Consider the following 109,319-nt stretch of genomic DNA (forward strand, 5'->3'; position numbering starts at 1 on the left):
CGCGATCGAGCACGTCAGGACCAACGAGTTCACCCGCAACGAGGAGAAGGAGATCACGCGCCAGAACGTCAGCGCGCGTGAGGCGATCCTCGAGCTCGAACGGCGCCAGGCCGACGCGGAGATCAAACAGCGCCGCGAGATCGAGACCGCCCGCGCCCAGCAGGAGGCCGAGACCCAGAAGGTGCAGGCCGAGGAACGCCTCAAGGCCAACACCGCGTTCATCCGCACGGAGGAGCAGCTCGGCATCCAGGCCGAGAACAAGGCCCGCGAGATCGCCGTCGCCGAGAAGAACCGCGAGCGCGTGATCGCCGTCGAGACCGAGCGCATCGAGAAGGACCGCATGCTCGAGGTCATCGCCCGTGAGCGCGAGACCGCGCTGCGCATGATCGAGAAGGACAAGGAGCTCGAGCACGAGCGCCGCGCGATCGCCGACCTGGTGCGCGAACGGGTCGCCGTCGAGAAGACCGTGGCCGAGCAGGAGGAGAACATCAAGCGGCTGCGCGCGGTCGAGGAGGCCGAGCGCGAGCGCCAGCAGATCGTGATCCGCGCCGAGGCCGAGGCGCAGGAGTCGCTGGTCAAGGACATCAAGGCCGCCGAGGCCGCGGAACAGGCCGCGCAGCACAAGGCCCGCGAGGCCGTCGTGCTCGCCGAGTCGCGCCAGCAGGCCGCCGACCTCGACGCCCAGGCCAAGATCCGCCTCGCCGAGGGCGCGCAGGCCGAGGCCGCCGCGAAGGGTCTCGCGGACGCGCTGGTCAAGGAACGGGACGCCGTCGCGTCCGAGGCTCTCGGCCGTGCCGAGGCCGTGGTCGACCGCGAGAAGGCGCTCGCCGACGCCGAAGGCATCAGGGAGCGCCTCAAGGGCGAGGCGGAAGGCCTGTCGCACAAGGCCGAGGCGATGGCCGCGCTCGACACCGCCACCCGCGAGCACGAGGAGTACCGCCTGCGGCTCGAAGCCGAGAAGGAGATCCGCCTCAAGGGCATCGACGTGCAGCGCCAGGTCGCCGAGGCCCAGGCGATGGTCCTCGCGGCCGGCCTGGAGAAGGCCGACATCGACATCGTCGGCGGCGACACGATGTTCTTCGACAAGATCGCCGCCTCCATCACCGCAGGCAAGCAGGTCGACAGCTTCGTCGGCAACTCCGACGTGGTGCAGGCGCTGGGCTCGAAGTGGATGGACGGGTCGCAGAGCTTCCCCGAGGACCTGACCAAGATCCTCAGCTCGTTCACCACGGGTGACGCGCAGAACATCGCCGCGGCGATCGCGCTGACCCAGATGGCCAAGAACAACGGCCAGAACGCATGACGGCAGCCAACCCTCCTGGGCTGGACGCCGGAACGTACGAGGTGTTGCGGGCCCGGCTGGCCGAGCAGGCCGCCGGGCTCGCCCGCAGCACCGAGGCGCTGAACGACCGGCGCGTCGAGACGTTCGGCAGCACGGCCCTCGAACTCGTCGCCACCGAACGCATCCGCACCGAGAACAACTGCGTGCCGCGCGACATCGTGGCGCTCGGCGACGTGATGCTGTTCGGCTACAACGTCTTCATAGGCCTCAAGCCCGAGACGGAGGTCGGCGACGTCTTCGCGGTGCACGGCCGGGACTTCGCCGCGGTCGAAGCCCCCTTCCTCCAGGACCCGAGGTTCCGCGACGACTTCGCCGAGCTGTACCGGTACTACCGCGAGACGCGGCTGCTCCAGCTGCGAATGGTCGAGTCCCGGCTGCTCGCGGTCTTCCAGACCGGCGCACGGCTCGAGGACATCCGCGTCCTGCGCTGGGACGTCAAGGTCGACGGCACCGTGACCTACGTCGACAACCGCGGCGACCGCGACCACGTCTTCCCGCCCGCGCACGACTTCACGTGGGTCGAGACGACCCGCGAGCAGCACGTGCTGGGCCGGCACCCGCACATCGCGATCGACGGCGAGGTCTTCGTCGAGACGGTCGGCGGCACGCTCACCGTCAAGGTCGAGAACAACACCGAGACCGGCGAGGGCGTCTACGAGGAGTCCGTCGACGAACCGCTGCAGAGCCTCGCGGACGCGGAGGTGCACTACGCCCGCGTCGGCCCGCTGATCCTGCTCAGGATCCTGCCGTACAAGGAGACCGCGCGCCGGCACCTGGTCTTCAACACCCGCACCAAGGTGGTCACCCGGCTCGACGGCATCGGTCAGGCGTGCCGGCGACTGCCGGAGGACCAGGGGATCATCTTCCCCGGCGGCTACTACCTCGTCACCGGCGCCGACAAGACGTTCGACGTCGACACCGGCGAGCTGGAGTTCGAGCGGGTCGTCCGGTCCGCGAACGGGGAGGACGTCCTCTTCGTCTTCCACGCCCGCCGCGAGGGCCGCAGCCTCCTGCTGCCCTACAACGTGATCCGCAAGGAAGTCGCGACGCCCATCACCTGCCACGGCTACTCGCTCTTCGCCGACGGCACGCTGGTGGTCTTCCGCGAGACGAGCTCGGAAGCCGTGCGCGTGCACCCGATGCAGGTGTGGCGCACGCCGTTCACGACCGCCGAGGTGCTGCCCGACCAGGCCGGTCCGCTCGCCCGCATCGGCAACGCCGAACTCGTCCGCGGCATCTCGGACTGCCTGTCCATCACCAGGATGAGCGCGGAGATGACGCCGAGCGCGCCGGTGTTCGAGGGGCTGATCGCCCTGTGCACCAGGGTGGTCGACAACGTCCACTGGCTCGACGAGCTGGGCCTCAAGCAGGAAGTCCTGGCCGTGCGCGCCACGGCCGAGCAGGTGCTGGACGAGTTCGAGGCCGTCCGCACCCTCACCGAGCACGCGGCCGGTCAGCTCCGCGCGGCGTCCGAGGAACTGGCGAGTCTGATCAGGCTCGCGAGGTCGGCCGCGCCGCGCAGCGCGGACGAGTGGGTGCGGCTGCTGGCCGACCTGAGGTCCGCCCGGGGCCGGCTGATCACGCTGAAGGACCTGAGGTACGTCGACCTCGACGACATCGACCGGCGCGAAGCCGAACTGGTCGAGGAGCTGGGCGCGTCCGCACGCCGAGCCGTCGCGTTCCTCAGCGGCGCGAACGCCTTCGTCCAGTACCACGAGGAGATCGACCGGATCGCCGCCGCGGAGCTGAGGACCGCCGCCGAGGCGAAGCCGCTGCGCGACCGGCTCGCGCAGCAGCAGGCCGGGCTGGAGGTGCTGACCGAGGTCGTCAGCACCCTGGACGCCGCCGACACGACGACGCGCACGCGGATCCTGGCGAGCATCGGCGAGGTGCTGGCCGCGGTCAACCGCGCACGGGCCACTGTGGACGGCCGGCGCGCTCAGCTCGCGAGCGCCGAGGGCCGTGCCGAGTTCGCCGCGGAGTTCGCGCTGCTCGGGCAGGCCGTCACGGGGGCGCTCGCGGTCGCGGACACCCCGCAGCGCTGCGACGACCAGCTGGGCCGCCTGCTGCTGCAGCTCGAGAACCTGGAGTCGCGCTTCGGCGAGTTCGACGACTTCCTGGCCCAGGTCGGCGCCAAGCGCACGGACGTCTACGAGGCGTTCTCCGCCCGCAAGCAGACGTTGCTCGACGAACGGGCGAGGAAGGCCGACCGGCTCGTCCAGTCCGCGGAACGGGTGCTCGGCACGATCCGCCGCCGCGTCGGCAAGCTCACCTCGGCCGACGAGATCAACACGTACTTCGCGGGCGACCCGATGGTCGCCAAGGTCCGCGCGGTCGCCGAGCAGCTGCGCGAGCTCGGCGACGTCCGGGCCGACGAGCTCGACGCGGGTCTGCGCGACGCCCGGCAAGAGGGAGGCCGGGCACTGCGCGACCGGGCCGATCTGTACGACGGCGCGTCGATCGTGCTCGGTCGTCACCGCTTCCCGGTGACGACCGAGCCGATGAACCTCACCCTGGTGCCGCGCGACGGCCGGCTGTTCTACGCGATCACCGGCACCGACTACCGCGGCGAGGTCACCGACCAGGAGTTCGCGAAGACCAGGCCGTTCTGGGACCAGTTGCTCGTGAGCGAGACCCAGGACGTCTACCGCTCCGAACACCTCGCCGGCTGCCTGCTGGCCGAAGGCCGCACCGACGTGGCGAACGCGGCCGCCGAACGCTACGACGAGGGCTACGAGAAGGGCGTCCACGACCACGACGCCGAGAAGATCCTCGCTGTCCTGCAACGACTCCACGCCGGCGCCGGTCTGCTGAGGTACCCGCCGGCCGCCCGTGCCGAGGCTCAGCTCTTCTGGGCGGCGCAACGGGAGGAGCACCGCGCGGTGTGGGCGCGCAAGGCCGAGTCGCTGGCCCGCGCCCGCACGATCTTCGGCGGCACGCACGGCATCCCGGAGCTCTGCGCGCAGTTCGGCCTGCCGGACCTGGCCGCGGAGTACCTGTTCGAGGAACTCGCCTGCGAACCCACCGGGTTCGTCACCGGCAAGGCCGCCAGGACGGTGATCGACAGGTTCCGCGCGGTCGTGACCGAGGAGCTCCACGACCGCGACCTGATCGAGGCGTGGCTGAGCGCGTTCCTCGGCGACGAGGACTGCCCCGAGTTCCCCGAGGTCGTCGCCGTCCTGCTGACCGACCTGCCGCGGTACGACTCCAGCGCGTCGCTCACCGAGACCGTCACCGGCCTGCTCGGCACGCACCCCCGCGTGCACGACCGGACGATGGAGGTCGGCCTGGACGAGACCCTCACCAGGCTCAGGACGTTCGCCACCGAGCAGGTGCCGGCCTTCCGGGCCTACCAGCGCAAGCGCGACGAGCTCCTGGCGGAGCAGCGCCGTGCGCTCCGGCTCGACGACTACCGCCCCGCGGTGCTGAACACGTTCGTGCGCAACAGGTTGCTCAACGAGGTCTACCTGCCGCTGATCGGCGACAACCTCTCCAAGCAGCTGAACGACGGCACCGGCCTGCTCATGCTGATCTCCCCGCCCGGCTACGGCAAGACGACGCTCGTGGAGTACGTCGCGAACCGGCTGGGCATGGTGTTCGTCAAGGTCAACGGCCCCGCGCTGGGCGCCGGCGTCACCTCGCTCGACCCGCAGGAGGCACCGAACGCCACCGCACGCCAGGAGGTCGAGCGGATCAACTTCGCGTTCGCCCTCGGCAGCAACGTTCTGCTGCACCTCGACGACGTCCAGCACACCTCACCGGAGCTGCTGCAGAAGTTCATCTCGCTGTGCGACGCCCAGCGTCGTGTCGACGGCGTCTGGGGCGGGGAGGCACGCACGTTCGACCTGCGGGGCAAGCGCTTCGCCGTGTCGATGGCGGGCAACCCGTACACCGAGACCGGTCGCGCTTTCCGGGTCCCCGACATGCTCGCGAACCGCGCGGACGTGTGGAACCTCGGTGACGTGCTGTCCGGCCGCGAGGCGCTCTTCGCGTTGAGCTACCTGGAGAACGCGTCCGGGTCGAACCCGACGCTGAACGGCGTCGACGTGGAACCGCTGGTGCGCCTGGCGAACGGCGAGAGCGTCGCGCACGACCACGAGACCGTCGAGCTGGAGCGGATGTTGTCGGTCGTGCGGAAGCTGCAACGCGTCCAGCAGGTGGTGCTGAAGGTCAACCAGGCCTACATCGCCTCGGCCGCGAACCCGTCGGGGCAGCCGTTCCTGTTGCAGGGCAGCTACCGCAACATGAACAGGATGGCCGCGCGGGTCGTGCCGGCGATGAACGACGACGAGGTCGAGGCGCTGATCGACGACCACTACCTCGGCGAGGCGCAGCTGCTCGGCGGGCTCGCGGAGGCGAACCTCGCGAGGCTGCGGGAGCTGAAGGGCTCCTAGCGCTCGTCGCACTTGATCTCGAACCGGTCGAAGCGCCGGCCACCGGGCCCGCGCACGTCGACCGGCTCGAGGTTGTGCTTCTCCAGGAGGTCGCAGAACTCCGCGGCGTCGAACGGCCACTCCAGACACCGGTTGAAGTCGTCGTCCTCGAAGTACTCCGCGTCGCAGCGCAGCAGGTCGAGGACGTTCGGAGGCTTCGGCCTGCCGGGCCGTGGCGGAGGCGGCGGCTGACGCGGCTCGTGCCGGGGCGGCGGCGGGCTCACGTCGCCGCGCGGCGGAGGCGGCGGGGGTGGGGGCGGAGGAGGGGGTGCGTGCTCGACCGCACCGATCGCGGAGACGGTGGTCGTGGCGGTCGCGGTGACGACCTCGGGCGGCAGCGGCGGCGGGGCGACCAGGCGGATGTCCACCGGCTTGTCCGGCGGTGCCGCGAGCACCGCCGCGATCAGGGCAGCGCCCATCACCGCCGCCGCGGCCGAGAAGCGGCCGCGGCGTCTGACACCAGTCATCGCTTTCGCTCCCCAGGGTCCGCCTGCCCGGTAGCCGTCGTCCCCGTGGAATCGTTGCGCCCGCTAACGGTGTTACGGATTCATCGTCAACCTGTCTTGCCCGGCCCCGCGCTGGTCAGCGAAACGCGCAGGACGACCCGCTGCTCGCGTTCCATGGCGGCCCGGTAGTCGTTCCAGTCGGAGTGCTCGCCGGAGATCGTCCGGTAGTACTCGACCAGCAGGTCCATCGCCTCGGGCAGCTCGACCACGGTCGCGGTGCCGTTGATCTGGATCCAGCGGCCGAAGAAGCTGTCCGGCAGCACGCACAGCGACACGTGCGGGTTCCGCTGGACCTGCTTCGTCTTGTACGCCGTGGCTCGCGTGGAGACGAGCGCGTCGCCGTTGTCGTCCAGCGCGACGAGCACCGGCGACATCGACGGCGTCCCGTCCGGCTTCAGCGCGCAGAACACCGCGCGGTGCTGGCTGCGGAGCACTTCCCGTGCCTGGTCCAGGTCCATGGCCTTCATCCTGGCGAGGCGGGACGATGTCCGCATGCCCGATCCCAATTCCGTGAGCTGGCAGATGCACGCCGACCCGACGATGTGGATCGCCGGGATCGCGAGCCTCTACCTCCAGGCGCTGCACCCCAGGGCGGTCGCCGGTGTCGTGCAGAACTCCAACTTCCAGGCCGACCCGCTCGGCAGGCTCAAGCGCACCGCGGACTTCGTCGGGCTCGGCGTCTACGGCACCGACGAGGAGATCGCCACCGCCTCGGCGCGGGTCCGCGCCACGCACCGCAGCCTCCGCGGCGTCGTCGACGGCAGGTCGTTCCGCGTCGACGAACCCGAGCTGTTGTTGTGGGTGCATTGCTCGGAGGTTTACTGCTTCGAAACAGTTCTCAACCGTGCGGGGTACGGACTGTCGGACCGGCAGAAGGACCTCTACTACGCCGAGCAGCGATCCGCTGCGGCTTTGGTCGGATTGCACCCGGATGAAGTACCGGGGACGCGTCGCCAGATGGACGAGTACTTCGAGCGGATGCGTCCTGTTTTGGCACGAACGACCGATTCCGATGTGATCTACACCTTCTTGCACGGCCCGCCGGTGCGGGGTTTCGTCCGGCACGGCCTCCCGCTCTACCGCGTTCTGGTGGGCCACCTGGCCTACTCCGTGCTGCCCGATTGGGCCCTGGAACTGCACGGCCGCGCGCCTTACGCGCATGCGGACCTGTGGCTCAAGATCATGCGCCGAGCTGCGCTTTTGGTGCCGGGGAGGATCAGGAGGCTCGCTCCTCCCGGTCATCTGAAGCGTGCGATCGAGCGCCACGGGAAGCATGTGACGCCGAGCAGGTCGAGGCTTCCGTAGTTGTCATACGTCACAGTTGATCATCGCCGCAGGTCCGTAGCATTGCGCACGAATCCTCACCACCCCCGGAAGGCCTGTCGTGATCCGTCGTGCCGCGCTCCTGACTGCCGTTGCGGTGTTCGCCTCCGCCTGTGGGAGCGGAGACGCCAGCACAGTCATCGGACGTGCTGACTCCGGGAAGCTGACCATCGGCATCCGCTACGACCAGCCGGGTCTGAGCCAGCGGCGGCTCGACGGCCGCTACGTCGGCTTCGACGTGGACGTCGCCAAGTACGTGGCGAACGAGCTCGGGGTGAAGGACACCGGCATCACCTTCAAGGAAGCCCGCGGCGCCGCCCGCGAGTCGATGCTGGAGAGCGGCGAGGCCGACCTGATCGTCGCCTCGTACTCCATCACCGACGCCCGCAAGGAGAAGGTCTCCTTCGCCGGCCCGTACTTCGAGACGGGCCAGGGCATGCTGGTGCGCTACACCGAAGCGGCCATCCAGGGACCGGCGACCATGAACGGCCGCAAGCTGTGCTCGGTCAAGGGTTCCACGTCCGCCCAGAAGGTGAAGACGGACTTCGCGCAGAACGTGCAGATCGTCGAGTACGGCCAGTACTCCGACTGCGTGATCGCGCTGATGGCCGGCAACGTCGACGCCGTCACGACCGACGAGGTCATCCTCGCCGGGTTCGCCGCGGAGAACCCCGAGCTGCTCAAGCTCGTCGGCGAGACGTTCTCCAAGGAGCGCTACGGCATCGGGGTTCCCAAGGGGGACAACGAATCGCGTGACGCCGTCAACAAGGCCATCGAGAAGATGATCTCGAGCGGTGAGTGGAAGCGGGCCCTCGAACGCAACGTCGGTCCGTCGGGGTACGAGATCCCGCAGCCACCCACCATCACCGAGAAGAGCTAGGGCGTCGAAGTCCTAGGGCGTCGCGGCGGACTTGCTGGTCCAGGTCGCCCAGTCGATCGTCCACTCCCAGTAGTCGCCGGGAGCGACACCGCTCGGGTCGGCCGCGCCGAGCTGGATCGTCGAGCCGGTGACCTCGACCGGGTCACCGACCATCGTCAGGTCGTAGAAGGTCTTGGCGTTGGGGCCGGACAGGTTCGCGCACCCGTGCGACACGTTCTCCTTGCCCTGCTTGGCGACCGTGCCGTTGTTCTCGTGCACGAACTCGCCGTTCTGGGAGATCAGCACGGCCCAGGTGACCGGGATGTTCTCGTAGTTGAACGTCCTGTTGGTCATCAGCCGCGAGGCTTCCTTCTGCTGCACCACGTGGATGCCGGAGCGGCTGACGGCGCGCGGGTCGTCCTCCATGCCGTAGGACGCCGGGAAGTCGTGCAGCAGCACGCCGTCGCGGTAGATCTCGAACCGCTTGGTCTGCGTGTTCGCCTTGGCCACCAGCGCGCGGTCCGCGATCTTGAACTGCGCGTGCACGTCGCTCTTGCCGAACGCGCCCCCGCCGAACGGCACGCCGTGGACGTTGACGTCGAGGAAGACCTCGGTGCTCGGCTTCCAGTACTCCTTCGGCCGCCAGTGCGCCTCGGTGTCGGACAGCCAGGCCCACGCGCCCTCGGTGGGCACGGAGGCCCTGACCGTCATGGCCTTCTGGACCGACGCCTTGTCCTGCACCGGCGCGCTGAAGGTCACCTTCAGCGGCATCGCGACGCCGTAGGTCTGGTTGTCGCCGACGTTCAGCTTCGCGCTGATGAGCTTGCTGGGCTTGACCGTGCGGAACGATCCGCTGACCGGAACCTCCGCGCCGTCCTGGCCCTTCGCCGAGCCGGACCACGAGTAGACCTTGTCGTAGCCCAGGTCTTCGGTGGCGACCCACCGGTCCGCGGTCAGCTCCCCCTTGACCACGCGGTTGTCCGCGCCCGTCAGCGCCACGGCGGTGAGCGACCCTCCCGTCACCGCGACCTGGAAAGGTCCGGCCGGGCTGATCCCCTCACCCGACGCCGGCGTGACGGTCAGCGCCGCCTTCGCCTTCTCCTGTTCGGCCGGTGCGGTCGCCGACGAGGCACCGGAAGGTGCGTCAGGTGCGGCGCTGCAGGCGGTCAACCCCAGCAGCAAAGCCAAAACCAGTGGCCGGATCACGTGCTCTCCCCAAGATCCCCTCGATCAACGCAGAGAAGACGCACAGGGGGTGGAACACGTTGCGTCCGGCATTGCGATCACCCGCTCGGACCAGCGGCTTTACCCCTGTTGAAGCAGTGAACCGGCGGGTAATGACCAGTAGTGCTATGACCAATCACACGTTAGGCTGACCCGCGCAGGCCGTGGTTTCTGTGTTCGTGCTTCACACGCTCGCGGAACGACACGCGGGCGTGCGGTGCGCTCTCAGCGAGTCCGCCGAACGCCCCCGGGACGGCCGGGGTTGCACGGTGCAGCCCCAAGCTTTCCTGCGATGGAGGCAGGTTCATGGCACAGGGCACTGTCAAGTGGTTCAACTCCGAAAAGGGCTTCGGCTTCATCGCCCAGGACAACGGCGGCGCTGACGTCTTCGTCCACTACTCGGAGATCCAGGGTCAGGGCTTCCGCACCCTGGAGGAGAACCAGCGAGTGGAGTTCGAGGTCGGCCAGGGCACCAAGGGCCCGCAGGCCCAGAACGTCCGCGCGGTCTGATCAGCAAGACGCCGCAACTGCCGTACGTGAGAAGGACCCTCGACCGGGCTCGGTCGAGGGTCCTTCTCCGCTCCTGCTCGTGCACCGCGCCGGTCTAGTGGCCGCGCTGACGCGCTTCCCACTCCAGGCGCTGCATGACCCACTCCGTGGCGAGCGCCTGCGGGGACGTCTGGCGCTCCGCGGCGAGCTCCTTGAGCTGTTCGTTGGCCATGAGCTGCAACCGCAGCTGGTACACCTGAGCGCTGCCGAAGCCCGACGCGGTGGTCTCGTTGTCCGAGTCCGGGGCCAGGGCCGCCAGGTAAGAGGTCAGCTCCTCGTCGGGCAGCGTCTCCGCCTGCGGTTCGCCCGCGGGGCGGTGACGGCCGGACTTGGAGCGTCCGAGGGATCCGATAGGCACTGGAACACGATAACGGCTCGGTCACGGAAGCAGAACATCTGTGAGCCGGGTCACCCCGGGGTGTGGGTCTCCGGTCCGGGACGACTTCGGGGTCTGGACGCGGAGAGGCCCCCGCGCCAGGGGGAGGAACGCGGGGGCCGGAGGGGATCTCCACAGGCGCTGACCGGGGGTGTGTCAGCTTTTGGATTGTTGCACGCGCACGGTGCCTTGGGGAGAGTTCGCCGCGAAGTTCTTAGGCCGCCGTTGACCGGAAACCCCGTAGTCGCAAGCTGTTGGTAACAACGAACACGCTGCTGAAGGCCATCGCGGCCCCCGCGATCATCGGGTTCAGCAGCCCCAGCGCCGCGAGCGGGAGTCCAGCGACGTTGTAGGCGAACGCCCAGAAGAGGTTCCCCTTGATGGTGCCCAAAGTCTTGCGGGACAACCGGATGGCGTCCGCCGCCACCCGCAGGTCGCCGCGCACCAGGGTCAGGTCGCTCGCCTCGATCGCCACGTCGGTCCCGGTTCCGACGGCCAGCCCGAGGTCGGCGGCCGCGAGCGCCGGGGCGTCGTTCACGCCGTCGCCGACCATGGCCACAACTCGGCCCTGTGCCTGGAGATCCCGGACAGCGGCGACCTTCTCGGCCGGCAGGACCTCGGCGATCACCTCGTCGATGCCCACCTCCGCGGCGACCTCGGCGGCCACCGCGGCGTTGTCACCGGTCAGCAGGACCGGGCGCAGGCCCAGCTCCCGCAACGAGCGGATCGCTTGTGCGGACGTCGGTTTCACGACGTCGGACACGGCGATGATGCCGACGACCTCGTCGTCGAGGGAAACCGCGACAACGGTCCGAGTCGTGTGGGCAACCGCGGCCTCGGTCAGCTCCCGGGGGAGGGAGACGTCCCGCACCCGGCCGACGGTGACACGCCGTCCCTCGACGACACCGCTGACGCCCACGCCGTCCGTGGAGGCGAAGTCCGACACCGGCGGCAGGTCTCCGGCCTCGCGCACGACCGCCGCCGCGATCGGGTGCTCGGACGCGTTCTCGACGGCCGCCGCGAACCGCAGCACCTCGTCGCGCGACAGGCCGTCCGCCGCGACGACGTCGACCAGCGTCAGCCGGCCCGTCGTCACGGTGCCGGTCTTGTCCAGCACGACCGTGTCGACCCGGCGCGTGGACTCCAGCACCTCCGGGCCCTTCACGAGGATGCCGAGCTGGGCGCCGCGGCCGGTGCCCACGAGCAACGCCGTCGGGGTCGCGAGGCCGAGCGCGCACGGGCACGCGATCACGAGCACGGCGACGGCGGTCGTCACCGCGAACTCCAGGGGACGTCCGGCCAGCAGCCACGCGCCGAACGACGCCAGCGCGATCAGCACCACGACGGGGACGAAGACCGCGGAGACCCGGTCCGCCAGCCGCTGCACCTCCGCCTTGCCCGTCTGGGCCTGCTCGACCAGCCGGGCCATCCTGGCGAGCTGGGTGTCCGCGCCGACGGAGGTGGCCTCGACGACCAGCCGGCCGCCCGCGTTGACCGTCCCGCCGACCACGGAGTCGCCCGCGCCGACCTCGACCGGCACCGACTCCCCGGTGACCATCGAGCGGTCCACGGCCGAGCTGCCGTCGACGACTGCGCCGTCCGTGGCGATGCGCTCACCCGGACGGACCACGAACCGTTCGCCGGCCCGGAGGTGGCCGATCGGCACGCGGGTCTCCACGCCGTCGCGCAGCACCGCCACGTCCTTGGCGCCGAGTGCGAGCAGCGCCCTCAGGGCCGCGCCCGCGCTGCGCTTCGACCGGGCCTCCAGCCAGCGGCCGAGCAGCAGGAACACGGTCACGCCGACCGCGACCTCGAGGTAGATGTCGCCGGACGTGGTCGGGCGCGGCAGGAGGCTGAACCCGTGCCGCATGCCGATCGTCCCGGCCTCGCCGAACACCAGCGCGTAGAGCGACCACAGGTACGAAACTGTGACGCCCATCGACACGAGGGTGTCCATGGTGCTGGCGCCGTGCCGTGCGTTGACAGCGGCCGCGCGGTGGAACGGCCAGCCGCACACCCACACGACGACGCTCGCCAGCGCCAGCGACACCCACTGCCAGGTCGGGAACTGCCACGCCGGGACCATCGAGAACGCGATCACCGGCACGCCGAGCGCCGCGGCGAGGACGACCCTCAGCCGCAGCTCACCGGCCTCGTCCACCTCGGGAGCCTCCGGCTGCGGCTCCTCGGCGTCGTAGCCCGCCGCCCGCACGGTCGACACGAGGTCGTCCACCCGCAGCGTTCCCGGGAACTGGACGCTGGCCTTCTCGGTCGCGTAGTTCACGGTGGCGGAGACGCCGTCGAGCCTGTTCAGCTTGCGTTCGATGCGGTTCGCGCAGGAAGCGCACGTCATGCCGCTGATGCTGAGCTCGACGTGACGAGGCTCGGTGGTGGTCATGCGACCTGGTACCCGGCCTCGGTCACGGCGGCGACGACCTCGTCGCGGGTGAGCTCGCGGTCGCTGGTGACGGTCACCGCGCCGGTCTCCAGGACGACGTCGACGCCCGTGACGCCGGCGACCTCGCCCAGCTCCTCGGTGACCGAGCTGACGCAGTGGCCGCAGGTCATGCCGGTGACGGTGTAGGTGGAAGTGACGGACATGAGAGCCCTTTCTCTGTACGGGGCTCCGAGTCTATACCCCCCTGGGGTAAAGGGCCTACTGAGGACTCTCGGGTTTGGGCTGGTCCAGGTTCTGGATGTCGCTCTCGATCTTGTTGACCAGCTCGTCGAGGCCCTCGAGCATCTTGTCGAGCTCGGCCATCCGGGAACCGAAGGCGGACTCGATGTCGGCTTCGATCGCGCTCACGTCGATGCCGCTGATCGCTTTGAGGATCTCCTCCTGGTCGACCTGCGGAGGAGTCGGCTGGGACGCGTTTTGGCCTTCCGGTCCGGGGGAAGGCTGCGGCGTGGGGTCGGTCATCGGTCCATCATCCCTTGTCGCTTCCCCACGAGGCAGCCGCCGCACCTGTACGGAAAGTAACGCTGGGTGTCGGCGGAATCACTCTGCGGGGGGCTGCGGCCGTTGTCCCAGGTCGCTTAGCCTCGCGCCAACCTCAAGTCGGGGAGGGTGCTCATGAGCGGGTCATTGGAAGTTCGGAAGTTCCTGTTCACGCAGGACGACGGCATGTCGCGGCAGGGCGGGCCGAGCGTGCCGGCCCAGCGCAGCGGAGAACCCTCGCGGATCTCCGACGAACAGGTCCACCGGGCGAGGCTCGCGGTCGCGCGGAGCGCCCTCGGCACCGAGGACTGCCGGATGCTGCTCGACATGCTGGGCCTCTCACCGGGCGAGGACGGCGCGACGCCTCCGGTGCAGCGGTGAGGTGATGGGCACGCGAATGCGGCCCTGACTCCAGGCGCGCACCCCCCGGAGCGCGCCTGCGGGACAGGGCCGCATCTCGAAACATACCCACGGGTCTCTTTAGCGGCAACGGCTAACCTGAGCCCATGCCCCAGCAGGACCGGGCGGTCGCGACGCGGGAGGCGATCCTCCACGCCGCCGCGGAGGAGTTCGACCGGCTCGGCTACGAGCGCACGTCGCTGAGCGCCGTGCTCGCGCGCGCCGGGCTGACCAAGGGCGCCTTCTACTTCCACTTCTCCTTCAAGGAAGCGGTCGCCGACGTCCTCGTCGAGCGGCAGGGCGAGACGTGGGCCCGGATGCGGGAGTCGTGGCGCGAACGCGGCGCCGACCCGTTGAGCGCCCTGTGCGGGATGTTCGCCGAATCCGCCGACAGGATGTCCGCCGACGTCGTGCTGCGCGCCGGCGTCCGGCTCAACGCCGACCGCGAGGTCGGTCATCCCGGCGTCCCCGGCACCCACGCGCTGTGGGAGAAGGTCGTCGCCGGGTACCTGTTCGAGGCGGCGGAGCGGGGAGACCTCCGTGCGGGCGTCGATCCCGAGTCCGTCGCGCGGACGTTGTGCAGCGCGGCCCTCGGCTCGCGGCTGATCTCCTCGACGACCACGGCGTGCGCGGACTTCCCCCAGCGGATCCGCGAAGTCCTGGGCCACGTGCTGCCCTGCGTCGCGTCTGCGGGCTGGGAGTTGCCTGGATCACAAACTGCGTCCGAACCCGCGTGAACGGCCCGACAGGCCCTGAACAGGCATTTGTTGATCTGGCCGATCCGGCTCCGGAGCCTGTTCGAGCAGGTCAGCGCATAAGTAGGACCCCCGTTTTGGAGGTGCGCGGACCTATGGCATATGCTTACGATGCTTCCAGAGACCAGCTAGTCCCCATCATCTAGCGGCCTAGGATCCCGCCCTTTCAAGGCGGTCGCGCGGGTTCGAATCCCGTTGGGGGCACGCAGTAAAATGCAGTACTGTAAGATCTGCAAGAGCAAGGCCCAGTGGCGCAGTTGGTTAGCGCGTCGCCCTGTCACGGCGAAGGTCGCGGGTTCGAGTCCCGTCTGGGTCGCTTTCTTTTCTCATGGCCAGGTAGCTCAGTTGGTACGAGCGACCGCCTGAAAAGCGGTAGGTCGGCGGTTCGACCCCGCCCCTGGCCATCCTTCTTCGAAAGAAGCCCCGCAGAACTCTGCGGGGCTTCTTTCGTCATGCGGTGAAGCTGATTCGGGCGATCGCCTGGTCGTCGTGGGTTTTGAAGCGCGGCCACCGCTTGTGCTCCGAATCACCGCGCTCCGCTTCGCGGATTCGGTCCAGCACTTCGCCCAGCGGCATTTCCGCGAGTGCCTCCCAGTCGAAGAGCCCGTACTCCGACACTCCACAGGAGACACCGTCCGTGAGAGCGATCACACTCGTGACCTCCGCGCGGGACCAGGAGGCGGTCAGGGCCTGGTGTCCCGCCTCCGGATCGGCCTCCGCGACCCAGTAGCCGCCGGTCCTGTTCTTCCACCGGAGGATGTCGGGGTCGGGCCGGAGGTCTTCGAGCCGCGTGTCCTCGAGCACCCGTGTGGACCGTCCGAACGCGACCACCGGGGTGTCGCACAGCACGAGCGCGTCGACGGTGTCGTCGTTCCAGCGCACGACCGCCGCGGTCGAGGACGGCGAGTTGCCGGCGACGAGGCCGTGCTCCTCCACGAGGTTCGAGATGGCTCGGGAGAGGGTGTCGGTCAGCGGGTCGGCGTCGTTGACCAGGCGGGCCAGCTCGTCGGCGAGTTTCGTCGCGTACCAACCCCCGTTGCGATCCGGCGGCCTCGTTCGCGACGTCACGCCGTCGAGGACGACGACGGCGTTGGGCAGGACCCTGATCCGGTCCTCGGTGACTCGTCCCGGAGCACCCTGCTCGGCGGTCTCGATCTTCACCAGCCCACCGTACGTGTCAACCGAGGTTGACGAACGGCGATTGTCAACGTACGTTGACAGCATGACGGAAGCGACGGATCTCGCCACAGCGGCTGGGGATCGCGACCCGAAGATCGGGTTGCGGGCCGTCAGCGCGTTGCGGCGACTGCTGGAACACCTGGAGTCCGCCCAGGTCCGCAGTGCGCGGGCGCAGGGGTGGTCGTGGCAGGACATAGCGGCGGAGCTCGGGGTCTCCCGCCAGGCGGTCCACAAGAAGCACGGGGGGCGATGATGATCGCGGAGCGGTTCACCAGGGAAGCCCGTGAGGCGGTCAAGGCCGCGGTGCGGGAGGCGGAAGAGGTGCACGCGGCCGAGGTCGGTGTGGAGCACCTGCTGCTCGCGCTGCTCGACGCGCCGGTGCTGGCCGGGTTCGACCTGCCGCGCGGCGAGCTGGAGGCGGCGTTCCGGGAGTACCGGCGCAAGGGCGGGCTGACCAAGGCCGACGCGGAAGCGTTGCGGGGCCTGGGGATCGACGTCGACCAGGTGATCGACTCGGTCGAGCAGTCGCTCGGCAGGGGTGTGCTGCGGCCGGGTCCGCGCCGGCGGTGGTTCGGCATGCCGCTCGAACCGGACTTCAAGAAGGCGCTCGAGAACTCGTTGCGCGAGTCCCGCGACCTCGGCCACAACTACCTGGGCGTGGAGCACATCTTGCTGGCTCTGCTGCAGGGCGGGGGAATCGTGGCCGAGGTGCTGAACGAGCGGGACGTCACGTACGCGGAGATCCGCAAGCGGGCCGCGAGCGCTCGCGCCAGGTGAGCGCGGGCAGGAACAGCTGCGCGAGCGGGCCGATGCCGAGCGCGTAGAGGACCGTGCCGATGCCGACCGTGCCGCCGAGCAGCCAGCCGGTGCCGAGCACGAGCACCTCGAGCGCGGTCCGCGTGAGGCGCAGGGAGATGCCGGTGCGGCGGCAGAACCCGGTGACCAGGCCGTCGCGCGGGCCCGGTCCGAGCCGGGAGCCGACGTACGCGGCGAACGCCACGGCGTTGAGGACGATGCCCAGGGTCAGGAACACGATCCTGGGCAGGAGTCCTTCCGGTGCGGGCAGGATCGCGAGCGTCACGTCGACGCTGATCGCGATGAGCACGACGTTCGCGATGGTGCCGACGCCGGGCTTCTGCCTGAGAGGGATCCACGCCAGAAGCACCAGCACGCCGGTGATGGCGGTGATCAGGCCGAAGCTCAGACCGGTGAGCTTCGTGAGGCCCTCGTGCAGCACGTCCCACGGGTTCAGGCCGAGCGTCGCGCGGATCTGCAACGCCATGCTCGCGCCGTAGAGCCACAGCCCTGCGAAGAGCTGCGGGAGGCGGCGGGCGGGGGAGATCCGGACGGAGACCTGGTGGAGTGCGGTCATGGAGGCCATGTGGCCATGTTGCGCCTAGATTGGTCTGGTAATCCATAGCCAATTCGTCATAATTGGCTTCATGCTCCCACCAGGTGGACGTATATCCGGTGCCCGCCTCGCCCGGCTGCTCGGGGAATGGCGTCGCGGCGGGCCGAGGCAGTGCGTCGTGGACCTCGTCGCAGCGCTGAAACTGCTGGTCGCGGACGGACGGCTGCCGGTCGGGACGCGGTTGCCGTCCGAGCGCGAGCTGACCGAGGCGCTGCCCGTGAGCCGCACCACCATTTCCGCCGCGCTGGACCAGTTGCGGGCCGAGGGGGTCGTCCAGTCGCGGCGCGGGGCGGGGTCGTGGATCAACGGGCCCGTCGGGTCCGGCGGTGGCGGCATCACGGGTGTCGCCGACGACGGGATGATCGACCTGTCCCGCGCCGCGCCTCCCGCGCTGCCGTCGGTGCGGCTCGCGATGGAGCTCGCGATGGGCCAGATGCCGGAGCACCTCGCGTCCCACGGGTACGACGAACGAGGACTGCCGGTCCTGCGGCAGCGGATCGCCGACCGGTACACCGCGAGGGGCCTGCCGACCTCGCCCGACCAGATCGTGGTGACCTCGGGCGCGCAGCACGCGTGGGCGCTGGTGCTGCGGCTCTTCGTCGGGCCGGGTGACCGGGTGCTGGTGGAGCAGCCGAGCTACCCCAACGCGCTGGAGGCCGTGCGGGCGGCGTTCGGCCTCCCGGTGCCCGTGCCGATGCTGGCGGACGGCTGGGACGTCGACGGGTTCGAGGCGGCGTTGCGGCAGGCGGGCCCCCGGCTGGCCTACCTGATCCCGGACTTCCAGAACCCCACCGGACTGCGCATGTCGTCCGAGACGCGGGAGCAGCTCTCGGCCGTGCTGCGCAGGACGCGCACGCCCTCGGTCGTCGACGAGACCCTCGTCGAGCTCGCGCTGGACGACTCGCCGGCGCCGCCGCCGCTGGCCGCGTTCGGCGGCGACTCCGTCGTGACGCTGGGGTCCGCGAGCAAGTCGCACTGGGGTGGACTGAGGATCGGCTGGATCAGGGCGTCCGCGGATCTGGTGCACCGCCTGCTGTCGACGCGGGCCGCGATCGACCTGGGAACGCCGGTGTTCGAGCAGCTGGTGCTGGCCGCGTTGCTCGAGTCTCCGGAGACGGTTCTGCGGCAACGGCGCGAGGAGGCGCGGGCGCAGCGGGACGTGGCGGTCGCGGCGTTGCGCGAGCACTGTCCACAGTGGAGCTTCGACGTGCCGGCCGGTGGGCTCGGCATCTGGTGCACGCTCGACGGGCCGATCAGCACCCGTGTCGCGGTGGTCGCGCAGAACCACGGCCTGCGGCTCGTCCCCGGTCCCCGGTTCGCGGTGCACGGGGGGTGCGAGCAGATGCTCCGAGTGCCGTACACGCAGCCGCCCGAAGTGCTGCGCGAGGCGATGGGCCGTTTGGGTGTGGTGGCTGCTTCCGTTGCCGGTGCGGGGTTTCCGGCGGACGGCGACCTGTCGCTGCCCGTCGCGTGAGACACGTCGGCCCGGTCTCCCGCAGCGGTGGAGACCGGGCCGACGAACTTGCCAACGAGAGGCCTGCGGCGGGGAACGTCCCAGGGATTGACGTCCCCCGTCCGCAGGTTTCCCGTGTGGTCCGAGACTGCGGGGGCAGCGCGGCACTCGGACCAGACCCGACCTGCCAGGGCGCGGTTGGCAGGTCAGGAAGACTGGGGTTCCTTGCGTACAACGGGAATCAGCAGGAGGAGTTACTGGCGCGACGGAACTGAACGGTCACAAATCGCGCAGAGGGCAGACTTGTCCTGTCGGACTCAGTCGGGTGACGTGCTGGGGAGCCCGGGAACGCTGCCCGGAGAGGTGCCGTCGCGACGCTCCTCGACCGACCACGTGGTGGGCGGGAAGAGCGAGTCGTACGACGTCAGAACGGCCAGCACGCCGCGCGTGCCGCCGGAGTTGTCGGTGTGGCCGGACGACGCGGAGGCCGTGGCGACCACGGGTGCGGGCTGCGGCGCGGGCCGCGGCACGTCGGGTCCGGGGGTGGACCAGGTGAGGTCACCGGCCGGCGCGGGCTCCGCCTTCACGGGAGCGGGCGCCGGGAGGTCGGGCAGCAGCGGCACGACCGTCTTCGTCACGACGACGGGGGCCGGAGGCGCAGGAGGGGCGGGCGGTGGTGGCAGCGCGGCGGCGAGCCTCGCGGCCTTCCTGGCGGCGCGGAGCTGGGCCTTGGCCTGGACCACCTCGGGCGGCGCCTCGTTGGAGATGGAACCCGACCGCACGTCGCCGTGCGAGCCGCCGCTGAAGTCGAGCACGGGGCCCGGGTCCTCTTCTTCCTCCCGGGACTCGTCCTCGTCGGGCCTGGTGGCGACCGGCGGCACGAACGCGGCCGGCTGGTGCTTCTCGACGACCGACGCGGTGAACGCCTGCACCCACGCGGCGGGGTCCTCGGACAGCGCCAGGGCCTCGGCCGGTGCGGAGACTTCCACCGGCGAGGCGAACTCGGCCTGTGCCGGGTGCTCCGCCCCCGCGGGGGTCTGGACGGTGATCTCGACGGCCGGGGGCTGCTCCGGCTCGGCGGACGCGGACGTCCCGCCCAGCAGCCAGGCGGCGGCGGTCAGCCCGCCGAGCGCAGCGGCCCGCAGCAGCAGTGCGCCAGCTCCACCACTCGCCACAGGATCACCACCCGTCCACCGTGCAGGTCACCGCCAACGCCACAGAGCCGTCAGAGGTCGACGTACGGCTATGTCTAGCACCGGAGAGTCGCTTTGCGAACCAACTCGGCGCTAAACACCCGGAAGGGCGGTTCTGTGCGGCTGTCCGTGTCGCCCTGATCAGGTACGAACACCGTCAGTGTCGTCATCGGATCGAGTGACTTTGCGCCTTGGTCCCGTGTGGACCGCTTCGCGGCGCGGGATCGTGTCCGATGTGGACGCGCCCATTCAGGTGAACAGCCTCTCTGAGCTGGTCGATCACGCGTCGCGTGCGCTCGGCCCGGTACTGGTGCACGATCCGGCGGGGCCGAACGAGTGCTTGCTCCGTTCGGGGGAACTGGTGGTCCTGCCGACGGAGGCACCCGCTGTGCGCAAGCGTTTGCGAGGCGTCTATTCGCACGAGGAACTCGTCGCGGATGCCGTCCGCATACACCTGAAAGAGTCCGAACGGGACCGTGTCGCCGACATCGCGGTGGAGGTCGGCGCCAGCCCGAACCACGTGCACCTCTCGTGCCCCATCATGATCGGCACCTCCCGCCCGGTCGTCGGTGAGTGCCTGCCGGACCTGCTCGGTGAGGGCACGGTCACGTTGCTCGACACCTCTCTCGACGCCCCGCACGGCTCGTTGGTCGCCGGAGTGCTGCGACACCACGGTGCCGCGGTGCGCCCGTTCCCGGTGCTGACCCCCACCGGCTTCGGCGACGACCTGACCCTTGCCGCGGCCCTGCGCGCCACCCGCGACGTGCCGGTGGTGCTGGTCGCGTCGGGCACCTACTCGTTCGACGACACGTGCCCGCCGGTGCTGGCCTCCTGCGGCGGCAACGTCGTCGCGGCGGCGGGCAACGGCGGCTCCGCGCGCCCGTGGTGGCCCGCCGCGCTGCCCGCGGTGACGGCGGTGGGCACCCCCGACGAGTTCTCCGGGCGCGGGCCGTGGGTGGACGTGGTCGTCCTGGGCGTCGACGTGCCCGCAACCGTGGGTTCGTCCCAGCTCCTGTGCACCGGCACGTCGTTCGCGGCCGCACTGCACGCCGCCACCCTGGTCCCGGTGCCGTAGCAGCTGAACCCGAGGTGCGCGACGGCCCTGGCGGCGTCGGCGGGGTGGCCGATCCGGCGGTGCACCTCGGCCATCGCGGCACCGACCTGCGCGTCCGGCACCGGCAGGACGCTCGCGATCACGGCTCGGGTGCCGGCGTCGAGGAACGCGCGGGCGAGCCCCGACTCGCAGGCGGACAGGACGACGACCTCCGGCGGGTTCTCCAGCCGGGCGATGTCGTAGCCGTACAGCGGGCCGTCGGCGAGGTCGAGGTGGGAGAACAGCGGGTTGCCCGGGTGGACGTGGCCGTGGGCCGCGATGTGGGCGATGCCCGCGCCTTCCAGCCCGGCCAGCGCCGCCTCCACCGTGGACGCCGTGACCCTGCCGCCGTGCTCCCGCTGGAGTGCCCTCGTCTCGTTCCGCAGCTTCGGCCCGCTCACCCACACCCGGTGGCCGCCGAGGGGCGCCCCGGTCCGCCAGTGCCCCAGCGAGGGCAGGACGTGCACCGTCCGGCCGAACGCCGCCCACGGCATGTCGTGGAGCACGCCGTCCGGGACCACGATGACCTCTTCGGCGTCCGGCAGCAGGTCGGTGGTGGCGGTGCGGCCCGCTCTCAGCGCCAGCCTGGCCGTGCTGACCTGGTCGGCGGCGTCCCGGACCTCGCGCATGCGGGCGCGGCCGCCGACCAGGGTGACCGCCGTCATCCGTCCCTCGTGGACGATGAAGCTGACCAGCGGCAGGCCCGGATCCGCTGCGGCCGCCCGTTTTCCGCGCTGGGCGCCGGCAAGGGTGAGCCTGCGGACATCTCGTTCCAGGGCTTCCAGCGGCAGGCCGAACGCTCTCGCCCGCCTCAGGTTCGTGAGCGCCTTCGCGAGCTCGGGTTCGTTGGGGGGGCAACGAGGTCGAGGCGCGGTGCCGCTCCGACCAGTGCAGGACCTCCCGTGCCGTGCGGGCGAGGCCGAGGGCGTGCCCGGTCAGTGCGCGGCGCGGCCAGTCGCCGTGGTGTTCGTCGAGCAGCTTGAGGCCCGCCCGGCACGCCGCCAGCGCACCTCTCCTGTCCGACCTGCGGGCCTGGGCGAGCCACCCGAGCGCCCGCGTCCGCACCGGCCCGCGGAACCGGTGCGCCGCGACGGCGTCGAGCTTCCCGGCGGCCAGCATGAACTCCGGGTCCGAGCCGCCGAGTGCGCGAGCGGGCCCCGGATCCCCGTCGCGCAACGCGCACCGCGCGCTCAGCACCGCCAGCTCGGGTACGTGCCGGTTGCACCGCCGCAGCAGCTCGAGCGCGGGCGCCAGCACCCGGCGTGCCTCGGCGGTCAGCCCGGCCGCGAGGAGCGCCTCGGCCCGGTCGACGAGTGCCTCCGGCCTGCTCGCCGAGTCGAGTCCGGCCTTCGCGGCCTCCTCGTACCGGCGGAGCGCGAGCGGCAGGTCGCCCGCGAGCATCGCGACGAACCCCCTGTTGTGCAGGCACATCGCCGCCCGTCCCGGCTCACCGATGGCGAGCAGCACCGCCTGCGCGGCGGCGAAGTCGGCCTCGGCCCTGGCGAGCTGCGTGGCGTTGCACCGGGCGATCCCGCGCCCGATCAGCGCGTTGGCCAGCCAGCGTTCGTCGCCGTACCGGCGCAGCTCCCTCACGACCGCCGTGAGCTCGGCGACCGCCAGCCGCGGCTCGGCCGTCTGGCAGAGGTGCAGCCCGCGCAGGCACCGCGCCCTGGCCAGCTCGCCACCGCGGAGGTGGGGCGTCGCGAGGTCGAGGTGCCGCAGGCTCTGCCCGCGCCGGCCGCGGTCGAGGTCGATCCACGCCAGCGCGAGGTGGAACCGCGCCTCCCCGGTCAGCCGCAGCCCGCGCCGCGCGAACCGGGCAGCGACGTCGAGGTGACCGAGCTCGACGTGGGCGACGCTGAGGTCGTGCAGGGCATCGGCGCGCTGGGCCTTCGTGCCGCGCACCTCGGTCGCCGCGATGGTGGCCCGCGGGTCGGCGCTGGCGCTCACGCGACGAACCAGCCCGTCGTCAGCCCCAGCTCCGGCACGGCCACGCACACCGGCCCGGACCTGATGCCGGTGCGGAACCAGCCCTCGGCATCCGGCCGGAGCACGAGGACGGCCGCCGGCGAGTGGACCTCGACCGTGACGCCCCTGTCGTCCAGCAGCCCGGTCAGGCGGCCGGGGTCGACCTGCAGGTGCAGGCGGCCGGCGCCGGCGTGGAAGACGAGCTGGCGGGAGGGTCCGCGGACCGGTTCGTCCACAGCCCGCATCGGGCGGAGGCCGGTCGGGTGCGGGGCCGGGACGGGTGGGGGCGTGTCGGAGCCGAACAGGTCGGCGAGCTCGTCGAGCAGCGGGTCCCTCATCGCAGGCCCTCCACCTTCCGCCGCAGCTCAGCGAGGCACCGGGTGCGCGTGGAACCAACGCTCCCCACCTTTATCCCCAGGGCGGCGGCAACCTGTGCATAACTCAGCTCGGGGCTGTGGGCAGCGATCCTCAGCAGCCGCTGGCACCGCTCGTTCAACGTCATCAGCGCCGACCACAGCCGCCGCTGCCGGTCGTTGGTGATGGCCACCTCGTCGGGCGCGGGCAGCGTCGACTCCGGCTCCCACAGGTCGTACGCCACCTCGCGGCCGCGGGTGCGCAGCACGGTGATGGAGTGGCGGGTGGCGGTACGGACCAGCCACGTGCCCAGGTGCTCGGGCCGCTGGATCCTGCTCAGGTGTTCTGCCAGGCAGAGCCACGTGCACTGGTAGACGTCGGCGGCGTCGGCGTGGGCCAGGCGGAACGATCTGGGCACCGACCAGACGAGCCGGGAGTAGCGGTCGACCAGGGCGTCCCAGCCGCTGGTGCCGGCGTGCCAGGCGTGGAGAACCTCCGTGTTCGAGTCCATGCCATTTGGAGTCGAACTCCGGTGCCGAGGCTCCACGCCTCACCCGAAAGTGATTTGTCCACAGTTGTGGACGAACTCATCCACAGTTGTGGACAACTAAAGCTTGTGGAGGCGCTCCACGGCTTCGTCGATCACGGCGTCCTGCTTGCAGAACGCGAAGCGGATCAGGTGCTTCCAGTCGTCCGGGCGGTCCGTGAACACCTGGACCGGCACGGCCGCGACACCGATGCGGGCGGGCAGGTCGCGGCAGAGCGCGAGGCCGTCCGTGTAGCCCAACGGCCGTACGTCGGCGCAGATGAAGTACGTGCCCTCAGACGACCGCACCTCGAAACCGGCCGCACGCAATCCCTCGGCCAGACGCGCGCGCTTCGACGCCAACGAGTCCCGCAGCTCGCCGACCCAGTCCAGCTCGGCGGTCAGGGCGTGGGCGACGGCGGGCTGGAACGGCGCCCCGCCCACGAAGGTCATGAACTGCTTGGCGGCGCGCACGGACGAGACCAGCTCGGCGGGCCCGCACACCCAGCCGATCTTCCAGCCCGTGCAGTTGAACGTCTTGCCGGCGCCGGAGATCGACAGCGTCCGCTGCGCCATGCCGGGCAGCGAGGCCAGCGGGATGTGGACGAGCCCGTCGAACACGAGGTGCTCGTAGACCTCGTCGGTGATCGCCAGCAGGTCGTGCTCGACGCACAACGCGGCGATCGCTTGGAGTTCCTCCAAGCGGAACACGGTGCCGGTCGGGTTGTGCGGCGAGTTGACGAGGACGGCCCGCGTCCGCGGCGTCACGGCCTCGCGCAGGGCGTCCACGTCCAGCGCCAACCGTCCCGACGCGTCCTCACGCAGGCCCACGGTCACGCGCGTGGCCCCGGCCATCGCCACGGACGCCGCGTACGAGTCGTAGTAGGGCTCGATGAGGACCACCTCGTCACCGGCCTCGACCAGCGCCAGCAGCGACGCCGCGATCGCCTCGGTCGCGCCGACGGTGACCAGGACCTCGGTGTCCGGGTCGTACGAGAGCCCGTACCGCGAGCGGTGCGCGGCCACGGCACGGCGCAGCACCGGCATGCCGGGGCCGGGCGGGTACTGGTTCACGCCCGACCCGATGGCCGACTGGGCCGCCGCGAGCATCGAGGCCGGACCGTCGGTGTCGGGGAAGCCCTGACCGAGGTTGACGGCGTCGTGCTGCACGGCCAGCGCCGTCATCTCCGCGAAGATGGTCGACGTGAACGGCTGCAACCGGGGAACTAGCGCTGGTACCCGCACAACGCAGGATCTTCACCCGAATCCCGCGTCGAGGGAAGCCCGGCCCGGTGACGCCGGGACAAATCACTTCCGACGCGGAGCCTGACGTCACCTCGGTCGGACATCGCCGTCCAGGATCGCCTGCTGCCCGGCAGCGTGCCCGGACGAGCTGCCCGAGGCGGCCGGTCGATGTGGTCCGTCCACCGCAGCCGGTGGTGGACGGAGAACGTGATCTCGACGAACCGCGCCCTCGCGCGGCCCCCAGGCCGAGAAGTTGACGGACAATGGACCCCGTGGAGCAACTGACCGCCGCTGACCAGCAGAAGCGCACCGACCTGCGCAAGATGAAGCTCGTCGCGACGAGCTTCCTGATAGGCGCGACGGTCATCTTCTTCGGCACGCACCTGTTCGAGGGCGCCTGGGTGGGCTACGTCCGGGCCGCCGCGGAGGCCGGGATGGTCGGCGCGCTGGCGGACTGGTTCGCCGTCACCGCGCTGTTCCGCAGGCCGCTGGGCCTGCCGATCCCGCACACCGCGATCATCCCCGAGCGCAAGAACATGTTCGGCCAGACGCTCGGGGACTTCGTGGGCGTCAACTTCCTGAGCCCCGAGATCGTGCAGGACAAGCTGCGCCGGGCGGGCATCGCGCAGCGCGCCGGGGCGTGGGTCAAGCAGCCGGAGAACGCCGAGCGGATCACCACCGAGCTGTCGAACGTCCTCAAGGGCGCGATCACGGTCCTCAAGGACGAGGAGGTGCAGGCCGTCCTCGAGCAGGCGATCGTGAAGCGCGTCACGGAGAAGCCGTGGGGGCCTCCGCTGGGCAAGCTGCTCAACCAGGTGCTCACGGACGGCGCGCACCACAAGCTCGTCGACCTCATGTGCGACCGCGCCTACGAGTGGGTGCGCGACAACTACGACAAGGTCAGCCTGATCGTCACGGACCGCGCGCCGACGTGGTCGCCGAGGTTCGTCGACGCGATGCTCGGCGACAAGGTCTACACCGAGCTGGTCAACTTCGCGTGGGCGGTGAAGACCGACGTCAACCACCCGATGCGGCTGGCCGTGGACCAGTTCATGATCGAGTTCTCGGCGGACATGCAGACCGATCCGTCGACGATGCAGAAGGCCGAGCAGGTCAAGCAGCAGGTCATCAACCACCCTGACGTGCAGAAGGTGATCAGCTCCGCCTGGGGCACGGCGAAGAAGATGCTGCTCGACGCCGCCGAGGACCCGTCGAGCGAGCTGCGCAAGCGGGTCACGCAGGGGCTGATCACGCTCGGCACGAACCTGACCGACGACCCGGAGCTGCGGGCCAAGGTCGACGGCTGGCTGGAGCAGGCCGCCGGGTACGTGGTCGGCAACTACCGCGCGGAGATCACGACGCTGATCACGGACACCGTCGAGCGGTGGGACGCGGAGGAGACCTCGCGCAAGATCGAGCTGCAGGTCGGAAGGGACCTGCAGTTCATCCGGATCAACGGCACCGTGGTCGGCGCGCTCGCCGGCCTGGTGATCTACACCGTGGCCAACCTGCTGTTCTGAGCGCGGGAGCGTTTTCGGAACGTGCGGGCCTTCTCGCGGTTCCCGCACACCTGCATCGAGCACCAGGTGCGCGAGCGGTTGCGCGAACGGTCGAAGAACGCCCGTTGGCAATCATCGGCTGGACAGATCTTGAAGCGTTCCCACGAACCCAGCACCGCGAGGCGGGCGGACGCGGCGAGCACCGCGCCCAGCGCGTCCGAGCTCGACAGCACCGGAACGCCGTCGGTCAGCTCGATGTGGACGACGCCCGCTGCCGTCTGGGGCCCTGACGACCCCTCGATGGACGACCGCAGCGCCGCACGAGCCGCGCGCGCCTGCGCGATTTCACTGCTCCGCCCGAGGCCGCGCTCGGTCACCCACGCGCGCCAGGAGGCTTCACTGTCCAGTACGTGTCGAGTGTTCAGGAAGTCGAGCAGCAGCTCGACGTCGTGATCCCAGCCGACAGTCAGACCAGTCACCCCACCACTGTAGGCGTCACGGCGGTTGCGCGTCAGGACAACGAGGAATACACCCGGTGTATACATCGTGTGTATAGTGCCTCCCATGTCGATCGGACACGCACTGTTGGGGCTGCTGGAAGGCGGTCCACGGCATGGTTACGACCTCAAGCGCGCCTACGACGAGCGCTTCGGTCAGGACCGGCCGCTGCACTACGGGCAGGTGTACTCGACCCTGTCGAGGCTGCTGAAGAACGGCTTCGTGACCGAGGCCGGCGTGGAGGCGGGCGACGGTCCTGAGCGCAAGCGGTACGCGATCACGGACGCCGGGGTCACCGACGTGGAGCGCTGGCTCGGCACTCCCGAGAAGCCGGAGCCGTACCTCCAGAACACCCTGTACGCCAAGGTCGTGCTGGCCCTGCTGTCCGGGCGCAGCGCCACGGAGGTGCTCGACGCGCAACGGTCCGCGCACCTCGCGACGATGCGCGACCTCACCCGGCGCAAGTCGGACGGCGACCTCGCCGACCAGCTCATCTGCGACTTCGCGCTCTTCCACCTCGAAGCCGACCTGCGGTGGCTCGAACTGACCGCGGCGCGCCTCGACGAACTCGCCGAGGAGATCGCGAAATGAGCCTGTTGGTCGCGCAGGACCTGCACAAGTCGTTCGGCAGGACGCGCGCGCTCGAAGGTGCCGGCCTCACCATCCGCGCGGGCGAGATCGTCGCGGTGATGGGCCCGTCCGGCTCCGGCAAGTCCACGCTGCTGCACTGCGTCGCGGGCATCCTGCCGCCGGACTCCGGCGTGGTCCGCTACGGCGACCGCGAGCTCACCGCGATGTCCGACCGGGAGCGCAGCGAGCTGCGGCGGACCGACTTCGGGTTCGTCTTCCAGTTCGGCCAGCTCGTGCCGGAACTGACCTGCCTGGAGAACGTCGCGCTGCCGTTGCGCCTGAGCGGCGTGAAGCGCGGGGCCGCCGAACGCGCCGCGCGGGACTGGATGGCGAAGCTGGAGGTCGACGGGGTCGCGGACCAGCGGCCCGGCGAGACCTCCGGCGGTCAGGGGCAGCGCGTGGCGATCGCCCGTGCGCTGGTCACCGGCCCGAAGGTGGTCTTCGCCGACGAGCCGACCGGCGCGCTCGACTCGCTGAACGGCGAGCGGGTGATGCACCTGCTCACGACCGCGGCCAGGGAGACCGGCGCGGCGGTCGTGCTGGTCACGCACGAGCCGCGGGTCGCCGCGTACTCGGACCGCGAGGTCGTGGTGCGCGACGGCCGGTCGCGGGACGTGGAGTTCGTCAGGTGAACCGCGTCCTCAGCGACCTCGCCCTGGGCGTCCGGCTGGCTGTCGGGGGCAGCCGGAAGTCCTGGGCGAGGCTCGCACTCCAGGGTGTGGGCATCGGGATGTGCGTGGCGGTGCTGCTGCTCGCCGCGTCCATCCCGACGGCGTTCGGCAACCGCGACCTGCGCGGGAACGGACGCGATGTCGTCAGCGAGGGCGCCGGGCCCGCGCCGCTGCTGCTGGAGCACGGCTCGATGCCGTTCCGCTCCCACCACATCAGCGGCAACTACGTGCGCGCACTCACGCCGGACGCACCCAAGCCGCCCGGTGTGCAGCGGTTGCCGGCCGACGGCGAGATCTTCGTGTCGCCTCGGCTCGCGGCGTTGCTGGCGAGTCCGGAAGGCGAGCTGCTGCGGCCCCGGTTCCCGCAGAAGATCATCGGAACGTTCGCGGAGGAAGGCCTGGACGGGCCTCAGGACCTGCGGTTCCTCGCGGGCGACGGGAAGATTGAGCCGAGCTCCGGCAACCGCGTCTACGCGTTCGGCAGGACGGGCCCCGGCGGCGGCCTGCCACCGATCCTGTTGATGCTCAGCGTCGTCGGCGCGGTCGTGCTGCTGTTCCCGGTGCTGGTCTTCGTCGGCGTCGCGACCAGGCTCGCCGCGGCTCAGCGCGACCGCAGGCTGGCGGCGTTGCGGCTGGTCGGAGCGGGTGCGGTCCGGGTTCGGCTGATCGCGTCCGGTGAGGCGCTGGCCGGCGCGCTGGTGGGGCTGGTGATCGGGTTCGGGCTGATGTTCGCCCTCCGGCCGTTCGCCGACGACATCCCGATCCCCGGGCTCGCGGTGTTCCCGGCCGATCTCACGCCGACGCTGCCGTTGACGCTCACCGTCGGTGTCGCGGTGCCGGTGCTGGCCGTGCTGACCTCGGTGTTCGCCATGCGCCGGACGATCATCGAACCGCTCGGGGTGGTGCGCGAGCAGAAGCCCGTGCGGCGCAGGCTGTGGTGGCGGGTCTTCCCGGCACTGGCGGGTGCGGCGCTGCTGGCGAGCCAGTTCGGCAAGCTCGACGAGACGTCGAAGCCCGCCCAGTGGCCGATCGTGGCCGGCGTGGTGCTGCTGATGTTCGCCATCCCGGTGTTGTTGCCGTGGCTGGTCGAACGGGTCGTCCACCGGATGCGCGGCGCCACGCCCGCGTTGCAGCTGGCGGTGCGCCGTCTGCAGCTCGACGCGGGCACGGCGGCGCGGGTCGTCGGCGGGGTGGCGGTGGTGCTCGCCGGCACCGTGACGCTGCAGATGACCCTCGCGGGCGTCGAGCACGAGGTGAAGGCCGACGAGGCGGCGGAGGCGAACTACCGCTACCTCGCCGTTTCGGTGCACGAGGCCGTCGACGTCCCGGAGCTGACCGGCGTGCTGGCCAAGGCGCCGGGAGTGGTGAGCGTGCAGGAACTGACGCGCACTTATGGGACGTTGCCCAACAACGACTACGTCACCATCGCAGTCGGGTCGTGTGCCGCGCTCGAGTCGATGGCGGAAGTCCCGGACTGCTCGGACGGCAAGGCTTTCATCGTGCCGTCCGAGGAGAGCCGTGACGACGCCGAGGCAGGCGACGTGCTCGGGATCGAGGAGAGCGGCAGCCCCTGGACGGTGCCCGTGCTGGAGCCGTCGGTGGGGAGCCGCCCCGGCCTCTACCTCACCCCGGCCGCGGCCAGGGGCATGAGCCTCGCCGAGGCGACCACCGAGGTGCAGGCCGAGCTGGACACGGCGCTGCCGGACGCCGCGGAGCACGCGCGCAACGCCATCGCGCTCCACTCCTGGCGGGTGTACAGCTACTACGTCGGCCAGGACGACTCGGCCGAGATCGAGCAGGTGTTCTTCGCGGTGCGCAGGGCGCTGTACGCGGCCGCGCTGCTGACGTTGTTGCTCGCAGGGGCGTCGCTGCTGGTCGTGGGCCTGGAGCAGGTGCGGGAACGCCGCCGTCCGCTCGCCGTCATGGCGGCGAGCGGCGTGCCGCGCGGCACCCTCGCCCGGTCGCTCGTGTGGCAGAACGCCATCCCGCTGGTGATTTCCACGGTGGTGTCGGTGGGCACCGGCATCCTGCTGGGCGTCCTGGTGACGCGGGTGTTCGACGGGGACGTGGCCTACGACTGGACGGGTATCGGGATCGTCACCGGCATCTCGGTGGGCATGGTCGTGCTGGTCACCGCTCTGACTCTGCCTTCGCTGCGAAGGGCGACCGGAGCACTTGGCCTGCGGACCGAGTAGTCCGCGCCGTCGTCTCGTGCTCCGCCAGGCGGTCCTGCACCAGTCCGTGCCGGAACTGGTAGCAGGCCCCCGCCCGGCAGAGCACGCCGAGCTTGCGCGAGTCCTCGAAGAAGACCATGAGCTCCCAGGGCAGCTTCCCGCGCAGTGCCAGCCAGATCCGCGCGACGGTGAACCACCACCAGCGCAGGTGCAGCACGGCGAGCGCGAACCCCAGCATCAGCCCGGACGCGAGCCCCAGCCCGACCATGCCGGTCTGGGCGGGACCGAACACCAGCGCCGCCGCGGAACCGAACACCACGGCCAGCACGAGAGATCCCGTCCACACCGCGACCCGGTCGCGCGACATCGTCCACTGAGGACTGGAAGCCTGGGACAGCTCGGTGGCGCTCGACAGGGCGAACCGCAGCGCGGTGGCCACGGCGAGACCCAGGCCGACGACGAGACCGGCGGAAAGCCCGTACAGCGCACCGAACACGAGCCCCGCGGCGAGCCCGAGCACGCCGGGTACGAGCAGCAGGCTGCGCCAGATGCCCAGGCGCGGCTTGGCCTTGCGCTCCTGCGACGCCGTCAGGGCGGCCGCGCCGACGCCGATGCCCGCGACCAGGCCGGTGATCGGGGCGAGCGACGGCGTGATCGAGTACGCCATCAGCCAGGCGACGCCGAACCCGCCGATCGCGCCCAGCACCAGCGCGCCGAGCACCGCGAGCCACGTGCTGCCCACCGAGCGGCGCAGCTCCCACCAGGCGAGCTCGCGGATGCCCCGCTCGCGCATCTCGTGGGCGAGGAACTCGAGGTACTTGCGCGCACGGTCGCGCGGCCAGACCTGCGTGGCCCTGGCGTGGTGCGCGAACGCCCTGTTGCCGTACGCCCGCGACACCAGCTCGTCGCAGAGGTGGTCGGAGATCGCCCGCGCGTCGGGGAACCGGGCGCGGTCGAGCAGTTCGGTCGGCTCGGCCTCGCTGTCGGAGTAGACGATGCTGGCCAGCCACATCGTGAGCGGCGTGCACAGGGCGTCCGCGAGCCTGCCGTCCGGTTCCCCGCGCAGCTGGATGAACACCGGCTCCCAGCGGGCCGCCGCCCAGCTGTCGGCGCTCGCCCGCAGGTAGGCGGCGACCTCCTCCAGGTCGAGCGGGGCCAGTTCGACGACGTCCGCGCCGGGCAGCGGACCTGCCTGGTGCACGGCCTGGGCGTACTCGGCGCTGCGGCACGTCAGCACCAGCGGGCGGTTCGCGCCGAAGGCTTTCGAGATCCGTGCGAGCGCGTCCGCGCGTCGGTGCGCTGGGAGGTCGTCGAGGCCGTCCAGCACGGGCAGGACCAGGTGCTGCTCGACCAGCAGGTCACCCGCGTAGCTGCCGTACAGCTCGGTGTTGCGCAACGCGGGGTGGTCCTCGTAGAGCCTGCGCGTGAGCCACGTGCGGATGTCCTCGACCGCCGGGTTCCACGTCGACAGGGGCAGCAGCACGGGCACCGTGCCGCCGTCGTAGCGGTCGAGCAGGCCGCACGTCAGCAGCATCGCGACCGTCGTCTTGCCGGTGCCGGCCTCGCCGATGAACACCATGCGGCGGTTGACCTGCCGGGAGAACGCGCGCACCACGGCGTCGCTGCGTCCGGGCGGCGCGGCCGGCTCGTCGCTCACGTCCAGCTCCGGTGCGACCCAGTGCAGGTCGAGCACGTCGGGGTCGGTGAGGCCGCGCGAGTGCACCTCCTCGTTCCACTGCGCCTGCAGGCCGGTGGCGAGCGCCCGGCAGGCCGCGTCGAGGTGCTCGTCGGTGCTCAGCTCGGCGTTGTGCCTGCGCCGGACCCACGGGTCGAGCAGCGCCAGGAAGCCCAGGAACGCCACCGCGAGGACGACCAGCCACAGGTCCGGGTTGATGCCGTGGTCGGTCACGAACAGCCCGGCCGCGGTGAGCAGCGCGGTCAGCACGCAGCCGGTCAGCAACGCCTGCTGACGGAATCTGGACATGCGTCGCATCATGACGCACCGCATCCGTGTGAAGCCGGTTCGGTGACCCGTGTCGTGACGTTTCGTTGTTGATCACAGCCGCCACCTCCGGCCGCCCAGGGTGAGGAACGTGCCGTCGGCCGCGATGGAGACCCCGAAGTCGTGGCGGCGGGGTTCGCCCAGGTCGTGCCACTCGGCGACGGCGTTCTCGGCGAGGTCCCACAGCCGGCGGGGACCGCCCTGGTCGACGTGCGAGCCGTGGTGGCGCACCCAGGAACCGTCCGGATGGGCGAGCATGTCACGTCCGGCCGCCACACCCGGCAGGGCCGTTCCGGCGAAGAACTCGAAGGGGCTGGCCGGGTCCGCGACGGTCCGGAACCGCAGCGTGGTGGTGCGCCGGTCGAACGTGCCGGTTCCGGCGAGCGCCGGGGGCCGGGCGTGCGCGCGCAACGGCATGAACCGCCCGTCCTCGGCGAGCACGCGGCCCTCGCCGGTGCCGTCGCCGTTCGACGTGATGCGCACGAGCCCGGCGCCGATCGGGCGGTGCAGCGTCGTGACGACCAGGCCGCCGGGTCTCGTCTGCTCCAGCCAGGCGGGTGGCACGGTCGCGACGGAGCAGGTGGCCAGCAGGCGGTCGAACGGTGCCCGCCCCGGGTGGCCGAGCGCGCCGTCACCCGCCTCGCACACCGGGTGGAAACCGTTGCGGTGCAGGCGTTCCCGCGCTCGCCGCGAGAGGTTCGGGTCCACGTCGACCGTCGTCACGTTCTCCGAACCCACCGCGTGGCACAGCAGAGCGGCGTTGTAGCCGGTGCCGGTGCCCACCTCGAGGACCCGGTGCCCGGGGCGGACGTCCAGTGCCTCCAGCATGATCGCCATGATCGTGGGCATGCTCGACGAGCACGTCGGTGTGCCGCCGGTCACCGTGTCGTCGCCGTCGAACTGGGTGACCCAGACGCGGTCGGAGTAGACGAGCCCGAGCCAGTCCGGGTGCTCGGAGGTGACCGCCTCCCAGTCGCCGTCGGGCAGCCGCCGGTAGAAGCGCGGCAGGAACTCGTGCCGCGGCACCTCCCGGAAAGCCTTGAGCCACCTGGGTTCGTGCAGCACGCCGTCGCCGAGCAGCTGGTCCGCCAGCTCGGCGCGCAGGGCCCCGGCGTCGTCCATGTCGCCTCCACGGTAGCCCTGTGGCGGAGCCCACGCAGCGGTTGCTAGCAGGGTGCTTGCAACTGCTAGCACTCCTCGCTAACGTGGTCGGTGGCACGAGGAACGGGAGCGGGAACAGTGGACAAGTCCATCGACAAAGCAGTCGCGGACCTCGGCCGCAACATCGGTGAGTACATCCGCGAGCAGCGCAACACCGCCAAGATCTCGTTGCGGGAGTTGGCGAAGCAGGCGGGTGTCTCCAACCCCTACCTGAGCCAGATCGAGCGAGGACTGCGCAAGCCCAGCGCGGAGATCCTGCAGCAGATCGCCAAGGGGCTGCGCATCTCGGCCGAGGTGCTCTACGTCGAGGCCGGGATCCTCCAGCAACGCGAAGGCGGTGCGCTGGCGGACGCCATCGTCGCCGCGACCGATCTGACCGAGCGGCAGAAGCAGGTGCTGCTCGACGTCTACGAATCTTTCAGGCGGGAGAACACCGCCCGACAACAGGAGGACTGATCTCCATGCCGAAGCTCACCCAGGACGACGTTCGCAAGGGCGCCGAGCAGGCCGCCCACGCCGCACGCCAGGCGCTGCTCGCCGCGCTCGGTGCCGGTGACCTCGCCGCCAAGGCGGTCGTCGAGGCCCTCGGCAAGGCCAAGGAGCGCGCCGAGGAGGCCCGCACCCAGGGCGTCGACCTCCCGGCCGAGCTCAAGGACCTGCGCGAGAAGCTGCAGCCGGCCGAGCTCAAGAAGCTGGTCGACGCCTACACCGCCTCCGCGGTGAACCTGTACAGCTACCTCGCCGACCAGGGCGAGCAGACGCTGGAGCAGATCAAGGCCCAGCCGCAGCTCAAGCAGGCCGTGGAGCAGGTCGAGCAGGCCGTCGAGGCCGCGCAGAAGCGCGCCGGGACCGCCGCCGCCGACGCCAAGGTGCTCGCGGACGACGTCCTCGGCAAGGTGACCCGCCGCACCCGTTCGGTCGGCGAGAAGGTCGCCCACGAGGTCGAGGACGCCGCCGAGAAGCTGGCCGAGGAGATCGTCGAGGTCGGTGGCGAGGCCGCGCACGAGGTCCGCAGCACCACCCGCAAGGCCGCTGCCCGCACCGCGCCGCGCAAGCCGGCGGCGACGACTCGCGCCACCACCACCGCGACCACCCCCGCCGCGAAGAAGACCACGCCGGACACCACCAAGTGACGCGCTGAGGTCTCCCGGGAGGGGAGCAGTCCGAGAGGGCTGCTCCCCTCCCGTCGTACGTGCACGTAGTCTGGGTGCGTGTTCCAAATCCCGATCTTCAGCATCTGGTACCTCGACACCGTCGTGTACTTCGTGTTCGACCTCGGGTTCAGCATCCTGGGTCTGTTCGCGTTCTTCCACGCGCTGACCCAGCGCGTGGACGCCTACACGGCGGCCGAGCGCATGACCAAGCCCGCGTGGCTCGGCATCACCGGCGGCGGGACGGCGGCGCTGCTGCTGTTCGGGCCGGGTGGTGTGGGTTCGATCTTCTGGCTGGCCGGTCTCGTCGCGGTGCTCGTGTACATGGTGGACGTGCGGCCGAAGCTGATCGAGGTCCAGCGCGGCCCCCGCTGGTGATCACGCACTCCTACGGCTCCGGCTCGCCGGTGACCCTGGTCGCCCACGGGCTCGGCGCCACCCCCGGTGAGGCGAGGATCCCCGCCTCCGGGTTGCCGGGAACCCGCGTCGTGGTGACGCTGCCGTCGCACGGCGACGCCCCCGACGCACCTCCCGGGTACTGGGACTACGGCCGGATCGCGGCCGATCTGGGCACCGTCGTGGCGGACCAGGCCGTCGGTGTCTCGCTGGGTGCCGGAGCCCTGGTGCGGCTGCTGTCCGCCGAGCCCGGCCGCTTCCGGCGGGTGGCCCTGCTCCTGCCCGCGGTGCTCGACCAGCCGCGGCCGCCGTTCACGCTGCGGCAGCTCGCGGACCTCGCGGTCGGCCCGCCCGCCTACGTCGCCGAGCGGCGGCAGGCGTTGACGAGGCTGGCCGCCGCGGCCGAGCAGCTGCCGGGCCAGGTGGCCGTGCCCGACGCTTCCGCGCTGGCGGCGGTGAGGGCTCCGGTGCTGGTCATCGGTGCCGTCGGCGACCCCCTGCACCCCGAGGACGTGGCCAAGGCGACAGCGGCTGCGTTCCCCGAGGGGGAGCTGTGGCTGATCGACTCGCCCTCGCCGATGATCTCGCACCGGACCGCGATCCGGCACAGGTTGGCCGCGTTCCTCGGCGGGTAGCCGAAGTGCATGGCTGAACAGAAGAAGATCGCGTTCCTGGTCGACACGGAAGGCATCGAGCAGGTCGAGCTCACCGATCCGTGGACGCACGTCGAGAAGGCCGGCGGAGTGCCGCGGCTGCTCGCGCCGAAGCTCGGTGAGGTCCGCGGGTTCAACCACCTCACGCCCGCGGACTCGTTCCCCGTCGACACGGCCTACGCCGACGCCGCGGCGGAGGACTACGACGGTGCGGTGATCCCCGGCGGTGTCGCGAACGCCGACTTCCTGCGCATGGACGCCGACGCCGTCGCACTGGTGAAGGCGCTGGTCGCCGCGGGCAAGCCGATCGCGTCGATCTGCCACGGGCCGTGGCTGCTGGTCGAGGCGGACGTGGTGCGCGGCAAGATGCTCACCTCGTTCCCGAGCCTGCGGACCGACATCCGCAACGCGGGCGGTGACTGGGCGGACGAGGAGGTCCGCGTCTGCGACATGAACGGGTGGACGCTCGTGACGTCCCGCAACCCCGACGACCTGCCGGCGTTCAACCGGGAGGCCCTCAAGGCGTTCGGCCTGGCCGAGTAGCCGGGATCTGCAGCTCCCGGCTGGTCTCGCTAGAGGCGCGTGTCGGCGTAGTGCGCCATCGCGTCACGCGTCCACTCGGCCATGTTGCCGCCGCCCTCGACCTCGAAGTTGACCCGGAACTCGTCCGAGTCGACGTAGAGGTCGCCGAGGCCCTTGTAGGACTCCCTGTTGGGCGTCCAGCTCAGGCAGATCCAGCGGTAGTGGCGGTCGACCAGCTCCTGCGTCCGCGGGGCGTCGACCGCCTCGCCCGCCGTGTAGAGCTCGCCGAGCCCACGCGCGATGTCCTGCCACTCGGCCATGAACCGGTCCGCGTCGGCGCGCGTCCAGCCCTTCATCTTCTCCTTGCTGTCGTCGATGTGCTGCCGGGCACCTTCCCCGTAGCGCTCGACGAGCTCGGCCTCGTGACGCTCCTGCTTCTTCGCGTCGAAGCCGTCGAACAGCTCTTCCAGCTTCACCTCGTCCCCTCCTTCCAGTTCCGCGATGGTCCGCGCGACGGTGTCGGCGAGCCGGTCCAGCCGCTCCCTCTCGTCCCGCAGCCACCGGTGGTGGTTGCGCAGGACGGTCAGCTGGTCCGTGCCGTTCAACACCTCCGCCACCACGTCGAGGCCCAGGCCCAGGTCGCGCAGCAGCAGGATCTGCTGCAGGCGGTGCACCTGCTCCTTCTCGTAGTAGCGGTAACCGTTGCCGCCGATCCAGGCCGGCGGCAGCAGGCCGATCGAGTCGTAGTGCCGCAGCGTCCTGGACGTCACCTTCGACATCCGGGCCACCTGGGCGATCGACCAGGCCATCTCGGTCCCCCTTCGCGCTCTGGGATCGACGGTAGAGGTTGACGCAGCGTCAAGGTCAAACGCGAGGCCGGGCGGGTTCGCCGGGGTCCGCGGAGCAGCGACAATGAACACCGTGTGGACTATCGCTGGTTCGTTGGATCCCGTCCCGGTCCTCTCGCGCCTCGACCTGGTTGCCGAACCGGTCGCGGCCGCGCTGAAGACGCTGGACGGTGCTGATCGCGTCGCCGTGGCGGAGATCGACCCCGCGCTCGCCGACACCGCCGAGTTCTGCGCCCACTACGGCTCGCCCCTGGCGGCCTCGGCGAACTGCGTCGTCGTCGCCGGCAAGCGCGGTGACGTGGTCCGTTACGCGGCCTGCATGGTGCTGGCGACCATGCGCGCGGACGTGAACGGTGTCATCCGCAAGCGGCTCGACGCGCGCAAGGCGTCGTTCGCGCCGATGGACGAGGCCGTGGCGTTGACCGGCATGGAGTACGGCGGCATCACGCCCATCGGCGTGCCCGCGGACTGGCCGGTCCTGGTCTCGCCCGAGGTCGCCGCCGCCCCCGAGCTGATCGTGGGCAGCGGCATCCGCGGGAGCAAGATCTTGATCCCGGGCGACGTGCTGGTGAAGCTCACCGGAGCCGAGGTCCTCCCGGACCTAGCCCGCGTACTTGAGCAGTAGCTCGACCGCCTCGTCGACGTCGTCCGTCACGAGGATCCACTGCTCGGCCTCCCGGCCCGCCGCGAGCTTCGTCACGAGCGGCGCGGCCGGGACCTCGTCGGTCCAGAAGCGCTCGCCCAGGAAGATCATGGGCGCGGCGGGACCGACGCTGCCGTAGTAGTTCTGGGTGAAGTCCTGGAAGACCTCCTGGACCGTGCCCGCCTTGCCCGGCGTGTAGACGATGCCGCCGGTCGCGACCGTGAGCAGGCCCTCCTCGCGCACGGAGTTCGCGAAGTACTTCGCGTGCAGCTCGCAGGCCGGGTTGGGCGGCTCGTGGCCGTAGAACCAGGTCGGGATGCCGATCGTGCGCGGGCGGTCGAAGCTGCGGATCTCCGGGAACGCCGCGAGCCAGCGGCCGATCGACTCGTCGTCGCCGCCGAACGACGGCGCCTGCGCGAGGGCGTCGAGGACGTCGGTGTCCACCTCGCCCAGCCGGACGCCCAGCGGGACGGCCTCCATCGCGCCCGGTCCGCCGCCGGTCAGCACGGTGAAGCCCGCGTTGCCCAGAGCGGCGCCGAGCTCCACGGCGCTGCGGTAGCCGTCCGAGCCGCGGGCCAGCGCGTGGCCACCCATGACCGCGACCGGGGAACCCGTCAGCGTCTCGTCGAGGGCCTCGGTGATCGAGTGGTCGTGCAGGCGTTCGGCCAGCGCGTGCAGCGGGTCCGGGTGGTGGCCCTGCTGCTTGCTGTGCCGGTAGATCACCGCGTCCGGGGTGTCGGCGTACGACTTCGGGTTCGCCGGGTCGAAGCCCGCGAACAGCTCCGCCGGGGTGTAGAGCGACGAGCGGTAGACGTCGTAGGGCAGGTCCGGGATCACCGGGAAGATCAACGCCCCGGCGGCTTCCGCCCGGCGCTGCATGGTCTCGCTGAGGGTGCAGCCGAGCAGGAGCGCGCCGTCGAGCGGGACGCGCACGTCCTCACGGGTGAGGTCCAGCCCGATGATGACGGCGTTGCGCAGGTCAGGGGCTGCCCGCAGCTGGTCGAGGTCGGTGATTTCGATCCGCACGGCGAAAAGCCTATGCCCCGGGCGAACCGCCGTGCCCCCGAATGCGGACGTGGTGGTCCGCTTGCCCCCCGACGAGCGGCCGCGGGCCGCGTGCCGCCGCTCGCGCTCGGCCTGCGCGCCGCCGTCGCCGGCAAGGCCCACGCGACCGGCCGGGGCCTGCTGCCGGGCGTCGAACTGCCCGACCGCCGGGCCGCCGGCGTGATCACCGCCGGCCTCCGCGGCCGCACGGTCGGCTTCTCCCCTCCCGCCGTCCTGTCGGCCGCCTGCGCCCGCGTGGCTGGTCGAGGCGGTGCAGAGGGCAGCCGCGAAGCTCTGACGACGGCCCGGTCGGCCTCGCCGCGACAGGGCCGACCGGGCCCGCCCTAGGATCTGCCGGGTGGGTAAGTCCGTGCTCCTCCTCCTTCCGCTGCTCGCCGCGCTGTCCGGCTGCGGCGTGCTCGAAGGCTTCGACCCGGAGCTCAACGCCGTCGGCAAGCAGGTCGTCTCCGACTGGAAGCAGCGCCCGGAGACCGCCGCTGCGCAGTTCGAGTACACCCACGGCCTCGACGCCGACGACAGACTGGTCCTCCAGGTGATGCTGGAGGCGGACCGGATCTCCGACCAGGTCGTCGACGAGTTCGTGCAGATCGCCCGCCGCGACTGCTGGCGCGGCACCTGGAAGTCCTGCTCCGCCCGCTACGTCGTCTACTCGACCGACGACCCGCCCTACGGCGACAGGCGCGACTCGGGCAAGCCGGTCCGCGAGGGCGACGTCGACCTGCCGCCGGACCTGGAGCTCGTCTTCGGCCCGCGCCCGGAGAGGCCGAAGTCGTGAGGCGCCTGCTGCTCGTCGCGCTCGCCCTGCTCCTCGCCGCGTGCGGAACCTCTGACTCCACGGTCGAGAAGCTCGCCGACCGCATCGAAGCGGACCTCAACGCCGAGGACGGCGTCTCCGAGGTGGTCGTCCAGCACCGCGCGGACGTCGACCACCAGCAACGCCTCACCGTCACCGCGACCGTGCGCGACGGGGGCACGGCCGACCGCGCGCTGGAGATCGTGAAGCGCGACTACTGGACGGGCACGGGCCGCACCGTCGACTTCCGGGTGCGGTTCGCCGACGAGACCGGGGTCGAGCTGCGCAAGTCCGACGTCCGGTTCAAGCTCGGGGACGTGGTGGAGATGGAGCGCAGGTACGGGCCCCGGTCGGAGGCGGGCGAACTCGACCCAGGCCGCTAGAAGATCACCGTCTGGTTGCCGTGCACCAGCACTCGGTCCTCCAGGTGCCACCGCAACCCGCGCGCCAGCACCACCTTCTCGATGTCACGCCCCTTGCGCACCATGTCGGCCACCGAGTCGCCGTGGTGCACGCGCAGCACGTCCTGCTCGATGATCGGCCCGGCGTCCAGGTCGGCGGTGACGTAGTGGCAGGTGGCGCCCACGAGCTTCACGCCGCGGCGGTGCGCCTGGTGGTACGGGCGGGCGCCGATGAACGACGGCAGGAAGCTGTGGTGGATGTTGATCGTGCGGCCGGACCAGGCTGCGCAGAGCTCCGGCGGCAGGATCTGCATGAAGCGGGCCAGCACCACGGCGTGCGGGTCGTGCTTCTCCACCAGGAGCCGCAGTTGTGCGAACGCCGCCTGCTTGCCCTCGGGGTCGTTGACCGGGAACGGCACGTGGTGGAACGGGATGCCGTGCGCGCGGGTGATGTCGCCGAGCTCCGGGTGGTTGCCGATGACGGCGGACACCTCGACGTCGAGCTCGCCGGTCGCGACGCGGGCCAGCAGGTCGTAGAGGCAGTGGCCCTCCTTCGAGACGAGGATGACCACGCGCTTGCGGGCGCCCGTGTCGGTCACCGTCCACGTCGACTGCGCGCCCAGCGACGCCGCCACGTCGGCGAAGCGGGCGCGCAGGTCGTCCACGCCGAACGGCAGGGAGTCCGCGCGGACCTCCTGGCGCGTGAAGAACCAGCCCGTCTCCGGGTCGGTGTGGTACGCGGCCTCGACGATCCAGCCGCCGTGCTCCGCGAGGAACGACGAGATCCTCGCGATGATGCCGGTGCGGTCCGGGCAGCCGAAGGTGATCACATAGCGACGCTCAGGCGATGACACGCCGCAGAAGTATTCACGGCCTCGGCAGACCCGCCAACAGCGACTCGTCTCCGGTCACGATCGCGTGGCTCGGACGGCCGTAGACGAAGCGGTAGATCGCGTCGGCGGTGCCCGCGAGGGTGGCGTCCTCCTCGAAGGCCGAGTCCCGCGGCGCGGCGACCACCAGCGGCTCGCCCTCGGTCAGCCTGAGCTCCCAGGTGCGGCCCGCGTCGGCGGCGTGCACCAGGAGCCTGCCGGTGGCCGTGACGGGGAAGCCCAGCTCGATGCGGCGGCCCACCAGGACGGTGAGGTACTCGTCGACGCCGTCCGCGGCGAACTCCGGGTCGAACGCCAGCGGCGGCAGCTCCCGGCCGGTCGCGAGGTCGGCGTCCAAGCGGTGGATGGACGTCTCGTGCGCCTGCCGGCGAGCCCAGAAGCCGGCGAGCCCCGGGCCCTGGAACGTCCACGCGGGACGGTCGGCGGGCGTCTCGCGCAGGCGGTCGACGAGCAGCGAGAAACCGTTGTCCCACCACGAGAACACGTCGTCGAAGTCCTGCGGGGCCTGCGGCCAGGCGGGCCTGCTGCCGGCGGGGCCGGTGACGACGGCCTCCGCCGCCCAGGTGTGCACCTCGGCGATGTGCCGCACGAGGTCCAGCACTGTCCACTCGGGACACGACGGGACCGGGGCGTCCGGGCCCGCCTCGAGGGCGGAGGAACGCAACGACGAAGTCTGGCTCTCGATCTGCGCGACGAAGTCCACCGAACCACCCTAGGGCGCGACGGCGGCCCAATCGAGCGTGATTTCACCGAGCCGCCAGCGGCGGCGGTCGTCGAGCACCGGCCAGCCGCGCTCGGCCAGCAGCCGCGCCGACTCGACCCACCGGGCCCGCGGCCCGAACGGTGCGAACGGCGCCGCCGTCGCCCAGCAGGCGTCCAGTTCGGCCAGCAGGGCGTGCACGCGCTCGCCCGGCACGTTCTTGTGGATCAACGCCTTGGGCAGCCGCTCGGCCAGGTCCGACGGCACCTCGATCCCGGACGGCTTGCACGCCAGCGTGAACCGCAGGGGTCCCTCGGCCGACAACGTCACCCACGTGCAGCGACGACCGATCTCGTCGCACGTGCCCTCGACGACCAGGCCGCCGGGGGCCATGCGCGACAGCATCGTGTCCCACGCCTCGAACGACTGCTCCTCGGTGTACTGGCGCAGCACGTTGAACGCGCGCAGCAGCACCGGACGGGCGCCCGCCAGTTCGAAGCCGCCGCGCCGGAAGTCGAGCCACGGCGGGTCGGCCACGGCCTTGCCCGCCTCCACCCGGTCGGCGTCGATCTCCAGCCCGAGCACGCGCACGTCGGGACGCACCGCCCGCAGCCGGGAGGCCATCTCGACGGTGGTGATCGGCGTCGCGCCGTAGCCGAGGTCGACCACGAGCGGGTCGGCGGCGTCGCGGAGGAAACCGGCGAGCGTACCGGTCGTCCAGCGGTCGACCCGGCGCAGGCGGTTCGGGTTCGTGGTGCCGCGCGTCGGCAGGCCGAGCGCACGGGCCCGGCCGGCCGCTAGCCGCGGTTTGCGAGCCATTCCGACGTGAACTCGCTCTCCTTGTCGAGCAGCACGGCGACCTGCTCCGCGATCAGCTTCTCGAGCTTGCCGCCCAGCAGCGGGATGCCCACCTTGACCTCTCCCGTGAGGGTGGTCTTCGAGCCGGAGCCGTTGTCGAGGACGGTGAACGCGCCCTCCAGGCGGCCGGGCACGCCGCCCACGGCCACCTCGACCGTGCCGGCGCCCGCGGCCCACGCCTCCGTGCGCTGGATCACCAGGTCGCCGCCCAGCGCGGCCTTGACCGCCGACGGCAGGTGCTCGGCAGGCACACCCTGCTTGAGCTGGTACGTCGTCTTCCCGCCGGTGCTCGAGAACGTCACGAGCTCGGCGTTCGAGCCCCCGACCGCGGCCAGCCGGTCGCGCAGGTGGGTCTCGTCGACCATCGCGCCGAAGACCTTCTCCGCCGAATGGGGTGAGGTGGTGTGGTGCTCGATGCGGCGTGCCATGTCGCGGAGGCTACCGTTGACGCCTGTGACCACCACGCAGTCCGTACCTCTGGCCGAGCGCACCACGCTCCGACTCGGTGGGCCGGCCGCGCGGTTCGTCCACGCCACGACCGCCTCTGAGCTGGTCGAAGCCGTGCGAACAGCCGACGCCGCCACCGACGAGAAGGTCCTCGTGCTCGGCGGCGGGTCCAACCTCGTGATCTCCGACGGCGGCTTCGAGGGCACGGTCGTGCACGTCGCCACCAAGGGCTTCCGGCTCGACCCGCTGGGCGGCGGCATCGTCCAGTTCACCGTCGAGGCGGGCGAGGAGTGGGACTCCGTCGTCGCCGAGGCGGTCGCGCAGGGCCTCGGCGGGCTCGAGTGCCTGTCGGGCATCCCCGGCCTCAACGGCGCCACGCCCGTGCAGAACGTCGGCGCGTACGGCGTCGAGATCTCCCAGGTGCTGCAGTCGGTCGACCTGCTGGACCGCCGCAGCGGCAAGGTGCACCAGGTGCCCGCCGCGAAGCTCGGCCTCGCCTACCGCACCAGCGTGCTCAAGGGCACGGACAACGCCGTCGTGCTGCGCACCCGGTTCTCGCTGACCGCGGGTGGCATGTCCGCGCCGATCCGCTACGGCGAGCTCGCGCGCGTCCTCGGGGTGGCGCAGGGTGATCGCGTCCCGGCGGACGAGGCCCGCAAGGCCGTGCTGGAGCTGCGCCGCGGCAAGGGCATGGTGCTCGACCCGGCCGACCACGACACGTGGAGCGCCGGCTCGTTCTTCACCAACCCGATCATCGACGACGCGACGCTGACGAGCGTGCTCATCCGGATCTCCGAACGCCTCGGCGCCGACGTGACCGTGCCGGTCTACCCGGCGGGCCACGGCCGGAAGAAGCTCTCCGCGGCGTGGCTGATCGAACGCGCGGGCTTCCGCAAGGGCCACCAGGGCCCCGGCGGCCGGGTGTCGTTGTCCGGCAAGCACACGCTGGCCCTCACCAACCGCGGCGGCGCCTCGACCGAGGACCTGCTCGACCTGGCGCGCGAGGTGCGCGACGGCGTGCGGGCGGCGTTCGGCGTCGAGCTGCACCCCGAACCGGTCTTCGTGGGCGTGCAGCTGTAGGTCTGTTCGAGTGACGCTATGTGACCAACCGCTACCCGGCGTGTTTCATTGAGGTAGAGGAAGTGCGGGAGGTCGCTATGAGCTACCTCGACGAGAACGCGCGCGAGGCCGTCAGGCCGGTCAAGCGCATGGTCGAAGACGAGTTCCTGAGCCGGCCGGGCGTGATCGGCGTCGACATCGGCGAGAAGGTCACCGGCGGGCGCCCGACCGGCGAGGCCGCGATCGTGGTCTACGTGTGCGCCAAGGGGCCCGAGCACCCGCGGCAGATCCCGGTGGAGGTCGGCGGCGTGCCGACCGACGTGGTCGCCGAGTCGATCGTGCTGCACCGGGCGAGGGCCGTGCGCTACTCGGACGAGCAACCCGTCGCGGGGGAACGGCACGCGGTGCTGCGCGGCGGGATCGGCATCGGCCCCGCGCGGGCGTTCCGGATAGTGCCGCCCGATGTGCCGAAGGCGTGCGACTACGTGATCGCCGGCACGCTCGGCGCGTTCGCCGTCACGCGCGAGGAGCCGCGGAAGGTGTTGGGGCTCACGACGTTCCACGTCGGCTGCGTCGACGACTCGTGGGCGGTGGGCGACGAGTTCGTGCACCCGTCCAGGGTGGACGGTGGTGTGCCGGGAGCCGACGGGGTCGCCGTGCTGGACCGGGCGGCGCTCGCGGGCGCCGTGTCGGCGGCGGGACTGCGGATGGGAGACAGGCCGTTCCGCGCGGAGGTGCTGGAGATCGGGGCGGTCACCGGCAGCGCGCGGGCGGAGATCGGTTCGTCCGTGCGCAAACGCGGCCGCACCACGGGGCTCACGTACGGCGTGGTCGCCTCGACCGAGGCGACGATCCGGCTCGACTTCGGCGACGGCATCGGCGTCCGGACGCTGCGCGACCAGATCCGCGTGCACTCGGCGGAACGCTTCGGCGACCACGGCGACAGCGGCGCCGTGCTGGTCGACGCCGACAACCGCGTCGTGGGCCTGTACGTCGCCGGTTCGGGCTCGACGGGGTTCGCGAACCCCGTCGAGCCCGTCCTGCGTCAGCTCGACGTGGAGCTGCTCACTCCCGGTGTGCCCGAGTCGCGGAGGCCTGGGCCCGCGGCTTGAGCACGATCGTGTCGAGGTTCACGTGCGAGGGCCGGGTGACGGCGAACGAGATGACGTCCGCCACGTCGTCGGCCGTCAGCGGGGTGAGGCCCTCGTAGACCTTCGCCGCGCGTTCGGTGTCGCCGCCGAACCTGTTGGCGGAGAAGTCCGTCTCGACCATGCCCGGCTGGATCTCGGTGACGCGCACCGGCTGCCCGAGCAGCTCGCCGCGCAGCGTGCGGTGCAACGCCGACTGCGCGTGCTTGGCGCTCGTGTAGCCCGAACCGTTGTCGTAGGCCTCGAACGCCGCGATGGACGTCACGGAGACGATGTGCCCGTCCCCGGACGCGATCAGCTTCGGGAGGAACGCCTTCGTCACCAGCAGGGTACCGAGGACGTTCGCCTCCCACATCCAGCGCCACTCACCGGGGTCGCCGTCGGCGACGGTCGAGAGGCCACGGGCGCCGCCCGCGTTGTTCACGAGCACCCGCGCCTCGGGCACCCGCTCCGCGAAGGCGGTGACGGAGGCCTCATCGGTGACGTCCAGCTCGAGGGCCGTTCCGCCGATTTCCTTCGCGATAACGTGGAGGAGGTCCAGACGACGTGCGCCGAGCACGACGTGGAACCCCTCCGCGGCCAACCGCCGCGCGGTGGCCTCGCCGATGCCCGCGCTAGCTCCGGTCACTACTGCGACAGGTCGATTCACGACCCCGATCGTAGGCGGCCGGCATGCGTGTGACCGACGTCACCCGCACCACCCGGTCGTGCCGGACGTCCTGCTTTGTGGGAGGTCGAAACCGTGAAGAGAACACTTGCCGCGCTGGTCGCCGGTCTGGCGCTGCTGACCGGCTGCTCGAGTGTCGAGGGAGGGTCGCCCAAGGCGGACAGCTCGCTGCCGTCGGCGAAGGTCACCCTGTCGCCGGTCGACGGAACCAAGGACGTGCAGGTCACGAGTCCCGTCCAGGTGACCGTGGTCGACGGCGAGATCGAGTCCGTGGCGCTGAAGTCGCCGGAGGGCAAAGAGGTCAAGGGCACGCTCACCGAGGACAGGTCGGGCTGGACGACCGCCGAGCCGCTCGGCTACGGCAAGTCGTACAGCTACTCCGGCAAGGTCGTCGGCAGCGACGGCAAGCCGGTCGAGCTCAAGGGCTCGTTCACCACCGTGGCGCCCGGCTCCCAGACCCGCGCGACCCTCTGGCCGAGCGACAACCAGACCGTCGGCGTCGCGGCGCCGATCATGGTCAAGTTCGAGGCGCCGGTCCAGGACAAGGCGACCGTCGAGAAGGCGCTCAAGGTCACCAACTCGGCGAACGTGCAGGGCTCGTGGGCGTGGCTGAACGCCCAGGAGGTCCACTACCGGCCGGAGAAGTACTGGCCGGCGAACACGACCGTCAAGGTCGAGGCGAAGCTCTACGGCGTCGACTACGGCGGCGGCGCGTTCGGCAAGGCCGACGTGACCAGCGACTTCACCATCGGCCGCAACCAGGTCGTGAAGATCGACAACCCGACGCACCGGCTCAAGGTGTTCCGCGACGGCCAGCAGGTCGCCGACTACCCGGCGTCGTTCGGCAAGGACGCGGACCCGGAGCTCACGACGCCGAACGGCACGTTCGTCGTCATGTCGAAGCACGACTCGTTCTCGTTCGACAACCCGCGCTACGGCTACACCAACGTCGTGAAGAAGTGGGCCGTCCGGTTCTCCAACCACGGCGAGTTCATCCACGAGAACAACGACAACGCGGCGAACATCGGCAGCAACAACACCTCGCACGGCTGCGCGAACCTGCTGGAGGCCGACGCGAAGGCGTACTACGACTCGGCGCTCGTCGGTGACCCGGTCGAGGTGACCGGCTCCATCACCACCCTGCCGCCGCAGTTCGACTGGTACGACTGGCAGCTCACCTGGGACCAGTGGAAGGCGAAGTCCGCCGTCAAGTAGGACCGGCGGGAATGCGTCCCCCGACCAGGTCGTTCGTACGGGTGTGCAGCTGACACACGTGACGGCGGCCGGCGGGGGACGACTGGCCGTCCGTGAATCAGGTCCGGCCGGGGCGCCGCCGGTGGTGCTGATCCACGGCTGGGCGCAGACCGGAGCCGTCTGGGACCTCCCCGGCTTCCACGCCCACGCCGTCGACCTGCGCGGACACGGCGAGTCCGACGACTTCGGCGACTACCGCGACTCCGCGCGGTGGGCCGCCGACCTGAAGGCCGTGCTCGACCACACAGGTCCCGCCACCGTCGTCGGCTGGTCCTACGGCGGTCTCGTGATCGCCGACTACCTCCGCTTCCACGGCACGGCGAACGTCCACGCGCTCGTGTTCGTGAGCGCCATCACCGAGATCGGCCGCGGTCGCCCCGGGGGCGAGACCGGCCCCGTGATGCGGGCCGCGTTGCCCGGCGCGATCACCGACGACGCCGTGATGGCGGAGTTCTGCCAGGCCATGGCCCCTGTCCTGCCCTCTGGGACGGTCGGCGAACTCACAGCCGCCGCGACCTCCGTCAGCCCTAAGGTGCGAGGAGAGCTGTTCCGCAGGGATGTGGGCAGCGCCGACGTGTTGAAGGCAGTCGACGTGCCGACGCTGGTCGTGCACGGAACTCAAGACGAGGTGGTCGCCCCTGCCGCCGCCGAGTACTCCGCCGCCCTGATCCCCGGAGCCGAGTTGAGCCTGTACCCCGACACCGCGCACGCGCCCTTCCTGGAGCGGCCCGAGCGGTTCTCCGCCGATCTCCTGCGAGTCGCCCGATGAAGCGCGTGGCGGTGCTCTCGGTGCACACCTCGCCTCTCGAGCAGCCGGGCACGGGGGACGCGGGCGGGATGAACGTCTACATCGTGCAGACGGCCACCCGGATGGCCCGGCGCGGGGTCGAGGTGGAGATCTTCACCCGTGCCACGTCCTCGGAGCTGCCGCCGGTCGCGGAGCTGGCGCCCGGTGTGCGCGTCCGGCACGTCGCCGCGGGGCCGTTCGAGGGCCTGGGCAAGGAGGAGCTGCCCGGTCAGCTCTGCGCGTTCACGGCGGGTGTCCTGCGCGCCGAGGCCCGGCACGAGCCCGGCTACTACGACGCGATCCACTCGCACTACTGGCTGTCGGGGCAGGTCGGCTGGCTGGCGCGCGAACGGTGGGGCGTGCCGCTGGTGCACACCGCGCACACGCTGGCGAAGGTGAAGAACCTGGCGCTGGCCGAGGGCGACGCGCCGGAGCCCCGGATGCGGGTGATCGGCGAGGAGCAGGTGGTCGGCGAGTCGGACCGGCTCGTGGCCAACACCGACATCGAGGCGAGCGAGCTGGTCAAGCTCTACGACGCGGAGCCGTCCAAGGTCGCCGTCGTGCCTCCCGGGGTGGATCTCGACCGGTTCACGCCCGGTGACCGGGGCGAGGCCCGGCGGTCGCTGGACGTCCCGCAGGACGCGGTCGTGCTGGCGTTCGTCGGCCGGATCCAGCCGTTGAAGGCCCCCGACGTGCTGCTCCGCGCCGCCGCGGAGATGCTGGTGCGCGATCCCGGCCTGCGGTCGCGGCTGGTCGTGCTGATCGTCGGCGGGCCGTCGGGCAGCGGCGCGGAACGGCCGAAGGCGCTGGAGGAGCTGGCCGGGCAGCTGCGGATCACGGACGTGGTGCGCTTCCTGCCGCCGCAGCCGGGGCCCGCGCTCGCGCAGGTCTACCGGGCGGCGGACCTGGTCGCCGTGCCGAGCCACAACGAGTCGTTCGGGCTGGTCGCGCTGGAAGCCCAGGCCTGCGGGACGCCCGTGGTCGCGGCGGCGGTCGGCGGCCTGCCGGTCGCGGTCAACGACGGGGTGTCCGGGATCCTCGTGGACGGCCACGAGCCGGTGCGGTGGGCCGCGGCGATCGGCGGGCTCGCGCTGCCGCAGCGGGAGCACCTGGCGAGCAACGCCGTGGGGCATGCGCGACGCTTCTCCTGGGACCGCACGACTGACGCCCTGCTGGCGGGGTATCAGGAGGCGGCAGAGGTGTTCCGCCGGGAGGTTTTCGCTTGAGCGTCGACAGTGTGATCAAGGAGTTCCTGGACGAGCGGGAGCTGACCTACGACCGGCGCGAGCCGGGCAAGTTCTTCGTGACGCTGCCGGGCACCAAGAAGCTGCAGACCAACGTGTGGCTGGTCGAGACGGGGCACGCCCTGGTCGTCGAGGCGTTCGTGTGCCGGCGGCCCGACCAGTCGTTCGAGGACGTCTACCGCTTCCTGCTGCGCCGCAACGCCCGGCTGTACGGGGTGCACTACACGATCGACAGCGAGGGTGACATCTACCTCGTCGGCAGGGTCGGCAAGCACGCCGTGACCTCCCACGAGCTGGACCGCCTGCTCGGCCAGGTGCTGGAGGCGGCGGACGGCGACTTCAACCCGCTGCTCGAGATCGGGTTCGCCGACGCGATCCGCCGGGAGTGGGCGTGGCGGGTGTCGCGCGGCGAGTCGCTCGCGAACCTGGCCGCCTTCCAACATCTCGTTTCGGAGTAGCGGGCAACTCGTTTCGGCCTACGCGGCAACCCCCGGTCCGGCCGGGGCCGTCCGAAGGGCATGCGCAGACCAGGGCTGTGGGTGGGAATCGCGTTGCTGGCCCTTGCTTCAGCGGGGTGCGGGAGCGGCTCGAGTGGTGGTGGGACCTCGGCCAAGGACGCCGCGGCCCCACCGCAGGCGGCGCAGAACGCTGCGCCCCAGCAGGAGAACGCACCGGCCGTGCAGCCGGTGCAGCAGCAGGAACGCCAGCTGGTGCGCACGGCGGACGTCGACCTCCGGGCCGACGACGTGCTGAAGGCCATCGGCCAGGTCAAGGACCGCGCACGGGCGGTGGGCGGGTTCGCGGGGCAGGAGAACTCGACCAAGAAGTCCGGGTCGGTGACCGTGCGGGTGCCGTCGGCGGAACTCGACAAGCTCGTCCAGGACCTCGCGAACGTGGGGGAAGTCACACGCAGCGAGGTGCGCAGCCAGGACGTGACCGACCAGCTGGTCGACGTCGAGTCGCGCATCGCGACGCAGAAGGCGAGCGTCGAGCGGCTCCGCGCGCTGTTCGAGCGGGCCGGGTCGACGTCGGAGGTCGCCCAGGTCGAGAGCGAGCTGACCAAGCGGCAGGCCGAGCTCGAGTCCATGCAGCGGCGCAGCGAGTCGCTCAAGGGCCAGGTCGCCATGGCGACGCTCACGGTGGACGTCGCGACCACGCCGATCGCCCCGCCGGAGGAGGAGAAGGTCGGCTTCCTCGGTGCACTGGCCGGGAGCTGGGACGCGTTGGTCGCGGTCACGGGCGTGGTGCTGATCGGCATCGGCGCGATGCTGCCGTTCCTGGTGGCGCTCGGTGTGCCCGCGGCCGCCGTCGTCTACCTGATGCGGCGGCGCAAGCGCGTCACTCGAACGAACGAGGCAGCGTGATCAAGTTCTACTGAGAGTGTGCCTTTGTGATACGCGGAACGGCTCGGGAGAGAGGGGGAGTCGCATCGAGCCGTCCCGCGTCAAAGGTCCCCGCTGCAGTGGATCCGTGGACGGGGGAGCCTGCGGATCCCAAGCGGGCCACGCGATTCGACGGGGGAAGACGAACCGCGCAAGGTGCCTCGCGCTTGCCGAACAAGCGTGGGAGCCGACTCGCGGAGGCGGTATCAACTTCTCAGATACGTCCTTGCGATCACAAGTGCTTGTATTGCTCCATTCGAGTGTATTTAGCGGCGCAAAGTAACGCATCTGTAGCGATCCATCAGTCCTTGACCAGTTCAGTGGCCTGGCTCACGATGACCCCACAGGCTGGGTGTTCAGCGAGTGAATGAGGTCGCCGCATGGTCTTTCGCAGTCCGTTCCCCGATGTCGAGATCCCCGACGTGTCGCTGCACCAGCTGTTGTTCGGCGACATCGCCGACCGGGCGGACAGGGTTGCGCTCATCGACGGCATGTCCGGCGCGACGCTGACCTACGGGCAGCTCGCCGGTGCCGTCGACCGCCTGGCGGCCGCGCTGGCCGCGCGAGGTATCGGCAAAGGTGATGTCGTCGGCATCCTGAGCCCGAACACGCCGTACTACGCCGTCGTCTTCCACGGCATCCTGCGGGCGGGCGCCACGGCCACCACGATCAACGCGCTCTACACGCCCGACGAGGTCGCGCACCAGCTGCACGACGCGGGCGCGAAGATGCTGTTCACGGTCTCGGTGCTGCTGCCGAACGCGGCCGGGGGAGCCGAGAAGGCGGGCGTGACCGACGTGGTCGTGCTCGACGGCGCCGAGGGCTACCCGTCGCTGCCCGAGCTGCTGGCGAACACGCACCCGGTGCCCGAGGTGACCATCGACCCCGCCAACGACATCGCGGTGCTGCCGTACTCGTCCGGCACGACCGCGTTGCCCAAGGGCGTGATGCTGACGCACCGCAACCTGGTCGCGAACCTCGTGCAGTGCCGACCGATCCTGTCCGACGTGGGCCCGCACACGCGGATCCTCGCCGTGCTGCCGTTCTTCCACATCTACGGCATGCAGGTCCTGATGAACAACGGCCTCTACATCGGCGGCGTGGTCGTGACGCTGCCGAAGTTCGAGCTGCCGGAGTTCCTGAGGGTCATCGCCGAGCACAGGACCGACCGCGTCTACATCGCGCCGCCGGTCGCCGTCGCCCTGGCGAAGCACCCGATCGTCGACAACTACGACCTGTCCCCGATGAAGCTGCTCTTCTCGGGCGCGGCTCCGCTCGACGAGGACCTGGCCGACGCCGTGAAGAAGCGCATCGGCTGCAAGGTCTCGCAGGGCTACGGCATGACCGAGATGTCGCCGGTCAGCCACGCCATCCCGGACGGCCGCGAGGACATCTCGATCGGCACCGTCGGCGTGATCATCCCGAACCTGGAGTGCCGCCTGGTCGACCCGGCCACCGGCCGGGACGTCGGTGCCGGCGAGCGCGGCGAGCTGTGGTGCAAGGGCCCGAACATCATGAAGGGCTACCTGAACAACCCGGAGGCCACCGCCGCGACCATCGACGACGAGGGCTGGCTGCACACCGGCGACGTGGCCGTGATCGACGACGACGGCATCGTCTCGATCGTCGACCGCGTCAAGGAACTGATCAAGTACAAGGGCTACCAGGTGCCGCCGGCCGAGCTGGAGGCCGTCCTGCTGACGCACGAGGAGATCGCCGACGCGGCGGTCATCGGCGTGCGCGACGCGGACGGCGAGGAGATCCCGAAGGCGTTCGTGGTCCGGCAGGAGGACTCGACCCTGGACGCCGACGCCGTCATGGCGTTCGTGGCCTCGCAGGTCGCGCCGCACAAGAAGGTGCGCGTGGTGGAGTTCATCGAGGCGATCCCGAAGTCGGCGGCGGGCAAGATCCTGCGCAAGGACCTCAGGGCACGCGAACAGGCCTGATCCGTCCGGCGAACGCCCCCGGCGGGACCACCGCCGGAGGCGTTCGCCGTGGGGCACGACGACCTGCCGGGGTACGGCGGGAGGGGCGGCATGGCAGGCTAACCGGCATGTCTGTCGGAACCTTGGTGCTGCTCCGCCACGGCGAGAGCACGTGGAACGCGGAGAACCTGTTCACCGGCTGGGTGGACGTTCCCCTGTCGGAGAAGGGCGAGAAGGAGGCCCGTCGCGGCGGTCAGCTGCTGCGCGAGGCGGGTGTGCTGCCGGAGGTCCTGCACACCAGCCTGATGCGCCGGGCGATCATGACCGCGAACCTGGCGCTCGACGCCGCCGACCGGCACTGGATCCCGGTCCGCCGCGACTGGCGCCTGAACGAGCGCCACTACGGCGCGTTGCAGGGCAAGAACAAGAAGCAGACGCTGGAGGAGTTCGGCGAGGAGCAGTTCATGCTCTGGCGCCGCTCCTACGACACCCCGCCGCCGCCCATCGAGCCCGGCAGCGAGTTCAGCCAGGACACCGACCCGCGCTACGCGGGCCTCGGCCCCGACCTGCCGCTGACCGAGTGCCTGCTCGACGTCGTGAAGCGCATGCTCCCGTACTGGGACGAGGCGATCGTGCCGGACCTGCGCACGGGCAAGACGGTCCTCGTGGCGGCGCACGGCAACTCGCTGCGCGCGCTCGTGAAGCACCTCGACGGCATCTCCGACGAGGCCATCGCGGGGCTCAACATCCCCACGGGCATCCCGCTGCGCTACGACCTCGACGAGGACCTCAAGCCGATCAAGCCGGGCGGCGAGTACCTCGACCCGGACGCGGCGAAGGACGCCATCGCGGCGGTCGCGAACCAGGGTCGGTAACCGCATTCCGAGAAAGGCGCACCCGGAGATCGGGTGCGCCTTTCCGCGTCTTAGGACACGGTTGGGTGAACAAGGTCTGACCAGGTGCGGAACAACCGTCCACTGAGGTGTCGCGGGTATCACGGTTCACGCTTCCGCACTAGGCCAGGACACCTCTGAGCTGCTTACCATTCGCCTCGTGACCACAACGGGTTACCTCGCTGTGTCGATCGGCCTCGCGCTCATCGGCGCGATAGCCGCTTTCCTCATCGGCCGGTTCACCGCACCAAGGCAGCCCAGGAAGCCGGAAGGCCTCACGGTCGCCGACCTGATCCAGCAGATCGTCCACGACTCCCACGACGGCATCGTGGTGCTCAACCACTTCGGCGACGTGGTGCTGCACAACCCCCGTGCCGAAGAGCTCGGGATCGTCCGCAACAACCGCGTCGACGACCGTGCGCGCAAGGCAGCCGAAGGCGTCCGCAACAGCAACGAGGTCGTGTACGTCGACCTCTCGCCGCTGGAAGGCCGTTCGGGACGGCAGCCGGAGGCCGTGCACGCCGAGGTCCGCCTGCTCATCGAGGACTTCACGGTCGTGGACGCCACGGACGAGTCGGAGTCGGTGCGGCTGGAGAAGACCCGGCGCGACTTCGTGGCGAACGTCAGCCACGAGCTGAAGACCCCCGTCGGCGCGTTGGCGCTGCTCGCGGAGGCCGTGCTGGACGCGAGCGACGACCAGGACGAGGTCCGCCGGTTCAGCGCGAAGATCATGCAGGAGGCCACGCGCCTCGGCACGCTCGTCACCGAGCTGATCGCGCTGTCGCGGCTGCAGGGCGCGGAGAAGCTGCCGGAGCTGTCCGACACCGAGATCGACGTCGTGATCAACGAGGCACTGTCGCGCTCGAAGCTCGCCGCCGAGTCGGCCAACATCAGCATCACCACCGACGAGCCGAGCGGCTTCATCGTGCCGGGCGACCGGTCGTTGCTGGTCACGGCGCTGACGAACCTGCTGGACAACGCCGTCGCCTACTCGCCGCCCGGCAGCCCCGTGAGCGTCAGCCGCCGGCTGGTGGACGGGTACGTCGAGATCGCCGTGACCGACCGCGGCATCGGCATCGCCGAGGACCAGCAGATCCGCGTCTTCGAGCGCTTCTACCGCGTCGACAAGGCCCGTTCGCGCGCCACCGGGGGCACCGGGCTGGGGCTCGCGATCGTCAAGCACGTCGCCGCCAACCACGGCGGTGAGGTGAAGCTGTGGAGCCTGCCAGGAACGGGTTCCACCTTCACGCTGCGGATTCCCGCCGCGGCGACCGAACAGAACCCGACTCTCGTGCCGACGGGCACGGGTGAGCCAGGAGGAGAGCTGTGACCAGGGTGCTCATCGTGGAGGACGAGGAGTCCTTCGCCGATCCGCTCGCCTTCCTGCTGCGCAAGGAGGGGTTCACCGCGGCGCTCGCCGCCACCGGCCAGGAGGCGCTCGAGGAGTTCGACCGCAACGGCGCCGACATCGTGCTGCTCGACCTGATGCTGCCCGGCATGAGCGGCACGGACGTCTGCAAGCAGCTGCGCCAGCGCTCCGCCGTCCCCGTGATCATGGTGACGGCGCGCGACAGCGAGATCGACAAGGTCGTCGGCCTGGAGCTGGGCGCGGACGACTACGTCACCAAGCCCTACTCGGCCCGCGAGCTCATCGCCCGCATCCGCGCGGTGCTGCGCCGCGGCGGTGAGTCCGAGGACCTGCTGCCGCAGATCCTCGAGGCCGGTCCGGTGCGGATGGACGTGGAACGCCACGTCGTCACCGTCGGTGGCCAGGACATCAGCCTCCCGCTCAAGGAGTTCGACCTCCTGGAGTACCTGCTGCGCAACGTCGGCCGCGTCCTGACCAGGGGCCAGCTGATCGACCGCGTGTGGGGAGCGGACTACGTGGGGGACACGAAAACGCTGGACGTGCACGTCAAGCGGCTGCGCTCCAAGATCGAACCGGACCCGTCGGCACCGCGGCACCTGGTCACCGTGAGGGGTCTGGGTTACAAGTTCGAGTCCTGACGGACACGACCAGGTACCGTTTCCGGCGTGCGCCTGGGCGTTCTCGACGTGGGTTCCAACACCGTCCACCTCTTGGTGGTGGACGCGCATCGTGGTGCCCACCCCATCCCCATGACGTCCGAGAAGACGATCCTTCGTCTCGCCGAGCAGTTGGACGACTCCGGTCAGCTCTCCAAAGCGGGTGCTGACCAGCTCGTTCGCGCCGTGGCCGCCGCGAAGGCGTCGGCCAAGCGGTCCGGCTGCGAGGACCTGATGGCGTTCGCGACCTCGGCGGTGCGCGAGGCGGGCAACTCCGCCGAGGTGCTCGACCGGGTGCGCGCCGAGACCGGGGTCGACCTCAGGGTCCTGTCCGGCGAGGACGAGGCGAAGTACACCTTCCTCGCGGTCCGCCGCTGGTACGGCTGGTCCGCGGGCAAGTTGCTCTGCCTCGACATCGGCGGCGGATCGCTCGAGCTCGCCGTCGGTCACGACGAGAACCCCGACCTGGCCTTCTCCGTGCCGCTCGGCGCGGGCAGGCTCACCAGGACCAGGTTCAAAAAGGACCCGCCCCGGCGCTCGGAGGTCCGCGAGACCACCGACTGGCTCGCCGAGCAGCTCGCGCCCGTGGCGCGGAAGCTCAAACGCGCGGGTGAACCCGATCGAGTGGTTGCGACCTCGAAAACCTTCCGAACGCTGGCGCGGCTCACCGGGGCCGCGCCATCGTCTGCCGGTCCCAGGGCGCGCCGGGTGCTCACCGACGCGGGCCTGCGGCAGCTGATCGCGTTCATTTCCCGGATGTCGGCCGGCGACCTCGCCGAGCTGGAGGGCGTGAGCACCTCGCGCGCCCACCAGCTCCTGGCGGGCGCGCTGGTCGCGGAGGCAACGATGCGAGCCCTGTCACTCACGCAGCTGGAGATTTGCCCGTGGGCGCTCCGGGAGGGTGTCATCCTCCGGCGGCTGGACCACACTGATGGGACGGACCAGAGCGAAACTGGCCAGACCGGGGCACGGTGGAGTTGATGAGTCGAGAGAGCGGATCCGACCAGACGCAGCGCACGGTCGCTGAGCTGCTCGCCCAGTACGGGGGCAGCGCAGAGAGTGCGCCACGTCGGCGACGCCGCCGGGCTGCGGACGAAGAGGACGACGTCCAGCAGCCGGAGACCGCGCCCCAGACGATCATCGAGCGGGTCCTGTCCGACAGCGGCAGGCTGATGGCGATCCGCGACGACGACGTCGCGCCGACCGGCCGTCGCGCCGCACCCGAACCGAAGGCGCCCGCCGCCCCGCCACCGGTCGCCGAGCGCACCGCGTACCAGCCGAAACCGCAGGTCGCGCCGCAGCCCTCGCAGCAGCTGCCGGTGCCGCCGGCACAGCCGCCGCAGGTCCGCAGACCGGCCGCGCCGAAGCCCGCTCCGCCCGCGCCCCAGCCCGCGGCACCGGCACCGCCGCCCCCGGCGGCCACCGAGCAGACCCGGCAGGTGCCGCAGGTCCGCGACCAGCCGTCGCGCTCGGACCTGCCCCGCCCGGACGCGGGCCGCCTCGAGGCGCGGCTCGACCAGGGCCCCGCGTCGCGGACGGACATCGCCAGGCCGCAGCCGGTGCCGCCGTCCGTGCAGATGCCGGTCCCCGGCCCGCCGCGCGAGGCGATGACCGAGCAGCTCCCGCGCATCCCGGCGAAGGCACCGGTGGACAAGATCGCCGCGCTCGAGACCGAGTCCGTGCTGATCGTGCCGCCCGCCCCGCCGAAGCTGCCGGAGCCGTTGCCGGGCAACCAGCCCGACGCCTGGTTCGGCGACGACGACCCGAACGCCCACACCGACCTGTCGATGGCGCCGATGGAGTCGACCGCGGCGCACCCCGGCCCGTACGTGGACGACGACTCGCAGGAGTACGCCGCCTACCGCTCCGAGGACGACTACCCCGAGGACAACGACGACGACGCCGAGGACGACGACGAGGGCCCCGCCGGGCTCGACGACGCCGGTGAGGCGGAGGAGCTCGCCGAACCCGAACCGCGGTCGGCCGGCAAGGAGTGGCTGGTCATGATCGGCCAGCTCGCCGTCGGCGTGCTCGGTGGCGCCGGTCTGTGGCTCGCCTTCAACTACCTGTGGCGCGCGGTACCCGCCGCCGCGCTCGTCGTGGCGCTGGCCGTTACGGTGGGTCTGGTGTTGCTGGTGCGAAAGATCCGCCGTGCGGACGATCTGCAGACCACCGTCCTGGCCGTGCTCGTAGGCCTCATCGTGACAGTCTCACCAGCGGCGATGCTGCTGGTGAAGAGTTGACCGCCCGCGTCCCGGTCGGGCTCTCCACGGCGTCGGTCTACCCGCAGCCCGCCGGAGCGGCGTTCGACATCGCGTCCGAACTGGGCTACGACGGCGTCGAGCTGATGGTGTGGGCCGACCCGGTGTCGCAGGACATCCGCGCGGTCGACCGCCTGTCGTCCCGGACGGGCATGCCGGTGCTCGCCGTGCACGCGCCCTGCCTGCTGATCTCGCAGCGCGTGTGGTCACCCGACCCGGCCGAACGCCTGCGCCGGGCCGTTGCGGCGGCGGCCGACCTGGGGGCGCCGACCGTGGTCCTGCACCCGCCGTTCCGGTGGCAGCGCAAGTACGCGGACGGCTTCGCCGAGCTGGTCTCGTCGCTGGAGGACGAGAGCGGCATCGCGATCGCCGTGGAGAACATGTTCCCGGTGAAGCGCCCCCTGGGCCGCGGCCGCTCGGTGGAGATGAACGCCTTCAAGCCGTCGGTCGACCCGACCGACGTGGGCCACCGCAACTACACGCTCGACCTGTCGCACTCCGCCGCGGCGCACATGGACGCCCTGGAGCTCGCGAAGCGGATGGGGGACGGGCTGCGGCACGTCCACCTCGCCGACGGCTCCGGTGCGCCGAAGGACGAGCACATGGTGCCGGGGCGCGGGACCCAGCCCTGTGCGGAGCTCTGCGAGATGCTGGCGCGGGGCGGGTTCGACGGGCAGGTCGTGCTGGAGGTCAACACCCGGCGGGCGGGGTCCGTGGAGGCTCGGCGGGAGATGCTGGCCGAGGCCTTGTTGTTCGCCCGGCTGCACCTGGACTGGGCTGCCGAGGGTGGGGCCGGGAAGGCCCGGCCCGGGCTTTCCCGCTGACGCGCGTCCGTTGCGGCTTGTTGCGCGGGTCGGGTTGCGTTGGCGGGTGCGGTTGAGTGCGCGCGCCGGGCTTGGGTGCGTGGTCGGCTCGCGTTGGCGGGTGCGGCCGGCACCTCGCACCTGCCTGGGTGGCTGGTCGCCTGCGGCTGCGGCTGGCTGCGCGTCGTCCTGCCAGGCAAGTGAGTCCCCGCCGCCGGTAAGTCGACTGGCGAGTTAGGGTTCCTGGTGTGGACCCGCTGCGAGCGTTGATCATGGCCGCGTCTCGCAACGAGACGGTTCGGCACCTCGTCGCCAACGCACCCATCAGTCGTGACGTCGTGAAGCGGTTCGTGGCTGGTGAGAGCACGAAGGACGCTGTCGAGGTCGTGCGGGGTCTTGGGCTGCCGGTGACGCTGGACTACCTCGGTGAGGACACCACGGACAAGGCTCAGGCCGAGAAGACCGTTCAGGCGTACCTGGAGCTTCTCGACGCCCTGCACGCCGCCGGGTTGGCCGGGGACGCGGAGGTGAGCGTCAAGTTGTCCGCGGTCGGGCAGTCGTTCGACGAGGCCCTCGCGCTGACGAACGCCTCCCGGATCTGCGCCGCCGCCGAGCAGTGCGGGACGACCGTGACGCTCGACATGGAGGACCACACCACCACCGACTCGACGTTGCGGGTGCTGCGCGAGCTGCGGCGCACCTGGCCGTGGGTGGGTGCGGTGCTGCAGTCGTACCTGCACCGGACGCTCGACGACTGCCGGGAGCTCTCCGGGGCCGGGAGCAGGGTCAGGCTGGTCAAGGGCGCCTACGCGGAGCCTCCCGAGGTGGCGGTCCAGGACCCGCACGAGGTCGACCTGAACTACGTGCGGTGCGCGAACGTCCTGCTGGCGGGCGAGGGTTACCCGATGTTCGCCACGCACGACCCGAGGCTGATCGAGATCATCGGCGAGCGGGCCCGCTGGTACGACAAGACCGACTTCGAGTACCAGATGCTGTACGGCATCCGGCCCGAGGAGCAGAAGCGCCTCGGTACTCGCGTTTATGTCCCCTACGGCGAGCAGTGGTACGGATATCTCATGCGGCGACTTGCGGAACGGCCTGCCAACGTGACTTTCTTCCTGCGGTCGCTGGCCAGCCGCTCATGACCTTCTCCCAGTTCAGCGCGGTCCGGTCGCTCGGTGACGGAACGTTCACCGCGTCCCTGCCCGCCGAGTGGACCGTCGGCCCCAAGCCCCACGGCGGGTTCCTGCTGGCGGTGATGACGCGTGCGGCCGCCCAGGTGGTCGAGGCCGAGCCGTTGGCCGTGTCCGCGCAGTTCCTGCGGGCTCCCGAGGTGGGTCCGGTGCTCGTCCGCACCGACGTGCGCAAGGCGGGGCGGACGGCGACGGTCATCGCGGTGTCGCTGGAGCAGCGCGGGCAGGTGTGCGTCGAGGCCTCGGTGACGACCGGGCGCATCCCCGAGCACCGGGCCGACTACGTGAACCTGCCGGCGATGCCCGCCGCGCCGCCGGCCGGTGCGGTGGAGCTGGGCACGTTCCCGACCGGTGGTGCCTACAAGGTGGGCGCCCTCTGCGACCTGCGGGTGGACCGGGAGTCGGCGTCGTTCCTCGACCGGCGCACGGACGGACCGCTGACGTTCAAGCTGTGGGCGCGGCCGGTCGACGAGCAGCCGGACCCGTACTTCGCGCTGGTCGCCGGGGACCTGTCGATGCCGGTGACGTTCAACCTCGGGCGCTTCGGGTGGTCGCCGACGGTGCAGCTGACGGCGCTGCTGCGGGCGCGGCCCGCGCCGGGGTGGCTGCGCATCCACGTCAGCTGCCAGGCGGTGCACGGGCAGTGGTTCGACGAGGACGCCACGGTCATCGACTCGGCCGGGCGGCTGGTGTGCCAGGCACGGCAGCTGGCGCTGTCCCCCGCTGTGTGAGACTTGACCGATGACGAAGATCGCGGTGCTCGGCGCGGGCAAGATCGGTGAGGCGCTGCTGTCCGGGCTCCTGCAGGGCGGCCGCGCGGCCGCCGATCTGATGTTCACGGAGAAGCACGAGTCCCGGGCCCGGTCGCTGACCGAGCAGTACGGGTTCGAGGCCGTCACGGTCGCGGGCGCGGCGGCCCGGGCCGACGTGCTGGTCGTGGCGGTCAAGCCGCAGGACATCGAGCCGCTGCTCACCGAACTGGCGCCGGTGCTGCGTCCGGGGACGCTCATCGTGTCGTTGTGCGCGGGCCTGCCGACGGCCCTGTACGAGCGCAGGCTGCCCGCGGGCACGCCGGTGGTGCGGGTCATGCCGAACACGCCGATGGTCGTCGGTGAGGCGATGAGCGCCGTCTCCGGCGGGTCCAACGCGACGGCCGAGCACCTCAAGGTCGTCGAGGAGCTGCTGTCGACCGTGGGCAAGGTCGCGGTGGTGCCGGAGTCGCAGCAGGACGCGGTGACGGCGCTGTCGGGGTCCGGTCCCGCGTACTTCTTCTTCCTGGTCGAGGCGATGATCGACGCGGGCATCCTGCTCGGCATCCCGCGCGACCTGGCCTCGCAGCTCATCATCCAGTCGGCGGTGGGCGCCGCGACGATGCTCGCCGAGGGCACGAGCCACCCGGTGATCCTGCGCGAGGCCGTCACGTCGCCCGCCGGCACGACCATCATGGCGATCCGCGAGCTCGAGAAGCACGGCGTCCGCGCGGCCCTGCTCGCGGCCATCGAGAGCGCCCGCGACCGGTCCGTCGAGCTGGGTCGTCAGCACGAGGACTGACCGAAGTGAGGGCCCGGCGCCACTTGGCCGTCGCAGGAGCCACACCAGTCCCGCTACTCTCAGAGCAGCACGTGCGTGTCGAACCGTCGGTGGGGAAGACCGACGGCACGACACGTGTCGAAGGATGCGGTGATTTATGCCTGCGAAGGAGAACGAACGAACAGGTCTCGCTCAGGTGCAGTTCCTGACCGTGGCTGAAGTGGCCTCGATGATGCGGGTCTCCAAGATGACCGTGTACCGCCTGGTGCACTCCGGTGAGCTGCCCGCTGTGCGGGTCGGCAAGTCGTTCCGGGTGCCCGAGAAGGCGGTGCACGCCTACCTGGAGAACGCGTACTTCGACGCTGGCTGAAGGCCGGCGAACCCCGCCGGGTAGACTGGTAGGCCGATCGTGCTTACCGGCGCGCCGTGCTTGACACGGCCAAGGCTGGGGCGCGCCAGTCAAAGCAACGTCTAGAGCGAAGGAACCCGCATGGGCTCGGTCATCAAGAAGCGCCGCAAGCGCATGTCGAAGAAGAAGCACCGCAAGCTGCTGCGCAAGACCAGGGTCCAGCGCAGGAAGCGCGGCAAGTAAGCCCGCGTGCGCTCTGCCGCCGCCGGCCTCCTCTCGGAGGAGACCGGCGGCGGTTGCGTTTCTCCGGCCCGCACACCCCTGATCGGGTGCTCGCGCCGACGTGGCACACCACTGGGTGAGACGGGGCGGCACACCGCGGGAACGGGGGCCGCCGTTCGGGTGATTGGCCTGTGAAGCCCGCGTGACCTGCGTCAAGACGGCGTTCCGGCCCCCTCCGGTTTCCGATCCGGTCTGTAGCATCGACCAATCGCACCGCCCTTCGTGCTTGGAGTCGCATGACGCCCAAGGTCGTCCTCGTCACCGGAGTCAGCCGCTTCCTCGGCGGCCACCTCGCCGCGCGCTTCGCCGCGAACCCGGACGTCGAGCGCGTGCTCGGCGTGGACACCGAGCCGCCGCCGCGCGACCTGCTGCGCCGGATGGGCAGGGCGGAGTTCGTGCGGGCCGACATCCGCAACCCGCTGATCGCGAAGGTCATCTCCACCGCGAACGTGGACACGGTCGTCCACGCCTCCGTCACCGCCAACCCGGCCGGGCCCACCGGTCGCACGGCGATGAAGGAGATGAACGTCATCGGCACCATGCAGCTGCTGGCCGCGTGCCAGAAGTCGCCCAAGGTGCGGAAGCTCGTCGTGAAGTCCACCAGCGCCGTCTACGGCTCCAGCAGCCGCGACCCCGCGGTGTTCACCGAGGACATGGGGCCGAAGGACCTGCCGTCGTCCGGCTACGCCAAGGACGCGGTGGAGGTCGAGGGGTACGTGCGCGGGTTCGGCCGCCGCAGGCCGGACGTGAACGTCACCACGCTGCGCTTCACGAACTTCATCGGGCCGCGCATCGACACGGTGCTGACCCGCTACTTCGCCCTCCCGGTCGTGCCCACGGTGCTGGGCTACGACGCCCGCGTGCAGCTGCTGCACTCCGAGGACGCCCTGGCGGTCCTGGAGCGCGCGACGGTGCACGACCTGCCCGGTGTCTACAACGTGGGCGGCGACGGCGTGCTGCTGCTGTCGCAGGCGATCCGCCGGGCGGGCAGGCTGAACCTGCCGGTGCCCAGCTCCGCCGTGCCCACGGTCGGCGGCTTCTTCCGGAGCGCCCGGCTCGTCGACTTCTCGCCCGACCAGATGAGGTTCCTCAACTGGGGGCGCGTGGTCGACACGACCCTGCTGAAGAAGGAGTTCGGGTTCACGCCGCGGTGGACCACCCAGCAGGCGTTCGACGACTACGTGAACGGGCGGGGCCTGAAGCCGCTCGTCGACCCGGAGACGGTTGCCGCCGCGGAACGGGGAATCCTCGACCTGGCCGCCCGTTTCCGCTGATCTTGCTTTGAGGAGATGAACGCAGTGGCAGGAGCACGCGTTATCCCGCTGCACGACCCGGAACGCGACGCCGCGCGCAGAGCGCGCCACGTCGAGGTGGTTCCCGAACCGGAGCAGCAGCAGTCCGCGACACCGGACTGGGAACGCAGGCTGACCGACCTGCTGGCGTTCGCGCGCAGGCGGCTCGCGGGCGACTACGAGGTCGACGAGTTCGGCTTCGACCGCGACCTCACCGAGAACGTGCTGATGCCGCCGCTGAAGCCGCTGTACGAGAAGTGGTTCCGCGTCGAGACGATCGGCCTGAACAACGTCCCGGTGGCGGGCGGCGCGCTGATCGTGGCGAACCACTCCGGCACGGTGCCGCTCGACGCCCTGATGACCGCGTACGGCATTGCGTCCGAGCACCCGGCGCACCGGCCCCTGCGCGGCCTCGGCGCGGACCTGGTGTTCCGCACGCCGGTGCTCGGCGCCCTGGCCCGCAAGGGCGGCCAGACGCTCGCCTGCAACGCCGACGCCGAGCGCCTGCTGTCGTCCGGTGAGCTCGTCGGCGTGTGGCCGGAGGGCTTCAAGGGCATCGGCAAGCCGTTCAAGGACCGCTACAAGCTGCAGCGCTTCGGCCGCGGCGGCTTCGTGTCGGCGGCGCTCAAGACCGGCGTGCCGATCATCCCGGTCTCGATCGTCGGGGCCGAGGAGATCTACCCGATGATCGGCGACATCAAGGCGCTGGCGAGGCTGCTGGGCTTCCCGTACTTCCCGGTGACGCCGTTCTTCCCGCTGCTCGGGCCGCTGGGCGCCATCCCGCTGCCGTCGAAGTGGTACATCGAGTTCGGCGAGCCGATCCGCACCGACGTCTTCGGCGAGAACGCGGCCGACGACCCGATGCTGGTGTTCAACCTCACCGACCAGGTGCGCGAGACGATCCAGCAGACCCTGTACCGGCTGCTCACCCAGCGCCGGAACGTGTTCCTCGGCTGATCATCTCCTGCACCTCGGCGTAGCCGAACGCCCGCGGCGCGGGCGCACCGTCGCGGACTGCCCGCGCGGTCGCGACGGTGTGGTGCAGGGCCGCCCGGAACAGCAGTGATCCGGTGCTGATCCGCTTCACGCCGAGGTCGCCGAGCTCCTTCGGCGTGCGCTGCTGGGCCAGCACGTTCAGCGGGGCCAGCGCGGCGAGCCTCTCGATGTCGTGCGGGTCGGTCAGCCCCGCGACGAAGATGCCGTCGGCGCCGGCGTCGACATAGCGGCGTGCGCGCTCCTCGGTCTCGTTCAGGGCGATGCCGAGCCAGTGGGTGTCGATGCGGGCGTTGAGGAAGACGCCCGGTGCGCGTTCTTTGACGGCTGAGATGAGGTCCGCCTGCTCCTGCGGGTCGGCCAGGCCGTGCGGGCGGCCGTCCTCCAGGTTCACGCCCGCGACGCCCAGGTTCGCGACGAGGCCGGCGACCTCGTCCGGTGGTGCGCCGAAGCCCGACTCCAGGTCCGCGGTGACGGGGAACGGCAGGTCCGCGAGCAGCCGCGCGAGCGCGACGGCCTGGTCGCCCGCGAGTCCCGCCCCGTCCTCGATCCCGTGGGCGGCGGCGACGCCGAGGCTCGTGGTGCCGACCGCCCGGAAGCCGGCGGCGTGCAGGGCGACGGCGGAGGAGTGGTCCCAGGCGTTGGGGAGGACCAGCGGTTCCGCCTGGTGGTGCAGGGCCCTGAACGCCGTGTTCTTGGCGATCCGGGTGGCCAGGCGCCGTCCGGGACAGGCGTGCGGGCCGTGGCCGAACGGGTGGTGCTCGAGGCTGACCTCGACGACGCCCCGGGGCGTCTGCCTGCGCGTGACCGGCACCGGCGGCGCGGGGTCGCCCGTGCGCAGGCGGTCGGCGAGGGCGTGCGTGGCGGCCCACGCCTGCACGAGCAGCCCGATCCGGGCCGCCGCCTCCTCGTCGCGGGAGCCGGCCAGGCGTTCGACGGCGGCGTCGGCCGCCGCGGTGATCGGCTCGTGGGGCTGGTAGCTCGGGGCGATCGCGGCGATGTCGTCCAGCGAACCCGGCAGGCCGACCGCGGCGGCGAGCTCGTCGAGGGTGGTGACGTGGACGCCGTCCAGCAACCGCTCGGTCAACGCGCGCCGGCGGGCGTGCTCGGCGCCGTTGCTGAACCTGACCACGGACGACCTGAGCCAGGCCACCCCGGCGTCTCCCGGCGGGACCGGCGGGACCGGCAGCAGCAGCTCTTCGCTCATGCCGACGACGCTAGGGCCTGGACGCTTCGGCGACGGCCGAAGTGTTCCGGTCGCAGAATGGGCCCGTGGAAGGACTCGCCAGGGTGGCCGGACTGCTCGCGGACTCGACCCGTGCCGCCGTGTGCGGGGCACTGCTGGACGGGAGGGCCTGGACGGCGCGTGAGCTGGCCCTGCACGCGGGGGTGGCGGCCTCGACCGTCAGCGAGCACCTGACCCGGCTGGTCGAGGGCGGTCTGCTGGTCGAGCACCGGCAGGGACGCCATCGGTACGTGGCGCTGGCCGGACCGCACGTCGCCGAGCTGCTGGAGGTGATGGCGGCGTTCGGGCCGCGGGAGTCGCCCCGCGGGTTGCGGGCGGCCGCGGTGTCGGAGGCGATGGCGCGGGGGCGGACCTGCTACGACCACCTCGCCGGTCGGCTCGGGGTTGCGCTGCGGGCCGGGCTGGGAGACCTCGGCGTGGTCGCCGCCGACCTCACCATCACCGAGCCGGGTGAGGTCTGGCTGGAGAAGCTCGGCTTCGACCCGGGCGAGCGCCGGCCCAGCCGTGCCTGCCTCGACTGGACCGAGCGCGTCCCGCACCTCGCTGGTGCCGCCGGGGCGTTCCTCTGCGCGATGTTCTTCGAACGCGGTTGGATCCGCCGGATCGGCACGTCGAGGGCCGTCGTGCTCACTACGGAGGGGGAGCAGGGGTGGCGGGCGCTCGGCCTGCCGGGTGTGTCGGCCGCATGAGCTGCTGCTACCTCACGCGGCGGCGGTACGCCAGGGTTGCTGCCACGGCGCCTGCCACCGCCCCGGCGCCCAGCACCGACGGGACGCCGATCTTGGCCGCCTTGCGGCCCGTGCGGAAGTCGCGGATCTCCCAGCCCTTGCGGCGGGAGACCTCGCGGAGTTGCGAGTCCGGGTTGACGGCCACCGCCGTGCCCACGACGGAGAGCATCGGGACGTCGTTCGACGAGTCCGAGTAGGCGGTGCAGCGGCGCAGGTCGAGGCCTTCCTTGGCGGCCAGGGAGCGGACTGCCTGGGCCTTGGCCTTGCCGTGGAGGAGGTCGCCGACCAGGCGGCCCGTGTAGATGCCGTTCTCCGATTCGGAGACCGTGCCCAGGGCGCCGGTCAGGCCCAGGCGGCGGGCGATGATCTGGGCCAGCTCCACCGGGGTGGCGGTCACCAGCCAGACGCGTTGGCCCGCGTCGAGGTGCATCTGGGCCAGGGCCTGCGTGCCCTTCCAGATGCGGTCGGCCATCAGTTCGTCGTAGATCTCCTCGCCGAGCGAGACGATTTCGCCGACGCTGCGGCCCGAGACGAACGAGAGCGCCTGTTCGCGGGAGGCCTTGACGGACTCCGGGTCCTCCCGGCCGCCCACCCGGAACTTCAGCTGCTGCCAGACGAAGCCTGCCAGGTCGGAGGTGGAGAAGTACTTGCGCGCGGCGAGGCCCCGGGCGAAGTGGAAGATCGAGGCGCCCATCATCATCGTGTTGTCGACGTCGAAGAAGGCCGCCGCGGTCAGGTCTGGCGGGACCGTCAGGGACGCTTCGAGCTCCGGTGCCATCGCGGCGGCCTGGATCGCCGCGTCTGCCGATGCCTCGCCGGCTAGTTGGGCCAGCCGGTCGCTCTCCACGTCACGCTTGCCTGCCATGTCACAAGCCTAGCGATCAGCCCGGCGAACCTGCTCAGAGCTGGTCCAGAACGACTTGGGCGCGTCGTGACCGGTGCGGTGCTCAGCCGAAGCTGATCCCCGGCAGCAGCGGCAGCGAGATGCTCGGCAGGGGCAGCGGGAGCGGGATCGTGATCTCCGGCTTGGTGGTCGACGGCCGCGGGGTGCTGCCCGGCTTCGAGGTGGGGGCGGCCGAGGTGCCGGGGGCCACCGACCGCGTGGGCTCCGGCGACGGGTTCGCCGAGCCGGGCGGCACGGGCTGGCCCGGTGTGGGGGGCGCTGCCGAGGACGGCCTGCTGCTCGGTGGCGCGCTCGGGTCGGTGAGGACCGAGTCGCACGCGTCCTTGGCGGGCAGCGGGCCCAGCGTGTCCGAGGAACCGCTGGTCACGGCGGCGCAGCCGGCTCGTGCGGCCAGGTCGTGGGCTCGCTGGGCGATGCTCGCCAGCAGCCACATCGTCGTGTCGGCGTGCGCGCCCGCGTCGCCGGGCAGGCGGGGGCGCAGGGTGCCGAGCTTCTCGTACTGGCCGAGCGCCCAGTCGCGGAGCGCGGGCAGCGCGGTCTTGTCCGAGGTCGTGGCCCAGGTGGTGAGCTGGCGGGAACCCTCGACGGCGTCGGCTTCGAGGTCGGTGAGGGCCCTGATCTGCGCGGACTCCTGCGACGAGCGGTCGGCCAGGGTTTCCATCTCGGTCACCCGGGAGGCGGCGAACTCCAGGTGCTTGAGGGCTCGGTCCTGCTCGTCGAAGGTCAGGCCGAGCGAGGCGCTTTCGGTCGTGCGCTTCACGCCGTAGAGCGGGTCTCCCGGGAGCGCGTCACGGCTGAGCAGCACGCTCATGCCGGTGAGCGACAACAGCAAGCACAGGACCGCGGCCGCTGCGACTGCCAGTCGTGCGCGCGCTCCCACCCGTCTTACCGAGGCGACGGCCAGCGGTTTCTCGGGTGGCGGCGCGGTGAGGACGCGCTGCTTCATGCGTTCGCGCGTCTCGGCGTCCGGGCCGACGTCCATCTTCCTGAGCAGCTCGACGATCGCCAGGTCCTCGGCGAGGTCGTCGTTGCCCACCGGCTGAGGGCCGCCTTCAACGGCACGAGCGAAGCGCTCGTGCTCTGCCTGCCGCCACCGCGGTGTTCTTCCCTTGCCGTCCATCTCAGCCCGAGTAACGAAGTTGATGTGCTTTGGGTTACGCGTGTGCGATCGCGATCACCGCAACCACGACGGGAGGATCTGCGCGAGCCGCCTCACGGCCCGGTGTTGCAACGCCTTCACGGCGCCCTCGTTGCGGTCCATGAGCTGCGCGACCTCGGACACCGACTTGCCCTCGATGAACCTCAGCACGATGCACTCGCGCTGGTCGTCACCCAGTTGTGAGACGCACCGGAGCAGCTCCGCGTTGGTCGCCTCGGTCATGACCTCCTGCTCCGGGCCGCTCGTCTCCTCGCGGTTGTCCTGGAGCTCGGCGGTCGTGACCTCGAGCCGGTAGCGGCTCGACTTCACGTGGTCGAACACGATGTTGCGGGCGATCGTCACGAACCACGCGCCGACGTCGCGGCCCTGGTAGCTGACCGAACCGATGCTCCGCAGCGCGCGCAGGAACGTCTCGCTGGTCACGTCCTCGGCGAACGCGCGGTCGCCGCCCACCCGGAAGAGGACATAGCGGAACACCATGTCGACGTACTTGTCGTACAGCACTCCGAACGCCCCGGTGTCACCCTCCTGGGCGGCCTTGACGAGCTGCCACGGCTCGTCGGCGGCGTTGTCGTGTCGACCTCCCGTCATGGTCCGGGTGGTCCTGATCGTGTTCGGTCGTGCCCGCGCGGTCATCGGCTCGCGGCACCTCCACAGAGTCGCCGTGGCGGCAGCATACGTGTTGTTACTCCGTAGTAGGTAGCGGACGGGGTTGCGACGGGGAGACGCGCGAACCGCGGCTTCATGACGCCCGTCACGCGTGGAACACTGCTCCAAGCGTTCAGTTGTTCATGAGGAGGCCATGGTGACTTCCGCTCGCAATGTCTCAGATCTGGTCCGTGCCTCGGCACAGCGGGGACCCAGCCACGTCGCACTGGTCGACGTCGCGAGCGGAAAGAGCCTCACGTGGAAAACAATCGACTCCGCGACCGATGCTTTCGCCCGCCATTTGGCTGATTCGGGCCTCCGATCGGGCGACCGCGTGGCGTTACGGCTCCCCACGGGCCCCGAGTTCGTGGTCGCGGTGTTCGGGGTCCTGCGCGCGGGTGGCGTCGTGGTGCCCACCGGCCCCGGCAACCCGCCGCGCGAGCTCCAGCGGATCCTCGCCGACTCGGGTGCCCGGTTCCTGGTCGGCGACGGCGAGGGGGCCGACGCGCACGTCCTCGACCTCCCGGACGTCACGGCCACCGCGGAGCCGTTCGAGGCCGTCGGCGGCGGTGAGGACCTGGCGGTGCTCGGCTACACGTCGGGCACGTCCGGCGTGCCGCGCGGCGCGATGCTGTCGCACCGGGCGCTGCTCGCGAACGTCTCGCAGTGCGCCTCCCTGCGCCCCGCCCCCGTCACGGCGGGCGACAGGGTGCTGCTCGCGCTGCCGCTGTTCCACGTCTACGGCCTCGGCCCCGGCCTGCTGCAGGTGGCGGGCGCCGGCGCGACGGCGGTCCTGCTGGAGCGCTTCGAGCCGTCCACCGCTCTGGACGTCATCGAGGAGCACCGCGTCACGACGATGGTCGGCGTGCCGCCCATGTACCGGGCGCTGCTCGCGCACCCGGTCGAGGTGCTGCGCGAGAAGCTCGCGACCGTCCGCCTGTTCACCTCCGGCGCGGCCCCGCTGCCCGCGAGCGTCATCGCCGAGATGCGCGGCGTGATCGGCATCCCGGTCTACGAGGGCTACGGCCTGACCGAGACCGGCCCCGTGCTCACGTCCACGCTGGTCGGCGGCGTGCCGAAGCCGGGCTCGGTGGGCAGGGCGCTGCCCGGCGTCGAGATCCGGCTGGTCGACACGGACGGCTCGGTGCTCGACATCGACGAGGACGAGCCCGGCACGGGCCTGGTGTCCGCGAAGGGCGACAACCTCTTCAGCGGCTACTGGCCCGACGGCGCGCACGGCCCGGACTCCTCCGGCTGGTTCCGCACGGGCGACGTCGGCTTCATCGACGCCGACGGCGACCTGCACCTGGTCGACCGCGCCGGCGACCTGATCATCGTCAACGGCTTCAACGTCTACCCGCACGAGGTCGAGCAGGTCGTCTGCGAGATGGAGCAGGTCCTGGAGACCGCGGCCGTCGGCGTGCCGGACGAGAAGACCGGCGAGTCGGTGAAGGTCGTGCTCGTGCTGCGCGACGGCCAGGAGCTGACGCCGGAGGACGTCGTGGCCCACTGCGCGGCGCGGCTCGCCAAGTTCAAGGTGCCGACGAAGGTCGAGTTCGCCCCGGCGCTGCCGCACTCGCCGACCGGCAAGCTGGCCCGCGCCTTGCTCCGCAGGCCCCTGGGAGCATGACGGCATGACCCACCACGTGACGTTGATGAGCCGGGTGTCGTGCCACGCCTGCGAGGAGGCGGCGGCCGAGATCGAGCGGATCTGCGCCGACACGGGCGCCACCTGGTCCGTCGAGGACGTCGACTCCGACCCGGAGCTGCGGGCCGAGTACGGCGACCGGGTGCCGGTGTTCCTCGTGGACGGCGCGGAGCACGGGTACTGGGAGGTGGAGGAGGACCGCCTGCGGGCGGCCCTCGCCTGAGCCCGGGTGGTTACCGAGCCCTTACGGCTCACGCGAACCAGGGCCCGCCCGGTGTCGAATTGAAGGCATGAAGCCCGCCAAGGCCGCCCTGACCGGACTGCTCGCCCTGCTCGCCGCGCTCGCGGCCGGGCACCTGGTGGCGGCGTTCGTGGGCCTGAGCGCCTCGCCCTACCTGGCGGTGGGCAACGCGTTCATCGACCTCACGCCGTCGTGGCTGAAGGACTTCGCCGTCAGCACGTTCGGCACGGCGGACAAGCTGGTGCTGCTCACCGGCATGGCGGTCGTCCTGGTCGGCATCGGGGCCGGCGCCGGGCTGGCCAGCAGGAACAGCCCCGCGCCGGGATCGCTGGTGGCCGTCCTGCTCGGGTTCGTCGGGGTGGTCGCGGTCGCCACGAGGCCCGACGTCGGCGCGCTCGCCGTCCTGGCGCCGGTCGCCAGCGCGGCCGCCGGCGTCTACGTGTTCCGCTACCTGCACAAGGAGGCGCGGGAGAGCGCGAGCAGGCGCGACTTCCTGATCACGGCGGGTCTCGCGGTCACCGCGGGGGTCGTGGGCCAGGTCTTCGGCAGCCGGACCGACGTCGAGGGCAGCAGGCGGGCCGTCGGCGATCTCACGCCGAAGGTCAAGGCGCCCGAGATCCCCGTCGGCGCCGACTTCGTGCGGGACGGCACGCCGAGCTTCATCACGAGCAACGAGGACTTCTACCGGATCGACACCGCGCTGAGCGTGCCCCGGATCCGGGCCGAGGAGTGGGCACTGCGGGTGCACGGGATGGTCGAACGGCCGATGGTGCTCTCGTTCGAGGAGATCCGCGGCCGGGACCTCGTCGAGGAGACGGTGACCCTGACCTGCGTGTCCAACGAGGTCGGCGGCCCGTACACCTCCACGGCGAACTTCATCGGCGTCCGGATCGGCGACGTGCTGCGCGAGGCCGGTGTGAAGGCCGGCGCCGACCAGCTGTTCAGCACCAGCGACGACGGCTTCACGGCCGGCAGCCCGCTCGACTACGTCCTCGAAAAAGGGCTCATCGCGATCGGCATGAACGGTCAGCCGCTGCCCGCCGAGCACGGCTTCCCGGCGCGGCTCGTCGTGCCGGGCCTGTACGGCTACGTCTCCGCGACGAAGTGGGTCACCGACCTCGAGGTCACGACGTTCGCCCAGGACCAGGGCTACTGGATCCCGCGCGGCTGGGCGACGCGGGCGCCGGTCAAGGCGTCCTCCCGCATCGACCGGCCCGCGCGCAACGGCGAGGTGCGGGGCAGGACGGTCATCGCCGGCACGGCCTGGGCCCAGCCCAGGGGAGTGGCGAAGGTCGAGGTCCGGATCGACGGCGGGCCGTGGCGGGAGGCGCAGCTCGGCGCCGACGTCAGCGACACCACCTGGCGGATGTGGCGCGTCGAGCTCGACCTGCGGCCGGGCAGTCACACGGCCGAGTGCCGGGCCACCGACAAGTCCGGGGCCACCCAGGACCAGGCCCGCCTCGACCCCGTTCCCGACGGTGCGACGGGATGGCACTCGGTCACCTTCACCGTCGAGTAGGCGCTCACCCCGTAGTGATCATGAACGACGGAAGTGCTGGTCACGCCCTGTGACCGGGGCCCGCGCCACCGATCATCGACTTTGTGCATCCGTTCACAAGCGGTACGGTGTGCACATCACCAACGCCGCGGATCCCTGCGGTGGAGCACACCCGGAGGTCGGAGAGCGTGGCAGCACAGCGGGGCGAAGGTGAGACGACCACCACCCCTGCGGAGCCTGCCGACAGGGAGCGCGCTCGTGCGATCCCCGAGGCGGCCGTGGCCCGGCTCGCCGTGTACCTCCGCGTGCTGTCCGGCATGGCCGACCAGGGCGTCACGGCGGTCTCCAGCGAAGAGCTGAGCCAGGCCGCGGGCGTCAACGCGGCGAAGCTCCGCAAGGACCTGAGCTACATCGGCAGCTACGGCACGAGGGGCGTCGGGTACGACGTCGAGGTCCTCGTGAGCCACATCGAGCGCATCCTCGGCCTCACCCGCAACCACTCGGTGGCCGTCGTCGGCATCGGTAACCTTGGTCACGCTCTCGCGAACTACGGCGGGTTCCCCGGCCGGGGCTTCCCGGTCACCGCCCTCTTCGACGTGGACGCCGATCTCATCGGAATCCCTGTTGGGGGCATCCCCGTCAACCACATCGACGACATCACCGCCGTCTGCCTCGAGCGCGAGGTGTCGATCGGCGTCATCGCCACGCCGCCGCCCGCCGCTCAGTCGGTTTGCGACCGTTTGGTATCTGCGGGCGTCCAGTGCATTCTGAACTTCGCACCAGTTGTCCTCCAAGTTCCAGACAACGTCGAGGTGCGCAAGGTTGACTTGGCGGTCGAGATGCAGATCCTGTCGTTCCACGTCGCTCGACGTGCGGACGAGGCTGCCAGCGTCTCGGTCGGCAACAACGGACTCGGTGTGGACGGGATGGTGATTCGCCCGTGAGCGTGAGCCAGACGGCTCCGGCAGACGTGGTGAGTGCATGAGCGTGCTAGCAGTCGGGCTTTCGCACCGCACCGCCCCCGTCCCGGTCCTGGAACGCGTCACCGTGGCAGAGCCGGACCTGCCCAAGGTTCTCGGCCAGCTCCTCGCCGCCCCGAGCGTCTCCGAGGCGATGGTCGTGTCGACCTGCAACAGGGTCGAGGTCTACGCCGTCGTCGAGTCGTTCCACGGCGGCATGTCCGAGGTCGTCGACGTCCTCGCGCAGCACGCCCAGATCGAGCCCCAAGCGCTCTACGAGCACTTCTACGTGCACTACGCCGCCGCTGCCGTCGAGCACCTGTTCTCCGTCGCGGCCGGCCTCGACTCGATGGTCGTCGGCGAGTCCCAGATCCTCGGCCAGCTGCGCGGCGCGTACGCGGCGGCGGACGAGGCGGGCACCGTCGGCAGGACCGTCCACGAGCTCACCCAGAACGCGCTGCGCGTCGGCAAGCGCGTGCACGCCGAGACCGGCATCGACCACGCGGGCGCGTCGGTCGTGTCCGAGGCCCTCGCCGACGCCGAGACCGCGCTGGGCACCCTCGTCGGCAAGCGGGCGCTGCTCGTCGGCGCCGGCGCCATGGGCGGGCTCGCCGCCGCGCACCTGCGCCGCGCGGGCATCGGCGAGGTCGTCATCGCGAACCGGACGCAGGCCAACGGTGTGCGTCTCGCCACGTCGCTCAAGGTCGAGGGCGTGCCCTCGACGGCCGTCGACCTCACCGCGCTGCCCGTCGAGATCGACCTCGCGGACATCGTCTTCGCGTGCACCGGCTCGGTCGGCACGACCGTCCGCGCCGACATGATCGGCAAGCGCTCGCGGCCGCTGGTCGTGTGCGACCTGGGCCTGCCCAAGGACGTCGACCCGGCCGCCGCCGAGCTGCCGAACGTTCGTGTGGTGGACCTGGAAACGCTGCAGCGGCGCCTCTCCGACGCCCCCGCGGGCCAGGACGCCCGCCTGGCGGCCCGGCTGGTCGCCGACGAGGTGAAGGCCTACCTCGCGGGCCAGCGCTCCGCCGAGGTCACGCCGACCGTCACGGCCCTGCGCAAGCGGGCGGCCGAGGTGGTCGACGCCGAGCTGCTCCGCCTCGATTCGCGGCTTCCCGAACTGGACGCCGCGACACGCGGTGAATTGGCCAAGACGGTGCGCCGCGTTGTAGACAAGCTCCTGCACACGCCGACCGTCAGGGTGAAGGAGCTCGCCTCCGCCCCTGGTGGCACCGGCTACGCGGAGGCTCTCCGCGAGCTCTTCGGGCTCGACCCCCAGACGCCTGGGGTTGTCAGTCAGACCAAGTCTTCTGTGGATGGTGAAACGCGGTGACCCGCACCCTACGGATGGGTACCCGAGGCAGCGCCCTGGCGCTGGCGCAGACGGGTACCGTCGCCGAGGCCCTCAGGGCCGCCGGCGCCCAGGTCGAGATCGTCGTCGTCAAGACGCCGGGCGACCTCTCCGACGCGCCGATCGCGCAGATCGGCATCGGTGTCTTCACGTCGGCTCTCCGCGACGCGCTCGCGAACGGTGAGATCGACATCGCCGTCCACTCCTACAAGGACCTCCCGACCGCGCCGGACCCCCGTCTCGTGCTCGCGGCCGTGCCCCAGCGCGAGGACCCGCGCGACGCCCTCGTGGCGCGCGACGGCCTCACGCTCGGCGAGCTGCCGCCGGGGTCCACCGTGGGCACGGGCTCCCCGCGCCGCGCGGCCCAGCTGGAGGCGTTGGGCCTCGGGCTGAACATCGTCCCGTTGCGCGGCAACGTGGACACGCGCATCGGCAAGGTCCGCGGCGGTGAGCTCGACGCCGTGGTGCTGGCCCGTGCCGGCATCGCGCGCCTGGGTCGCGTCGGCGAGATCACCGAGACGCTGGAGCCCATCCAGATGCTTCCCGCGCCCGCACAGGGCGCGTTGGCAGTCGAGTGCCGGGTCGACGACGTCGACGCCGAGCACCTGATCCAGTCCACTCTGGACGATTCGGCCAGCCGGGCCGCTGTGACCGCCGAGCGCGCCATGCTGGCCGCGCTCGAGGCGGGCTGCAGCGCGCCGGTCGGCGCGCTGGCCGATGTGGTGGAAGACCTCGACGACGAGGGCAAGGTCGTGTACCGACTTTCCCTGCGCGGGGTCGCAGCGACGCCGGAGAACGATCTCCTCCGCGCGTCCGCCACCGGTGACTTGACCGAAGCTGAGGGACTCGGCCGGGCGCTGGCCGCCGAGTTGCTCGACCTCGGGGCCGCGGTTCTCAGCGGTCCAGAGGCGTAATCGATGGGGAGTGCCCTGATGACCCGCGCACGCAAGACCCCCGGACGCGTCGCCTTCGTGGGCTCCGGCCCCGGCGACACCGGGCTGCTCACGGTCCGGGCCCACGACTTGCTCACCAGGGCTGAACTCGTGGTCACCGACCCGGACGTCCCCGCGGACGTCCTCGCGACCGTGCCGGAGGGAGTCGAGGTCCGCCCCGCCGTCGGCGAGTCCGCCGACGTGGCCAAGGACCTGGTGAACGAGGCGAAGAACGGCGCCACGGTCGTCCGCCTCGTCGCGGGTGACCCGCTGACGCTCGACTCGGTCGTCAAGGAGGCGCAGGCCGTCGCGAAGTCGACGATCCCGTTCGACGTCGTCCCCGGCGTGCCCTCGGGCACCGCGGTCCCGGCGTACGCGGGCGTCGCGCTCGGCGGTGTGCACACCGAGGTCGACGTGCGCGCGGTGACGGACTGGGCGGGCCTCGCGGCCTCGCCCGGCACGCTCGTGCTGCACGCGACCGGCTCGCACCTCGCCGAGGCCGCGTCGAACCTGGTCGAGAACGGCCTCGCGCCGCAGACCCCGGTCGCCGTGACCGCCGAGGGCACGGGCTTCCAGCAGCGCACCGTCGACACCACGCTGGCCGCCGTCGCGGCCGACGCCGGTGAGATGGGCGGCCCGCTGGTCGTCACGGTCGGCGCCGCCGCGGCCGCGCGCTCCAAGCTCTCCTGGTGGGAGTCGCGGGCGCTGTACGGCTGGCGGGTGCTGGTCCCGAGGACCAAGGAGCAGGCCGGCGCGATGAGCGAGCGCCTGCACTCGCACGGCGCGATCGCCGTCGAGGTGCCGACGATCTCCGTCGAGCCGCCCCGCAGCCCCGCGCAGATGGAGCGCTCGGTCAAGGGCCTCGTCGACGGCCGCTACCAGTGGGTCGTCTTCACCTCGACCAACGCCGTGCGCGCCGTGTGGGAGAAGTTCCGCGAGTTCGGCCTGGACGCCCGCGCGTTCTCCGGCGTGAAGATCGCCTGCGTCGGCGAGGCCACGGCCGCGAAGGTGCGCTCGTTCGGCATCATCCCCGAGCTCGTGCCGTCCGGTGAGCAGTCGTCCGAGGGCCTGCTGAACGACTTCCCGCCCTACGACGACATCCTGGACCCGGTCGACCGCGTGCTGCTGCCGCGGGCCGACATCGCCACCGAGACGCTGGCCGCGGGCCTGCGCGAGCGTGGCTGGGAGATCGACGACGTGACGGCGTACCGCACCGTGCGTGCGGCCCCGCCGCCCGCCGACACCCGCGAGATGATCAAGTCCGGTGGTTTCGACGCGGTGTGCTTCACCTCCTCGTCGACCGTGCGGAACCTGGTCGGCATCGCGGGCAAGCCGCACGCCCGCACGCTGGTCGCGTGCATCGGCCCGCAGACCGCCGAGACGGCGCGGGAGTTCGGCCTCCGGGTCGACGTGCAGCCCGAGGAGGCGAACGTGCCCGCGCTGGTCGACGCGCTGGCCGCCCACGCCGCCCGGTTGCGCGCCGAGGGAGCGCTGCCTCCGCCGCGCAAGACCAAGCGCCTGCGCAGGAGCTAGAACACACTGAAGCCGTCGGGGCCACTCAAGATCCTTTGGGTGGCCCCTTCGACTCTCTCGAGGTCAGGGAGTCTCCCGATGTACCCACTTCACCGGCCGAGGCGTCTGCGCACGACGCCCGCCATGCGCCGCCTGGTCTCCGAGACCGAGGTGCGCCCCCGCCAGCTCGTGCTGCCGATGTTCGTGAAGGAAGGCCTGGCGGAGCCGGCCGGGATCAGCAGCATGCCGGGCGTTCTGCAGCACACGCGCGACTCGCTGCGCAAGGCCGCGGTCGAGGCCGTTCAGGCGGGTGTCGGCGGCATCATGCTGTTCGGCGTCCCGGCCGAGCGCGACGCCGTCGGGTCCGCCGGCACCGACCCGGACGGCGTCCTCAACGTCGCGCTGAACGACCTGCGCGCGGAGCTGGGCGACAGCACCGTCCTCATGTCGGACTGCTGCCTCGACGAGTTCACCGACCACGGCCACTGCGGCGTGCTCGCCGCCGACGGCACCGTCGACAACGACGCCACGCTGCAGGCCTACGGCGAGCTGGCCGTGGCCCAGGCGCGCGCCGGCGCCCACGTCGTCGGCCCCAGCGGCATGATGGACGGCCAGATCGCCTTCATCCGCAACGCCCTGGACGCCGCGGGCTTCACCGGCACCGGCATCCTCGCGTACGCGGTGAAGTACGCCTCGGCGTTCTACGGCCCGTTCCGCGACGCCGTCGAGTCGCAGCTCGCGGGCGACCGCAAGACCTACCAGCAGGACCCCGCGAACGCCCGCGAGGCGATGCGCGAGGTGCGGCTGGACCTCGCCGAGGGCGCGGACATGGTCATGGTCAAGCCCGCCCTGCTGTACCTGGACGTGCTGCGCGCGGTCGCCGAGGTCTCGGACGTTCCCGTTGCGGCGTACCAGATCTCCGGTGAGTACGCGATGATCGAGGCCGCCGCCGCGAACGGCTGGATCGACCGGGAGCGCTCGATCCTCGAGTCGCTCACGTCCATCCGCCGCGCCGGTGCGGACATCGTGCTCACCTACTGGGCCGTGGAAGCCGCCCGGTGGCTGGACCGGTAGCCACCCCCGTCCCGAAGCTGGTCGACGTCGCGCGCTGGCTGTGGATCGCCGGCGCGTGCGTCGGCATGACGCGGTTCGTCGCGGAGCTCTTCGACCGCGAGACCCTCGTCGCCGAAGCACGCCGCCAGAACCCCGCACTGGGGCAGGACCAGGTCGACGCCGCCGTCGACCGCGGTGTCCTCTTCGGACTCGTGGTCGCGGCCGCGTTCCTGCTCGTGTACACGAGGCTGGCCAACAGGATGGCGCACGGCCGCAACTGGGCCAGGGTCGTGCTGACGGTCCTGGGCGTCGCGTCCGTCGCTTTCGGACTGTTCCGGCTCGTGGCGTGGGTCAGCGGCGCCGCGGGCGTGGAGATGCGGCCGCTCGACCTGGCCGTCACGGTGGTCACCGCGGTGCTCGAAACGACGGCGGTCGTGCTGATGTACCGGGTGCCCGGGCACTTCCGGAAACGCGGCGCGGTGGACAGCGCCTTGCCGCGCACCTAGGTTTCGACCGTGAAGTCACCGAAGGAACCGGGCACCCCCCGCGCGATCACCGCGGGCTACTGGCTCGTCGTCGCCGGCTCCGCACTCGGCGTGCTGTCCGCGTTGTACATGGCCTTCAACACCGACCTGCTGGTCGACGCCGCCGTCAGGGCGAACAGGGACCCGAAGATCACGCGGGACATGCTCGTCTCGAGCACGACCGTCGTGGTCGTCGTCTCGCTGGTGGTCACGCTCGTGCTGGCCGGGCTCGCGGTGTGGTTCGCGGGCAAGGTGCGGTCCGGGCTGAAGAAGAGCCGCACCGGCCTGATGATCACGCTGCTGATCGGGCTGTTCTTCCAGATGATCACGAACGTGCTCGGCGTCGTGACCGCCCTGGTCGCCGTGTCCGGACTGGTGCTCTTCTACTTCCGGCAGTCGAGCGACCACCTCACCGAACGCGGGCAGGCGGCGTGAAGGAGGACGTTCCCCGGCCCGTCCGCATCGCGGTCGGGCTCTGGCTCGCGAACGCGGTCTTCGTCGTGTTCACCACGGCGGGGCTGTGGTTCCAGCGCGGTGAGGTCCAGCAGCTGACGAACTGGACGTCCGGGCAGGTCACGAGCTTCCTGACGACGCTGTCGGTCGTCGCGCTGGTCTTCGTCGCCGCCTACGCGTGGCTCACGAGGCTCTTCCTCAAGCGCAAGAACTGGCCGCGGGTCGCGCTGTCGTTCATCGCGGTCCTGCACATGATCTGGATCCTGTTCCTCGGCGTCAGCGCGTCCAACCTGGTCACGTTGCTGCTCATCTGCGCCGCGATCGTCTTCACGTGGCAGGCGCGTACGGCACAGTGGCTGGCGGAGGTGCGTGAGCAGTGACCCAACCGCACGACCCGTGGGCGAACCCGGGCGACGACGTCCAGTGGCAGAACCCGGCGGGCGCCTACCCGGTGGCGCCGCAGCCCGGCGGGCAGTACCAGGTGAGCCACGTCGGGCAGGAGAGCTTCTCGATGGCGCCGCTGCCGCCGGTGCAGCCCTACGAGATGGCCCCGCCGAGGCCCGCCACGATCACCGCGGCGGCGTGGACCTGGATCGCGGGCGCCGTGCTGTCCGTGGCCGTGCTGCCGGTGATGCTGCTCACCAACGCCGACTTCTTCGTCAACGGCGACAGGGTGCTCTCCGAGGAGGACCGCCAGGCCGGCGAGCTCGGGCTGCGGGTGATGGCGACGTTGTTCGGCTTCGCCATGCTCGTCGCCGCCGCGCCGTACGTCGCGTTCGCCATCGTGCTGCGCAACGGTCAGAACTGGGCGCGGATCCTGCTCACCATCCTCGGCGTGCTCGGGATCCTGTCGATGATGGCCATCACGTTCATCGCGGTGGGCGGGGAGGTGTGGCAGCCGGCCGTGACGATGACCATCGTGACGACGGGGCTGACCGTCGCCGCCCTCGTGCTGCAGTTCCTGCCCGCGTCGAACAGGTACGTGCGCTAGTGCTCTACCGCGAGTCGGGCAGCAGCTGGTGGCCGTTGCTGTGGGGACCGGCGTTCGCGGTGGCCGGGTACCTCGTCGAGCTCTTGACCGGGCCCGCGTCCGTGGCCCTGTGGACCATCGTGGGCCTCGGGCTGACGCTCGGCGCGGTGCTGTGGGTCCACGGCCGGGTGAAGACCGGCAGCGTCGTGCTGACGGCCGAGGAGGCCCAGTTCGGGCGCGAGAAGATGCCCGTCGCGATGATCGAGGCCTGCTCGGACGTGGGCGCGCCGGCCGGTGCGCGGGTGCTCGGCGGCGGGTGGTCGGTGCCCAAGGGGACGACCGCCGTGCCGCTGCGGTTGCGCGACGGCGCGGTGGTGCTGGGCTGGGCGCGTGATCCGGATGCCTTCCTCGCGGCGCTGCGCCGGGTCGTGAGAAGGTGAGCGGCGTGACAGAGGCCGTGACCGAGCCGGAGACCGTCGTGGAGGAGCCCGAAGAGGCGCCGCCGGCCGGCCCGGGCCTGCACCAGCCCAAGCGGTGGCTCATCGCCGCCGGCGAGGTCGTCGCGATCGTCCTGCTGGTCGTCGCCGCCGTGTGGTGCTGGAACCGCGGTGTCGTGCGCCTCGAGTACCCCGGCGACGGCGGCGCGTCGCTGACCTCCACGCGCCTGTACGGAAACTGGCTGGGCACCGCCGCCGGCGCGGTGACGCTGGCCGTGGTCCTCGCCCTCGACGCCGTGCGGCAGGGCCTGCTGGCCGTGCGCACCCGGCCGCAGAAAGCCGCCGACTCCGACATGTGAGACTGGGATCGTGACTGCGAGTCGATCCCAGGCCCTGTTCGAGCGCGCGTCGACGCTGACCCCCGGCGGGGTCAACTCTCCGGTGCGGGCGTTCCACTCCGTCGGAGGCACTCCGCGCTTCATGGTGCGCGGCGAGGGCCCGCACCTGTGGGACGCGGACGGCAACCGGTACGTCGACCTGGTGGCCTCGTGGGGTCCGATGATCCTCGGGCACGCCCACCCGGCCGTGGTCGATGCGGTGCGGGAAGCGGCCTCCTCCGGGCTGTCGTTCGGCACGCCGACCGAGGGGGAGATCGACCTCGCGGCCGAGATCGTCGACCGCGTCGAGCCGGTCCGGCAGGTCCGCCTGGTCAACTCGGGCACCGAGGCCACGATGAGCGCGATCCGCCTGGCCCGCGGCTTCACCGAGCGCCGCAAGGTCGTCAAGTTCGCCGGCTGCTACCACGGCCACGTCGACGCGCTGCTCGCCCAGGCGGGCTCCGGCGTCGCGACGCTCGGGCTGCCCTCGTCGCCGGGTGTCACGGGCGCGCAGGCCGAGGACACGATCGTGCTGCCGTACAACGACATCGAGGCCGTGCGGGCGGCGTTCGCCGAGAACCCCGGCGAGATCGCCTGCGTCATCACCGAGGCCGCGGCGGGCAACATGGGCGCCGTCGCGCCGGGGGCCGACTTCAACCAGGGCCTGCGCGACCTGTGCGACGCCGACGGCGCGCTCCTCGTCATGGACGAGGTCATGACGGGCTTCCGCGTCTCGCGCGCCGGCTGGTACGGCCTCGAGCGCGTGCGCGGCGACCTCTACACGTTCGGCAAGGTCATGTCCGGCGGCCTGCCCGCGGCGGCGTTCGGCGGCCGCGCGGACGTCATGGCGCGGCTCGCGCCCTCCGGCCCCGTCTACCAGGCCGGAACGCTGTCCGGGAACCCCGTGGCGGTCGCCGCCGGCCTGGCCACGCTGCGCGCGGCCGACGACGACGTCTACGCGGCCCTGAACCGCAACGCGACCCGCCTGGGCGCGCTCTTCACCGCCGCGCTGACCGACGCGGGCGTCGAGCACCGCGTGCAGTTCGCCGGGAACATGGTGAGCGTGTTCTTCGGTTCCTCGGAGGTGAAGGACTACGCGGGCGCCCAGGCGTGCGAGACGTGGCGCTTCCCGCCGTTCTTCCACGCCCTGCTCGAACGAGGCGTCTACGCCCCGCCCTCGGCCTTCGAGGCGTGGTTCGTGAACGCCGCCATGGGTGAAGAGGAGTTCGCCGTGATCGCCGACGCACTGCCGCACGCGGCCCGCGCCGCCAAGGAGGCCCGCCAGTGAGCCGCACCACCGTCCACCTGCTCCGCCACGGCGAGGTGCACAACCCGACCGGCATCCTCTACGGCCGCATCCCCGGCTTCAAGCTGTCCGAGCGCGGTCAGAAGCAGGCCCTGACCGTCGCCGAACACCTGGCGGACCGCGACATCGTGCACGTCGTCGCGTCGCCTTTGGACCGTGCACAGCAGACCGCCGCCCCCATCGCCGACTCGCACCGGCTGGAACTCGCGACGGACGAGCGGCTGATCGAGGCCGACAACCAGTTCGAGGGGCTGAAGGTGGCCGTGGGGGACGGTGCCCTGCGCTCCCCCCAGCACTGGCCGAAGCTCGTGAACCCGTTCCGGCCGTCGTGGGGTGAGCCGTACATCGAGATCGCCCACCGGATGCTGGGAGCCGTGCAGAAGGCCCGGTCGCTGGCCGAGGGGCACGAGGCCGTGTGCATCTCCCACCAGCTGCCGATCTGGACCGTGCGCCGGTTCCTGGAGGGCAAGCGGATGTGGCACGACCCGCGCCGGCGCGAGTGCTCGCTGGCTTCTCTGACCTCGCTCGTCTTCGAGGGCGAGCAGCTGGTCCGGATCGCCTACACCGAGCCCGTCGGGGCCACCAACCCCAGGGTGACCGGGGCATGAAGCGCCTCCTGGTCCTGCTGTTGCTGCTGGCGGGGTGCGCCACCGGCAAGGACGTCGCCCAGATCGGCGCCGGCGAGTTCTACCTCGTGGCACCCGGCGGGCAGGTGAAGATCCGGTACGCGGCCGGCGAGCGGAAGCCGTTGACGGGGCTCGAGGGGGAGTCCCTGATGGAGGACGGCCGGACCGTCCGGCTGTCCGACTTCGCCGGGAAACCCGTCGTCATCAACATCTGGGGTGCCTGGTGCGGACCCTGCCGCACCGAGGCCCCGGAAATGCAGAAGGTCTTCGACTCCGGGACCCAGGTGCTCGGGGTCGACGTCAAGGAGACGTCGAAGGCCCAGCCGCGGGACTTCATGCGGGACCGGTCGCTGACCTACCCGTCCATCTACGATGCTTCTTCTCGTAGTTTTGTGAACGTGTTCCGGGGGTTGCCCGCCAATGCCGTTCCCTCCACTTTCGTGGTGGACAAGGAGCATCGGGTGGCCGCTGTTTTCCTGGTACCTGTTCTGGCTTCCGACCTGCAGGGTGTTGTGGACGAGCTGGCTCGGGAATGATCTTGTCGGGGGTTCTGGGTAGGTTGTGTTGCGAGGGGTCCTGAGGGTGGGGGAACGCCTGCGTTAGCTTGCATTTGCGCTGGTTGTGGCGGTTTTCGGGTGGCGTTGCCCGTGTTGCGCGCGGCCTGTTGCGTTGCGTGCTTCCCCCTGGAGGCTCTGCCCCCAGACCGCAGCAATCTGATCGAGGGTGCCGCGCGTTGGCGGGTTGATGGCACGCCTGTTGCGTCCGTTGTGGGGTGGGGCCAGCGAAAGGCCAAAGCGGCTCGGCTTCGCCATCGCTACGGCTCGCCTTCCGCCTCGCGCTGGAGCTTTGGTCTCGCGTGGGGTCGCCAGCCGGTTAAGGCGCGGGAGGTGCTGCCACCGGCTCGTTCAGCGACGGGATCTTCGCCTTGAACGCCTTGACCATCGCGTCGCGGCCGATCGAGTTGAACTGCTTGCCCAGGGTTCGCATGATCGAGTTCTCGGTGGGGCGGTACAGGCCGTTCTTGTAGTACCTCGCACCCTCGACCGGGGCGATCACGCCGCCGTCCGGGGAGGGCTGGCCCAGGTACTCGCCCCACTTGGCGCCGGTCGGGTCCTTGGTCACGTTGAACTCGCGTGGTTCGGTGCCGGTGTAGGTGGCGTAGGGGTAGTCGTACTCGTCGGCCAGGCCGCCGATCGAGTGGCCCAGCTCGTGGATCGCGATCTGGCCCGCTGAGGCGTTCGAGCCCGCGGCGGTGGCCACCGAGCCGCCTGCTCCGCCGTACTTCGCGGTGTTGCCGAGGGCGATGACCTGGTCCGCCTGCGGGGCGAGGGCGGCGTACTCCTTGGCCTTGGTCTCGTTGACGCAGAGGAGGCGTTCCGTATTGGCGTCCCGGCCCTGGCACCAGAAGCCCATGTCGAGGGCGGTGTCCTTCGCGATGCCCTTGGTCGGGTCGTGGTCCACGCCGGACTCGTTCGAGATGACGTTGACCTGCCAGACGTTGAAGTACGCCTTGTAGGTGGCGAAGGGTTCCACCGCGGAGAGCTCGTCCCACTTGCTCTGCACGTTCGCCGTGTAGGTGGCGAGGTCGTCGGCCGTGTAGCCGTCGCCCACGAAGACCAGGTCGAAGGCGTCGGACGAGTCGCGGTCGCCGAAGACCTTCGTGACTTCCGCCGCTGCGAGGGCTTGGAGGCCCGCTGACTTCTCCGCCGGTGCCTTCGGGGTCCGGACCTGCGTGATCGAGCCGTCTTCGCCGAAGACCTCGCGCCATTCCATCGCCGGGGCGGCGCCACCGGTCGGTACCTGCGCGAACAGGGCCAGCGCGGTGACGGTCAGCGCTGGGAGGAGCAGCCGCGAACGATGCATGTGTTGACGCTAAGCAACCATGATGTCACTCACAAGCGGCAATTGTCGGTACTTTTCACCCAAGCCTTGTGTCGGGTCAAAACCGACACCGGTCGTCGCGTGATCTGGGCAACTACCTACTCTGAGGTGTGTGAACCCCACCGATCTGGCGATCTCCGGGCCGTTGCTGCTGGCCACCGGGGTTGCTCTGCTCGCTGGCTTCATCTCGTTCGCGTCGCCGTGCGTGGTGCCGCTCGTGCCCGGTTACCTCGCGTACCTCGCCGGGCTGGTCGGGGCCGAGGCGCCCCGGGTCGAGGCCGACGAGCCCGCGAAGGCGGGGCGGTTGCGGGTGGCCGGGGCCTCGCTGCTGTTCGTGGGCGGGTTCACGGTGGTCTTCGTGCTGGCCTCGATGACGATCCTCGGTGCCACGGATGCGTTGCTGCTCAACGCTGATCTGTTCCAACGCATCGGTGGGGTCGTCACGATCCTGATGGGGCTCGTGTTCATCGGGCTGGTGCCGGCGCTGCAGAAGGACGTGCGGTTCCACGCGAAGCCCAGGGCCGGGCTGGTCGGGGCGCCGTTGCTCGGGGCCGTGTTCGCGCTCGGGTGGACGCCGTGCCTCGGGCCGACGCTCGCCGGGGTGCTGGCCGTGGCGCGCAGCACCGAGGTCGGGTCGTCGACGGTGCGCGGGGCCGTGCTGGTGCTCGCGTACTGCCTGGGGCTCGGGTTGCCGTTCGTGGTGCTCGCGCTCGGGGCCCGGTGGGCGCTGGGAGTCACGAAGTGGCTGCGCACGCACGCCCGGCAGGTGCAGATCTTCGGCGGCGTGCTGCTGATCCTGGTCGGGATCGCGCTGGTCACCGGGCTCTGGGGTGAGTTCGTCGGGTGGCTGCGCTACTCGTTCGTCGACGTCGTGGAGTTGCCGCTCTAGTGATCGCCTTCCTGCGCAACACGTGGCGCGGCCTCACGTCGATGAGGACCGCGCTGACGCTGCTGTTCCTGCTCGCGCTCGCGGCGATGCCCGGTGCGCTGCTGCCGCAGTTGTCGCTCAACGCGGCCAAGGTCGACGAGTACGTCGCTCAAAGGGGCTGGTGGGGCGAGCTGCTCCTGAAGCTCGGGTTCTTCGAGGTCTACGCGACGCCGTGGTTCGCCGCGATCTACCTGCTGCTGTTCACCTCCCTCGTCGGGTGCCTGCTGCCCCGCACGTGGGAGTACTTCAAGCAGATGCGCTCGAAGCCGGTGCTGACGCCGCGCAACCTCTCCCGCATGCCGCACCACGCGCAGGCCGAGCTCGACATCACGCCGGACGAGGCCGTCGAGCGCGCGAAGAAGGCCATGCGAGGCTGGCGGATGGACGCCGGCGAGGGCACGGTCAGCGCCGAGCGCGGGTTCCTGCGCGAGACCGGCAACCTGGTCTTCCACTTCGCGCTGCTGGGCCTGCTGGTGTCGTTCGCGCTGGGCAAGATGTTCAGCTACGAGGGCCAGGTCATCGTCCAGGCGAACGGTGGCCAGTTCTGCAACGGCGGCATCTTCAACTACGACTCGTTCCGGCCGGGCCTGCAGGTCGACGGCACGGACCTCACGCCGTTCTGCGTCGAGATCGGCGAGTTCTCCGCCGAGTACCTCGACAACGGCCAGCCCGTCGGCTTCCAGGCGGACATCCGCTACCAGTCGGGCCAGGACCTCGCCGCGAACACCTGGAAGCCCTACACGCTGCAGGTCAACCACCCGCTGCGCACCGACGGCGACCGCGTCTACCTGCTCGGCCACGGCTACACGCCGACGTTCACGGTGACGTTCCCCAACGGCGAGAAGCGGACGCAGGGCATCCAGTGGCTGCCGGCCGACCAGCTCACGCTGGCCTCCGAGGGCGCCACGAAGTTCGACCCGCCGGGCATCACGGACTCCGAGACGCGGCGCAAGAACCAGATCGCGGTGACGGGGCTGCTGGCGCCGACGCCGCTGTTGCACGGCGGCATCCTGACCTCGAAGTTCCCCGCGCTGAACAACCCGATGGTCGCCGTCGACGTGTACCGCGGCGATCTTGGCGTGGACGACGGACGTGGCCAGTCGATCTTCTCGATCGACGGGAAGCTGGTCGAGCAGGGCCGGTTGCAGAAGGTCGCGCGCAAGAACCTCGCGCTGGGCGAGGAGATCGCGCTCGACGACGGCACCAAGGTGCGCTTCGACTCCGTGAGCGACTGGGTGTCGTTGCAGGTCTCGCACGACCCGACCCAGGGGTACGTGCTGGCGTTCGCCATCCTGATCATCCTCGGCCTGGGGGTCTCGCTGACCGTCAAGCGCCGCAGGGTGTGGGTGCGTGCGACCCGTTTGGAGGACGGGCGTACTTTGGTCGAGGTCGGCGGGCTCGCCCGTACTGACCAGGCAGGATACGGTGAGGAGTTCACGCGCCTCGCCCGCGCGGTCTTGAACGAGGAGAAGTCCTGATGCCGGTCAACGAGACACTCGCGACCTACAGCGACTGGCTGTACCGCAGCGCTCTGGGCGTCTACCTGTTCGCTGTCCTGCTCTACGCGGTCGAGCAGGCCTTCTCCCGTGCGCCGCGCAAGGCCGGGGCGCTGGTCGGAGCCGGTGCGCCGGACGTCCTCACCGACGAGCCGAAGAGCGAGCTGACCAGGGCCGAACGCATCGGCCGCATGGGCGCCGCGATGACGGTCCTCGGCGCGTTGCTGCACCTCGGGTCGTTGGTCATGCGCGGTCTGTCAGCCGGGCGGGCGCCCTGGGGCAACATGTACGAGTACATGTCGCTGCTGTGCCTCGCGGCCGTGGCGACGTGGATCGTGCTGATGGTCAAGTTCCCGATCCGCCGGCTCGGCGTGTTCGTGCTGCCCCCGATCCTGGTCCTGCTGTTCCTCGGCGGCACCGTCCTCTACGCCGAGTCGGCGCCGGTCCAGCCCGCGCTGCGGTCGTACTGGCTGGTGATCCACGTCTCCGTGATCTCGATCTCCTCCGGCATCCTGCTGATCCCGGGCGTCACGTCGATCCTCTACCTGCTCAAGGACCGCAAGACCGACCGCTTCCCGAAGCTCCCGTCCGCCGACGTGCTCGACCGCATGTCGTACCGGACCACGGTGCTCGCGTTCCCGCTGTTCACCGCGGGCATCATCTGCGGCGCGATCTGGGCGGAAGCGGCGTGGGGCCGGTTCTGGGGCTGGGACCCCAAGGAGACGGTGGCGTTCGTCTCGTGGGTGGTCTACGCGGCGTACCTGCACGCGCGTGCGACGGCCGGTTGGCGTGGCCGCGGGGCCGCTTGGATCAACGTCGCGGGCTTCGCGCTGAACGTCTTCAACCTGTTCTTCATCAACTTGGTCGCGACCGGGTTGCATTCTTACGCCGGTCTCTGACGAGTTGGCCCCCACGTCGATGGAACCGCTGGTGGTTGCGTACCGTCGCAACCCGGGGGTCGGGGAAGTCCTGGTCCCCTTGCTCAGGGAGGGCCACAGCGGTGACATGGCAACCACCGGGTGAGGAACAGGGCTCCGGCCCGCAGTACGTCGACCCTCAGGCGGCGGCCTACCTCGACCCGCAGCAATCCGGCCCGCAGCACGTCGGCGGCGGCCTATCCGGCCCCTACCACGTGGGCGGCAACCCCTCCGGCCCGTACCAGGTGCCCGGCGGTGCCTCCGGTCCCTACCAGGTGCCCGGCACCGCGTCGGGTCCGTACCCGGTGCCCGGTTCGCAGTCGGGCAGCTACCAGGTGGGCGGCGGCCAGTCGGGTGCTCATCCGGTCGGTGGTGGCCCGTCGGGTCCGCACAGCACGGGGCAGAACGCGGCGCAGTACGGGCAGTTCGCGGGCTCGCCGTTCCCGAACAACTTCCCGCAGCAGCAGTACCGCTCGCAGGCGCAGGAAGTGTCGTCGCAGCAGCTGATCAAGAAGGAGAAGCGCCCGCCGACGTCGGGCTGGCGCAAGACCCTGCACACGGTCACCGGTGGCGCCATCAACCTCGGCGAGAGCCCTGCCGACGTGCGCCGCCGCGAGCTGATCGCGCGGATCAACCAGCCGCTGCGCGGGTGCTACAAGATCGCGATGCTGTCGCTCAAGGGCGGTGTCGGCAAGACCACGACGACCACGACGCTGGGCTCGACGTTCTCGTCGCTGCGCGGTGACCGGGTGATCGCCGTCGACGCGAACCCCGACCGCGGCACGCTGGCGCTGAAGATCCCGCGGGAGACCACGGCGACCGTGCGCCACCTTCTGCGCGACGCACCGCGGATCACGAAGTACAGCGACGTGCGCGCGTACACCTCGCAGTCGCCCGCGCGCCTCGAGGTGCTGGCGTCCGAGCAGGACCCGGCGGTGTCGGAGGCGTTCAGCGAAGAGGACTACCGGCGCACGGTGGCGTTGCTGGAGCACTTCTACAACATCGTGCTGACCGACTGCGGCACCGGACTGATGCACTCGGCGATGAAGGGCGTGCTGGACGAGGCGGACTCGCTGGTCCTGGTGTCGTCCGGCTCCGTCGACGGCGCGCAGACCTCGGCCGCGACGCTCGACTGGCTGGAGGCGCACGGCTACCGCGACCTGGTCGCGAAGTCCGTGTGCGTGATCAACTCGGTGCGCCCGAAGTCGGGCAAGGTCGACCTCGACAAGCTCGCCGCCCACTTCCAGCAGCGGTGCCGTGCCGTGGTCCGCCTGCCGTTCGACGCCCACCTCGAGGAGGGCGCCGAGATCGCGCTGGACCAGCTCGCGCCGGAGACCCGGCTCGCGTTGCTGGAACTCGCCGCGGTGGTCGCGGACGACTTCCCGCACTCCTGAGGCGGGTACGTCTGACAGTGGCGGAAAGGGGTCCTGCGATCAGGGCCCCTTTTCCGTTCACTCCTCGCGCTTGCGCTGCTCGTCGAGCTTGCGCAGGAACTCCGGGTCGTCGTCGGGTGCGATCACCTTGCGGCCTGGGGTGTACTCCGAGTGCTGCGGGGCGAACGCTCGCCACACGAGCACAGCCACGGTGAGCGCACCGATCACCGCCAGCAGGTAGATCATCGTGTCGCCACCTCCCTTTGCCACGAGATTACCCGCGGCACAGGAGTTACCACGGTTTCAATGGCGAACGGGTTCAGTCGCCTCGGTCGTCAGCTCCGAGAGGAGCTGCTTCACCTCGGTCTCACGGAACCTGCGATGTCCTCCAGGGGTGCGGATCGAGCCGATGCGACCTGCGGTGGCCCATCGGGTCACGGTCTTCGGGTCGACCCGGAACAGATTGGCGACTTCCCCAGGCGTCAAGAGCCGCTCGGTGGCTGCAGTCACTCGTCCTCCTCAGATCAGACGTTCCGGTCTGATCGTGGCATCTGACCCATCAGGTACTCGAACGCTTGTTGTTTGGTAAAGAGGTAGTAAGGGACGCAGAGGGCGAACCGGACACCCGAGGTCCGCTGTGTGCCCGGACACGTGGGGCATAGGGTGTCGCGGGTGGATGCTCTTGATCGGCAGATCATCGCCGCGCTGCGCGCCAACGGACGGGCCACGTACGCCGATCTCGGCAGGCAGGTCGGCCTGTCCGCGTCCGCCGTGCACGAGCGGGTCGGCAAGCTCGAGTCCAGCGGCGTGATCGTCGGCTACCACGCCGTCGTGGACCCCAGCGCGGTCGGCCTGGGCGTGACGGCGCTGATCGGGATCCACCCCACCGACATCGCGGACGACAACGAGGTCGCCGTCGCCCTCGGTGAGCTGCACGAGGTCGAGTCCTGCTACCGGGTGGCGGGCGACGAGTCGTTCATCGTCAAGGTCAGGGTGGCGACCGTCGACGACCTGGAGCGCTCGCTCGGCCGTCTGCGGCGCATCCCCGGGGTGGCCCGCACCCGCACGACCGTGGTGCTCTCCACGCGGTTCGAGGGGCGCCCGAACACCGGCGACGAGGAAGGCGACGTAACCTGGACGGGTGCTCGCTCGTGATGTGACGCTCTACGTCCTCGCACGCCTCGGCCTCGTCGCGGTGGTGACCGGCGCGCTGCTGTTGTTCAAGGTTCCTTTGCTGCCGGCGCTGGCCGTCGGGGTCGTCGTGGCGCTGCCGGCGTCGTTGTTCCTCTTCAAGGGGTTGCGCCAGCGGGTCGCGGTGGGCCTGAACGAACACCAGGCGGCGCGCAGGGCCGAGCGGGACAAGCTGCGGTCCGAACTGCGCGGTGACGAAGGTCCTGTCACCCAGGCATAGGACGTCTGCCGGTTATCGTGCGGGCTGTGAGTACCTCCGTTGACCGCGTTTGCAGCAGGACCAGGCACTGGGTGTGCGAGGCCGTCGGGATCATCGAGGCGGACGCGAACCGCAGCGCCGACACGCACCTGCTGCGCTACCCGCTTCCGCTCGAATGGGGCATCGACCTCTACCTGAAGGACGAGTCGACGCACCCCACGGGCTCGTTGAAGCACCGGCTCGCGCGGTCGTTGTTCCTCTACGCCATCTGCAACGGCTGGATCACCGGCGGCACCCCCGTGATCGAGGCGTCGTCCGGGTCGACGGCGGTCTCCGAGGCGTACTTCGCGCGGCTGCTGGGGTTGCCGTTCATCGCCGTCATGCCCCGCTCGACCTCGGCCGAGAAGGTCGCGCTGATCGAGCGGCAGGGCGGGAAGTGCCACTTCATCGACGAGCCGTCGGCGCTCTACGACGAGTCGCGGCGGCTCGCGGCCGAGCTCGGCGGTCACTTCATGGACCAGTTCACCCACGCCGAGCGGGCCACGGACTGGCGGGGCAACAACAACATCGCCGAGTCCATCTTCGAGCAGATGAGGCTGGAGCCCTCGCCCGAGCCCGACTGGATCGTCGTGGGCGCGGGCACGGGCGGCACGTCGGCCACCATCGGCCGGTACATCCACTACCAGAAGTTGAACACCCGGCTGGCCGTCGTCGACCCGGAGCACTCGGTGTTCTTCGAGGCCTGGCGCGACGGCAACCGCGACCTGGTGGCCACGCGCGGCTCGGGCATCGAGGGCATCGGGCGGCCGCGGGTGGAGCCGTCGTTCATCGGCGAGGTGATCGACCGGATGATCAAGGTGCCGGACGCGTCGTCGATCGCGACGATCCGGTACGTGGAGGACCTGCTCGGCCGGCGCGTCGGCGGCTCCACCGGCACGAACCTCTGGGGAGCGTTCCAGATCGTCGCCGAGATGCGGCAGTCCCGTGCGCGCGGGAGCGTGGTCACGCTGCTGTGCGACGGCGGTGAGCGTTACGCGAACACCTACTACGACGACACATGGGTAGCCGCTCAGGGCATGCACCTCGACCCGTGCCTGGAACGGCTGGACAACTTCCACCGCACGGGGAACTGGTGACGAGAGCTGTGCGTCACAGCGTGACCTGAGCACCTGAGTCCGCAGGGGGGACGCTGTGTCGTCGATGTACACCGACGCGGCCGAGTTGCGCGCGTACGCCGAGTACCTGCGCACCGAGGCCCAAGAGTTCGAGACGATCCGCAAGTACGTCCACGCCACGGCCTGCGACAAGGCGGGCTTCACCGGCCTGCTGACGTTGCTGCAGCCGGGCGTGGACGTCGTGCGCGCGTTGTTCGACGAGACGCTCGACTTCGGCAAGTCGAAGCTCGAGGGCACGGCTTCCGCGGTGGACGCGACGGCGAAGACCTACGAGGACCTCGACCGGGCTCAGCGGGCGATCTTCGAGGGGATCCTCAGGTGACCACCGCGAGCTACCAGTCCGTGCGCCCGGTCGCGGCCTCCCTCAAGCAGCCCGAGGTAGACCGGGCGTCGCTCAACGACGTCCTGCAGGAGCAGGGCTGGGGCGTCCAGGCCGTCAACTGGGTGTTCGAGGCGGTGACCGGCGAGAGCCTGGTCGCCACGATCATCACGCCGATCACCGGCGACTGGTCGAAGATCCGTGCCGACGGCGACGCGTGGCGCATGGTCGGCAACGCCATGAACGACGTCTCGTACAACCTCACCGACGCGGTGGGCAAGGTGCGCGACCACTGGGACGGCGACGCGGCCCGCGCCCACGAGAAGTACATCGCGCTCGGCTGGAAGGCCGGCCTGCTCGCGGAGATGGGCGTCGCCCAGCTGATCGCGAAGGGCTTCGACACCGTCGCGTCCGGGGCGGAGGCGCTCGGCAAGCAGGCCGCCCGCCTGCTCGACTACCTCGTCAACAAGCTGCTCGAGGCCGCCGCCACCGTCTGGATCCCGGTCGGCGGCTGGATCAAGGCCGCCGAGATGGTCTGGAACGCGTACCAGATCTACCGGCGCGTCATGGACATCATCGAGACGGTCCAGAAGCTCATCGCCGACGTGAAGGCGCTCTTCGACGCCGTCGGCCGCGTCTTCTCCGCGATCGGCAAGCTGAAGGACGCCGACTCCCTCGCCGAGGCCATGAACGCCACCCAGGAGGTGGCCGAGGCCGGGCGCGACGTCCGCAACTCGATCAACGACATCCGCGACGACATGACGGCCGTCAAGGACTCCGCGACCGAGATCGTGGACCGCGGCCAGGACATCGGCACGAAGGTCCGCGAGGTCACCGCACCCCCCGGTGCGTCCGACGCCGAGGGCACCAAGCCCGCCGCCGTCTCGTCCGCCGCTCCCGGTGGCGCGCCCGTCGCGCCGCCGCCTGCCGTGCAGGGCGGCTCGGACGCTCCGGCCACCCACGCCGCCGCCGCGGGCGGTCCCGCTGTCGCCGCGCCGCCGTCGACGGGCGGTGGTTCCGGCGGGGCACCCGCCGGTGCCGGTGGGCACGGCGGCTCGGGTGGCGGTCCGGTGAGCGGCCCGCCGACCGTGCGCCCCGACACCGCGACCCACGTGGCCGGTGCCGCTCCCGCGGCGGCCCCGCCCACGTCGTCGCACCAGACGCCGATGGCCGGCGCGATGCCGATGGGCGCCCCGATGGCGCCCGGCGCCGGTGGTGGCGACCAGACGAGGAGCTCCGGTTCGCGTCCGGGCGCGGGCGGAGTACCCGCGTTCCCGAGCGCGGGCGCGCCCACGGGCCAGCCCAGGCCGACCGGCCTGCCGGCGCCTCCCGGACAGGGCTCCGGCCTGCCGACGCCGCCGGGGATCCCCGCCCAGGGGAGCTCGCCCGCCGGCCCGCGTCCCGGCGGCCTGCCCACGCCGCCGTCCGGTCCTCAGGGCCCGGGCAGCCACTCCGGCGCGCACCCGTCGGGCACCGGCGGCACGCACCCGACGCCGCCGAACTCCGGCTCGCACCCGTCGCCCGGCTCCGGTCTGCCGACCCCGCCGAGCCCCGGTGGGCACCCGGTTCCGGGCAGTTCCGGCCTGCCCACGCCTCCCGACCACCCGAGCGCGAGCTCCGGAACGGCGACCGCCCCGGCCCCGTCCGGCGCGGGCGGCGGCCTGCCGTCGCCTCCCGGGCACCCGGCCCCGAGCGCGGGCGGCGGTCTGCCGTCACCTCCCGGACACCCGAGCCCCGGCACGGACCACCCGGCCCCGTCCGGCAGCACGCCGCACGACGGCGGAACGCGCCCGCACGACCCGACCCCGTCCGGCACGACCCCGGGCGACCAGCCGGGCCCGCGTCCGCACGACACCACGCCTCACGACGGCGGCACCAAGCCCCACGACACGACGCCGTCCGACGGTGGCACGCGCCCGCACGACCCGACCCCGGGCGACCAGCCGGGCCCGCGTCCGCACGACACCGCCCCCGGCGGCACGACGGACACCAAGCCCCACGACACCGACCCGCGGCCCCACGACACCGACACCCGGCCCCACGACGGCGACCCGAAGCCGCACGACACCGACATCCGTCCCGACGACGGCAAGCCCCACGACACCGACACCAGCGGTGCCGGGGACGCGAAGCCGCACGACCCCACCCCGGACACCGACCCGGCCCCGCCGGCCGACCGCGACCCCGGCACCAGGCCGTCCGACGAGGCCACCACGGGCAACAACGGCGACGGCGACGGGGGCGGCACCCCGCCGCCCGCCGGCCCCGACCTCAAGGGCCACTTCGACGCGGCGGCGATGGCCGCGCAGGGCCAGGGCTACCAGCACCAGCTGGAGCAGATCCTGCCCGACCAGGCCGACCGCGACCGCTACGTCGAGCTGAGCCAGAAGCTGTCCACCGACCTCAGCGCGGACGAGGCCCAGCACGTCGCCGACGTCCGCAACCAGATCAAGGTCGACACCGGCGACATCGTCACCAAGGCGCTCAGCCCGAGCGCGGTCAGCACCTACCTGCCCGACCAGCCGCACGCCCCGGGCAGCAAGGGGGAGACCTGGCAGAACCAGATGGCGGGCTCCGTCGCCCGCGGTCAGGACGTGGTCGGCGTCAACACCCCGCAGGGCCTGCGGGACGGCCTCGCCCTCGACGACAAGGGCAAGGGCTGGACGCCGATCCCCGAGGGCGCGCCGTCTGCGATGCAGCTGCGGTACGAGCTCACCGACCAGAACGCCGGCGCGCACAACGTGCCGTTCGGCGGGCCGAAGATGGACACCCCGGACTTCACGCAGCCCGGGCCGTACCCGGAGGGCCACTACCAGTCGCCGCAGGAGAAGGCGCACTACGAGGCGTCGCAGAAGCAGATGGCGGCGGCCGGTGGCAGCGCGAAGGTCTACGACGGCTACGACCCGTTCACCGGTACGGGCTCCACGATGGGCGGCATGCCGGAGTGGCGCGTCGACGCCGGCACACCGTTGCCCGATCGTGCCGAGATCTGGCAGGTGAACGAGGACGGCTCTGAGAAACTGCACGCCGTGTACGACCGCAAGTTCGGCTGGACGAAGCTCTGATGACCCAGTACTCCCAGGAGATGGCCGAGTACCGGGGCGAGGTGTACTTCGCCGGCGCCGAGGACGCCGACCACGTCTGGATCCGCAAGGTCCCGGGCGTGGCGTACGTCCACGCCGACGGTTTCCAGACGTACGGCAACCGCGAGTTCAAGACGGTCGCGGTCACCGAGCTCGACGCCTGGTACCGCGAGACCTGCACGGCGACGTGGCGCGGGCAGCCGTTCAACGTCGTCGTCATCGACGGCGGCAGGGCCGAGGCGGGGTACGCGGGCGGCGAGTACGGCTGGGCGGCGGACAACGGCCTCGAAGGTGACCAGTACAACGGCTACCGGGCCACGCTCGACGTCGGCGAGCTCGCGGACGTGCAGGTCGACCGCACCGACTTCCTGGCGCGGTGGAAGGAGAAGAACCCGGGATGAGCACCCCTCAGGCCGTGCGCAAGGCGGCCGGCATCGGGCCGGAGACGATCCTGCAGAAGATCGTCCACCCGGCGATCGCGCAGCTCTACCTGGGCAACGTCGTCGTGACGGGCAAGTTCGAGCCGCACCGCGCGGCCGGGTTCGTGACGCGCGGGCAGGACTTCCCGCAGGGCACGTCCGAGCAGTTCGCCGAGGCGTTCGGCGTCGACAGGGTCGCCGACTGGCCGCGGGGAACCCAGTACCTGCTGCGCTTCCTCGCGCACACCACGGAGCTCTTCGACACGAGCTTCGGCGGCCCGACGCTCGAGGGCGCGCGGAAGATGGGCACCTCGCGCGTCTACCCGGTCCCGTTCACCGGCACCGGCTACACGCCGAGCGCGAACCCGATCCCCGAGTACGTCATGGAGCTCGCCGAGCTCCCGGCGGGCACGGAGCTGTGGCGCTTCGAACCGGACGGCACCGGCCGCAGCGTCGGCAAGTACCTGAACCGCCAGGTCGGCTGGATCCCCACGGGTGACGTCGGCTTCGGGCCCGCGAGGTTCTGGCAGGCACCGGTCCCGCACCGGCCCACCGTCCGCCGCGGGCTGATCGGCCGGTACCGCGGCCAGGACTTCGACGTCGACTTCGGACCGGCGCCCGGTTCCGTCCTGCTGCACCCGCTCGCCGGGCAGCCCGCGCCGCCGGACTTCACCGTCGAGCACGGCGCCGCGTTCCTCGAGGTGCCGGACGCGCTCGTCGAGGACCTGCAGCTGGTCCGCACGGTCTGCACGTACCGGGGCGCGGAGTTCGAGATCGTCGGTGTGCTGGGCGACCAGGCCGTGCTGCACTTCCTCGGCGAGAACTACGAGGTCGCCCAGGAGCTCGGGTTGTCCGAAGTGGACTTCCGGCAGTGGCGCACGGTCGCGCGGCGCGACGAGGTGAGCGACATCCGCGGGGACGCGAGGCCGGTCCAGCGGGGTCTCTTCGCGAGGGAGAACTGAGATGACCACGCCGAACGACAGCTGGAAGTCGCCGGAGCTGCGCGCCGCCGAGGCGCAGGTCGACGCGCGCTTCAAGGAGGCGCAGGACCTCGCGAACCGCCTCAAGGACACGCCGCTGCCGCCCGTGCCGCCGGTCGACTACAGGGCGATCGCGCAGCAGGTCGAGCGGGCCGCGCAGGAACGCGACGCGCCCGAGCAGCTCAAGGCGTTGAAGCGCAAGGTCGACGCGGGCGAGTTCACGTGGGAGGACGTCGTCTCCGGCAAGGCGGCGCAGGACCCCGACGTGCAGGCCATGCAGCAGGAGAACGTCAAGAAGATGAAGCAGGCGTTCCAGATGCTGCAGGAGGGCCTGACGCCGGAAGAGATCATGAACGCCCAGGACCCGCGCAGGAACCGCGGCGGCGACGACGGCGACGAGAACGCGCCCGACATCTTCACGGAGGACAAGTGGTGATGACGGCCTGGCGGACACCGGACATCCTCGCGGCGGAGGACTTCCTCACGAACGCCGTCGCCGAGGCGGACCGCGCGATGCGGACCGCCCAGCAGGGCCTCAGGGGCAGGGAACCGTCCACTGAGGACATCCGCAGGGTGATGCAGTTCGCGAAGTCCAGCGAGGCCTCACCGGCGATGCGGCAGCTCGCGGACCGCATCGCGCGGGGCGCCGGCCTGAGCTGGCGTCAGGTGCTCACCGGCGAGGCGGGCCACGACCCGCTGGTGCGCCAGGCGCTCGAAGCCGACCGGGCCCGCCTCGACGAGCTGATCCAGGGCGAGACGGCTCCTCCGCCGCCTCCCCGCAGGCCCGCGCGCACCGACGACGACGAGCCCGTGCAGTTCACCGAGGACGCCTGGTGATCAGTCCAGGACGAGGGCGACGCTGACCAGCACGGCCCAGGCCAGCATGGCGATCCCGGTGAACTGCAGCACCGGGATCAGGTCCTTGCCACCGCGCCCGGCGGCCACCCGGCGCACGGCGGGCAGCAGGACCGGCGCCGCGAGGAACCCGAGCAGCGCGTACGGCACCCGCACGACCATGCCCAGCGCGATCAGGAACGGCACCACGACCAGCGCCAGGTAGAGGCGGCGGGTGTCCTTGTCGCCCAGCACCACGGCCACCGTGCGCTTGCCCGACACGGCGTCCGTCGGGATGTCGCGCAGGTTGTTGGCCACCAGCACCGCGGCGGAGATCGCTCCCATCGCGATGGACGCCCCGATTCCGATGCCGGTGATCTCACCGGTCTGCACGTACAGCGTGCCCAGCACCGCGGCCGGGCCGAAGAAGAGGAACACCGCGATCTCGCCGAGGCCCGCGTAGCCGTACGGACGCTTGCCGCCCGTGTAGAACCACGCCCCGAGAACGCACACGGCACCGAACGCGAGCAGCCACCAGTAGCCGGACAACGCCACCAGCACGAGCCCGGCGACCGCGCCGAGACCGAGCGAGATGAACGCGGCCAGCCGCACCTTCGCGGGCTCGGCCGCACCCGAGCCGGTCAGGCGGAACGGCCCCACGCGGTTGTCGTCCGTGCCGCGGATGCCGTCCGAGTAGTCGTTGGCGTAGTTCACACCGATCTGGAACGCCACCGACACGACGAGTGCGAGCACGGTGTAGAGCGCGTTGAACTCGTCGATGTGGTGCGCCGCGGCCGCACCCACGACCACGGGCGCGATCGAGTTCGGCAGCGTGCGCGGGCGGGTCCCCTGGATCCACTGGACGACTGAGGCCATGCCTCCATCCTCCGTCATGGTCGCTGAGGACCCGCCAACGGGCCTATCAGCAGGTGGTGGCGCCGGAGACGCCCGCCACGTAGGCCTTCGCGACGTGCTTGCCGGACGCGATGCGGTACCAGACGTTCGACGTGCCCTGCGTGCCCGACACGGACTCACCTGTGAGCTGGCAGGTCACCCTGACCTGGGCGTAGTTCGCGGCCAGACCGACCTGCGCGCTGGAGGAGTTCGCTCCACTGCGGACGTTGACGGTGCCGTTGGCCGCTGCCGTGCGGACCGTCCCCACAGGACCGGACCCGGTCCACAGGTACGTGACGGTCACCCACGCGTTGTTGGTGAGCTTCAGGCCGTCCCAGAACGTGCCGTCGGCGAGGTCGATGCCCGCCGGGTTCGCGACCTCGCGCCCGAACTGGTCCTTGCCGCCGTTGTAGTTGTTCTCGTACGCGGCCTGCGCCTGCGGCTTGCCCTGCGGCAGGTCCTTCCACATCTCCCGGGTCGCGGACGGGTTCCAGTAGTCGTCCTTGGTGTTCCACGGGCCGACGTCCCACACCGGCGCCCACTCGCAGCGGCCGTTCGACGCGCACACCTGCACGCTGTAGTTGCCGGAGTTCCTGCCCGCCAGGCCACGCCGCGACGGCAGCGCGACGAAGTGGTCGCGCGACCGGATCACGTGCCCGTTCGCCGTCGTGCCGCCGACGAGGCCCTCGCGCGTCGCGTAGACCCGGTACGAACGTCCCGCCGCCGCGGCGGTGACGTCGTCCGCGGACGGTCCGGCCGGCACCTGCCTCGCCGAGAGCTGGACCTTCTTCGCCTTGCCGCTGCTGAGAACCAGACGCGTCTCGACCGTGGACGTGGTCACCGGCAACGTCGCCGGCGCCTCCAGCCACTCCGTCCACTGACCGTCCGGGCGCAGGCCGCGCACGTCGACCACGCCGTCGCCGGTCACCACCGCCGTGACCGCGTTGGCGGGCCGGGCGAGCCTGTGCGAGCCGAGCTCGACCAAGCCCAGGCGCGGGGAGCCGCCCCACGTGGCGGAACGGCCGCTGACGTCCGCGGTCCACTCGTTCGACGCGGGAGCCGCCTGAGCGGGAGACGCGAGTCCGGCCACCAACGCGGCGCCGGTGACCAGCGGTAACAGGTAGCGCATGAGAAACCCCCATCGCTGACGCGCGCGGCGAGGGTGCCGGGCGCTTCGCGGCGAGGGTTGTCCTCAGCGGTAAAGGTTCACCTAAATCAGCGATCGTGACGCATGTACGACGTTGCATTCCAACCTCGCTGCCGGGAACTACGGGCCTCCGAGGTCGAAGCGGCGTCATGCGGTCGAGTCCAGGCCGATCAGGTTCCGCTCGACAGCCGCACAACCGTTCGACGCGCGCTGCCTGTCGTGGAAGATCGAAGTCGCCGGCCGCGCGAGCTCCGTGTCGATCTGGAGTGTCGCCGGCCGGCTCCGTGACGTGCGAATGATCGGGAAGCCGGCACATCTCAAGGCGTTGAGCTCTCGACCTGTCAGGGAAACCGACCTGGTCCACCGTGACGGCATGTGGTTGTTGCACGTGGCTGTCGACGTTCCCGAAGCGCCCAGACGGGAACCCGTGAACGGTTTCCTCGGTGTCGACATGGGAATCGTGAACCTCGCCACCACTTCCGACGGCGATCGGATGTCAGGGACCTGCCTCAACCGCTACCGCAAGCGCCAGCAGCGCCTTCGCGGGCGTCTGATGACCAGGAGAACCGCTTCCGCACGAAGGTTGCTGAAACGTCGTCGTCGCAAGGAGCAGCGGTTCGCCGGCGACCTGAACCACCGGATCAGCAAACGCATCGTGGCCGAGCTGAACGCACCGGACGAGGCATCGCCGTCGAGGAGTTGACGGGGATCCGCGAGCGGGTACGGCTTCGCAAGCCCCAACGGGCCATGGTGCACTCGTGGGCATTCGCCCAGCTCGGGCGGTTCCTCGCGTACAAGGCCGAACGGGCGGGAGTCGTTCTCCTGAAGGTCGATCCCGCTCACACCTCTCAGCAGTGCAGCGGTTGCGGTGAGATCGACAAGAAGAACCGGCGCTCGCAAGCACTGGGGCGAAGTCATGCGTCCGCACGCAGCGCCCACCCCGTCAGCCAGCCGGGGCGGCAGCCGCAAGCCTGGTGGCGTCCCTGAATTCTGACGATCGCGCGGCGATCGATCGAACAGGGCTCATGACCTAAAGGACGCGGCCACCGCGGCCCGGTCGACCTTGCCCGGCCCGCGCAACGGCAGCTCGGACACGAACCGCACCAGCTTCGGCGCCGCCGCCCGGCCCACGGCCTCGGTGACCACGGCCTTCAGCTCGTCGGCCGACGGCTGGACGCCGCGCGCGACGACGGCGGCGGCCACGGCCTGGCCCCACTCGTCGTCCGGCACGCCTACGACGCACGCCTCCAGCACGCCCTCGACGGTCGCCAGAGCCCGCTCCACCAGCACCGGGGGCACCTTCTCGCCGCCCGTGACGATCACGTCGTCCGCGCGTCCCAGCACCTCCAGCCGCCCGTCGCGCAGCCGCCCGAGGTCACCGGTGCGGAACCACTCGCCGAACGGCTCCGCGCTGCCGCGGTACCCGAGCGCCAGCACCGGCCCGCTGATCTCGATCAGGTCGTCGGTGCGCAACGAGACCCCGCGCAACGGGGAGCCGTCGTACACGCACCCGCCGGCGGTCTCGCTCATGCCGTACGTCGTGACGACCCGCACGCCCAGAGCGCGCGCCTGCTCCAGCAGCTTCGGCGGGGTCGCGGCCCCGCCGATCAGCACGCCGTCGAACTGCCGCAGCGCCTCGAGCCCGGGCCCCTCGCCCACGACGAGCCGGGACAGCTGCGTGGGCACCAGCGCGGTGTAGTGGCGGCCCGGCCGGCCCAGCACCGGCCGCGCGGCCTGCGCGAACCCCATGGCGCGGAAGCCGCCGGCGAGGTCGAGCACACCGGGCGTGGTGCCCGCCACGATCGACCGCACCAGCACCTGCGCCCCGGCGATGTGGTTCGTGGGCAGCGCCAGCAGCCACGTGCCGGGGCCGCCCAGCCGTTCGTGCGTCGCCTCCGCGGACGTGGTCAGCGCGTCCGCGTCGAGCAGCACGGTCTTCGGCTCGCCCGTCGACCCGGAGGTCGGCACGCCGAGCACGGCGCGCTTCTCCCAGCCGTCGAGCGGTCCGTCCACCAGCGGGTCGCCGCCCCGCAGCGCCGCGCGCAGTTCGTCGAGCATGGCCACCTGCCCAGGGTTGGTGCGGGCTCAGAAGTAGTACGGGTAGTTCGACCAGTCGGGGTCGCGCTTCTCCAGGAAGCTGTCGCGGCCCTCGACGGCCTCGTCGGTCATGTACGCGAGGCGGGTGGTCTCACCGGCGAACAGCTGCTGGCCCACCAGGCCGTCGTCGATCAGGTTGAACGCGTACTTGAGCATCCGCTGCGCCGTCGGCGACTTGCCGTTGATCTCCCGCGCCCACTGCAGCGCCGTGGTCTCCAGCTCGGCGTGCGGCACGACCTCGTTGACCGCGCCCATCTTGTGCATGTCCTCGGCGGAGTACGTGCGGCCGAGGAAGAAGATCTCGCGGGCGAACTTCTGCCCGACCTGCCGCGCGAGGTACGCCGACCCGTAGCCGCCGTCGAACGAGCCGACGTCCGCGTCGGTCTGCTTGAACTTCGCGTGCTCGGCGCTCGCGATCGTGAGGTCGCACACCACGTGCAGGCTGTGCCCGCCCCCGGCCGCCCAGCCGGGCACGACCGCGATGACGACCTTCGGCATGAACCGGATCAGCCGCTGGCACTCCAGGATGTGCAACCGCCCCGCGCGCGCCGGGTCCACGGTCTCCGCCGTCTCACCGGAGGCGTACTGGTAGCCGCTGCGACCACGAATGCGCTGGTCACCGCCGCTGCAGAAGGCCCAGCCGCCGTCCTTGGGGCTCGGGCCGTTGCCGGTCAGCAGCACGCAGCCGACGTCGGAGGACATCCGCGCGTGGTCGAGCGCCCGGTACAGCTCGTCCACCGTGTGCGGCCGGAACGCGTTGCGCACCTCGGGCCGGTTGAACGCGATGCGGACGGTGCCCTGGTCGAGCGCCCGGTGGTAGGTGATGTCGGTGAAGTCGAAGCCCTCAATCGGCTTCCACAGCGACGGGTCGAAGAGCTCCTGGTCTGCCACGGTCTGAGACTCTAGGCGCATGAATCCGTCCACGGCGCAGGCGAGGGTGATCGTCGACGAACTGGTCCGCAACGGCGTCCGGCACGCCGTGCTGAGCCCCGGTTCGCGCAACGCCCCGTTGTCGTTCGCCCTGCACCAGGCAGAACAGAACGGCCTGCTCACACTGCACGTGCGCATCGACGAGCGCAGCGCGGGGTTCCTCGCGCTCGGCCTCGCCAAGACGGGCACCCCGGCCGTTGTCACCTGCACGAGTGGCACCGCCGTGGCGAACCTCCACCCGTCCGTGATCGAGGCGCAGCTCACGGGTGTGCCGTTGATCGCTCTGACGGCCGACCGCCCGGTCGACCTCTACCGCACCGGCGCGAGCCAGACGATCGACCAGTACGACGTGCTCGGCCTCCCGACGCTGCACATGCCCGAGGGCGCGGACGAGGCCACCACCCGCTCGCTGGTCTGCCGTGCCGTCGCGACGGACGGCCCGTCGCACGTGAACGTGCCGTTCCGCCCGCCGCTGACGCCTGTCGACGCCGCCTGGCCCTCGTCGGACCGCGCCGGGGCGTGGACGGAGACGGACCGCGCGTTCACCGTCGAGACCCGGCCGTCCTCCCTGCCCGCGCGCACGCTGGTGCTGCTCGGGGACGACCGCCCCGAGCGGCTGCGGGAGGCCTCGCGCCTCGGCTGGCCGGTGATCGCCGAGCCGACCGCGCCCGGAGGCCTGCGCCACGGGTCGTTGCTGCTCAACGCGGGCTTGCCGGAGCACCTGCGGCCCGAGGCGGTGCTGGTCGTGGGCCGCGTGACGCTCTCGCGCGGTCAGCAGGCGTTGCTGAAGGACACGCCGGTCGTGCACGCCGTGGGCGACCGGGCGCAGTGGCCGGACGTGCCGTTCACGGCCTCGCGCGCGTCGACCTGGCTGCCCGAGCCCGCCGCGCTCGACGACGACTGGACGCGGTCGTGGCAGAACGCGGTGAAGAGCGTCAGCGCGGCCGTCGACGACCTGCTGGACGCCGAGCCGTGGCCGACGGGCCTGCACGTCGCGCGCGACCTGGTGCACGCCGTGCCGTCGGGGTCGCTGCTGTTCGTGGGCTCGTCCAACCCGATCCGCGACGTCGACTTCGCGGCCGAACGGCGCCCGGACGTGGTGGTGCACGCCAACCGGGGCGCGGCGGGCATCGATGGGAGCGTGTCCACGGCGATCGGGCTGGCGTTGCAGCACGACGGGCCGTCGTTCGCGCTGATGGGCGACCTGACGTTCCTGCACGACAGCAACGGCCTGCTCGCCGACCACCGGCCGGACCTCACGATCGTCGTGCTGAACGACGACGGAGGCGGGATCTTCTCCCTGCTGGAACAGGGCTCACCCGAGCACGCGGCGAGTTTCGAGCGCGTTTTCGGCACCCCGCACGGAACTGATCTGAGCGCTTTGTGCGCGGGCTACCGGATTCCGCACTCCACAGTGGACGGACGGGAGGAGTTCCGCGGCGCGATCGCGTCACCGAAGGGCCTCCAGGTGGTCGAGGTGCCGGCGAAGCGCGACGACCTGCGCTCGTTGCACCGACGTCTCAAGGCGGCGGTGTCAACCGTTTTCAGCAGATAGGAAACATACGTAAGTCGGTAGGCGGTCCAGGGTGGTCTGGATAGCGTCCGCCGCATGGCGATCAGATCCAAGGCAACGGCCGCGGTGGCGTCCGCGGCCGCGATGACGCTCTTCGCGGGGACGGCCCTGGCGGCGTCTCCCGGTGCTCCCGGAGCCGGCGACCCGTACTTCCCGTTCTACGGCAACGGCGGTTACGACGTCTCCCACTACGACATCAGGCTCAACTACACCCCGGCCGGCGACCAGCTCTCGGGCACGACGACGATCCTGGCGAAGGCCACCCAGGACCTCACCCAGTTCAACCTGGACTTCCTGCTCAAGGTGAAGTCGGTCAGGGTCAACAACGCGCCGGCGTCGTTCGTCTCGGACGGCGGCGAGCTCACGCTCACCCCGCGCGGCGGCGTGCGCAAGGGCCAGGACCTCACGATCGTCGTCACCTACGCGGACAGCCCGTCGACCGTGAAGGACCGCAACGGCTTCACGGCGTGGACGAAGACCGCCGACGGCGCCCTCGCCATCGGTGAGCCGGAGATCGCCTCCTGGTGGTTCCCGTCCAACGACCACCCGACCGACAAGGCCACCTTCGACGTCAACGTCGCCGTCCCGAACGGCGTCGAGGCGATCTCGAACGGCACCTTCCTCGGCACCACCCGCCAGATCAACGGCTACACCCGCTGGAACTGGCGCAGCGCCAAGCCGCAGGCGACCTACCTGACGTTCCTCACCATCGGCCAGTTCGAGGTCCGCCAGTCGACCGCTCCGAACGGCCAGCCGGTCGTGAACGCCTACTCGGACCGCCTCGGCGCCAACGCCGACTCCGCGCGCGCCAGCATCGAGCGCACGCCCGAGGTCACCGAGTTCCTGGCGGACAACTTCGGCCCGTACCCGTTCGAGGCGCAGGGCGGCGTCGTCACGCCGGACCTCGGCTACGCGCTCGAGAACCAGACCCGCTCCACCTACGACGGCGGCTTCTTCCGCCGCGGCGCCAACACCTACGTCGTGGCGCACGAGATCGCCCACCAGTGGTTCGGCGACTCGGTGTCGGTGCACCACTGGCGCGACATCTGGCTGAACGAGGGCTTCGCCTCCTACGCGGAGTTCCTGTGGTCCGAGCACGTGGGTGAGGGCACCGCCCAGGAGAACGCCGACTTCGTCTACGACTCGTACCCGGCGGACAGCGAGTTCTGGAACGTCCTGCCCGGCGACCCCGGCGCCTCCAACGTGTTCCACGGGGCCGTCTACGACCGCGGCGCCCTGGCCGTGCACGCGCTGCGCGTCGCCGTGGGTGACGAGAAGTTCTTCGAGGTCCTGCGCACCTGGGTCGCCGAGAAGAAGTACTCGGACGCGACGATCGAGCAGTTCACCGCACTCGCGGAGCGGATCTCGGGTCAGCAGCTGGACCAGCTCTTCCAGACCTGGCTGTTCACGAAGGGCAAGCCCGCGGAGGCTCCCGGCCGTGCGGCCGACGCGTCGAGGTCGCTCTCCGTCGCGGCCGAGCCGAAGTCGCGCGCCAAGGTCCAGCTGACGCACGAGCTGCTGGCCGCGCACAGGTAAACCCGGTGGCGTTCCGGACCCGGTGACGAGCACGATCGAGCCATGACCCCTCGTGTCGCGCTCGTCACCGGCGCCGGTTCCGGAATCGGCGCCGGAACGGCGAAAGCCCTTGCCGCCCAAGGCCACCACGTCGCCGTCGTGGACGTGTCCGACCGCGCCCGCACCGTGGCCGAGCAGATCACGTCGTCCGGCGGGACGGCGTTGCCCGTGCTCGCCGACATCAGCGACCCCGACGCCGTGACCGGCGCCGTGGCCGAGGTGGCGGCGCGGCTCGGCCCGGTCGGCATCCTGGTCAACAACGCCGGCTTCGCAAGGGACAACATGGTCCTCGACATGCCGCTGGCCGACTGGGACGCCGTGGTGAACACCCACCTGCGCGGCGCGTTCCTGATGCTCAAGGCCACCGCACCGGCCATGCGCGAAGCGGGGTGGGGCCGCGTCGTGAACATCTCCAGCATCTCCGCCCTCGTCGACAGCGACCGCGCCAACTACGTCGCCGCCAAGGCGGGCGTCGAGGGCTTCACCCGGGCCACCGCCCTCGACCTCGCCCCGTTCGGCATCACCGTGAACGCCATCGGCCCCGGTGTCATCGTCACGGAGATGACCAAGGTCTCCGCGGCCCGCGCGGGCCGCACCCTCGACGAACACGTCGAGGTGCAACGCAACTCGATCCCACGGGGCCGTGTGGGCACACCGCACGACATCGCCCGCGCCGTCCTGTTCTTCACCGCCGAGGACGCCGACTACGTGACGGGCCAGGTCATCTACGTCAGCGGAGGCCCCCACGGCTGACCCCGGCGTCCGTTTTCACCCGAACGAGCCCGTATCGTGGAACAGGTCCAAGTCATAACGTCGAGGGCTATGGCACCAAGCACCCCCTCCACCGCGTACAGCCGCGACCTGGGCGACGAACTGCGGCGGTTGCGCGAGACCTGCACGAACCTCAAAGGCCACGAGGTGGCCGCCCGCCTCGGCTGGGACCCGAGCAAGGTCTCGACGATCGAGCGCGGCAAGGCGCGGCCGAGCGAGATCGACCTCGTGCAGTTCCTGACGATGTGCGGCAAGGACGTCGATTTCTTCGAGGTGTTCAAGCAGCGCTACCGGTACGCCTTCGACGAGTACATCGTTCAGGCGGCCGGCTCGTTGCGCACCGCTGTCATGGCGGAGTCCACGGCGGCGAAGATCAGCAGCTACGAGACGCTGACCCCACCCGGCCTCATGCAAACACAGGCGTACGCCGACTGTCTGTACCGACAGACCGGAATCGCCACCGAGGAACAGATTCCGGGCCTCGTGCAGATGCCAACTGACCGTCAGGCGGTGCTGAAGCGCCACGATCGGGCGGCTTGCGTGTTCTACGTCCACGAGATAGCGCTGCAACAGCAAGTCGGTGACGCCCAGGTGATGGAGGACCAGTACCTGCGTTTGCTGTTCAACAGCCATCTTGTCCGGATCGTGCCGGAAGAGGTGGTCGCGGTCTCGGCCGGCTTCGTGCTGTGGGAGTACGAGACGGCCAGGGCCATCGCCTACAGCGAGACCGAGTTCTCGCAGGTGTTCGTGCAGGACCCAGGTGCCGTTGCGAGGACACGGCAGAACTTCAACCGCTTGGCCGAGGTCGCTCTCGACGAGCAGCAGACCCGGAACAAGCTCATGGAGTACATCGGTCGGCCGCGTGCAGAAATCGAGCTTCTGCGGAGTGGTCGTCGTACGGCGCGATAGCACCGCCACACACACGACTTCGCCGGGTTCCCCCAAAATCAACACTGGCGAGCGGGTCTGACGATTTCGGCCGTTGCCGAGGTGTTGACGTTCAGCGTCTCGGCAAGGCGGCGTTCGTGGCTAAAGCCCTTCGAGGGCCTCACGCATAGGCCGCATCTTGGCGTGCGCCTCCTGCACCTCGATGTCCGGATCGGAGTCGGCCACCAGCCCGCACCCCGCGAACAACCGCGCCGTCGACCCGGAGATCTGCGCGCACCGCAGCGCGATCCCCAGTTCGCCGTCACCGTTGCCGTCGATCCACCCGACGGGTCCGGCGTACCGCCCGCGGTCCATCCCCTCCAGCTGCGCGATCAGCTGGGTGGCGTCCAGCCGGGGCGTTCCGCCGACGGCGGCGGTCGGGTGCACCGCGGAGCCGAGGTGCAGCAACGACGTCGGCGACTCCAGGGTGCCGATGACGTCCGACGACAGGTGCGAGACGTTCGGCAGCCGCAGAACGGACGGTCCCTCGACGGACATGGTCGTGCAAAAAGGGCGCAACGTCTCCGCGAGAGAGGTGATCGCGTAGTCGTGCTCTTCGAGGTTCTTCTCCGACGACATCAACGCCGCGGCGAGCTCCTCGTCCGAAACGCCGTCGTGCGGCCAGGTGGTGCCGGCCAGCACCCGTGAGTCGACCACGGAACCGGTCCGCCTTAACAACAACTCGGGCGTGGCGCCCACGAGGCCGTCCACGGCGTAGGCCCAGCACTCGGGGTACCGGCGCGCGAGCCCCTGCAGGACGAAGCGCTGGTCCAGGCGGCGGTCGGTCGTGGCGATCAGGTCGTGCGCGAGCACGACCTTGTCCAGCTCGCCGGACCGCATCCGCCGGACGGCCGACCGCACTGCCTCGCGGTACCGCGTGACCGGCAGCTGACCGTTCGAGTAGCGGACGGAGGAGGGCCGCGAGAGAGGTGCGACCAGAGGCGCGGGGTCCGAGGCGCCGATGGTGGTGATCCACTGCTCGCCGTTGCGGCGGCCGACGACGACCTCGGGGACGATCAGCACCGAGTCGCCGGGGTCGTCGGCGAAGGCCATCGAGACGAACGCCACAGGTCCGCTGCCGGGCACGCCCAGCGGGTCCTCGACGTCGAGGTGCGACACGAACTCCTGCCACCACCTGTCCGCCTGCGCGAACCGGTCGGGGCCGCTGACCTCGAACCGAGCGGCCTCGCCCCAGCCGACCAGGCCGGAACCGTCGCGCACCCAGGCGAGCGCGCGCTCCGGGTCCGGCAACAGTCCGAGCAGGTCGCCGGCGGTGTCGCGCCTGGACCGGACGCGGATTCGCTGCCGTGCTCTCGATGTCGGTGCAGAGGTCACAGTCCGACTGTATGGACCTCAACCTGAAAGTGCGGCACCCGCCCGGCTCTAGACTTCTCAGTTGTGGTGGAGGACGCAGTGACCAAGACGCCCCGCGGTGTTCGCGTCCGCCGTGCGGTCTGCAAGGTTTTGTTCGTCGTCGGGGGCGTGATCACGCTCGTCTGCGTGTTGCTGCCCATCGCGTGCTGGCGCGACGACGTGGCCATCGAGCGGTCGATGGGGCAGGCGGTCGCGCAGGTCGACTCCGTCGCCTTCAACAGGACCGTTGTGCGGTACGCCACACCGGACGGGCGCGTGATCATCCCGTCGCAGGGGGTGCTGTACCCGCAGGGGCTCAACGTCGGGGACAACGTGCGCGTCGAGTACGACCAGACGAACCCGGAACTCACCCGCGTGGCCGGCCGGACGGCCGTGCTCAGCCTGCTCCCCGTCGGGACCTTCCTCGTGTCCGTCTGGATCGTCATCGCCGCGGTTGTGACAGTTCT

At 70.9% G+C, this 109,319-nt stretch carries 120 protein-coding genes and 3 tRNA genes (2 of these 123 cut by a window edge); 86 read left to right on the plus strand and 37 right to left on the minus strand.

Going from position 1 to position 109,319, the window contains the following annotated elements:
- Both V1227_RS29960 and V1227_RS29965 read left to right on the plus strand, forming a co-directional pair.
- A protein-coding gene (locus V1227_RS29960; protein WP_329788704.1) for a flotillin family protein crosses the window boundary here: on the plus strand, positions 1-1,303 show its 3' portion. 623 nt of this gene lie to the left of the window's left edge; the window shows 1,303 of its 1,926 coding nt (coding positions 624-1,926); its start codon lies off the left edge, out of view; it ends in the stop codon at positions 1,301-1,303.
- Positions 1,300-5,736: a DNA repair ATPase gene (locus V1227_RS29965; protein ID WP_329788705.1), complete on the plus strand. Its 4,437-nt coding sequence runs from the start codon at positions 1,300-1,302 to the stop codon at positions 5,734-5,736. The genes V1227_RS29960 and V1227_RS29965 overlap by 4 nt, the downstream gene beginning before the upstream one ends.
- Here the strand turns inward: V1227_RS29965 and V1227_RS29970 are convergent.
- Together V1227_RS29970 and V1227_RS29975 are read right to left on the minus strand one after the other, a co-directional pair.
- On the minus strand, positions 5,733-6,242 hold the full coding sequence (locus tag V1227_RS29970) for a hypothetical protein (RefSeq protein WP_329788706.1): 510 nt from the start codon (positions 6,240-6,242) through the stop codon (positions 5,733-5,735). The two genes, V1227_RS29965 and V1227_RS29970, sit on opposite strands and share 4 nt — an antisense overlap.
- 86 nt (positions 6,243-6,328) lie before the next feature.
- Complete coding sequence (locus V1227_RS29975) at positions 6,329-6,775, minus strand: PPOX class F420-dependent oxidoreductase (protein WP_329788707.1); 447 nt, start codon at positions 6,773-6,775, stop codon at positions 6,329-6,331.
- Here V1227_RS29975 and V1227_RS29980 point away from each other — a divergent pair.
- Complete coding sequence (locus V1227_RS29980; RefSeq protein WP_329788708.1) at positions 6,774-7,586, plus strand: oxygenase MpaB family protein; 813 nt, start codon at positions 6,774-6,776, stop codon at positions 7,584-7,586. The genes V1227_RS29975 and V1227_RS29980 overlap by 2 nt on opposite strands.
- 82 nt (positions 7,587-7,668) lie before the next feature.
- Positions 7,669-8,484, plus strand: a complete 816-nt coding sequence (locus tag V1227_RS29985; protein ID WP_329794147.1) for a glutamate ABC transporter substrate-binding protein — start codon at positions 7,669-7,671, stop codon at positions 8,482-8,484.
- Between the two features lie 12 nt (positions 8,485-8,496).
- On the opposite strand, the gene V1227_RS29990 is transcribed toward V1227_RS29985, so the two are convergent.
- A complete protein-coding gene (locus V1227_RS29990) occupies positions 8,497-9,669 on the minus strand; it encodes a L,D-transpeptidase (protein WP_329788709.1) in 1,173 nt (390 codons plus the stop codon).
- 324 nt (positions 9,670-9,993) lie between these two features.
- Here V1227_RS29990 and V1227_RS29995 point away from each other — a divergent pair, with 324 nt between their 5' ends.
- Positions 9,994-10,197: a cold-shock protein gene (locus V1227_RS29995; protein ID WP_030477903.1), complete on the plus strand. Its 204-nt coding sequence runs from the start codon at positions 9,994-9,996 to the stop codon at positions 10,195-10,197.
- Positions 10,198-10,291: 94 nt separating this feature from the next.
- Here V1227_RS29995 and V1227_RS30000 read toward each other — a convergent pair whose 3' ends face one another.
- From V1227_RS30000 to V1227_RS30015, 4 genes are all read right to left on the minus strand, one after another.
- Complete coding sequence (locus V1227_RS30000; RefSeq protein ID WP_329788710.1) at positions 10,292-10,594, minus strand: hypothetical protein; 303 nt, start codon at positions 10,592-10,594, stop codon at positions 10,292-10,294.
- Positions 10,595-10,826: 232 nt separating this feature from the next.
- Positions 10,827-13,010: a heavy metal translocating P-type ATPase gene (locus tag V1227_RS30005; protein WP_329788711.1), complete on the minus strand. Its 2,184-nt coding sequence runs from the start codon at positions 13,008-13,010 to the stop codon at positions 10,827-10,829.
- The gene (locus tag V1227_RS30010) at positions 13,007-13,213 is read right to left on the minus strand and encodes a heavy-metal-associated domain-containing protein (RefSeq protein ID WP_329788712.1); all 207 of its coding nucleotides are present in this window, start codon (positions 13,211-13,213) and stop codon (positions 13,007-13,009) included. The genes V1227_RS30005 and V1227_RS30010 overlap by 4 nt, the downstream gene beginning before the upstream one ends.
- Before the next feature lie 55 nt (positions 13,214-13,268).
- Positions 13,269-13,532 carry a hypothetical protein gene (locus tag V1227_RS30015; RefSeq protein ID WP_329788713.1) on the minus strand — a complete coding sequence of 88 codons (264 nt, stop codon included), beginning with the start codon at positions 13,530-13,532 and terminating at the stop codon, positions 13,269-13,271.
- Between the two features lie 153 nt (positions 13,533-13,685).
- Here V1227_RS30015 and V1227_RS30020 point away from each other — a divergent pair, with 153 nt between their 5' ends.
- The 5 genes from V1227_RS30020 (at position 13,686) to V1227_RS30040 (ending at position 15,108) form a co-directional block, all read left to right on the plus strand.
- Positions 13,686-13,931 carry a hypothetical protein gene (locus V1227_RS30020; protein ID WP_090095876.1) on the plus strand — a complete coding sequence of 82 codons (246 nt, stop codon included), beginning with the start codon at positions 13,686-13,688 and terminating at the stop codon, positions 13,929-13,931.
- Positions 13,932-14,056: 125 nt separating this feature from the next.
- Positions 14,057-14,686: a ScbR family autoregulator-binding transcription factor gene (locus V1227_RS30025; protein ID WP_329788714.1), complete on the plus strand. Its 630-nt coding sequence runs from the start codon at positions 14,057-14,059 to the stop codon at positions 14,684-14,686.
- Between the two features lie 149 nt (positions 14,687-14,835).
- A tRNA-Glu gene (locus V1227_RS30030) sits at positions 14,836-14,908 on the plus strand.
- A gap of 38 nt (positions 14,909-14,946) precedes the next feature.
- A tRNA-Asp gene (locus tag V1227_RS30035) sits at positions 14,947-15,020 on the plus strand.
- Between the two features lie 14 nt (positions 15,021-15,034).
- Positions 15,035-15,108, plus strand: a tRNA-Phe gene (locus tag V1227_RS30040).
- A 46-nt stretch (positions 15,109-15,154) separates the two neighbouring features.
- Here V1227_RS30040 and V1227_RS30045 read toward each other — a convergent pair.
- A complete protein-coding gene (locus tag V1227_RS30045; protein WP_329788715.1) occupies positions 15,155-15,865 on the minus strand; it encodes a protein phosphatase 2C domain-containing protein in 711 nt (236 codons plus the stop codon).
- Between the two features lie 61 nt (positions 15,866-15,926).
- Here V1227_RS30045 and V1227_RS30050 point away from each other — a divergent pair, with 61 nt between their 5' ends.
- Together V1227_RS30050 and V1227_RS30055 are read left to right on the plus strand one after the other, a co-directional pair.
- Positions 15,927-16,136, plus strand: coding sequence for a helix-turn-helix domain-containing protein (locus V1227_RS30050; protein WP_236221877.1), 210 nt, complete (start codon positions 15,927-15,929; stop codon positions 16,134-16,136).
- Positions 16,133-16,660 carry a Clp protease N-terminal domain-containing protein gene (locus V1227_RS30055; RefSeq protein ID WP_329788716.1) on the plus strand — a complete coding sequence of 176 codons (528 nt, stop codon included), beginning with the start codon at positions 16,133-16,135 and terminating at the stop codon, positions 16,658-16,660. The genes V1227_RS30050 and V1227_RS30055 overlap by 4 nt, the downstream gene beginning before the upstream one ends.
- On the opposite strand, the gene yczE is transcribed toward V1227_RS30055, so the two are convergent.
- Entirely contained in the window at positions 16,611-17,264 is a 654-nt protein-coding gene (gene yczE / locus V1227_RS30060) for a membrane protein YczE (RefSeq protein ID WP_329788717.1), read from the minus strand. The genes V1227_RS30055 and yczE overlap by 50 nt on opposite strands.
- Positions 17,265-17,325: 61 nt before the next feature.
- Between yczE and yczR the strand changes: the two genes are divergently transcribed.
- Positions 17,326-18,768, plus strand: coding sequence for a MocR-like transcription factor YczR (gene yczR, locus V1227_RS30065; RefSeq protein ID WP_329788718.1), 1,443 nt, complete (start codon positions 17,326-17,328; stop codon positions 18,766-18,768).
- A gap of 296 nt (positions 18,769-19,064) precedes the next feature.
- Here the strand turns inward: yczR and V1227_RS30070 are convergent, their stop codons facing one another.
- The 3 genes from V1227_RS30070 to V1227_RS30080 form a co-directional block, all read right to left on the minus strand.
- Positions 19,065-19,922 (minus strand): hypothetical protein, encoded by an 858-nt coding sequence (locus V1227_RS30070; RefSeq protein WP_329788719.1) that lies wholly within the window; start codon positions 19,920-19,922, stop codon positions 19,065-19,067.
- 184 nt (positions 19,923-20,106) lie between these two features.
- Positions 20,107-20,580, minus strand: coding sequence for a hypothetical protein (locus V1227_RS30075; RefSeq protein WP_329788720.1), 474 nt, complete (start codon positions 20,578-20,580; stop codon positions 20,107-20,109).
- 152 nt (positions 20,581-20,732) lie between these two features.
- A complete protein-coding gene (locus V1227_RS30080) occupies positions 20,733-21,698 on the minus strand; it encodes a CHAT domain-containing protein (RefSeq protein ID WP_329788721.1) in 966 nt (321 codons plus the stop codon).
- 314 nt (positions 21,699-22,012) lie between these two features.
- On the opposite strand from V1227_RS30080, the gene V1227_RS30085 reads away from it, so the two are divergent.
- Positions 22,013-22,870 (plus strand): hypothetical protein, encoded by an 858-nt coding sequence (locus V1227_RS30085; RefSeq protein ID WP_329788722.1) that lies wholly within the window; start codon positions 22,013-22,015, stop codon positions 22,868-22,870.
- A gap of 109 nt (positions 22,871-22,979) precedes the next feature.
- Here the strand turns inward: V1227_RS30085 and V1227_RS30090 are convergent, their stop codons facing one another.
- From V1227_RS30090 to V1227_RS30100, 3 genes are all read right to left on the minus strand, one after another.
- Positions 22,980-23,339, minus strand: coding sequence for a hypothetical protein (locus V1227_RS30090; protein WP_329788723.1), 360 nt, complete (start codon positions 23,337-23,339; stop codon positions 22,980-22,982).
- Positions 23,336-23,866 carry an RNA polymerase sigma factor gene (locus tag V1227_RS30095; RefSeq protein WP_329788724.1) on the minus strand — a complete coding sequence of 177 codons (531 nt, stop codon included), beginning with the start codon at positions 23,864-23,866 and terminating at the stop codon, positions 23,336-23,338. Before V1227_RS30095 ends, V1227_RS30090 begins: the two co-directional genes overlap by 4 nt.
- Before the next feature lie 96 nt (positions 23,867-23,962).
- A complete protein-coding gene (locus tag V1227_RS30100) occupies positions 23,963-25,126 on the minus strand; it encodes a pyridoxal phosphate-dependent aminotransferase (RefSeq protein WP_329788725.1) in 1,164 nt (387 codons plus the stop codon).
- A gap of 263 nt (positions 25,127-25,389) precedes the next feature.
- On the opposite strand from V1227_RS30100, the gene V1227_RS30105 reads away from it, so the two are divergent.
- A complete protein-coding gene (locus V1227_RS30105; RefSeq protein ID WP_442916385.1) occupies positions 25,390-26,646 on the plus strand; it encodes a DUF445 domain-containing protein in 1,257 nt (418 codons plus the stop codon).
- On the opposite strand, the gene V1227_RS30110 is transcribed toward V1227_RS30105, so the two are convergent.
- The gene (locus tag V1227_RS30110) at positions 26,619-27,170 is read right to left on the minus strand and encodes a CGNR zinc finger domain-containing protein (protein ID WP_329788726.1); all 552 of its coding nucleotides are present in this window, start codon (positions 27,168-27,170) and stop codon (positions 26,619-26,621) included. The two genes, V1227_RS30105 and V1227_RS30110, sit on opposite strands and share 28 nt — an antisense overlap.
- A 19-nt stretch (positions 27,171-27,189) precedes the next feature.
- Between V1227_RS30110 and V1227_RS30115 the strand changes: the two genes are divergently transcribed.
- Genes V1227_RS30115 through V1227_RS30125 form a run of 3 tightly spaced genes read left to right on the plus strand, consistent with a single transcriptional unit; the run spans position 27,190 to position 30,619 of the window.
- Positions 27,190-27,714 carry a PadR family transcriptional regulator gene (locus V1227_RS30115; protein ID WP_329788727.1) on the plus strand — a complete coding sequence of 175 codons (525 nt, stop codon included), beginning with the start codon at positions 27,190-27,192 and terminating at the stop codon, positions 27,712-27,714.
- Positions 27,711-28,385: an ABC transporter ATP-binding protein gene (locus V1227_RS30120; RefSeq protein ID WP_329788728.1), complete on the plus strand. Its 675-nt coding sequence runs from the start codon at positions 27,711-27,713 to the stop codon at positions 28,383-28,385. Before V1227_RS30115 ends, V1227_RS30120 begins: the two co-directional genes overlap by 4 nt.
- On the plus strand, positions 28,382-30,619 hold the full coding sequence (locus V1227_RS30125; RefSeq protein WP_329788729.1) for an FtsX-like permease family protein: 2,238 nt from the start codon (positions 28,382-28,384) through the stop codon (positions 30,617-30,619). The genes V1227_RS30120 and V1227_RS30125 overlap by 4 nt, the downstream gene beginning before the upstream one ends.
- Here the strand turns inward: V1227_RS30125 and V1227_RS30130 are convergent.
- Positions 30,555-32,582, minus strand: coding sequence for an NACHT domain-containing protein (locus V1227_RS30130; RefSeq protein WP_329788730.1), 2,028 nt, complete (start codon positions 32,580-32,582; stop codon positions 30,555-30,557). The genes V1227_RS30125 and V1227_RS30130 overlap by 65 nt on opposite strands.
- Before the next feature lie 72 nt (positions 32,583-32,654).
- Positions 32,655-33,722: a methyltransferase domain-containing protein gene (locus V1227_RS30135; protein ID WP_329788731.1), complete on the minus strand. Its 1,068-nt coding sequence runs from the start codon at positions 33,720-33,722 to the stop codon at positions 32,655-32,657.
- Positions 33,723-33,839: 117 nt separating this feature from the next.
- Between V1227_RS30135 and V1227_RS30140 the strand changes: the two genes are divergently transcribed.
- The 5 genes from V1227_RS30140 to V1227_RS30160 all read left to right on the plus strand — a co-directional run bounded on the left by V1227_RS30140 (position 33,840) and on the right by V1227_RS30160 (position 36,504).
- Positions 33,840-34,217 (plus strand): helix-turn-helix domain-containing protein, encoded by a 378-nt coding sequence (locus tag V1227_RS30140; RefSeq protein WP_329788732.1) that lies wholly within the window; start codon positions 33,840-33,842, stop codon positions 34,215-34,217.
- 5 nt (positions 34,218-34,222) lie between these two features.
- A complete protein-coding gene (locus tag V1227_RS30145; RefSeq protein ID WP_329788733.1) occupies positions 34,223-34,894 on the plus strand; it encodes a hypothetical protein in 672 nt (223 codons plus the stop codon).
- A 102-nt stretch (positions 34,895-34,996) separates the two neighbouring features.
- Positions 34,997-35,290: a DUF2516 family protein gene (locus V1227_RS30150; RefSeq protein ID WP_090095882.1), complete on the plus strand. Its 294-nt coding sequence runs from the start codon at positions 34,997-34,999 to the stop codon at positions 35,288-35,290.
- On the plus strand, positions 35,287-35,943 hold the full coding sequence (locus V1227_RS30155; RefSeq protein ID WP_329788734.1) for an alpha/beta fold hydrolase: 657 nt from the start codon (positions 35,287-35,289) through the stop codon (positions 35,941-35,943). Before V1227_RS30150 ends, V1227_RS30155 begins: the two co-directional genes overlap by 4 nt.
- Before the next feature lie 9 nt (positions 35,944-35,952).
- On the plus strand, positions 35,953-36,504 hold the full coding sequence (locus tag V1227_RS30160) for a DJ-1/PfpI/YhbO family deglycase/protease (protein WP_329788735.1): 552 nt from the start codon (positions 35,953-35,955) through the stop codon (positions 36,502-36,504).
- Positions 36,505-36,533: 29 nt separating this feature from the next.
- Here V1227_RS30160 and V1227_RS30165 read toward each other — a convergent pair whose 3' ends face one another.
- Entirely contained in the window at positions 36,534-37,292 is a 759-nt protein-coding gene (locus tag V1227_RS30165) for a MerR family transcriptional regulator (RefSeq protein ID WP_329788736.1), read from the minus strand.
- Between the two features lie 103 nt (positions 37,293-37,395).
- Between V1227_RS30165 and V1227_RS30170 the strand changes: the two genes are divergently transcribed.
- Positions 37,396-37,956 (plus strand): YbaK/EbsC family protein, encoded by a 561-nt coding sequence (locus V1227_RS30170; RefSeq protein ID WP_329788737.1) that lies wholly within the window; start codon positions 37,396-37,398, stop codon positions 37,954-37,956.
- Here V1227_RS30170 and V1227_RS30175 read toward each other — a convergent pair.
- On the minus strand, positions 37,933-39,000 hold the full coding sequence (locus V1227_RS30175; protein ID WP_329788738.1) for an LOG family protein: 1,068 nt from the start codon (positions 38,998-39,000) through the stop codon (positions 37,933-37,935). The two genes, V1227_RS30170 and V1227_RS30175, sit on opposite strands and share 24 nt — an antisense overlap.
- A gap of 90 nt (positions 39,001-39,090) precedes the next feature.
- Between V1227_RS30175 and V1227_RS30180 the strand changes: the two genes are divergently transcribed.
- From V1227_RS30180 to V1227_RS30190, 3 genes are read left to right on the plus strand one after another with little or no spacing between them, the layout of a single operon-like run.
- Positions 39,091-39,366 carry a hypothetical protein gene (locus tag V1227_RS30180; RefSeq protein WP_329788739.1) on the plus strand — a complete coding sequence of 92 codons (276 nt, stop codon included), beginning with the start codon at positions 39,091-39,093 and terminating at the stop codon, positions 39,364-39,366.
- Between the two features lie 10 nt (positions 39,367-39,376).
- Positions 39,377-39,814, plus strand: coding sequence for a hypothetical protein (locus tag V1227_RS30185; protein WP_329788740.1), 438 nt, complete (start codon positions 39,377-39,379; stop codon positions 39,812-39,814).
- Positions 39,811-40,215: a hypothetical protein gene (locus V1227_RS30190; protein ID WP_329788741.1), complete on the plus strand. Its 405-nt coding sequence runs from the start codon at positions 39,811-39,813 to the stop codon at positions 40,213-40,215. Before V1227_RS30185 ends, V1227_RS30190 begins: the two co-directional genes overlap by 4 nt.
- On the opposite strand, the gene purU is transcribed toward V1227_RS30190, so the two are convergent.
- Genes purU through V1227_RS30210 form a run of 4 tightly spaced genes read right to left on the minus strand, consistent with a single transcriptional unit; the run spans position 40,212 to position 43,109 of the window.
- On the minus strand, positions 40,212-41,063 hold the full coding sequence (purU, locus tag V1227_RS30195; protein WP_329788742.1) for a formyltetrahydrofolate deformylase: 852 nt from the start codon (positions 41,061-41,063) through the stop codon (positions 40,212-40,214). The two genes, V1227_RS30190 and purU, sit on opposite strands and share 4 nt — an antisense overlap.
- 37 nt (positions 41,064-41,100) lie before the next feature.
- Positions 41,101-41,826, minus strand: a complete 726-nt coding sequence (locus V1227_RS30200) for a maleylpyruvate isomerase N-terminal domain-containing protein (protein ID WP_329788743.1) — start codon at positions 41,824-41,826, stop codon at positions 41,101-41,103.
- Positions 41,827-41,835: 9 nt separating this feature from the next.
- Positions 41,836-42,642, minus strand: coding sequence for an SAM-dependent methyltransferase (locus V1227_RS30205; RefSeq protein ID WP_090094569.1), 807 nt, complete (start codon positions 42,640-42,642; stop codon positions 41,836-41,838).
- Positions 42,621-43,109: a DUF2505 domain-containing protein gene (locus V1227_RS30210; protein ID WP_329788744.1), complete on the minus strand. Its 489-nt coding sequence runs from the start codon at positions 43,107-43,109 to the stop codon at positions 42,621-42,623. The genes V1227_RS30205 and V1227_RS30210 overlap by 22 nt, the downstream gene beginning before the upstream one ends.
- On the opposite strand from V1227_RS30210, the gene V1227_RS30215 reads away from it, so the two are divergent.
- Both V1227_RS30215 and V1227_RS30220 read left to right on the plus strand, forming a co-directional pair.
- The gene (locus V1227_RS30215) at positions 43,108-44,208 is read left to right on the plus strand and encodes a UDP-N-acetylmuramate dehydrogenase (RefSeq protein WP_329788745.1); all 1,101 of its coding nucleotides are present in this window, start codon (positions 43,108-43,110) and stop codon (positions 44,206-44,208) included. The genes V1227_RS30210 and V1227_RS30215 overlap by 2 nt on opposite strands.
- A 62-nt stretch (positions 44,209-44,270) precedes the next feature.
- Complete coding sequence (locus tag V1227_RS30220; protein WP_329788746.1) at positions 44,271-45,299, plus strand: hypothetical protein; 1,029 nt, start codon at positions 44,271-44,273, stop codon at positions 45,297-45,299.
- Here V1227_RS30220 and V1227_RS30225 read toward each other — a convergent pair.
- Positions 45,253-45,984: an SDR family oxidoreductase gene (locus V1227_RS30225; protein ID WP_329788747.1), complete on the minus strand. Its 732-nt coding sequence runs from the start codon at positions 45,982-45,984 to the stop codon at positions 45,253-45,255. The two genes, V1227_RS30220 and V1227_RS30225, sit on opposite strands and share 47 nt — an antisense overlap.
- Positions 45,985-46,077: 93 nt before the next feature.
- Between V1227_RS30225 and V1227_RS30230 the strand changes: the two genes are divergently transcribed.
- The 19 genes from V1227_RS30230 to V1227_RS30320 all read left to right on the plus strand — a co-directional run bounded on the left by V1227_RS30230 (position 46,078) and on the right by V1227_RS30320 (position 64,179).
- Positions 46,078-47,217, plus strand: coding sequence for a L,D-transpeptidase (locus V1227_RS30230; protein ID WP_329788748.1), 1,140 nt, complete (start codon positions 46,078-46,080; stop codon positions 47,215-47,217).
- A 43-nt stretch (positions 47,218-47,260) separates the two neighbouring features.
- Positions 47,261-48,025: an alpha/beta fold hydrolase gene (locus V1227_RS30235; RefSeq protein ID WP_329788749.1), complete on the plus strand. Its 765-nt coding sequence runs from the start codon at positions 47,261-47,263 to the stop codon at positions 48,023-48,025.
- Positions 48,022-49,269, plus strand: coding sequence for a D-inositol-3-phosphate glycosyltransferase (gene mshA, locus V1227_RS30240; protein WP_329788750.1), 1,248 nt, complete (start codon positions 48,022-48,024; stop codon positions 49,267-49,269). Before V1227_RS30235 ends, mshA begins: the two co-directional genes overlap by 4 nt.
- Entirely contained in the window at positions 49,266-49,745 is a 480-nt protein-coding gene (locus tag V1227_RS30245; protein ID WP_090094574.1) for a YbjN domain-containing protein, read from the plus strand. Before mshA ends, V1227_RS30245 begins: the two co-directional genes overlap by 4 nt.
- A gap of 60 nt (positions 49,746-49,805) precedes the next feature.
- The gene (locus V1227_RS30250; protein WP_329788751.1) at positions 49,806-50,651 is read left to right on the plus strand and encodes a DUF4349 domain-containing protein; all 846 of its coding nucleotides are present in this window, start codon (positions 49,806-49,808) and stop codon (positions 50,649-50,651) included.
- A 398-nt stretch (positions 50,652-51,049) separates the two neighbouring features.
- Positions 51,050-52,615, plus strand: a complete 1,566-nt coding sequence (locus V1227_RS30255; protein WP_329788752.1) for an AMP-binding protein — start codon at positions 51,050-51,052, stop codon at positions 52,613-52,615.
- Between the two features lie 107 nt (positions 52,616-52,722).
- On the plus strand, positions 52,723-53,469 hold the full coding sequence (locus V1227_RS30260) for a phosphoglyceromutase (RefSeq protein ID WP_090094577.1): 747 nt from the start codon (positions 52,723-52,725) through the stop codon (positions 53,467-53,469).
- 178 nt (positions 53,470-53,647) lie between these two features.
- On the plus strand, positions 53,648-54,817 hold the full coding sequence (locus tag V1227_RS30265; protein WP_329788753.1) for a sensor histidine kinase: 1,170 nt from the start codon (positions 53,648-53,650) through the stop codon (positions 54,815-54,817).
- Positions 54,814-55,494 carry a response regulator transcription factor gene (locus V1227_RS30270; RefSeq protein ID WP_053737067.1) on the plus strand — a complete coding sequence of 227 codons (681 nt, stop codon included), beginning with the start codon at positions 54,814-54,816 and terminating at the stop codon, positions 55,492-55,494. Before V1227_RS30265 ends, V1227_RS30270 begins: the two co-directional genes overlap by 4 nt.
- Before the next feature lie 27 nt (positions 55,495-55,521).
- Positions 55,522-56,493 (plus strand): Ppx/GppA phosphatase family protein, encoded by a 972-nt coding sequence (locus tag V1227_RS30275; RefSeq protein WP_329788754.1) that lies wholly within the window; start codon positions 55,522-55,524, stop codon positions 56,491-56,493.
- Complete coding sequence (locus V1227_RS30280; RefSeq protein ID WP_329788755.1) at positions 56,493-57,755, plus strand: hypothetical protein; 1,263 nt, start codon at positions 56,493-56,495, stop codon at positions 57,753-57,755. Before V1227_RS30275 ends, V1227_RS30280 begins: the two co-directional genes overlap by 1 nt.
- Positions 57,752-58,597, plus strand: a complete 846-nt coding sequence (locus V1227_RS30285) for a sugar phosphate isomerase/epimerase family protein (protein WP_329788756.1) — start codon at positions 57,752-57,754, stop codon at positions 58,595-58,597. The genes V1227_RS30280 and V1227_RS30285 overlap by 4 nt, the downstream gene beginning before the upstream one ends.
- A gap of 227 nt (positions 58,598-58,824) precedes the next feature.
- Complete coding sequence (locus V1227_RS30290) at positions 58,825-59,721, plus strand: proline dehydrogenase family protein (protein WP_329788757.1); 897 nt, start codon at positions 58,825-58,827, stop codon at positions 59,719-59,721.
- Positions 59,718-60,500 carry a thioesterase family protein gene (locus V1227_RS30295; RefSeq protein ID WP_329788758.1) on the plus strand — a complete coding sequence of 261 codons (783 nt, stop codon included), beginning with the start codon at positions 59,718-59,720 and terminating at the stop codon, positions 60,498-60,500. Before V1227_RS30290 ends, V1227_RS30295 begins: the two co-directional genes overlap by 4 nt.
- Before the next feature lie 10 nt (positions 60,501-60,510).
- Positions 60,511-61,320, plus strand: a complete 810-nt coding sequence (gene proC / locus V1227_RS30300; protein ID WP_329788759.1) for a pyrroline-5-carboxylate reductase — start codon at positions 60,511-60,513, stop codon at positions 61,318-61,320.
- A 136-nt stretch (positions 61,321-61,456) separates the two neighbouring features.
- Positions 61,457-61,669 (plus strand): helix-turn-helix domain-containing protein, encoded by a 213-nt coding sequence (locus V1227_RS30305; protein WP_030477960.1) that lies wholly within the window; start codon positions 61,457-61,459, stop codon positions 61,667-61,669.
- A 120-nt stretch (positions 61,670-61,789) separates the two neighbouring features.
- Entirely contained in the window at positions 61,790-61,891 is a 102-nt protein-coding gene (locus tag V1227_RS30310) for a 30S ribosomal protein bS22 (protein ID WP_015105422.1), read from the plus strand.
- Between the two features lie 275 nt (positions 61,892-62,166).
- Positions 62,167-63,204: an NAD-dependent epimerase/dehydratase family protein gene (locus tag V1227_RS30315; protein ID WP_329788760.1), complete on the plus strand. Its 1,038-nt coding sequence runs from the start codon at positions 62,167-62,169 to the stop codon at positions 63,202-63,204.
- A 15-nt stretch (positions 63,205-63,219) separates the two neighbouring features.
- A complete protein-coding gene (locus tag V1227_RS30320; protein ID WP_329788761.1) occupies positions 63,220-64,179 on the plus strand; it encodes a lysophospholipid acyltransferase family protein in 960 nt (319 codons plus the stop codon).
- Here V1227_RS30320 and V1227_RS30325 read toward each other — a convergent pair.
- Positions 64,148-65,422 (minus strand): isocitrate lyase/PEP mutase family protein, encoded by a 1,275-nt coding sequence (locus V1227_RS30325; protein ID WP_329788762.1) that lies wholly within the window; start codon positions 65,420-65,422, stop codon positions 64,148-64,150. The two genes, V1227_RS30320 and V1227_RS30325, sit on opposite strands and share 32 nt — an antisense overlap.
- 65 nt (positions 65,423-65,487) lie before the next feature.
- Between V1227_RS30325 and V1227_RS30330 the strand changes: the two genes are divergently transcribed.
- The gene (locus V1227_RS30330; RefSeq protein WP_329788763.1) at positions 65,488-66,150 is read left to right on the plus strand and encodes an ArsR/SmtB family transcription factor; all 663 of its coding nucleotides are present in this window, start codon (positions 65,488-65,490) and stop codon (positions 66,148-66,150) included.
- A gap of 7 nt (positions 66,151-66,157) precedes the next feature.
- On the opposite strand, the gene V1227_RS30335 is transcribed toward V1227_RS30330, so the two are convergent.
- From V1227_RS30335 to V1227_RS30345, 3 genes are all read right to left on the minus strand, one after another.
- Complete coding sequence (locus V1227_RS30335; RefSeq protein ID WP_329788764.1) at positions 66,158-67,054, minus strand: HAD family hydrolase; 897 nt, start codon at positions 67,052-67,054, stop codon at positions 66,158-66,160.
- A gap of 82 nt (positions 67,055-67,136) precedes the next feature.
- On the minus strand, positions 67,137-68,129 hold the full coding sequence (locus V1227_RS30340; RefSeq protein ID WP_329788765.1) for a DUF5667 domain-containing protein: 993 nt from the start codon (positions 68,127-68,129) through the stop codon (positions 67,137-67,139).
- A gap of 138 nt (positions 68,130-68,267) precedes the next feature.
- Positions 68,268-68,888: a sigma-70 family RNA polymerase sigma factor gene (locus V1227_RS30345; protein ID WP_442916386.1), complete on the minus strand. Its 621-nt coding sequence runs from the start codon at positions 68,886-68,888 to the stop codon at positions 68,268-68,270.
- A 166-nt stretch (positions 68,889-69,054) separates the two neighbouring features.
- Here V1227_RS30345 and V1227_RS30350 point away from each other — a divergent pair, with 166 nt between their 5' ends.
- From V1227_RS30350 to V1227_RS30430, 17 genes are all read left to right on the plus strand, one after another.
- Entirely contained in the window at positions 69,055-70,530 is a 1,476-nt protein-coding gene (locus V1227_RS30350; protein ID WP_329788767.1) for an AMP-binding protein, read from the plus strand.
- A gap of 4 nt (positions 70,531-70,534) precedes the next feature.
- Entirely contained in the window at positions 70,535-70,771 is a 237-nt protein-coding gene (locus V1227_RS30355; protein WP_090094592.1) for a glutaredoxin family protein, read from the plus strand.
- A gap of 67 nt (positions 70,772-70,838) precedes the next feature.
- Positions 70,839-72,308, plus strand: coding sequence for a molybdopterin-dependent oxidoreductase (locus V1227_RS30360; RefSeq protein ID WP_329788768.1), 1,470 nt, complete (start codon positions 70,839-70,841; stop codon positions 72,306-72,308).
- Between the two features lie 167 nt (positions 72,309-72,475).
- The gene (locus V1227_RS30365) at positions 72,476-73,231 is read left to right on the plus strand and encodes a redox-sensing transcriptional repressor Rex (RefSeq protein ID WP_442916387.1); all 756 of its coding nucleotides are present in this window, start codon (positions 72,476-72,478) and stop codon (positions 73,229-73,231) included.
- 37 nt (positions 73,232-73,268) lie between these two features.
- Complete coding sequence (locus V1227_RS30370) at positions 73,269-74,582, plus strand: glutamyl-tRNA reductase (protein WP_329788769.1); 1,314 nt, start codon at positions 73,269-73,271, stop codon at positions 74,580-74,582.
- A complete protein-coding gene (hemC, locus tag V1227_RS30375) occupies positions 74,579-75,514 on the plus strand; it encodes a hydroxymethylbilane synthase (RefSeq protein WP_236222049.1) in 936 nt (311 codons plus the stop codon). Before V1227_RS30370 ends, hemC begins: the two co-directional genes overlap by 4 nt.
- Before the next feature lie 18 nt (positions 75,515-75,532).
- Positions 75,533-77,065: a uroporphyrinogen-III synthase gene (locus V1227_RS30380; protein WP_236222047.1), complete on the plus strand. Its 1,533-nt coding sequence runs from the start codon at positions 75,533-75,535 to the stop codon at positions 77,063-77,065.
- 78 nt (positions 77,066-77,143) lie between these two features.
- Positions 77,144-78,118, plus strand: a complete 975-nt coding sequence (gene hemB, locus V1227_RS30385; RefSeq protein WP_329788770.1) for a porphobilinogen synthase — start codon at positions 77,144-77,146, stop codon at positions 78,116-78,118.
- Positions 78,103-78,603, plus strand: a complete 501-nt coding sequence (locus V1227_RS30390; RefSeq protein ID WP_329788771.1) for a hypothetical protein — start codon at positions 78,103-78,105, stop codon at positions 78,601-78,603. The genes hemB and V1227_RS30390 overlap by 16 nt, the downstream gene beginning before the upstream one ends.
- 9 nt (positions 78,604-78,612) lie before the next feature.
- A complete protein-coding gene (locus V1227_RS30395; RefSeq protein WP_329788772.1) occupies positions 78,613-79,056 on the plus strand; it encodes a hypothetical protein in 444 nt (147 codons plus the stop codon).
- Positions 79,053-79,454 (plus strand): hypothetical protein, encoded by a 402-nt coding sequence (locus V1227_RS30400; RefSeq protein WP_329788773.1) that lies wholly within the window; start codon positions 79,053-79,055, stop codon positions 79,452-79,454. Before V1227_RS30395 ends, V1227_RS30400 begins: the two co-directional genes overlap by 4 nt.
- On the plus strand, positions 79,451-80,065 hold the full coding sequence (locus V1227_RS30405; protein ID WP_329788774.1) for a hypothetical protein: 615 nt from the start codon (positions 79,451-79,453) through the stop codon (positions 80,063-80,065). The genes V1227_RS30400 and V1227_RS30405 overlap by 4 nt, the downstream gene beginning before the upstream one ends.
- Positions 80,065-80,484, plus strand: a complete 420-nt coding sequence (locus V1227_RS30410) for a hypothetical protein (protein ID WP_329788775.1) — start codon at positions 80,065-80,067, stop codon at positions 80,482-80,484. Before V1227_RS30405 ends, V1227_RS30410 begins: the two co-directional genes overlap by 1 nt.
- A gap of 5 nt (positions 80,485-80,489) precedes the next feature.
- On the plus strand, positions 80,490-80,840 hold the full coding sequence (locus V1227_RS30415) for a hypothetical protein (protein ID WP_329788776.1): 351 nt from the start codon (positions 80,490-80,492) through the stop codon (positions 80,838-80,840).
- Between the two features lie 10 nt (positions 80,841-80,850).
- The gene (gene hemL, locus V1227_RS30420; protein ID WP_329788777.1) at positions 80,851-82,146 is read left to right on the plus strand and encodes a glutamate-1-semialdehyde 2,1-aminomutase; all 1,296 of its coding nucleotides are present in this window, start codon (positions 80,851-80,853) and stop codon (positions 82,144-82,146) included.
- Complete coding sequence (locus tag V1227_RS30425; protein ID WP_329788778.1) at positions 82,143-82,772, plus strand: histidine phosphatase family protein; 630 nt, start codon at positions 82,143-82,145, stop codon at positions 82,770-82,772. The genes hemL and V1227_RS30425 overlap by 4 nt, the downstream gene beginning before the upstream one ends.
- Entirely contained in the window at positions 82,769-83,326 is a 558-nt protein-coding gene (locus V1227_RS30430; protein WP_329788779.1) for a TlpA family protein disulfide reductase, read from the plus strand. Before V1227_RS30425 ends, V1227_RS30430 begins: the two co-directional genes overlap by 4 nt.
- Positions 83,327-83,663: 337 nt before the next feature.
- Here the strand turns inward: V1227_RS30430 and V1227_RS30435 are convergent, their stop codons facing one another.
- A complete protein-coding gene (locus V1227_RS30435; protein WP_329788780.1) occupies positions 83,664-84,653 on the minus strand; it encodes a M64 family metallopeptidase in 990 nt (329 codons plus the stop codon).
- 130 nt (positions 84,654-84,783) lie between these two features.
- Between V1227_RS30435 and V1227_RS30440 the strand changes: the two genes are divergently transcribed.
- The 4 genes from V1227_RS30440 (at position 84,784) to V1227_RS30455 (ending at position 89,406) form a co-directional block, all read left to right on the plus strand.
- The gene (locus V1227_RS30440) at positions 84,784-85,560 is read left to right on the plus strand and encodes a cytochrome c biogenesis CcdA family protein (RefSeq protein WP_329788781.1); all 777 of its coding nucleotides are present in this window, start codon (positions 84,784-84,786) and stop codon (positions 85,558-85,560) included.
- Between the two features lie 41 nt (positions 85,561-85,601).
- The gene (resB, locus tag V1227_RS30445; protein WP_329794150.1) at positions 85,602-87,077 is read left to right on the plus strand and encodes a cytochrome c biogenesis protein ResB; all 1,476 of its coding nucleotides are present in this window, start codon (positions 85,602-85,604) and stop codon (positions 87,075-87,077) included.
- Positions 87,077-87,994, plus strand: coding sequence for a c-type cytochrome biogenesis protein CcsB (ccsB, locus tag V1227_RS30450; protein ID WP_329788782.1), 918 nt, complete (start codon positions 87,077-87,079; stop codon positions 87,992-87,994). The genes resB and ccsB overlap by 1 nt, the downstream gene beginning before the upstream one ends.
- Positions 87,995-88,095: 101 nt before the next feature.
- A complete protein-coding gene (locus V1227_RS30455) occupies positions 88,096-89,406 on the plus strand; it encodes an AAA family ATPase (protein ID WP_329788783.1) in 1,311 nt (436 codons plus the stop codon).
- 57 nt (positions 89,407-89,463) lie between these two features.
- On the opposite strand, the gene V1227_RS30460 is transcribed toward V1227_RS30455, so the two are convergent.
- Positions 89,464-89,631: a hypothetical protein gene (locus V1227_RS30460; protein WP_090046371.1), complete on the minus strand. Its 168-nt coding sequence runs from the start codon at positions 89,629-89,631 to the stop codon at positions 89,464-89,466.
- Positions 89,632-89,688: 57 nt separating this feature from the next.
- Positions 89,689-89,895 (minus strand): BldC family transcriptional regulator, encoded by a 207-nt coding sequence (locus tag V1227_RS30465; protein WP_089915625.1) that lies wholly within the window; start codon positions 89,893-89,895, stop codon positions 89,689-89,691.
- A gap of 162 nt (positions 89,896-90,057) precedes the next feature.
- Here V1227_RS30465 and V1227_RS30470 point away from each other — a divergent pair, with 162 nt between their 5' ends.
- The 9 genes from V1227_RS30470 to V1227_RS30510 all read left to right on the plus strand — a co-directional run bounded on the left by V1227_RS30470 (position 90,058) and on the right by V1227_RS30510 (position 97,588).
- A complete protein-coding gene (locus V1227_RS30470; RefSeq protein ID WP_090095890.1) occupies positions 90,058-90,540 on the plus strand; it encodes an Lrp/AsnC family transcriptional regulator in 483 nt (160 codons plus the stop codon).
- Positions 90,527-90,796 (plus strand): DUF4229 domain-containing protein, encoded by a 270-nt coding sequence (locus V1227_RS30475; protein WP_245732910.1) that lies wholly within the window; start codon positions 90,527-90,529, stop codon positions 90,794-90,796. The genes V1227_RS30470 and V1227_RS30475 overlap by 14 nt, the downstream gene beginning before the upstream one ends.
- Positions 90,797-90,822: 26 nt before the next feature.
- A complete protein-coding gene (locus V1227_RS30480) occupies positions 90,823-91,911 on the plus strand; it encodes a PLP-dependent cysteine synthase family protein (RefSeq protein ID WP_329788784.1) in 1,089 nt (362 codons plus the stop codon).
- 64 nt (positions 91,912-91,975) lie between these two features.
- On the plus strand, positions 91,976-92,272 hold the full coding sequence (locus tag V1227_RS30485; protein WP_329788785.1) for a hypothetical protein: 297 nt from the start codon (positions 91,976-91,978) through the stop codon (positions 92,270-92,272).
- Positions 92,269-95,334 carry a hypothetical protein gene (locus tag V1227_RS30490; protein ID WP_329788786.1) on the plus strand — a complete coding sequence of 1,022 codons (3,066 nt, stop codon included), beginning with the start codon at positions 92,269-92,271 and terminating at the stop codon, positions 95,332-95,334. Before V1227_RS30485 ends, V1227_RS30490 begins: the two co-directional genes overlap by 4 nt.
- Positions 95,334-95,753: a hypothetical protein gene (locus V1227_RS30495; RefSeq protein ID WP_329788787.1), complete on the plus strand. Its 420-nt coding sequence runs from the start codon at positions 95,334-95,336 to the stop codon at positions 95,751-95,753. Before V1227_RS30490 ends, V1227_RS30495 begins: the two co-directional genes overlap by 1 nt.
- The gene (locus tag V1227_RS30500) at positions 95,750-96,733 is read left to right on the plus strand and encodes a hypothetical protein (protein WP_236216899.1); all 984 of its coding nucleotides are present in this window, start codon (positions 95,750-95,752) and stop codon (positions 96,731-96,733) included. Before V1227_RS30495 ends, V1227_RS30500 begins: the two co-directional genes overlap by 4 nt.
- A 1-nt stretch (position 96,734) precedes the next feature.
- Entirely contained in the window at positions 96,735-97,187 is a 453-nt protein-coding gene (locus V1227_RS30505) for a hypothetical protein (protein ID WP_329788788.1), read from the plus strand.
- Positions 97,187-97,588, plus strand: a complete 402-nt coding sequence (locus V1227_RS30510) for a hypothetical protein (protein WP_329788789.1) — start codon at positions 97,187-97,189, stop codon at positions 97,586-97,588. Before V1227_RS30505 ends, V1227_RS30510 begins: the two co-directional genes overlap by 1 nt.
- Here V1227_RS30510 and V1227_RS30515 read toward each other — a convergent pair whose 3' ends face one another.
- Entirely contained in the window at positions 97,589-98,461 is an 873-nt protein-coding gene (locus V1227_RS30515; RefSeq protein WP_236216894.1) for a 1,4-dihydroxy-2-naphthoate polyprenyltransferase, read from the minus strand.
- Positions 98,462-98,507: 46 nt separating this feature from the next.
- Positions 98,508-99,608 carry an SH3 domain-containing protein gene (locus V1227_RS30520; RefSeq protein WP_329788790.1) on the minus strand — a complete coding sequence of 367 codons (1,101 nt, stop codon included), beginning with the start codon at positions 99,606-99,608 and terminating at the stop codon, positions 98,508-98,510.
- A gap of 391 nt (positions 99,609-99,999) precedes the next feature.
- Between V1227_RS30520 and V1227_RS30525 the strand changes: the two genes are divergently transcribed.
- A complete protein-coding gene (locus V1227_RS30525; protein WP_329794151.1) occupies positions 100,000-100,329 on the plus strand; it encodes a transposase in 330 nt (109 codons plus the stop codon).
- Positions 100,326-100,613: a zinc ribbon domain-containing protein gene (locus tag V1227_RS40730; protein ID WP_442916388.1), complete on the plus strand. Its 288-nt coding sequence runs from the start codon at positions 100,326-100,328 to the stop codon at positions 100,611-100,613. Before V1227_RS30525 ends, V1227_RS40730 begins: the two co-directional genes overlap by 4 nt.
- Before the next feature lie 36 nt (positions 100,614-100,649).
- Here V1227_RS40730 and menE read toward each other — a convergent pair whose 3' ends face one another.
- Together menE and V1227_RS30535 are read right to left on the minus strand one after the other, a co-directional pair.
- Positions 100,650-101,684, minus strand: a complete 1,035-nt coding sequence (menE, locus tag V1227_RS30530) for an o-succinylbenzoate--CoA ligase (RefSeq protein WP_329794152.1) — start codon at positions 101,682-101,684, stop codon at positions 100,650-100,652.
- 27 nt (positions 101,685-101,711) lie between these two features.
- On the minus strand, positions 101,712-102,614 hold the full coding sequence (locus V1227_RS30535; RefSeq protein WP_442916389.1) for a 1,4-dihydroxy-2-naphthoyl-CoA synthase: 903 nt from the start codon (positions 102,612-102,614) through the stop codon (positions 101,712-101,714).
- A 19-nt stretch (positions 102,615-102,633) separates the two neighbouring features.
- Here V1227_RS30535 and menD point away from each other — a divergent pair, with 19 nt between their 5' ends.
- Genes menD through V1227_RS30555 form a run of 4 tightly spaced genes read left to right on the plus strand, consistent with a single transcriptional unit; the run spans position 102,634 to position 107,481 of the window.
- Complete coding sequence (menD, locus tag V1227_RS30540; RefSeq protein WP_329788792.1) at positions 102,634-104,208, plus strand: 2-succinyl-5-enolpyruvyl-6-hydroxy-3-cyclohexene-1-carboxylic-acid synthase; 1,575 nt, start codon at positions 102,634-102,636, stop codon at positions 104,206-104,208.
- Between the two features lie 54 nt (positions 104,209-104,262).
- Positions 104,263-105,762, plus strand: a complete 1,500-nt coding sequence (locus V1227_RS30545) for a M1 family metallopeptidase (protein WP_329788793.1) — start codon at positions 104,263-104,265, stop codon at positions 105,760-105,762.
- 42 nt (positions 105,763-105,804) lie between these two features.
- Entirely contained in the window at positions 105,805-106,554 is a 750-nt protein-coding gene (locus tag V1227_RS30550) for an SDR family NAD(P)-dependent oxidoreductase (RefSeq protein ID WP_329788794.1), read from the plus strand.
- A 36-nt stretch (positions 106,555-106,590) separates the two neighbouring features.
- Entirely contained in the window at positions 106,591-107,481 is an 891-nt protein-coding gene (locus tag V1227_RS30555) for a helix-turn-helix domain-containing protein (protein ID WP_329788796.1), read from the plus strand.
- Between the two features lie 120 nt (positions 107,482-107,601).
- Here the strand turns inward: V1227_RS30555 and V1227_RS30560 are convergent, their stop codons facing one another.
- Positions 107,602-108,834 carry an isochorismate synthase gene (locus tag V1227_RS30560; protein WP_329788797.1) on the minus strand — a complete coding sequence of 411 codons (1,233 nt, stop codon included), beginning with the start codon at positions 108,832-108,834 and terminating at the stop codon, positions 107,602-107,604.
- Positions 108,835-108,912: 78 nt separating this feature from the next.
- On the opposite strand from V1227_RS30560, the gene V1227_RS30565 reads away from it, so the two are divergent.
- On the plus strand, positions 108,913-109,319 hold the 5' portion of the coding sequence (locus tag V1227_RS30565; protein ID WP_329788798.1) for a DUF3592 domain-containing protein. 25 nt of this gene lie beyond the right edge of the window; 407 of the gene's 432 nt are visible here — the first part of the coding sequence; the start codon lies at positions 108,913-108,915; the stop codon falls past the right edge of the window.

This window comes from Lentzea sp. DG1S-22, from assembly GCF_036321065.1.
Classification (GTDB): Bacteria; Actinomycetota; Actinomycetes; order Mycobacteriales; family Pseudonocardiaceae; genus Lentzea; species Lentzea jiangxiensis.

What these genes read in the sequence shown, in the direction of transcription:
- V1227_RS30095 (WP_329788724.1), bottom strand. Translation starts at nt 23,866, where the DNA reads ATGGACTCGAACACGGAGGTTCTCCACGCCTGGCACGCCGGCACCAGC.
- V1227_RS30130 (WP_329788730.1), bottom strand. Translation starts at nt 32,582, where the DNA reads ATGTCCAGATTCCGTCAGCAGGCGTTGCTGACCGGCTGCGTGCTGACC.
- V1227_RS30515 (WP_236216894.1), bottom strand. Translation starts at nt 98,461, where the DNA reads ATGGCCTCAGTCGTCCAGTGGATCCAGGGGACCCGCCCGCGCACGCTG.
- V1227_RS29995 (WP_030477903.1), top strand. Translation starts at nt 9,994, where the DNA reads ATGGCACAGGGCACTGTCAAGTGGTTCAACTCCGAAAAGGGCTTCGGC.
- V1227_RS30460 (WP_090046371.1), bottom strand. Translation starts at nt 89,631, where the DNA reads ATGATCTACCTGCTGGCGGTGATCGGTGCGCTCACCGTGGCTGTGCTC.
- V1227_RS30520 (WP_329788790.1), bottom strand. Translation starts at nt 99,608, where the DNA reads ATGCGCTACCTGTTACCGCTGGTCACCGGCGCCGCGTTGGTGGCCGGA.
- menD (WP_329788792.1), top strand. Translation starts at nt 102,634, where the DNA reads ATGAATCCGTCCACGGCGCAGGCGAGGGTGATCGTCGACGAACTGGTC.
- V1227_RS30545 (WP_329788793.1), top strand. Translation starts at nt 104,263, where the DNA reads ATGGCGATCAGATCCAAGGCAACGGCCGCGGTGGCGTCCGCGGCCGCG.
- V1227_RS29980 (WP_329788708.1), top strand. Translation starts at nt 6,774, where the DNA reads ATGCCCGATCCCAATTCCGTGAGCTGGCAGATGCACGCCGACCCGACG.
- V1227_RS30080 (WP_329788721.1), bottom strand. Translation starts at nt 21,698, where the DNA reads ATGACGGCGGTCACCCTGGTCGGCGGCCGCGCCCGCATGCGCGAGGTC.
- V1227_RS30305 (WP_030477960.1), top strand. Translation starts at nt 61,457, where the DNA reads ATGCCTGCGAAGGAGAACGAACGAACAGGTCTCGCTCAGGTGCAGTTC.
- V1227_RS30315 (WP_329788760.1), top strand. Translation starts at nt 62,167, where the DNA reads ATGACGCCCAAGGTCGTCCTCGTCACCGGAGTCAGCCGCTTCCTCGGC.
- V1227_RS30145 (WP_329788733.1), top strand. Translation starts at nt 34,223, where the DNA reads ATGCCGAAGCTCACCCAGGACGACGTTCGCAAGGGCGCCGAGCAGGCC.
- V1227_RS30255 (WP_329788752.1), top strand. Translation starts at nt 51,050, where the DNA reads ATGGTCTTTCGCAGTCCGTTCCCCGATGTCGAGATCCCCGACGTGTCG.
- V1227_RS30380 (WP_236222047.1), top strand. Translation starts at nt 75,533, where the DNA reads ATGACCCGCGCACGCAAGACCCCCGGACGCGTCGCCTTCGTGGGCTCC.
- V1227_RS30435 (WP_329788780.1), bottom strand. Translation starts at nt 84,653, where the DNA reads ATGCATCGTTCGCGGCTGCTCCTCCCAGCGCTGACCGTCACCGCGCTG.
- V1227_RS30370 (WP_329788769.1), top strand. Translation starts at nt 73,269, where the DNA reads ATGAGCGTGCTAGCAGTCGGGCTTTCGCACCGCACCGCCCCCGTCCCG.
- V1227_RS30500 (WP_236216899.1), top strand. Translation starts at nt 95,750, where the DNA reads ATGAGCACCCCTCAGGCCGTGCGCAAGGCGGCCGGCATCGGGCCGGAG.
- V1227_RS30350 (WP_329788767.1), top strand. Translation starts at nt 69,055, where the DNA reads ATGGTGACTTCCGCTCGCAATGTCTCAGATCTGGTCCGTGCCTCGGCA.
- V1227_RS29965 (WP_329788705.1), top strand. Translation starts at nt 1,300, where the DNA reads ATGACGGCAGCCAACCCTCCTGGGCTGGACGCCGGAACGTACGAGGTG.
- resB (WP_329794150.1), top strand. Translation starts at nt 85,602, where the DNA reads ATGAGGACCGCGCTGACGCTGCTGTTCCTGCTCGCGCTCGCGGCGATG.
- V1227_RS30115 (WP_329788727.1), top strand. Translation starts at nt 27,190, where the DNA reads ATGTCGATCGGACACGCACTGTTGGGGCTGCTGGAAGGCGGTCCACGG.
- V1227_RS30295 (WP_329788758.1), top strand. Translation starts at nt 59,718, where the DNA reads ATGACCTTCTCCCAGTTCAGCGCGGTCCGGTCGCTCGGTGACGGAACG.
- V1227_RS30165 (WP_329788736.1), bottom strand. Translation starts at nt 37,292, where the DNA reads ATGGCCTGGTCGATCGCCCAGGTGGCCCGGATGTCGAAGGTGACGTCC.
- yczR (WP_329788718.1), top strand. Translation starts at nt 17,326, where the DNA reads ATGCTCCCACCAGGTGGACGTATATCCGGTGCCCGCCTCGCCCGGCTG.
- V1227_RS30430 (WP_329788779.1), top strand. Translation starts at nt 82,769, where the DNA reads ATGAAGCGCCTCCTGGTCCTGCTGTTGCTGCTGGCGGGGTGCGCCACC.
- V1227_RS30170 (WP_329788737.1), top strand. Translation starts at nt 37,396, where the DNA reads ATGAACACCGTGTGGACTATCGCTGGTTCGTTGGATCCCGTCCCGGTC.
- menE (WP_329794152.1), bottom strand. Translation starts at nt 101,684, where the DNA reads ATGCTCGACGAACTGCGCGCGGCGCTGCGGGGCGGCGACCCGCTGGTG.
- V1227_RS30160 (WP_329788735.1), top strand. Translation starts at nt 35,953, where the DNA reads ATGGCTGAACAGAAGAAGATCGCGTTCCTGGTCGACACGGAAGGCATC.
- V1227_RS29975 (WP_329788707.1), bottom strand. Translation starts at nt 6,775, where the DNA reads ATGCGGACATCGTCCCGCCTCGCCAGGATGAAGGCCATGGACCTGGAC.
- V1227_RS30510 (WP_329788789.1), top strand. Translation starts at nt 97,187, where the DNA reads ATGACGGCCTGGCGGACACCGGACATCCTCGCGGCGGAGGACTTCCTC.
- V1227_RS30090 (WP_329788723.1), bottom strand. Translation starts at nt 23,339, where the DNA reads ATGAGGGACCCGCTGCTCGACGAGCTCGCCGACCTGTTCGGCTCCGAC.
- V1227_RS30310 (WP_015105422.1), top strand. Translation starts at nt 61,790, where the DNA reads ATGGGCTCGGTCATCAAGAAGCGCCGCAAGCGCATGTCGAAGAAGAAG.
- V1227_RS30250 (WP_329788751.1), top strand. Translation starts at nt 49,806, where the DNA reads ATGCGCAGACCAGGGCTGTGGGTGGGAATCGCGTTGCTGGCCCTTGCT.
- V1227_RS30215 (WP_329788745.1), top strand. Translation starts at nt 43,108, where the DNA reads ATGTCGCGGAGGCTACCGTTGACGCCTGTGACCACCACGCAGTCCGTA.
- V1227_RS30355 (WP_090094592.1), top strand. Translation starts at nt 70,535, where the DNA reads ATGACCCACCACGTGACGTTGATGAGCCGGGTGTCGTGCCACGCCTGC.
- V1227_RS30550 (WP_329788794.1), top strand. Translation starts at nt 105,805, where the DNA reads ATGACCCCTCGTGTCGCGCTCGTCACCGGCGCCGGTTCCGGAATCGGC.
- V1227_RS30505 (WP_329788788.1), top strand. Translation starts at nt 96,735, where the DNA reads ATGACCACGCCGAACGACAGCTGGAAGTCGCCGGAGCTGCGCGCCGCC.
- V1227_RS30010 (WP_329788712.1), bottom strand. Translation starts at nt 13,213, where the DNA reads ATGTCCGTCACTTCCACCTACACCGTCACCGGCATGACCTGCGGCCAC.
- yczE (WP_329788717.1), bottom strand. Translation starts at nt 17,264, where the DNA reads ATGGCCTCCATGACCGCACTCCACCAGGTCTCCGTCCGGATCTCCCCC.
- V1227_RS30110 (WP_329788726.1), bottom strand. Translation starts at nt 27,170, where the DNA reads ATGTATACACCGGGTGTATTCCTCGTTGTCCTGACGCGCAACCGCCGT.
- V1227_RS30005 (WP_329788711.1), bottom strand. Translation starts at nt 13,010, where the DNA reads ATGACCACCACCGAGCCTCGTCACGTCGAGCTCAGCATCAGCGGCATG.
- V1227_RS30050 (WP_236221877.1), top strand. Translation starts at nt 15,927, where the DNA reads ATGACGGAAGCGACGGATCTCGCCACAGCGGCTGGGGATCGCGACCCG.
- V1227_RS30120 (WP_329788728.1), top strand. Translation starts at nt 27,711, where the DNA reads ATGAGCCTGTTGGTCGCGCAGGACCTGCACAAGTCGTTCGGCAGGACG.
- V1227_RS30260 (WP_090094577.1), top strand. Translation starts at nt 52,723, where the DNA reads ATGTCTGTCGGAACCTTGGTGCTGCTCCGCCACGGCGAGAGCACGTGG.
- V1227_RS29970 (WP_329788706.1), bottom strand. Translation starts at nt 6,242, where the DNA reads ATGACTGGTGTCAGACGCCGCGGCCGCTTCTCGGCCGCGGCGGCGGTG.
- V1227_RS30345 (WP_442916386.1), bottom strand. Translation starts at nt 68,888, where the DNA reads ATGACCGCGCGGGCACGACCGAACACGATCAGGACCACCCGGACCATG.
- V1227_RS30320 (WP_329788761.1), top strand. Translation starts at nt 63,220, where the DNA reads ATGAACGCAGTGGCAGGAGCACGCGTTATCCCGCTGCACGACCCGGAA.
- V1227_RS30135 (WP_329788731.1), bottom strand. Translation starts at nt 33,722, where the DNA reads ATGGACGACGCCGGGGCCCTGCGCGCCGAGCTGGCGGACCAGCTGCTC.
- V1227_RS30280 (WP_329788755.1), top strand. Translation starts at nt 56,493, where the DNA reads ATGAGTCGAGAGAGCGGATCCGACCAGACGCAGCGCACGGTCGCTGAG.
- V1227_RS30335 (WP_329788764.1), bottom strand. Translation starts at nt 67,054, where the DNA reads ATGGCAGGCAAGCGTGACGTGGAGAGCGACCGGCTGGCCCAACTAGCC.
- V1227_RS30055 (WP_329788716.1), top strand. Translation starts at nt 16,133, where the DNA reads ATGATGATCGCGGAGCGGTTCACCAGGGAAGCCCGTGAGGCGGTCAAG.
- V1227_RS30495 (WP_329788787.1), top strand. Translation starts at nt 95,334, where the DNA reads ATGACCCAGTACTCCCAGGAGATGGCCGAGTACCGGGGCGAGGTGTAC.
- V1227_RS30485 (WP_329788785.1), top strand. Translation starts at nt 91,976, where the DNA reads ATGTACACCGACGCGGCCGAGTTGCGCGCGTACGCCGAGTACCTGCGC.
- V1227_RS30205 (WP_090094569.1), bottom strand. Translation starts at nt 42,642, where the DNA reads ATGGCTCGCAAACCGCGGCTAGCGGCCGGCCGGGCCCGTGCGCTCGGC.
- V1227_RS30025 (WP_329788714.1), top strand. Translation starts at nt 14,057, where the DNA reads ATGCCCCAGCAGGACCGGGCGGTCGCGACGCGGGAGGCGATCCTCCAC.
- V1227_RS30020 (WP_090095876.1), top strand. Translation starts at nt 13,686, where the DNA reads ATGAGCGGGTCATTGGAAGTTCGGAAGTTCCTGTTCACGCAGGACGAC.
- V1227_RS30325 (WP_329788762.1), bottom strand. Translation starts at nt 65,422, where the DNA reads ATGAGCGAAGAGCTGCTGCTGCCGGTCCCGCCGGTCCCGCCGGGAGAC.
- ccsB (WP_329788782.1), top strand. Translation starts at nt 87,077, where the DNA reads ATGCCGGTCAACGAGACACTCGCGACCTACAGCGACTGGCTGTACCGC.
- V1227_RS30360 (WP_329788768.1), top strand. Translation starts at nt 70,839, where the DNA reads ATGAAGCCCGCCAAGGCCGCCCTGACCGGACTGCTCGCCCTGCTCGCC.
- V1227_RS30105 (WP_442916385.1), top strand. Translation starts at nt 25,390, where the DNA reads ATGGACCCCGTGGAGCAACTGACCGCCGCTGACCAGCAGAAGCGCACC.
- mshA (WP_329788750.1), top strand. Translation starts at nt 48,022, where the DNA reads ATGAAGCGCGTGGCGGTGCTCTCGGTGCACACCTCGCCTCTCGAGCAG.
- V1227_RS30015 (WP_329788713.1), bottom strand. Translation starts at nt 13,532, where the DNA reads ATGACCGACCCCACGCCGCAGCCTTCCCCCGGACCGGAAGGCCAAAAC.
- V1227_RS30210 (WP_329788744.1), bottom strand. Translation starts at nt 43,109, where the DNA reads ATGGCACGCCGCATCGAGCACCACACCACCTCACCCCATTCGGCGGAG.
- proC (WP_329788759.1), top strand. Translation starts at nt 60,511, where the DNA reads ATGACGAAGATCGCGGTGCTCGGCGCGGGCAAGATCGGTGAGGCGCTG.
- hemB (WP_329788770.1), top strand. Translation starts at nt 77,144, where the DNA reads ATGTACCCACTTCACCGGCCGAGGCGTCTGCGCACGACGCCCGCCATG.
- V1227_RS30525 (WP_329794151.1), top strand. Translation starts at nt 100,000, where the DNA reads ATGTGGTTGTTGCACGTGGCTGTCGACGTTCCCGAAGCGCCCAGACGG.